Below are 113,483 nucleotides of genomic sequence, written 5' to 3'. Positions count from 1 at the left end.
CACGTTGACCTGGCCCGGCGCGATGCTCAGCACCGGTATGACACCCCATCTCGTCTCGGACGAGGACTTCGCCGCCTCCGTCCGACAGTTCGCCGACGGCTTCCAACGCACCGACCTGGTCTGCGACTTGGCGGAGGACCTGAGCGAGGGCCGGCTGCGGCTGCCCAGGTCCGATCTCGACCGCCACGGCGTCACCCGCGCCGACCTGGAGTCGGGCCGGGACACCCCGGGCGTGCGCGCCCTGCTCGCGGCGACCGTGGCCACCGCCCGCGCCGCGCTCGACGCCGGTATCCGTCTCGTCGACGAAGTGCCGCACGAATACCGTCCGTTGGTGCGCGGTGTCATCGACATCAGCCACTACCGCCTGGACAACGCCTGCGCCCTGGGCCCCGCGATCACCCGGCGCTCGGCCCGCGACAACCCGGCCGTGTGCGTACGCCTGCTCGTCCGGGCCCGCCGCATGGCTCCACCGATCCGGCGGGCGGGCTCCCCGCAGGAACCGACCGGTACGGTCACCGCGCGGCCCTCGACGCCGCGACCCGACACCGACGCGGTCGTGCGAACGGGATCGCACCCGACGGTGATCGCCGCGGCGGCACGCCCGGAGCCGACGCCGCGGTAGACCCGGCGCCGGTGGTCGCGGTGTCGTCACGACGTCCGGCGTGGGACATGTGTTCGGCCCGGAGCCCCGCTCGCGCTCCGGCCGCGCCGCCCGATGCCGCCCGTCCGCCCGATTGCTCGCCCGTCGGCCCGCCCGGTCGTCCCCGGGTCCGACGCGGGACGCCGACCGGAGGTGCGTGCGTCCGGCTGCAATGGGTGCGACACACCCGTGTGGCGCACCGATCGTGTCCGACCGATATCGCACAATGGCTCGATGATTCCGGATGACGAGTATCTGTTGAAACTGGGACGAGTGACGTACAGCCTTGCCCTGCTGGAGAGCGTGGTCCTGGGCGAATTGGCCCAACTGCCCGGTCTGCCTCCGGCTTTGGTGGCCCGCAAGTTGGCGGGCAAGAGCATCGAGGCGATCGCCCGAGCGCTGACCGACTCCGCGAACACCGGCAAGGTCGCGGACGCGTCGACACGGGCCTGGCTCCAGGTCGCGGGCGGCGAACTCGCGGCGGCGGGGCGCATCCACCACGCGCTCAAGCACGCCCGTGCGGCCGAGGAGGGCGAGGTGGCGCAGCTCCATCGGCGAACCGGTGAAGCCGGCGACGCCGTGGACATCACCGCGGCCTGGCTGCAACGGGCCCAGGCCGACCTCGACGACGCGCTGCGCCAGGTCTCCGGAGCCCGGGCGAAGGCCGCCTGACCCTCGATCGAGGTGCGCATCCGGCGTGATCCGCCGCCGGATGCGCCCGGCACGCCCGGGCGAACGGCCGACCCGCCGGCGCGACCCGTCGACGCCCGGCGGACCCACCCCCATCGCCACCCGCCGACGTCCGGCCGGCGCGACGACCGCGCGGGTCGTCGCGGCCGGCGCGTGGTCAGGGGTTCGTCGGGGCGAACGCCTCGATCATCGGGATCAGCAGATCGGCGCGCCTGATCGCGCCCATGTGCGTGGTGCCCGGGAGGACCGCCAGCCGGGCGTTCGGGATGAGTTCGTACATGCGCACGGCGTGCTCCAGCCGGATGAAGTCGGTGTCGCCGAGGACGAGGAGCGTGGGGGCGGTGATCACGCGCAACTCGTCCTCGGTCCATTCGACGAAGCCGTGGGCCAGGGGCTGGAGCCTGGCCAGGGTGGCCTCGAAGCGGGTCGGATCGGGCGCGACCCGGGCGTGGGCCTCGACCATCGCCTTGAAGTCGTCCTCGGTCGGCAGGCGCTCGGAGGTCTGCTCGGGGGCGGTGATCTCGGCGTGGTAGCCGTCGTGGCGGTAGTGCGTCGAGACCAGCACCAGACGGTCGACACGCTCGGGGTGTCGCACGACGGTGCGCAGCGCGACCAGGCCGCCGAGGCTGTAGCCCAGCAGGTCGGCGCGAGCGATGCCCAACCGGTCGAGGAGCGCGACGACGTCGTCGGAGAAGAGTTCCAGGGACATGTCGCGGTCGGTGTCCGCCGTGTGGCCGTGGCCTTGGAACTCGACCGCGATCACCCGCCGACGCGCGGCCAGTGCCGGCAGCAGTGCGGCGAAGCTCAGGTCGATGGTCTGGGCGCCACCGTGCAGGATCACCAGCGGCGGCCCGTCGGTGCCGTGCGACTCGTAGTACATCTCGATGCCGTTCACCGGGGCGTATCCGACGGTGGGGGTTGCGATCGTCATCGTGGTTCCTGCTTTCCGGCCGGGGCCGAGCGGGTGCGAGCGGTGCTCAAGTGATTTGACCGTTCGCCCACCGAAAACTCATCGCGACACACCCGAGGGATCACGCGTCGGCGCCGAGACCGCCCGCCCCGCGTGTCGCGAGATCGCTTCCGAGGGCCGTCGGCGAGGCGGGCGCGGCGATCCACGGCGGGTGGTCGGGCCGTTTCGCGGTGCGGCCGCCGCCGGAGGCGCGGCCGCGCACCCGCCGTACCGGCCACGCCCGAGGAACGCGGCGCCCGGCGCACCTCGATGTGCGACCGGCTCGGTGGCTCGGCTCGGGTCGAGGCGCCGATTCGACGGCCGGCCTACCGTTGAAGATGGTCATTTCCCATCAAAACGGTCAGGGGTCGGTATGCGGGCGTCGTGGAAGGGTGCCATTTCGTTCGGGCTGGTGAGCATCCCGGTCCAGCTGTACTCGGCGGTGTCCGAGCATCGCTCGCCGGGCCACCAGGTGCATCGGGAGGACGGTGGCCGGATCCGGTACAAGCGGGTGTGCGAGCTGGAGGGAGAGGAGGTCGCCTATGCGGACATCGCCAAGGCGTACGAGTCCTCGGACGGTCGTCAGGTCGTCCTCACGGACGAGGACATGGCCGAGCTGCCGCTGCCGAGCAAGAAGGTCGTCGACGTCCTGGCCTTCGTCGACGAGGCCGGGATCGACCCGCTGACACTGTCCAAGCCCTACTACCTGGGACCCGCGACCCCGGCGGCGACCAAACCGTACGTGCTGATCAGACAGGCCCTGGCCGGGCAGTCCAGGGCGGCGGTCACCAAGATCACGCTGTCCACGCGCGAGAGCCTTGCGCTGGTCCGCGCCCAGGGCGACCTCCTCACCCTCCAGACCATGTTGTGGCCGGACGAACTCCGGGCCCCCGAGGGCATCGCCCCCACGGAGAACGTCACCATCCGCCCGCAGGAACTGAAGATGGCGGCCTCGCTGATGGACACCCTCAGTGAGGACTTCGACCTGGGCGACGTGCAGGACGACTATCAGCGTGCCCTGGACGCCCTGGTCGAGGCCAAGGCCACCGGCGCCCACCCGGAAGAGGTCGCCGCACGCTCGACCGGCGAGAGCAACGTGGTCGACCTGATGTCGGTGTTGACCGCGAGCGTCGAAGCCGCCGAGAAGGACCATCCCAAACCGGCGAAGAGCGCCGAGACGAAGGCGCGCGCGACGACGAAGACCCGGACGTCGGCGAAGACCGCGGCCGGCCGCGCCTCGGCGAAGAAGACCACGACGACGCGACCGCGCAGGAAGACGGGCTGACGGAGCCTGCGGCCGTCGGTCGCTCCCGCCACGGCTCTCGCCGCCGTTGTCAGGTGGCCTCCGAGGACTCCCGGGCCAGGGCCGCCAGGGCGGCGAGCTTGAGCAGGTCGCGATCGGGAGCGCCGTCGGCGCCCGCGGCGGCGCGGGCGGTGATCAGGGCTCGCATGGCGTCCAGGCGGGCGGCCCGCCCCCGGTGGAGCGCGTCCTCGTCGCCGAGTTCGGCCGCCCGGAGGCAGGCGAGATGGGCACGCTCGAACCCGAGCTGGACGTCGAGCAGCGGCAGCAGACGGTCGGGCAGTGGTTCGGGTTGTTCGGACATGTGTTCGAGAATAGAGCCTGCGCTCCGACCTGTCCCCGCGCCCGAGGCAGAGGGGTGGATCAGTCGCCGGTTCGCCTGCTCACGCCACCGTCGGGAGTCGCGCGTTCCCGACAATCCCTGCGATTCGGCCGCGAAGAGGGGACATACCTCTACCGACACGCCGCGCCGGGCCACCGCATACTGGCGACGGCCCATCGGCCGACATGCCGAATCGCATCGAGAGGCGCAAGACGGATGAATCACGCGGGGCGCGGCGGCGAGTCTCCGTCGCGGGGGGCGGGCGAGGGCCATCGACTCCGCGCGGGGTTCGTGGCCGTGGGGCGGTCGGTGGCGTTGTGGGGGTTGTCGTTCGTGGCGACGCTCCTGTCGTTGGCGGTCTCGCTGGTCGTGCTGTTGCTCGGCACCGGTCTGGGCCTGGCATTGCTCGCGCCCGTCGTGTGCGCGGTCCGGCGACTGGCGGACCGGCAGCGCGAGTTGGCCCATCGGTGGTCCGGAGTGCGGATCCCGGCCCACTACGCCCCGGCGCCCGCGCCGACTCCCGGCACGCGAGGGTTCCTCGCGCGGATCCGGTGGATCGTCCGGGACCCGCAGACATGGCGTGACTGGTTGTGGGTGGCGATCGACCCGATCGTCGGCGCGCTGATCGCGGTCGGTCCGAGCGCGCTGATCCTCGGTGGCCTGTGGGCGATCGCCCTGGCGTTCCACGGGGTTTCGTGGGCACAGGAGTGGGACGGCCTGTGGTACCTGTTCATTCCGATCAAGGGGCAGGCCACCGCCACCCTGGCGGGTGTAGTCGGGCTGCTCCAGCTGCCGTTGGCCCTGTGGCTGGCACCGCGTTCGGTACGCCTGCACGCCCGATACCTCCGGGCCGTGCTCGCGCCCGGTGAGAAGGCGCTGATGGCGCACCGCATCGAACACCTCACCGCCACGCGGTCCGAGGCGGCAGACACCCGATCGGCCGAGATCCGGCGGATCGAGCGCGACCTGCACGACGGCGCCCAGGCCCGCCTGGTCGCGATGGGCATGACGCTGGGCGCCGCCGAGCACCTGCTCGACAGCGATCCCGCCGCCGTGCGCGAACTGCTGGTCCAGGCACGGGAATCCTCGTCCGCCGCGCTGGCGGAACTGCGCGACCTGGTGCACGGGATCCACCCACCGATCCTGGCCGACCGGGGCCTGGGCGACGCCGTGCGCTCGCTCGCCATGGTCTGCCCGCTCGACGTGCGCGTCATTGTCGATCTGCCCGGGCGGGTGGAGGCGCCGGTGGAGTCGGCCGCGTACTTCGCCGTATCGGAGGTCCTGACCAACGCCGCGAAACATTCGGGCGCCGAGCGGGTCGACCTCGCCATCCACTACGATCGCGGGCTGCTGCGCGTCGAGATCACCGACGACGGCCGAGGCGGCGCGGACATCACCCGGGGCACCGGACTTCGAGGCGTCCGGCGACGGCTCGCCGCCTTCGACGGGATCCTGGCCGTCCACAGCCCGCCGAACGGCCCGACCCTGGTGACCATGGAGATCCCGTGCGCATCGTCCTCGCCGAAGACCACTTCCTCCTCCGGGACGGTGTGATCCGACTGCTCCGGGCGCACGGCCACGACGTCGTCGCCGCCGTGGAGAGCGGGCCGGACCTGCTGACCGCGCTCACCGGACTGCGGCCCGACGTCGCGATCGTGGATGTCCGGCTGCCCCCGACGTTCACCGACGACGGCCTGCGCGCGGCCCTCGAAGCCCGCCGCCGAGTGCCGGGGCTGCCCGTACTGCTGCTGTCCCAATACGTCGAGCCGCTGTACGCCCACGAACTGCTCGCCGACGGCGCGGGCGGGGTCGGCTACATCCTCAAGGACCGCGTCTTCGACGGCGGACAGTTCGTCGACACCATTCGACGGGTGGCCGGCGGCGGTACCGCGATGGACCCGCACGTGGTCTCCCAACTGCTCACCGGCAAGGGCCGCGACAGCCATCTGGGCAGCCTGACCCCGCGTGAACGCGAGGTATTGGAATGGTTGGCCCAGGGCCGCTCCAACGCGGGCATCGCCGAGGGCCTGTTCATCACCGAGAAGGCGGTCGCCAAGCACATCGGGAGCATCTTCACCAAACTCGGTCTCCAACCCTCCGACAGCGACAACCGGCGGGTCCTGGCGGTGTTGGCGTACCTCGACCACTGAGTGCCCGGCCCGGCCCGGTTCGTCCCGCCCGGTCGGTCTCGTCGGGCCGGTCGCTATCGTGCGGCCGTGACCGGCTCCGCGCAGCGTCCGCTGCTCTTTCTCGACGTCGATGGACCGCTGCTTCCCTTCGGGGCGGCCGAGTATCCGACCCACGGGACGGATCCGGAGGGCACGGACGCCGACGCGAACCCCCTTTTGGCCAGGGCCGATCCGGAGCACGGGCCGCGACTGCTGGGGTTGGCGTGCGAGCTGTTCTGGGCCACGGCCTGGATGGAGGAGGCGAACCGGTACATCTCCCCTCGGATCGGTCTGCCGGAACTCGCCGTGGTGATCTGGCCGGAGCAGTCCGCCATCGACGACCAGGACGAGCGCGACGGCCTGCATTGGAAGACCCGCACCCTCGTACTCCGGGCGGCGGGCCGCCCGTTCGTCTGGATCGACGACGAGATCACCGACACCGACCGGGCATGGGTCACCGCCCACCACGAGGCCCCCGCGCTCCTCCACCACGTCGACCACCGCGTGGGCCTCACCGAACGAGACTTCACCACCATCACCGAGTGGCTGAACATCCTGGCGGGTCCACCTCCCCCGCGCGGCGCGGTGTAGCGGCGACCGTGTCGCGGGTTCTTGTCACACGTGGGGGTTGTCGTACGTCTTTATGGGGACGGGGCGGTGGCGGCCATGGCCGGGGGCGGGTCGGTGTCGTTTCGTCTTCGGTCGGTGGACGACGGCAGTAGGGACGACGGCATGGCTCTCACGACCTGGCGCGCACGATGACGGCGCCGTCGATCGCGCGCGTCTGCGCCTACTGGGCGCCCTGGGAGCACGCCCTGCACGCGTTTCTGCTCCGCGTACACGGCGACCGCACCCTGGCGGGACGCTTTCCACCCGGCGCCGACGCGCGCCTGTCGGCGTCGGCCGTGGAGCCGATCACCGCCCACCTGCCGCACACCCTCGAACCACGCCGCGCGACCCGGACCGTCTGCCAAGTGGTCACGCTGTACCTGCTCCACCAGGGAACGGTCGGCACCTCGTCGCACCGCCCGGACGGCACCTCGATCGGCGCCGCCTGTCGGGACCTGTCGCTGCTGATCGCGCCCGAGCGAACCCTCGTGCAACGGCGAGCACACACCCGCTTCGACGCCGCCGTCGAGGCCGGCACGGTCGACGAGTTGGTCGGCCACCTGCGCACGCTCATGCCCCTGCTGCGCCGCAGGGGCATCGTCCTCGACCATGTCCGCCTGGCCAAGGACATGTTGTGGTGGGAGACCCCGGTCGGCCGACGCTACGCCCGGAACCGGTGGGAGGAGGACTTTCACGATCTGCCCGGGACTCCCGCCGGAGGTGGCGACATCCGCCGCCCGTGACCGGCCCGAGGCTTTGCGTATGCGACGAAATCGCATGCTTTGCCCGGGAGTTGGCGCCAGGTGCATCGAGACATCCGTGATCGCCGGTCCAGCCCGTGATGCGCAGAGTCCGTCCTTCGCGGGTAGAGACCGATCGAGGCCGCGACGACGTGTGCACGGGTCACGACGCGGGCGGTCGTTCGGTACCGGGACGCGAGGTGTTCGGAGGAGCGGGATGAAGTGGTCGACCGGAACCGCCGGATGCCTTCTCGCCGTTGTCGTGCTGTCGGCGCTGAGTGGTTGCGGAACGCGGGCGCCCGACTCGGACATGAGCGTCGGCGAGGCGTTCGCGACGGCGAACCCCGACGTCGAGGGCGCCTTCGACGCGGTGGTTCCCCGGTACGAGCGCCTGGGCAAGGTGCGGGAGGAGGCCTGCGGCGACCGGCAGTTGCTGAACAGCCGGAAGGAGAACCTGATCCGCACCAGGCATTCGCTCGACGTGCCGCTGCCGCCGACCGACCGCCGCTCGCCGGCCGAGATCAACGACCTGATGGTCGGTCAGTTGCAGATGCGCGGCTGGATACCGACGGAGCGCACCGCGTCGCGCGACGACTCCGCCTCCGTGTCGGCGTCCCTGACGAAGCAGGGCACTCCGGCCGGCATCCGGATCGGATCGACCCGTGAGCGGTCGAAGTCCGGCCCGGACACGGTGATCCTGCGTGTGACGATCTCCAGCGGCTGCCTGAACAACCCGAAGGCGAAGCTCTAGGAGCCGGGCCGGGCGAAGAGGGGGGCCGGGGCACACCCCGCCCCACTCACGGAGCCCACGAACTCGCGGGTGTCGTCGGCCAATTCGAGGTTGCGGTCGAAGCCGGGGCAGTGCTCGAGGAGGCCGACGTGGTCGAGGTGGGACTCGTGCTCGTGCCGGTCCCCGCCGACATGGTCGCGGTTCCGCTCTTCGAACCGGCCGTCTCGGTCGCCTCCAGACTCGAGGGCGCATCCGACGGCGGCTCCGAGTAGGTCGGCGACGGCGGCGTGCGCGTCGGCCCGGTCGGGCCGGTCGACGGAATCTCACCCACCCGCACGGCGGCCAGGATCGAGGCCGAGCGGTCCTGATCGACAGCCGCGTCGAACTCGACGAATGCCCCGTCCGAGCGGGTGACCTGTTCGAGCTGTTGCCTGTCGACCCCGGGCGGCCGGTCGCCGACGCCCACCTCGAACCAGGGCGGCTCGGTGCCGTCCGCGCCCGGCGGGTCCACGGTGCCGTAGCGCAGCGAATAGCGCGGCGACCCGGTGGTCTTGCCCATCGGAGCCACCACCGCGATCACGTGTTCACCGGCCGCGAGCACGGCCTGATCCAGCGACACCGGAACGCGCGCCGGCTGGCGAACCCCAGGCGCGACGCCTTCGGCCACGTGGTGCACGCGTTCGGCGTCGGCGGCCGGACCGGCGAGCGTGGCGACCGCCCACGCGTTCGGCGCCCACTGCCAGACCAGCTCGACGCGACCCGCCGACGGTTCGGGGCCGGCCGACCACACGGCCGCGTGCCCGTTCACCGGTGGGGCCGGCGTGCCGAGCGGAGGCTCGCCGCCCGGGAGTCGGCCCGGCGCGTACATCGTCACCATCGCCCGCGTCGCGCTCAACTCCGTCGGACCGTTCGGCTTCTCCACCCCCAACACGACCCGCTGGCGGAACTTGCCGGTCTCGTAGGACACGGGCGTGAAGCCGCCCGCCGAGCCGACCCGGAAGGCCCGTTCGCGAACGTCGAACGCGCCGCCGGAAGCCGGCCCGGTCCCGTTGTCGTGCGTCGGTGCGACCACCAGCACGGTCATCAGCACCACCAGCGCGACGGCGATCGCACCGCCCGCCACGGTGAGCGCACGCCGAACCCGGATCGTCCGGCGGCCGTCCCGGATCGCGCGCGCGATGTCGACGCCGGGCTCCTCGGCCCCGGTCCACGGCGTCCCGCGCAGCGCGCCAAGCAGTCGGGCGCCCTCTTGCTCGTCGGTGTCCATGGCCGGTCTACTCCCCTTCCCAGCGGGCCACGACCGGCCCGTCCAACAGTGTGCGCAGCCGCGCCAGTCCCAACGCGGTCTGACTCTTCACCGTGCCCTGCGATCTGCCGAGGATGTCCGCGACCTCGGCGACCGGCAGATCGCACAGGAAACGCAGCACCAGGACGACCCGTTGCCGAGGCGGCACCCGGGACAGCGCGATGCGGACCGCGTCGCGCGTCTCCACGTCCGGCCCCGGGGGCGCGGCCGGCAGCGGTGTGTCCTGGGGAGCGCCGACGAGTCGGACCCGAGCCCAGGCCAGGCGGCGTTCGTTGAGGAACGCGCGGACCAGCATCCGGTGTACGTACCGGTCGAGGTCGTCCGCCGCCGCAGCGCGCCGCCAATGCACGTACAGGCGCGTGATCGTGTTCTGCACGACGTCGTCGGCGCGGTGCGGGTCCCCGCACAGCAGATGCGCGACCCGGCGCAGCGCGGGCAGCCGGGCGGAGACGTACTCGGTGTACGCGTGCTCGTCGGTCGCCCGCACCCGACCGGCCTCCGTTCTCGCGCCGACACCCGTCGGCGATTGTCCCGCCTCCCCACCGACCGCGATCTCGCCCTCCCCGGTTCGGTACGGAGTCACCTGCTCAGCCGGCACCGGCCGCACCTCCCGCCCGAACGTCCCACAGCCACACCCCGCCGATCGGGACGCCCGGACCGAGCAGCCGGTCGAGCGTGGCCCGCAGCGCCTCCTGGCGGTCGTGCGGCCCGAGCACCACCGCGTCCGCGCGCCAGAAGGCGAGGTCAGCGCGGGCCTGGGCGCGGTCCGCGTCGCCCACCTCCGGTACGACCCCGCCGTCGCGCACCTCGCGCAACAACTGCGAGGTGGCCCTGGTGACCGCGCCGTAGCCGCCGAGCCGGTCCGGCCCGAACGGGCCGACGAAGTAGCCCTCGGCGAGCGGGAATCCCAGCCCCGCGTCGACCTGCCAGGTCAACGCGCGCGCGTCGCCGGGGTCGGGCAGCGGTACGGTCACGATGGCCCGGCCGGGACCGGTGAAGCGGCGCCAGGTCCCGTCCGCGAAGAACGCCGGCGTCGGCTCGCGGGGCGCGGTGGCCAGGGGCTGGGGCAGCAGCGGCAACAACGCCTGGACGACCACGACGCACCACAACAACCGGATCCGCCGATCGCCCGCGCGGCCGGCGGCCTGCGCGCCCAAGGCGAGCAGGATGCCCAGCACGGGCACACACACCATGGTGAAACGGCTCTCCAACACCGATTCGTACAGCGGGAGTCGCCCGAGCAGCTTCCACGGGCCAAGGATCCCGGTGGCCTCGCCGTCGAGGATGATCTCCGGGCCGAGGGAGAACAGCGCGGCACCGACCAGGACGACCGCGAGGGCCTTGGTCAGGGCGGTCCGCCACAGGGCGACGGTGATCGCGACGGCCAGCACGAGCAGCGGCCAGCCGAAGAACGCGTTCTCCTCGGTCCGGTTCATCGACAGGCGGGCGGAGACGTCGATGTCGCCGGCGAGCGAGCGGTCGGCGTACGCGGTCAGCGCCGCGAGGTCGTTGCCGGCCGGGCCGTGCAGCAGGTTCGTATAGCTCTGCGGGCCGGTGAACTGCCACCACAGCGGATACGCGACCAAGGCACCGCACAGCGCCGCGCCGACTCCGACGCCGCGGGCCAGGTGTGGCAGGGCGGCGCGCGCGGCGCTCGGCGCGACGCACGCGTAGGCCGCCGCGAACAGCGCGATGCCGGTCGCGGCCAGCAGCAGCGCCTCCTCGCCGAGGAAGATCTGATACGTGGTCAACAGGCCGAGAAGCACGCCGTCGCGGATCGGTCGACGACCGGCGGCGACCCGGATCAGGCGATCGATGATCAACGGGAGGACGAACAGCACGGCCAGGTTGGGGTGCGCGTTGGCGTGCGAGACCATCGGCGGGGCGAACGCGCAGAAGGCCCCGCCGAGGGCGGCGGCCGGGCGTGAGGCGACCAGGTGACGGGAGATCAGGAAGTACCAGGCGGCGGCCGTCGCGGCCAGCCCGAGGGTGAGCACGACGGCCCAGGTCGCGGACGGTCCGAACAGCCAGGTGATCGGGGCCAGCGGGATGGACAGGCCCGGCATCGAGGTGTTCGCCATCAGATTCACCCCGTCGGGGTGGTTCTGCAGCGTCGTGGTCAGCGGGTTCTCGCCGTGCGCGACGGCACGCGCGGTCACCGCGAAGAACCACTCCCACTGGCGCTGGTCCTGGCCGCTGTCCACGAGGTAGCGCCCGGCCGGGCCGCCCGCCCACAGGCCCCGGTACAGCAGCAGCGCGGCCAGCAGGTACGTGCCGCACGCGAGCGCGTCGGCGACTCGCCCGGAACGGGGCAGTCGGGGAGGCCGGGGAAGGGCGGGCGGGCGCGGCGGCGCGACCACGTCGCGTACCGCGGTCACGCCGCCCGCCTCGGGGGCAGCGGAAGCGGGAAAGGGTCGCGGGGCGAGCGGGCACCGGCCGCCGCCCGCATCCGCGCCGACGGGTTCGCGGGGCGCCCGGGCCGGCCGTGCCGCAGGCGCACCCGGGCCAGGTCGGTGAGCACCTCCAGACAGTGGCCCGGCCGCAGCTTCGAGCCGCTCTGGTGGGTCCACGCCACCGGGACTTCGACGAAGCTCCAACCGCAGCCGAGGAAGAGCCGGAGCACCTCGATGTCGAACGCCCATCCGTCCACATCCGCGCACGCGAACGCGGCGCGCGCCTTGGCGCCGTCGAACAGCTTGAACCCGCACTGGGTGTCCACCGTGCCGGGCAGCGCGACCGCCCGGATCAGCCGGCTGCCGACGTCGGACAACACGCGCCGGATCGGCGGCCGGGCCACCGCGAACGCCTCGCCGCGCGAGCCGATCGCGGCGTCGAAGCCGTCGTCCAACGCGGCCCGGAGCCTAGCCAACTCGGCGATGGGGGTCGCCAGATCCGCGTCGCACACCAGGACCCGGTGGCCGCGGGTGACCTCGACGCCCCGGCGTACCGCGTGTCCCTTGCCCCGATTGCTCGGGTGCCGCACCACGCGCACCCTGGGCTCATGCCGGGCCGCCGCCGTGGCGATGGCGTACGTATCGTCGGTGGACCCGTCGTCGGAGACGACCAGTTCCCAGTCGATCCCGCTGTCCCGGAGATGGTCGAGCACGGCGACGAGCGTCGCCGGCAGCCGCCGCGACTCGTTGAACACGGGTATCACGACCGACAGCTCGGTCCCGCAAGGAGTTCGGTTCACACCTGCGTGACACCGCGAGACCTCGGACGCGTTGTGTGACGTGGGCCACATTCACGGGGTCGGCCCGCATCCGCCGTGCCGAGCGGCCCGCGGTCGCCTCGCGTCCGTCGGCCTTCGCGGATCGTCGGGTCTCGGGTCTGGGGTCGCTCAGAAGGAGATCACCGCGGTGAGCACGAAGCCGGCGACGATCACGAAGAGGATGAAGCCCACCGCCACGAGCACCGAGCGCACGCGGCGCGAGGCCTTGGCGCGCACCCGGGCGCCGGTGGTGAGATCGTCGAGCTCCTCGGCGTGCAGGGCGCCGTCCCGCCAGGTGCCGCCGATCCGTATCTCGTCCCCCTCGCTGACCGTGCCCGCGAAGCACAGTCCGCGCATCTCCACGGGCACCGGCACGAGCCGCTCGCCGTCCGCGTCCCGACGCTGGACGTGGAAGCTCCAGACCTCCAGGTCGGCGTCGACGTCGTCGATCCGACGCTCGCGGCGGATCCGGAAATCGCGCACGACACCGGTGAACTCCCTGCCGTGCCCCGGCAGGTCCCCGGCCCGCCGATGCGGCACGTGCTCGGCCGTTCCCAGCGCCGGGGCCGGGCCCACCGGCGTCGAGAGCGGAGCCGGGGTCGCCCCGCACCGCGCACACGCGGCAGTATCGACCGGGTTCTGGTATCCACAGGACTGGCAGCGCATGACATTGCTCCCTCTCCTCCACGCTAGCTCGCGGCCGGGGTGGACGCGACGGAGCACGATCGCGTCGCTGCCGCGCCGCTCGGCCGGGGGATCCGGGCCCGGCAGCGGCGGCGCCCCTCGGCGCGTCCGCCCGTCGCTCGCGTAGAGGCGGCCGCGTCGGGCCCGGCCGCGGTCCTGCCCCGGCCGCTTTCGACCCCGTCTCGGCCACGTCCCGGTCCCTCTCGGCTCGGGGCGTCCGCGCCGAACGGCCGATCCGTCGCGGCGCTCCGGCCCCTCCATGCGGCCGTGTGGGCCCGCCGGTGCCCGGGCGGCCATGTGGGGGAGGGTGGCGCCGGCCGTCGGATTCGACGAATGGGCAGGTCGTGCGGCGGCGTGGGTCGGGCGCGCCGGTCACCAACCGTGGCGCTGAGTTGCGGTGCGTCATCGGCCGCCACAAGGTGAACGTGAAGTACCTCGAAAAGCCCCCACCCCACCTCACCCACCCATCGAAGGGCCATAACGGCATGCGCACCACCAAGTTCACCTCCGTGTTCGTGACCACCGCCGTTTGCGGGGCGCTCGTCGCCGGCACCGTCGGCCCGGCCGTGGCCGCCACATCCACCGAGACCCGGGTCGCCGCCGCTCACCAGCGGTTCGGCACGGTCGATCGCCTCGGCGAGACCCTGTCGGCGTTCACCGAGATCGCCGCCGAGGCCCGCTCCGACCACCCGGACGCGGCCAAGCTGGAAACCCTGCGGCAGCGGCTGCGCGTGTCCGGCGATGGCTTGGTGGCCTCGGCGGCCACGACGCCGGTCTCGCCCGGGGCGGATGCCGCGGTCACCGACGCGGTCGCCGAACTCAAGGCCGCGTTGGACAAGTTGGTCGCCGACGCCGGCAAGCTGCTCGAGCGCGTGTTGGCCAACGACCTGAAGGGGGCCCAGGAGGCTCTCGCCGCCGCCGTCGCGGACGTCAAGGACCTGCTGCTCAAGGTGCCGGCCCTGCTGAAGACGCTGCCCGGCCTGCCGACGCTGCCCACGACCACCGTCCCCGTGCGCGGCGAGACGACCGAGCCCACCGCCGCCCGAGCCGACGGAGCCGGCCCGGTGGCCGCCACCGACGTCGTCGCGGACCTCAAGGCGGCGTTGGACAAGCTGGTCGCGGACATCACCAAGCTTCTCGACGACGTGAAGAAGCTGGACGTGGCGGCTGCCACGGCCGATGCCACCGCGGTGCTCGCCGGACTGAAGGACCTGCCGGGCAAGGCCGTCGCGGTGCTCACCGGCGGTGTGGCGCTGCCGGTCTGACCCGGCACACCCCGGCGCCGCCGAACGGGCCCGGCGACCACGGTCGTTGACTTCGGACCCGAGCCGACCGGCCTCCCGACCTCAGGTCGGTGGGGCCGGTTCGGCATGCCATGGGGGCGTCCGGCTCGCGGCGCCCCCCGACACCGCACCGCCGAACCGCTACGTCGCGTAGTCGGGTCGGTGGTCGCCGGCGAGTATCGCCGCAGCTTGGTGAACCCTGGGGCCATCGCGCGGGAACCATGGGGCAATTCCCGCCGAAGGTTGATCGACGGCCGGATTCGCGGCTCACCCGTCTTGCATACTCACGATCGTCGTCGACGTTCTCCGACCGGAAATCGTCGACTTCGGTTCCTTCGGCTTCCCGTTCCCACGCACGCTCCCGGTGGTTACACCACGGGAAGCCGCCGGCACCGGGACGAGTGACGGGTCTTCACCTCCACATGGGCACAACGCGTAGTCGTCCCTTGCTCAGCGCTCTTCGGTCACGACGGGCCGCGGTCGGTCTGATGGTGCTGGGACTGCTGGTCCTGCTCTTCCCGATGATCTCCTCGGCGGCCGAACCGCCGCCGACCCGCACCGCGCGGGCCGAATACCTGACCGGTGAACAACGCGCCATGACACCGGGACTGGTGACCCGATCCGGGAGCTACAGCGAACTGGCGTCCGGACCGGACGAGAACTTCGGCGACACGCGCTCGCGCGCGGCGGACTGGCTGACCGTGCCCGCCGCCGGACCGGACGGCACCGCCTCGGCCGAGCGATCGGTGCCGGCCGGTACGCCGTTGGGCAAACGTACGCCCGCGATCGCGTCGGCGACGACGAGCGTCTCGCGCACGGGGCAGAGGCTGAACGCCGGGTCGGAGGTGACCGGTTTCGACCACCCGCTGAACCAGTTCCGCGAACTCGACCAGGTGGTCGGCGTGAAGTCCCTCGTGCACATCGACAAGGTGCGCACCGAGGTCGGCGCCCCGGCGGAGGCCGGCACCCCCGGCGCCGACGTCCCGGCACCGCGGGCCGGCACCGAGGTCACCGGCCTGACGTTCTTCCCCGGTACGCCGCGCGAGGAGCACGTGGACCTGCCAGCCGGCCGGATCCCCGGCGGCCTGGTCACCCGTACCCTGCACTTCCGCACCGACGACGACGGCCTCGTCATGAAGAGCCTCTACAAGGGCGATCCGGCGATGTACCGGGCCATGCTCGGCGACGGCACCGGCTTCCTGGACGCGACCTGGACCGTGATGGTCGCCGACCTCGCGTCGACCACCGCCGACTCCGCGCGGGCCGGTCTGGGCGTGACCATCGACATGCGGTGGCGGGTGGGCATCGACGCGGGCGACACGCTGCGGCTGCGCATCGACGGCAACGAGCGGTACCTGGACACCCGGATCGCCGAGGTGACCGCGGGCGACACCGCCGCGGTGTTCCGCCGACCGGCGCTGCCCACGACCACCGTGACCGGGTTCGGGCCGTCCGGGGCGGGGCCGGGCGACACGGTCACCGTGAGTGGGACCGGCCTCGACGCGGGCGGGGTCGGCGTGTACGTCGACGGTTCGCCCGAGCGCGTCGCGGACGGCGCGCTGCACGTGGCCGCCGACGGCACGTCGCTCACCTTCGCGGTGCCCGCGGGGGCGACACCGGTCAAGGGCGTACTCGTGGTCGGCGACCACGGCGAGGGTCGGGCCGGGTCGTTCCCGTCGCCCGGTGCCGGCACCTCGGGGCCCACCGACACCGCGACCGGCGCGCCGCCGAGCCCGACCGACGAGGGCCCGGTCCGGCACGCGTCGTGGCAGGGCCCCGCGGTCAAGGCGGGCGACCTGCCCGAGTCCTGCGTCACGGCCGCGCAATGGCGAGTCCCCGCCGACCGCGCCGTGTTCACCGCCGCACTGGGCGACGGCGGCGTGCGCGCGCCGGCGATCGGCTCGGCGGTGTTCACCTTCGCCGACGAGGCGGGCGCGCGGCACGAGGTGGCCACCGACGGCGGGCCGATCTGGGGGCAGCCGTGGCCCGCCGGGCCCGCCGCGCACGTGGTCGGCACCCGTCCCGCACAGGCCGCGGCGGTCGTGCCGAACGGCTGGACCCTGGTCGCGCTGCGCGCCGACCACCACGGCGACGGCGCGAAGCAGGCGGCGCTGCGGCCCGTCGGCGGCTGCTGGGCCCTGGGCCGGGAGCGGCCGACCACACCGCCGACGAGCCCCGACCCGAGCGGGCCGCCGACGACGTCGCCGCCGACGAGCAAGCCGCCCACCGGCAAGCCGCCGACGCTTCCCCCGACGGGTGAACCCTCGGGCGGGCCGACCCACACCCCGGCGCCGACCGGTCCCACCGCTGTCCCGTCCACCGGGACCTCGACGCCGCCGGGATCCGACTCCGGCGGGTCCGGCGACTCCGGGGGTTCCGGCGGCTCCCGGGGCGCGGGCGGTTCGGGCGACTCGGGTACCGGCGGCTCCCGTTCCGGCACCGTCCCGGAGACCGCGACCGGCGGCGGCTCGTTGTCGCGCACCGGCGCCGACGTCGTCCTGCCCGTTCTCCTCGGCACCGCCGCGCTCGGCGCCGGCCTCGTCCTGTTGTTCGCCGCACGTTCCAGGAGCACCCGATGAGCCCCGCCCCCGACCGGAACCCGCACCTGCCCCGTTCCGGTGTCCCCGACCGCCTCGCCGCGACCATGAGCATCGCCGAACAGCACGAATACCTGCGCAGCCGGCGCCGTACCCTCTCGCGCCGCAGCGTGCTCACCGCGATCGGCCTCGGCGCGGCGGCCGTTCCGCTGTTCGGCACCTCCTCGTCGGCCGGCGTGCGCCGCGCGCCCTCGCTGCTCTCGGGCACGAACTACATCGACGGGAACGCGCTCAAGCCCGCCGGCCGCCACCTCGCCCTGGGTGCGGACCCGCGCAGCCAGGCGGCGATGAGCTGGCAGGTGCCGCGGCCGGTGCGCCGGCCGTACCTGCGCCTGGGCACCTCGCCGGGGCAACTGGACCAGGTGGTGCCGGCCGAGATCCGGCATCTGCACTCGCACCTGATCGAGTACGCCGACAACCCCGCCTCCGCCTATTTCGACTACGACCAGTACCACCTGCACGCCGCCCTGGACGGGCTCGACCCCGGCACGCGCTACTACTACGCGCTGGGCCACGACGGTCTGGACTCGAACTCGGTGGCCGCGACCGTCGGTTCGTTTCGTACCGCACCGGCGGCGGGCGGCGTGCCACAACCGTTCACCTTCACCGCCTTCGGCGACGAGGGCGTGGAGTTCGGCGCCGCCGCCAATCAGACGCTGATGCTCCGGCAGAATCCGGTGTTCCACCTGCTGGCGGGCGACATCTCGTACGCCGCGTCCGGCGCGGGACTGCCGTCCAGCCACCACAGCGCGGAGGGCGCGGACAAGCTCCAGCCGGAAGTGTGGGACGAATACCTGCGGATGATCGATCCCGTCGCCGCGTCGGTGCCGTGGATGGTGGCGATGGGCAACCACGACATGGAGGCGCTGTACTCGCCGGACGGCTACGGCGGTCACCTCGCCCGCTGGCATCTGCCCGGCAACGGACCGCGCAACGCGCACGCCACGTACGGCTTCAGCTACGGCAACGTCGCGGTGGTGAGCCTGGACGCCAACGACATCTCGCACGAGATCCCGCACAATCGCGGCTACACCGCCGGCGCGCAGACGACCTGGCTGGCCGGGGAGTTGGCCCGACTGCGACGTGCTTCCGGGATCGACTTCATCGTCGCCTTCTTCCACCACTGCGCGTACTGCACGGCGACCGACCACGTCTCGGACGGCGCGATCCGGGAGGAGTGGATCCCGTTGTTCGACCGCTATCAGGTCGATCTCGTGATCAACGGGCACAACCACGTCTACGAGCGGGCCGATCCGATGCGCGGCGGTGTGCGCACGCGCCGTGCCGCGATCGGCGACCGGATCCGGCCCGCGACCGACGGCACCACCTACCTGACCGTGGGCAGCGGCGGGAAGAGCGGCTACGAGTTCTCCGCGCCGGAGACCTACGCCGGCGGTCCCGCCGACGTCACCGACGCGGTCAAGGGTGGTTTCCACACCGAGGGCGCCAGGATCGACGAGACCGTCGAGTGGTCGCGCGTGCGTTTTCGCGGCAACGCGTTCATCGCGGTCGACGTGCGGCCGGCCGCCGCCGGGCGGGAGACCACGATGACCATCCGCACGCTCAGCGCCACCGGTGCGCAGATCGACACCGTGACGCTGGTCCGGGACGCGGGTACGGCGATCCCGTCCGCGAACGCCACCGAGCGCGGGACGGGCGCGGGCGGGCGCGGCTGAACCCGGCCGGGGCGCGGAATCGGGCGGGGTGCCGGGTCGGAGCCCGCCCGATGCCGTCCCGGCGCCGCCCGGTTCGCGGGTTCGCGCCGGGTCTCGGCGTCACCACGTCCCGCCTCGCGTTCGCGCGGGCTCGGCGGCCGGGGCGTGACCTCGATCCCCGTCGTGGAAGTCGACGGGCGATCGACGACACGCCCTACGCCGTGCCGGTCAGGCGCAGCCGGGTGCGGGCCGGCGCGGTGGGGGGCAGGTCGGCGACGATGTCGGCGAGGCTGACGCCGGCGAGGCTTTGCTGCCACGCCTGGTAGGCCTCGGCCATCTTCGCGGCGAGGACGCAGTCCCGCCGGCATTCGTCGGCCGGCAGCGCACCGCGCCCCTGTTGGCGGATCTCGCGGCACTCGTACGGCGAGGAGGTGCCGTCCACGGCCTCGACGATGTGCAGGAGGGTGATCTCGGCGGCGGGGCGGGCGAGCCGAAATCCGCCTCTGGGGCCGGTGGTCGCGGACAGCAGGCCGGCCCGGACCAGGGTCTTGAGCTGCTTGGCGAGGTAGGGCGCCGGCAAGTCGTAGTACTGCGCGAGTTGGGTCGTCGACGCGCTGGTCCCGGGATCGAGTTGGGCCAGCGTGGTGGCGCAGTGCAGGACCCATTCGGTACTCCCGGGCAGCTTCATGCGTCGAGTCTATCGCAGACATTGTGGACCTGTTTAGTCCATGATAGCGTCCGTGTCCTTGGCAGCGAGAGAAAGAGAACATCATGCGGATCGCTATCGCCGGCGCGACCGGGAACATCGGGGCGCTCACCGTCGCCGCTCTCGAGCGGGACGGGCACGAGGTGGTGCGGATCAGCCGCTCGCTCGGCGTCGACCTGACCACCGGTGACGGCCTCGACGACGCCCTGGCCGGTGTGGAGGCGGTCGTCGACGCGACCAACGGGCCGGCCGTCGACCCGGCCGAGACGGTGGCCTACTTCGGCACCACGACGCGGAACCTGCTGGCCGCCGGCAAGCGCGCCGGCGTCCGGCACCACGTGCTGCTCTCGATCGTCGGGATCGATCGGGTCGAGGGCAACGCGCACTACGCGGGCAAGCGCGAGCAGGAGCGCTTGGTGGCCGAGGGGACGGTGCCGTGGACGATCGTGCCGGCCACGCAGTTCCACGACTTCGCCGAGATGGTGACGAGCTGGACCGAGCAGGACGGTGTCGCCACGATCGCACCGCTGTTGGTGCAGCCGATCGCGCCCGCGGACGTGGCCGACGTCCTGGCCGAGCTCGCGACCGGTCAGCCGCGCGGGCGCTACGCCGATGTCGCCGGGCCCGACCCGCAGGACCTGGTCGACATGGCCCGGCGTACGCTCGCCGCGCGTGGCCGCTCGGTGCGGCTGGTGCCGACGTGGTCCGGCATGTTCGGCCCGGCGATGGCGGGTGACGCGATGCTGCCCGGTGAGGGCGCCCGGATCGCGCCGACCACGTTCGACCAGTGGCTCGCCGAGCAGAAGTAGCGCGCGGAAGTCGTGACTTGCGCTCGACGGTCGGTGAACCGGGCGCGCCGAGGGGCCGGCGGCGACGGACGGTGTCGCCGCCGGCCCGACCGACTACGGCCGCTGCCGGTTCGGTTCCGGTGCCGTGGCGCGGAAACGGGCCGTCGACGCGTCGCCGCTCCAGCGCCGCAACCCGGCCTTCTCCAACACGCGGATCGAGGCCGGGTTCGACAGTTCGACGTCGGCGTACACCGTGTCGACCCGCGGTGAGGTCAACGCGTACGCCACCAGGGCCCGGGTGGCCTCGGCGGCGTAGCCTCGGCCGCGCCGCGAGGCGACGACGCCGTAACCGATCTCCAGAGCGCCGTCGTTCGGCGGCCAGAGCAGGCTGATGCTGCCGACCACGAGGCCGGTGGTTCGCTCGAGGATCTGACGGTGCCCGTACAGCCGCGGTACATCCGACTGTGCGGCGATGACGCCGGCGATGACCCGATCGCCCTCGGCGGGGAAGTCCTCCGCCCAGTTTGCCGACCGCACGTCACCGAGAACGGCGGCGAGCTCGTCGGCGGGCCACGGCCGCAGGACAAGCCGATCGGTGGTCAGGTCCGTACCTGCGGGAAAAGAAGATGAAGACACGCGACACTCCTGGTCGTTCGGGACGACCGGGTCGCCTACGACTAGCGCGCGACCCGGACGAGGGCATGACGAATAAGCTCCGAGCGGGCCATATTCATCAACCTCCCTTGTCGCGGCGGCGATCACGCGCCTCACGTGTCCCGTCAACGGTACCGCCTCAGGCGGACGGGGTGCCCGCGGGGGCTGCGGCCCGGCCGTTGGTGCTTGGTGCGTGGCGCGTCGCGGGCGGGTGGGGCGGGCGGGTCACGGGGACGCGTGGCCGATGTGGAGTGGCGTCGAGGCCGGTTCCGGGCGGGGACGCGCGCGGAACGTGTCGCCGACGCGGATGGTGGCGAACGGCAGGCACGGGGCGGATGAATATCTCGATTGGGGCCGGCCAGACCATGGACGGCCGGCTGCTTCGTGTTGTGGGATGGTCTTCGCTCTCCGCTCGCCCACCGTTGTCCGGCTCGTCTTTCCGGACGCCGATGGGGAGTTCGAGGGTTCGAGCTCGGAGTTCGGCTGCACACCCCTGTCCCGACGTCCCATCGTGGGAGCGTCGGAAACCTGGAGGTATTCGATGCGTCGGCTGACCACAGTCCTTGCCGCCACCGCGACGGCGGTCGTTGCCGGAGTCGGTGTGACCACACCGGCCCAGGCCGCCCCGGCGGACAAGCCGCAGGTCTTGTCCAGTTGGACCCAGACGAGCGTGAACAGCTACAACGCCTGGAACTCGGCGCGGCAGAACCAGGGATCCTGGTCCGCCTACGGCTTCGACTGGTCCACGGACTACTGTTCCAGCTCGCCGGATAACCCGTTCGGCTTCCCCTTCCAGAACTCCTGCGCCCGGCACGACTTCGGGTACCGCAACTACAAGGCTGCGGGCACGTTCGCGGCGAACAAGGCGCGGGTGGACAGCGCCTTCTACGAGGACCTCAAGCGCGTGTGCGCCCCGTACGGCGCGGTGACCCGGGCCACCTGCAACGGCACGGCGTGGACGTACTACCAGGCGGTCAAGCTTCTGGGTTGACGCGCGTCGACTCCGGCACGCGGCCCCGTCGTCTCGTCGAGGGGCCGCGGTGTCGGGGTGGTCCCGGCGATCCCCTGATCCCGCCCTGATCCCGCCGTGGTCCCGCTGTCGCGCACCACACGTTCAGGGGCGTGGTTGTCACCTGATCGGGTGGCGCGTGCGCCGATGGCCTCGGTGGGTGGCCCTCCCGAACTATCAAGGGGGGCATGGATGACGAGTCGAGGATGACGACGCGCCCGAGTGGGCCGTGCGCGGGATCATATGGATGTGCCCCGGTGTCGGCGCGAGTGTGGTCGATCGGCATGGGCGCGACGCCGGTGTTCGATTCGCTGGTTCGGGAATGGGCTCGTACCACCCGCCAACTGCCGCAAGCGGCACCCAGGTTCACGTGTCAGGCCTGTCGCTTACCGCATCCCCCGGCGCCGTAGGGCGGCAGGCGATGGGCGGGCCGACGCGCGATCGTGCCGCGCGCGCCCGGGACGTGCCGGGCGAGCCGCCCGCGGTGCGGACAACTGCCGCAAGCGGCACCCAGGTTCACGTGTCAGGCCTGTCGCTTACCGCATCCCCCGGCGCCGTAGGGCGGCAGGCGATGGGCGGGCCGACGCGCGATCGTGCCGCGCGCCCGGGACGCGCCGGGCGAGCCGCCCGCGGTGCGGAGCTCGGCCGGTCCCGGGGGAAGGCGAGGCCGGGGGCGACCGGCATGCGCCCGTCCCGGAGCGGGGTGCCGCCGGGGCCGCGTGCTCACGCCGTACGGGCGGGCGTACTCGTGGCCCGCGTGCGACGGTGGATGGGAGTGGGCGGGGGACCGCTCGCCGGATCCAGGTGGGTGCGGACCGTCGAACGCCGGGAGGAACGATGTCTCCGATGTCTCGTGGTCCTCGGTCCCGGTCGCCGGGACCGAAGTGGGGGTCGGTCGGACCGCCGCGGGTCATGCTCGTGCTCGCGGTCGCCTCGGTGGTCCTCGGCGTCGTGGTGCTGGCCTGGCCGACGCAGACGGTGCGTGTGGTGGCGATCCTGTTCGGGTTGTACCTGCTGGTCAGCGGCCTGATTCAGATGGTGTTGGGGGTCGGCGCGCTGTTCTCGGGCGGCATGCGGGTGCTGTTGATCGTCAGCGGTCTGGTGTCGGTGGTGTTCGGTGTCCTGTGTCTGGGCGGCGGCTCGCGCTCGGTCACCGTGCTGGCGATCTGGATCGGCATCGGCTGGCTCGTCCGGGGCCTGGCCGAACTCGCGGGCGGTGTCGTGCACAGGGGCCTGCCGGGCCGTGGCTGGATGATCTTCTTCGGGATCGTGGACATCGCCGCGGGCATCGTCCTGATCGCCGCCCCCGTGTCGAGCACGACGGTCCTGGCGGTGCTCGCCGGAATCACCCTGATCGTCCTGGGCCTGCTCGGCGCGGTGGCGGCGTTCGGCCTCGACCGAGGCCCGGCGCACGGGGGTACCACGTGGCACGCGGGAGCGACCCGGGGATCCTCACGGCGGCTCTGAACGCGGGTGGACGCAGGTCACGCCGACGAGTCGTCGAGGCCGGGGTGGAGGCCGGGGAGGTTGACCACGATGGCCTCCTGGGTACTGCGGGCGATCACGACCACGGCTTCGGTGTCCGGGTCGGGGTTCTCCTCGCGGTGGGGGACGAAGGGCGGGACGAAGATGTAGTCGCCGGGGCCTGTTCGCAGGCGCACTTCACGGGGTTCGCCGGAGGAGTCGTCGGCGAAGACGAAGACCGGGTGGCCGCTGATCACGTGGATCGCGGTCTCGGATTCACCGTGGTGGTGGTTGCCGGAGGCGGTGGCCGGGGCGACGTGGGTCTGGCCCATCCACAACTTCTCGGCGCCGACGGATCGGCCGCTGATGGCGGCGAAGCGGCGCATGCCGTCGGTTTGTGTGGTGTCGGCGTCGAGGGCGTCGGCGCGAACGTGGTGGATGCGCGGTCGCGGTGACCCGGGCTCGACGGCGGGACGGTCGGGCAGGTGCGGATGGAAGCCGGTGCCGGCGACGGTTTGCCCGTCGGCGGGTGGCGAGGACGGCGGCGGGGTGTGCGCTGAGGTCATGGCACGTCCTTGGCGGTGGGTGGTCTCGGGGTGGGTCGGCCCGGAAATCGCGCGGGGCGACGGGCGCGGGGCGCGGCGCGAGGGGGCGGCCGACGGTACGCGCGGATCGGCCTTCGGGAGCTTCGCCCGGCGGGGTCGACGGCCTGCGGTCGACCCCGCCCGGGAGCGGCGGCGACCGGTGCGGGTCGGGTTGTGCGGTACGGGCGTGCGCACGACCGGGCATGCCCCGATGCTAACGCCGCCCCCGCCCGCCGACACGCCTGCGCAATCGACGTGGCTGTACCCGCGAGACGGCTGCGCCCGGACACGGGTGCGCTCGCGACGCCGCCGCGCCGCGTTTCGTCGCCGCGCGCCCGACATGACCGCGCCTGCGACACGTCCGCGCTCCCGACGTCGCTTGCTTGCCCGCCGCCACTGCCGGCTCGCCGCGTTTCGCCGCTGTGCCCGCGACAGGGCCGTGCTCCTGACGCCGCCCCCCGCCGGCCCGCCGCCACCACCGGCTCGCCGCGCCGTGCCCCGCCCCGCGCTTCCCCGCGACGCCCCACCCCGCGCCGCGGCGCCGCGGTTCGCCGTGTCCTGTTGGCGGGTCGATGTCTTGCGGGGGTGGGTTGGTCAGGGGTTTTCGTGCACCACTCGGCCGTTGGCGATGGTGAGGGTGATCGGGATTTCGGGGAGTGCGGTGATCTCGGATTCCAGGGGGTCGTCGGCGAGGACGCACAGGTCGGCCGCCTTGCCCGGCTCCAGGGTGCCCTTCCAGGACTCGGCGCCGTCCTGGCGGGCGGGCGTGGTGGTGTACGCGTGCAACGCCTCGCGTAGGGCCAGGCGTTGCTCGGGGCCGCAGACGGTGCCGTCGACGCCGGTCCGGGTGACCGCCGCGACCACCCCGCGGCGCCAGTCGGGGGTCAGTACCGGGGAGTCCGAGCTGAGGCACACGTCGATGCCCGCGTCGAGCGCGTCGCGGGTGGGGCACATGCGGGCGAGGGCCCGCGGGCTCAGGGTGTCGTGGAGCAGGGCGCGGGTGGCCACCGCGATGCCGGGCTGGGTGTTCAGGCCGATGCCGGCCGCCGCCATCTCGGCCAGCGTCGTGGGACGCAGCAGGTCGCCGTGGATGAGGTAGTGCCGGGCCGGGCGGGCATCGCGGGCGAGCGCCGCCCGCAGCGCGGAGACGACCGCGGCGGAGCTGCGGTCGCCGGTGGAGTGCACGCCGATCTGGTGTCCGGCCGCGTGCGCGATGTCGATCATGTCGGCGAGCCGCTGCCGGCGCCGCTCCGCCGAGTCGCCCTCGATCAGCAGCGAACCGTGTGATCCGTCGGGGTACGGCTCGCACACCCAGGCGCTGCGCATCGGCGGGATGCCGTCCGCGAAGATCTTCACCCCGGCCACCCGGAACCAGCCCGGCACGTCGGCCGGGGCGGTGAACTCGCGCAGTCCGGTGGCGAAGGCGTCCGCCGAACCGGGGCCGTCCAGTTCGCCGAAGAGCAGCAGCGCCGTGACGCGCGCGGTGAGCCGCCCGTGCGCGGCCAGTTCCGCGTAGTCGGTGAGCGCGGCGGAGCCGAAGCACCCGGTCGCGCCGGCGTCCTCGCCCGGACCCAGGCCCGGTTCGGTGTAGCTGGTCACGCCCAGCGTGGCCAGCAGGTCGTGGGTGCGCACGATGGCGTCCCGGCGCTCGGCCGCGGTACGCAGGGCGGGTGCCGGCGCGGGCGGGCCCGCGTGCGGGTCCGGCGTACCCGAGCCCGCGCCGCCGGTGAGTCGCTCCATCAGGAAGTGCGGCCACATCGCGCCGAGCCAGACGCCGTGCAGATGGGAGTCGTTGATCCCGGGCAGGACCGCCTGGCCGCGCAAGGCGATCACCCGGGTGTCGCGGCCGATCAGCGGGGCCACTTCGGCGTCGTCGCCGACCCGGGCGACACGGCCCCCGGTGACCGCGATGGCGGTCGCGATTCGGTCCCGCGCGTCGAACGTGTGGACGCGTCCTCCGGTGAGGACCAGGTCCGCCGGACCGGTGGCGTCCCACGATTCGCGGTTGCGCACTTTATTTCCTCCCGGGATCTGGACAGGTCCTCTGCAAGCCCATACCGTACACGCAATCAGATACGATTTGCGAGTCGATTGGGAGGCAACGGTGCCCCTGCATCCGGAGGCCCAAAAGATCATCGAGCGCACTCGGATCGGCGAATCCGGACCGGCCCCCCTCGCCCCGGACGCCCAGGCCATGCGCGCCGGCTTCGCCCTCGCCTGGTCGATGCCGGAGCGACTGCCGACCGTGGGAGCGGTCCGCGACGCCGCCGTCCCCGGACCCGCCGGTGACATCCCGGTGCGGATCTACACCCCCGAGGGCCCCGGCCCGTTCCCGGTCCTGGTCTGGTTCCACGGCGGCGGCTGGACCATCGGGTCTCTGGACGAGAACGAGTACGCCTGCCGGGCCGTGTGTGCCGGCGCCGAGACCGCGGTGGTCTCGGTCGACTATCGCCTCGCGCCGGAGAACCCCTACCCGGCCGCGGCCGACGACTGCTACGCGGTGGTGGCCTGGCTGCACGGACACGGCGAACGATGGGCGCTGGACGGTACGCGGATCGCGGTCGGCGGGGAGAGCGCGGGCGGCAATCTGGCCGCCGTGGTCGCGCTGAAGAGCCGCGACCTGGCCGGCCCGCCGATCGCACTCCAGGTGCTCGTGTCGCCGGTGCTGGGACATCCCGACGACGGGCGGCCCTCCTACCGGGAATTCGCCGACGGCTACTTCCTGTCCAAGGCGAGCATGGACTGGTTCTTCACCCAGTACCCGCGCGACGCCGCCGACCTTGCCGACCCGTACCTGCTGCCGATCCGTGCCGAGGACCTCTCCGCACTGCCGCCCGCGCTGGTGCTGGGCGCGGAGTACGACGTGCTCCGGGACGAAGGCGAGGACTACGCACGGGCGTTGAACGACGCCGGCACCCCGGCCACCGCGGTGCGCTTCGACGGGCTCATCCACGGCTTCTTCGGACTGCTCGCCACCGACCTCGGCGACGCGGAACGGGCGCACGAACTGGTCGTCGCGGCGCTGCGGGACGCGTTCGCGGGGAAGGCGCGGTGAGCGCCCCGGCCGTCCTGCGGCTGCGCGACGTGGGCATCGACCGGGACGAGATCCCGGTGGTGCGCGACGTCTCGCTGGATGTGGCCCCCGGCGCGGTCACCGTACTCCTGGGCGCCAACGGTGCGGGCAAGACCACCCTGATGGACGGCATCGCCGGCCTGGTGCGCACCACCGCCGGCAGCGTCGAACTCGACGACCGACCCGTGCACAAGCTGCCCGTGCACAAGCGCGCCCGGGCCGGCATCGGCTACGTCGAACAGGCCCGCACCGTCTTCCGCACCCTCACCGTCGAACAGAACCTGCTGGTCGCCCGCGCCGGCGGCGGCGACCCGGACACCGTCTACCGGCTCTTCCCCGAACTGGCCCGACGCCGCACCCTGCAGGCGGGCCATCTCTCCGGCGGCGAACAGCAGATGCTCGTGCTCGGCCGCGCCCTGGTCACCGACCCCAAGGTGGTCCTGGTCGACGAGATGTCGCTCGGACTCGCGCCCATGGTGGTGCGCCGGCTGATGCGCGTGGTCGGCGAACTCGCCGGTGCGGGACTGGCCGTCCTGCTCATCGAACAGTTCGCCAACCTCGCCCTCGACGTCGGCACGCACTCCTACGTCCTGCGCAAGGGGCGCATCGTGCACGACGGACCCTGCGCGGACCTGCGCGGCCGGACCGAACTCCTGCACGAGTACTACTTCGGCTCGACCACGACGGCGACCACCGACCGGGCCGAGCCGGTCCCGGCCGGCCCCCTCGACAGCCGGATCGGCGGTGCCGCCCGATGAAGCCCGACGCCCGCACGAGGGCCGCCGGCCGCAGGCCCGCCGACAGCACGCCCACCGCCCTGGATCTGCTCGACAAGCGCGGCGCGGCCGTCACGATCGTGCTCGCGATCGCGGCCTGCGTGGCGGTCCCCAACATCCTCTCGCCCTACTGGCTCTACCTCGCCATCACCAGCGTGATCAGCGCGGTGATCATGCAGAGCTACGGCGTGATCGTCGGCCGCGCCGGCGTCATGTCGTTGTGTCAACTCTCCTTCGCGGCGATCGGCGCCTGGGTGGTGATGCGGCTCAACGTGGCCGACGCACCGGGCGGCCTGCTCGTGTGGCTGGTCCTCGGCGGCCTGGCCGCCGCACCGGTGGGCATGCTGATCGGCCTGCCCGCCCTGCGCGTTCGCGGCGTCAACCTCGCCGTGATCACCTTCGGCGCGGCGGTGTCCACCGACATCGTGCTGGGGGCCAAGCAGTTCCCCGGCACCGAGGAACTGGAGACGGTCGCCCGCCCGGCCGCCTTCGCCACCAACGCGAACTACTTCGTCCTGGTCGTCATCGTCTTCACCGTGATCGCGCTCGCCCTCGCCGTCCTGGACCGGACCCGACTCGGCCGGTCCTGGCTCGAACTGCGGCACTCCGAACGGCTGGCCGCCTCGCACGGCATCTCGGTGGCCCGCAGTAAACTCGCCGCGTTCGCGATCAGCGCGTTCATCGCCGGGATCGGCGGCGGCCTGATGGCCGGTCAACTCGGCCTGGTGGTCTCCGGCAACTTCGCCATGGGCCAATCCGTCACGCTCTTCGCGATCGCCATCCTGATCGGCCCGCACCACCCCGAAGGCGCGTTGATGAGCGGGGTGTTCGGCGCGACCATGGCCACCCTCCTGGAGAAGGTCAAGCTGCCCCAGGACCTGGGCGGGATCATCTTCGGCATCGTGCCGATCCTCGCGCTGCGCAGCGGGATGAGCCAGACCGACTTCACCCGCAACCGCAAACGCCTGGCGAAGGCGCGCAAGGTCGCGGACGCCGCGACCGCGCACGACCGCGAACGCGCCGACGCGGGTCCACCACCCGAGCGCACCGTCGGCCCGCCCGCCCGCCCCGTGGGCACCGAACCCGCCCTGGACGTCCGGGGTCTGACGGTCCGATACGGCCCGGTCACCGCCCTGGACGCGGTCGACCTCACCGTCCCCGCCGGCGCCGTGGTGGGCCTGATCGGCCCCAATGGCGCGGGCAAGTCCACCTTCATCTCGGCGGTCGGCGGCTTCCTCGGCCGCACGCCCGGCTCGGTCCGCCTGGACGGGACGCCCATCGACCGTCTCGCCCCGCGGGTACGCGCCGCCAAGGGCCTGCGCCGTACCTTCCAAACCACCCAGATCGCCCCGGAGTCGACCCCATACGAGTACCTCGACATCGGCGCCGGGCGGCGGTTGGCCCGGGCCGAGGCCGACGAACTCCTGGAGTTCTTCGGCTGCCCCGTCGGCGACCTGCCCATCTCGATCGTCGACGCGGGCACCCGCCGCCTGCTCGACGTGGCCGCGGCGATCGCCGCGCGGCCGGCGGTGGCCCTGCTGGACGAGCCGGCCGCGGGCCAGTCCGCCGCCGAATCGCGGCGCCTGGGGGCTCGACTCGCCCAGGTGCCGGAGCGCTACGGCGTGGCCGTCCTGCTGGTCGAACACGACATGGAACTGGTGCGCGTGGCCTGCCGCGAGGTCACCGTCCTGGACTTCGGCAAGGTGATCGCGAGCGGCCGCACCGAGGACGTCCTGCGCGACCCGGCGGTGCTCGCCGCCTACCTCGGCGGCGCGGACACCCCCGACGACGCGGTCCCCCCGACCGCGATCGTCACCCCCACCGGCTGACCCGCGGGCCGACCACCGGCCGGTCCACAAGCCGACCCGACCCGCCCCGACCCGCCCGCACAACCCCCGCGTCGCGCGCTCGCCTCCGCGCCGACCCGGGTCCCCCCGGCATGCCTTCGATCGGATCGACTCCGTACCGATCCACCATGACAAGGACGTTCCCCATGAAGCGTTCCCTCGTGAGCCGGCTGGCCGTGACCGCCGCGCTCGCCCTGGCCGCGACCGCGTGTGCCGGCGACGGCAGCGACGGCGGCTCCACCAGCGGCGCCATCAAGGTCGGCTCGATCAACGGGATCACCGGGCTGTTCCAGACCCCGGAGGTGCCGCAGGCGGTCAAGGCCGTCTTCGACGAGGTCAACGCGGCCGGCGGGATCAACGGCCGCAAGCTGGAGCTGATCAGCAAGGACGACGCGATGAACCCGCAACGCTCCACCGAGAACGAGGTGGAACTCGTGCAGTCCAAGGGCGTGGTCGCCCTGGTCGGCTCCTCCAGCGCGGTGGACTGCGGCGTCAACCGCGCCGCGTACAAGAGCGCGAAGATCGTCTCCATCCCGGCCGTCGGCGTCGACCCCGCGTGCTTCAACAGCCCCGACATCGCGCCGGTCAACCCGGGCCCGTTCAAGCTGCTCACCGCGATGCTCTACTACGCCTCCGAGACGCTGCACCACGACAAGGTCTGCCTCTACTACACCACCCTGCCCGGCAGCGGCGGCGGGATCAGCGACGCGATCAAGGAGTGGAGCGACCTCACCGGCAAACAACTGGCCGCCAAGGACACCTCCGTCGGCGAGGGCGACCCCACGCCGCACCTGATCGCCGCCAAGCAGGCCGGCTGCCAGGCCGTGTTGTACAACGCACAGGTAGGCCCGTGGTTCGCCCAGGCGCAGACCCAGGGCATGAACAACGTCGACTTCATCATGGGCGCGAACAGCTACACCGACGCCAACGCCAAACTGGTGCCCTCGGGCATGCGGGCCTACGTCGGCACCGAATGGCAGCCGTACACCGACGTGACCCTGCCCGGGAACGGGCGCTGGGCGCAACTGATGGACAAGCACGGCATCCAGCGCACCGCGTTCAGCCAGGGCGCGGTGATGTCCGCCGACGTGTTCGTCCAGGTGCTCAAGGGCATCAAGGGCGATATCACCCGCAAGTCGGTCACCGAGGCGTTCAAGAAGATGAGCCCGATCGACTACCCGATGGTCGGCTCCCCGTGGGTCTTCGGCCCCGACGACAAGCACAACCCGGTCCAGGGCAGCCGCTTCGTCAAGGCCGTCGACGGCAAGTGGCAGGTACTGCCCGAGGGCTTCGTCGTGCCCACCGGGAAGTAGCGCGTGTGGTGGTCCGATCCCGGTGCGACCGATCGACCTCGCCGTGACCGCCGCCGACCGCGCCCGCGCGGTCGGCGCGGCCGGCGCCTCGGAGCAGGAGGTGCTCGAATGCTGAACTCTGTGATCGCGGGCCTGAGCAGCGGAGGGGGCTACGCGCTGCTGGGACTGTGCGTGGTGCTGACCTACCGCCTGGTCGCCGTGGTGAACTTCGCGATGGCGGCGATCGGCGCGATGGGCGCCTTCACCATGGTCTCGCTGACCGACGACGGTGTGAACGTATGGCTCGCGCTGCCGCTCGGGGTCGCGGTCGGCGCGACCTTGTCCGGCATCCTGGGCGCGGTGCTGATCCGCTGGTTCGGGGAGCACGACGAACGCACCAAGGCCGCCGTGACGGTGGCGATCTACGTCGCGGTGATGGCCGTGGGGCTGCGCCTGTTCGGCGCCACCTCCACCGGCGCGCGCCGCTTCCCGGCGCCCTTCGAAGGGGCGCTGTTCCGGATCGGCGACGTGGTGGTCTCGCAGGCCGTGCCGGTCTCGATCGCGTTCGCGGTGGCGATCACCGTGGGCGTCGAACTGCTGCTGCGCAAGACCCTGGTGGGGCTGCGCCTGCAGGCACTGTCGGAACGGCCGGGCACCGCACAGGTGGTCGGCATCTCCACGCCGCGGCTGGCCACCGCGGTGTGGGTGGCCATCGGCGCGCTCACCGCGCTGGTGATCATCCTGGTCGCGCCGCGCCTGGGCGGCGACTTCTCCACGCTGGGCAAGCTGATCGTCACCGCGCTCGCCGTCGCCATGGTCGGCGGGTTCCGCAACCTGCCGCTGACCCTGGCCGGCGGCCTGCTGCTCGGCTGCCTCGAGGGCATGTCCGCCGCGATGAGTGCGGTGCGCGAGTACCGAGGCGTGATCCCGTTCCTGGTGATCCTGGTGCTGCTGTGGTGGCGCAGCCGACACGAGGTCTGGGACACCGCGCACAGTCGATGACAACGAACCGGAGTTCGCAGATGATCATGGGAACCCGCTCCGCCCCGGACGGCTCCACCCGCGCCGCGGTGCTGCGCGCGCACGACGAACCGCTCACCCTGGAGGACATCGCACTGCCCGAACGCTGCGAGCCGGGCGCGGTGTTGGTCCGGATCGGCTGCGCCACGCTGTGCGCGACCGACGTGCACCTGTGGCGCGGCGCGATGAGCTTCCCCGGCATGTTGCCGATGGTGCTCGGCCACGAGATGACCGGCGTGGTCGAGGAGGCCGGCGTGGGCGCCACCGACGCGCTCGGGCGCACACTGCGGGTCGGCGACCGCATCGGCTGGTCCGAGTCGACGTGCGGCACGTGCCACGCCTGCACGGTGTTGCGCCGACCGGTGGGGTGCGTCGATCGGGGCTACGGCTTCCGGCAACGATCGGACCGATGGCCGTACGCCACGGCCGGGTTGGCCGAGTTCGCCTATGTCGGGCCGCGCGCGGAGAAGGTGCTCGTACCCGACGACGTGCCCGACACCTGGGCCGCGTGCGCGGGGTGCGCGGTCAAGACCGTGCTGCACGCGTTCGACCGGGCGGGTGGGGTACGGCCCGGCGCCGAGGTCGTGGTGCAGGGCGCAGGAGCGCTGGGCATCGTGGCCGGCGCGATGGCCAAGGCGAGCGGCGCGCGTACGGTGATCACGATCGGCGGGCCCGAGACCCGGCTGGAACTGGCCCGGGAGTTCGGCGCGGACGTGACGATCGGCCTGGACGGCGACGCCGAGGGCCGACGCGAGGAGGTGCTGGCCGCCACGCGCGGGCGCGGCGCGGATCTGGTCCTGGACCTGGCCGGTGCGCCCGGTGTGGGTGCGGAGGCGGTCGAACTCGCGGCGTTCGGGGCCACGTTCGTGATCGTCGGCAGTACCGGTCCCACCCCCGAGCGGCTGCCGCTGGGAACCGTGATGGGCAAGGAACTCGATGTGGTCGGCTCGCTCAACGGCGACGTGGGCGACTACCACCGGGCCGTCGAGTTCCTGCGCGACTTCCGTGACCGATTCGACTGGGACCGGCTGTTCGCGGCTCCGGTCGGGCTGTCCGGCGCGAGTGCGGCGCTGGCGGCGATGGGCCGGCAGGAGCAGGTCAAGGCCGTGGTGCATCCGTGGCTGCCGTAAGCGTGTTCGTCGTTCCCCGGGCGCCGGTTCCACCCGCCCGCAGTACTCGTTGCCGAGAGGACCATCGATGGGTGACATCGACAGCATGACCGTTCCGCGACGCCGACTGGGGGTCGAGGGCCCGTACGTGTCCGCGCTGTCCCTGGGGTCGTGGCACACCTACGACCGGATGGACTTCCACGAAGCGGTCGACATGGTCTCGCGCGCCGTCGAGTTGGGGATCAACCTCTTCGACGTCGCGGTGTACGGGATCCCCGGGCAGAAGCCGGTATTCACCGACGTGCTGTTCTCGGCGATCGTGCGGGCGGCGGGACTGGCGCGGGAGGAATACCTGCTGTCCACCAAGGTGTGGCTGGAGGGCTATCCGGCGCGGTCGTTGCGCGAGCAGGTGGAACGGGCGATGTTCCGGGCCGGGACCGAGTACGCCGATCTGGCGATCCTGGGCGACATCCGCGGCGACGCCGTGGACTTGGAACAACTCGCCGGAGATCTGGCCGAGTTGGAGGAGAGCGGGCTGATCGGGCACTGGGGGGTGAACAACTGGTCGGCGCAGGCGATCACCACGATTCGGCGGTACGCGGTGGAGGCGGGCTCGGCCGGTCCGCAGGTCGCGCAACTGAAGTACAGCCCCTGTCGGCGGGCGATCGCGGACGGCGCGCCGTTCGCGGAGTTGTTCTCGGCCGGTCTGTCGATGCAGGCGTCGGATGTGTTGGAGGGCGGCATCCTGGCGGGCAAGGTCGCGCCGACACGGGAGATCGGGCGGGATCCGGGGGGCGTACGGGAGCGGATCATCGCGTCCGCGCCCGGGATCGCGGCGGTGGCGGCGGAACTGGACGCGAGCGCCGCGCAGGTGTGCGTTGCGTTTGCGTTGTCGCATCCGGCCACGGCGAGCGTGTTGTTCGGGGCCACGCGGCGTGCGCAACTGGTGGACAACGTCGAGGGGTTGCGGTTGTTGGATCGGGTCGGGGCCAGTGCGTTGCGGGCTCGGCTGGTGCCGTTTTTTGCGGACGGGGGTGTGGTGGACCCTTCGGGTCCTTGAGGGTTTGGTGGCTTGGGGTGGCCTCAAACGCCGGCCGGGCTGGAAGGTGGCCTCAAACGCCGGCCGGGCTGGAGGGTGGCCTCAAGCGCCGGCCGGGCTGAAAAGTGGCCTCAAACGCCGGCCGGGCTGGTTTGGGTTCGTCCGGCGTTTGGTGTGCCCGTGGCTTGGGGTGGCCCCAAGCGCCGGCCAGGCTGAGGGGTGGGCTCGCGTGCCGGCCGGGACGGTGGGGTTGTCGGCCGGATGGGTTGTCAGCGTTCCGTGCCTGTCGGGTTCATGGTGTCGGCGTCGACCCAGGTGGCGGAGAGGGCGGTGCGGAGGTCTTCGGGGTGGTGGGTGAGGAGGTTCAGGGCTTTGAGGTTGTCCTGCCATTGGGATATTCGGCTGGCGCCGAACAGGACGGTGGCCACCGCGGGGTTGGTGAGGCAGAAGGCGATGGCCAGTTGCGCGGGTGTGGCGTCGAATTCGGCGGCCACGCGGGCGATCAGCGGGTACGTGTCGCGGATGCGACCGCGGATGCCGCCGGGGTCGGCGCCGATCTTGCGTCGCGGTCGGAGGTTGCCCGCCAGGATGCCGCCTTCCAGCACGTCGGACGCCTGCATGGCCAGTCCGTCGGCGAAGAGTTCGGCGAACGGCTCGCCCTCGGGCACCGTGCGACGCGCCAGGCTGTACTTGAGCTGCGCGAACGTCGGTGGCGTCAGCCCCTCCTCGGCGGCGAACCGGCGGGCCCGCCACACGTCCGCGGCGGACCAGTTGTTGACGCCCCACGAGGTGAACCGGCCGGCCGCGATCTGCTCGGCGACGTCGCGGACCACGGCTGGTACGTCCAACTCGCCGAAGAAGTCGCCGACCACGACCAGGTCGGCCCGGTCGGTGCCGATTCGGTCCAGCGAGACCGCCAGTTGCTCGGCGAAGCCCTTCCTCGGGTACTCCCACAACCACAGCTTGCCGCACAGCAGATAGTCCTCCCGGGCCACGCCCGCGTCGCGCATCGCCTGCCCGAAGACCAGGTCGGTGCGCGCGTTCTCCGCGTGCGGGCCCATGTCGTAGTGCGCGACGTCGAAGAGTTCCACGCCGTGCGCCAGCGCGTCGAGGATCAGCGCGACGGCGTCCGAACGGCTCATCCGATCCCAGGTGTTCCACGAGCCCAGACCGAGCACGGGCACCTCCGGGCCGTGCGCGCCGAGTCGACGACGGGGCACCGGGCTCGGGCTGCCGGCGGCGGGGGAGAGCACCACGGATCCTCCAAGGGGCGGCGATCGACACGATCGCCATTGTTGACGGCATCGGTAATCATATAGCATTCCAGATACCAACTCCCTGTCCCGCGAGGAGATCCGATGCCAGTTCCCTCGGACGCCCAGGCCGAGGTCGGCCCCGAACGCATCATCGAAATCGCGATCGCGTACATGGCCGCCAAGCAGCTTTTCGCGGCCAACGAGGCCGGCCTGTTCGCCGCGCTCGCCGACGGGCCCGCGCCACTCGGCGAACTCGCGACCCGGACCGGACTGCCCGAGCGCACCACGCTGATCCTGGCCGACGCGATGGTCGGCCTCGGGCTGCTGGAGCGCGGCGAGGCGGGATACGCCGGATCGCCCGCCGTCCGGCGCCATCTCGGCGGATCGACATCGGACGTGGACCTGCGCCCGTTCCTGACCTTCCTGGACACCGTCAGCTACCCGCACTGGCTCGGCTTCGCCGAGGCCACCCGCACCGCCCGACCCGCCCCGCTGGATCTGGGCGGCGACCGGCTCGGCGTCTTCCTCGGCGGGGTGATGACGTACAACGCGTTGCACGCCCGGATGCTGGTGGGCGCCTACGACTTCGGCGCGCATCGGCGGGTGCTGGACCTGGGCGGGTTGTCCGGGTCTTTCCTCGCCGAGGCGCTGCGTGCGAACCCCGAGCTGAGCGCGACCTTCATGTCCGCCGGCGACCTGGTCGGGCACGCGGAGAACACCCTCGCGGCGGCCGGGGTGGAGGACCGGGTCGAGGTGGTGACCGGCGACCCGCTGACCGACGACATGCCCACCGGCTTCGACCTGGTGCTCCTCGAACACGTCGTGCACCGCTTCGACGCCGAGCAGAACCGGCGGATCGTGGCGGCGGCGCGCAAGGCCGCGGCACCCGGGGCCCGGCTGTTGCTGCTGGACTTCTTCCTGGAGCCGAACGGGACGCCGCGGCTGATCGACACCCTGCACGCGGGAGAGTACCTGGTCATCGACGGCACCACGGTGTACCCGCGCGGCGAGGTCGAGGAATGGCTCACGGACGCCGGCTGGCAGCCGGTGGACGTACTCGAACTCCCGGGCAGCCCGAGGGTGATCGTGGCGGAGGCCCGATGAGCACCGGACGCGTCGTCGTGGTCACCGGCGGAGCGAGCGGCATCGGCGCGGCCGTCGCGCGCGCCTTCGCCGAGGGCGGCGACCATGTCGTGATCGCCGACCTGGACGTCGACGCGGCCGAGAAGGTCGCCCGGGAGATCGGCGGCGTCCCGATCCCGATGGACATCACCGACCCCGCGTCGGTGGCCTCGGCCCTGGACCGGGTCCTCGCCGAGGTCGGCCCGCTCGCGGTCCTGGTCAACAACGCGGGGCTGGTCGCGGGCGGCGGACTGCTCGTCGACCTGCCGATCGAGGTCTTCGACACCGTGGTGGCGGTCAACCTGCGCGGCACCTTCACCGTCACCGCGGCCGCGGCCCGGCTGATGATCGCCGCGGGGGCCGGCGGCGCCATCGTCAACATCAGCTCGATCGGCGCCCGGCAGCCCACCGCGGGCCTGGGCCACTACGAGGCCACCAAGGCCGCGGTGGACGCGATCACCCGTACCGGCGCGCTCGAACTGGCCCCGCACCGCATCCGGGTCAACGGGGTCGCGCCCGGGCCGGTGCACACCCCGATGACCGCCGGGCTGATGTCCGACCCGCAGGCCCGGCAGGCGTGGGAGGCGCGGATCCCGCTGGGCCGCATCGCGGTACCCGAGGACGTCGCGCCGCTCGCGGTGTTCCTGGCCTCGCCCGCGGCCGAGCACATCACCGGCACGGTCGTCGCGGTGGACGGCGGTCAACTCCTGGTCTGAGCACGGTGCCGGACGACCCTGACACCGTGCGACCCGGGCACCGCACGACCCCGGTGCCGCGGGATCGGCAGCACACGACGAAGGGCGGGCTCGCCGGAGCCCGCCCTTCGTCGTGTCGCCGAGCCGCTACGGGGTCCCGGTCTTGGCCTGGTGCAGTGCCGCCGCGGTGGCGATCTTGTGCGCGCACGCGGCCTGTTCGATCACCTGCGGATCGGCGCTCGCGTCGATCAGGTCGAGCAGATGCTCGTGCTCGCGCACCGAGGTACGGGCCCGGCCGGGCACGTACGTGAAGGTCGACCGCCGCATGTGGTCCAACCGCGCCCACTCCGATTCGAGCAGCGCGTTCAGGTGCTTGTCGGGGCAATGCGCGTAGAGCGAGAAATGAAATCTCCGGTTGAGCGCGGTGAACGCGGTGGGATCGAAGTCCGCCAGCGCCTCGACCATGCGGTCGTTGATCGCGCGGGCCTCGGCGATGTCGGCGGCGCTCATCAGCGGCGCCGAGATCGCGGTGGCGTAACCCTCGAGCCGGGCCAGCACGTTCAGCGAGTGCTCGACCTGCGAACGGTCGAAGACCGCCACCCGGGCGCCGACGTTGCGCACGATCTCCACCAGGCCGTCGGACTGGAGTCGGCGTACCGCCTCGCGCAACGGGATGGTGCTGACCCCCGCCTCGCGGGCGAGCTGGTCGAACACCAGCCGATACCCGGGCCCGTAGGTGCCGTCGAGGATGCGGCCGCGCAGCAGTTCGTAACACATCTCCGACTTCGACGCCTTGGCGGCCTTGCTCGCGGCGGTGGTGGCCTTTGCGGGACTCAACTACGGTCTCCTCAGTCTGGACCGGACACGGTGGCGGGCCGGGACGAGGTGTCCCGGCCCGGCGTCTCCGGCGTGGTCCGGTGGGGGCGGTGCGCCGCGGCGGGTCAGCGGTCGAGGACCCGCACGGCCAGCTCGCGAAAGAACGGGTTGACCAGGACGCCGTGATGGTCGCCGGCCATGGCTACCAGTCGGGCCCCCGGAGCCAGCGCGACCAGGTCCTCGGAGCCGTGGGTCATCGTGTCGTCGCTGCCGACCACGAACCACGGCGGTGTACCGCCGGCCCACCGCTCGGGCGTGAACGGAGTACTGCGCAGGCCCTCGACACAGGTCACCAACCCGTCCGCGCCCGCACCCTCGGCGCGGATCAGGCCGGCGATCATCCCGGTGAGCGGATCGGCGGGCCGGGCGGCCTCGTCGTGCACCGCCCGGCGCAGCTCCGCGACGTCCACGTCGGCGAACGGCTCGGTCGGGCTCAATCCGCCGAATACCACCCGACCGATCCGCTCGGGAGTCGACTCGGCCAGTTCCCAGACCAGTCGGGCGCCGAGCGAGTACGCCAGGACGTCGAACCGGTCCGCGCCGTACGCGTCCACCACGGCCAGCAGGTCCCGCGCCGAGGCGACCGCGTCCACTTCCTCGGCGCTCGTCGGCTTCGGGCTGGCGCCGTGGCCGCGCAGGTCCGGCGCGATCAGGGTGCGGCCGGCGTCGAGCAGGGCCTGGACGATGCCCGTCTCCAGCCACGTGCGGCGCGCACTGGAGCAGAACCCGTGTACGAGCAGCACCGGAGGCTGCTCGGTGCGCTCCGTGCTCGGATAGGTCGTGACGGCGAGGGGCTGCCGCAGGCGCATCCTACTTCTCCACTCGACTATTTCGGATACGATTTCAGATCGTACACCAGGGGCGAATACTCAGAGCCGCGACCCGATCCCGGATCCGTCGCCGGTCGTGTCCCGTATGAAGGAGAAGCCGTCGGCGCCGACGGTCACCTCCGCCTCGTGGTCCTCCCGTCGGGCGAGCACCGGTTGCGGACGCCCGGCCAGGTCCAGGACGGGGGATGCCTCCGCGTACCAGGACGGCACCACCGGGTTGCCCCACCAGTCCCGCCGCTGGTTGTCCCGGACGTCCCAGGACAACACCGGGTGGTCCGGGTCCCCCGTGTAGTAGTCGGTCGTGTAGATCTCCACCCGATGCAGATCGGGATCGCGCACGTAGACGTAGAAGGCGTTGGACACCCCGTGCCTCCCGGGACCGCGCTCGATGTGCGTGGACCGGCGACGCGCGCCGAGCAGGTCGCACACGTGCAACACCTGACCGCGCTCGTGCGTGCCGAACGCGATGTGGTGCAGCCGCGGCCCGTCGCCGCCGGTCAGCGCGATGTCGTGCACCGTGTCCTTGCGGTGCAGCCAGGAGGCGTACAACGTCTCGTCCTCGCCCCGGATGTCCTCGGTCACCCGAAAGCCCAGGTCGCGATAGCAGCGCTCGGCCCGGGCCACGTCCGGCACCACGATGTTGAAGTGGTCCAGCCGCGCGATCGCGCCCGCGCCGTGCAGGTCGTAGCGCTGATGCAGGCGCGGCACGTGCTCGGCCTCGTAGAAGAACTCCAGCGGGAACCCCAACGGGTCCAGGACCCGTACGGCGGGCCCGATCCCGCGCGTCGCACCCGGCGCGCGGCGCTCGACCGGCACCCCCAGTGCCCGGTAGTAGCGCTCGGCGACGTCGACCTCCCGCGGCGCGCGCACCCGGTAGGCCAATGCGGCCAGTGCGCCGGCGGCCCCGCGCCGCAGCACCAGCGAATGGTGCAGAAACTCCTCGAACGCGCGCAGGTACACCGCGTCCTCGTCCTCGTGGGTGACCACCAGGCCCAGCAGGTCGACGTAGAACTCGCGGGACGCGGCCAGGTCGGTGACCACCAACTCGGCGTAGGCGGCGCGGACGATGTCCGGACAGCGCGGGGTCGCCGGGTCGGGGGCGGGCACGCCGGGGCCGGTGGCGGGTACGGGCGGAACGGCGGGAGTTGGCATCGGACTCTCCTCCTGTTCGAGGCGCCGGACCCGGCCGGCGCGATCGGCCCGGTCACCCGGGCCCGATCCGGAAGCTAGGGCGTGTCTTCAATCCCCCGTCGGGCTCCACGACGCCCGGTACGCACCTCGCCGCCCCGGAGAACCACCCGAATAGAACCACCATGCGGGCGCTTCTCCGACACGCCGATGCACGGCACCGGACGCCGCGGAGCCCGACGGGGGATTGAAGACACGCCCTGGCGGTCCACCGCAGGCCGGGGCCACGGTCGAGCGCGGACGGGATCCGGCGGGCACCCGGCCCGACACCGGGCCGGCGTCCCGGGTTCACGCGGCGCCGAAGCGGGCGGTGTGCAGCGGCGCCATGGCCACGTGTACGGCCTGCTGTGACGTGTAGAAGTCGATCGAGCGGTAGCCGCCCTCGTGACCGAGCCCCGAGGCCTTGATCCCGCCGAACGGCGTGCGCAGATCGCGGACGTTGTGCGAGTTGATCCACACCATGCCGGACTGGACGCTCTGCGCCACCCGGTGCGCCCGGCGGATGTCGTTGGTCCACACGTAGCCGGCCAGTCCGTAGCGGACCGCGTTGGCCAGCTCGATCGCCTCGGCCTCGTCCGCGAACGGGGTCAGCGCCACCACCGGTCCGAAGATCTCCTCCTGGAAGATCCGCGCGTGTGGCGGCACATCGCAAAAGACGGTCGGGGCCAGGTAGTTCCCGGTCGGCAGATGCGCGGGCCGGGAGCCGCCCGCGACCAGGCGAGCCTCGTGCCGGCCGACCTCCACATACGCCAACACCCGTTCGTAGTGTTCGGGATGCACCAGCGCGCCCACCTCGGTGGCCGGATCCTGCGGCGGGCCGACCACGATCCGCTCGGCGCGCGCGGCGAACCGCTCGACGAACTCGGCGTACACCCCTTGCTCGACCAGGATCCGCGAACCGGCGGTGCAGCGTTCGCCGTTGAGCGAGAACACGCCGAAGAGCGCGGCGTCGATCGCGTCGTCCAGGTCGGCGTCGGCGAACACGATCACCGGTGACTTGCCGCCGAGTTCCATCGACAGGCCCTTCAGGTGCCGGGCGGCCGAGCGGAAGATGCTCTGCCCGGTGGTGGTCTCGCCGGTGAACGAGATCAGCGGCACGTCCGGATGTTCGACCAGGGCCGCGCCCGCCTCTTCGCCGAATCCGCCGACCAGGTTGAACACGCCCCGCGGCAGGCCCGCTTCGGTGAGGATGTCCGCCCACAACGAAGCCGACAGCGGGGTGAACTCGGCCGGCTTGAGCACCACCGTGCAGCCGGCCGCCAGGGCCGGCGCCAGCTTCCACGACTCGAGCATGAACGGCGTGTTCCACGGCGTGATCAGCCCGGCGACCCCGATCGGGCGGCGATTGACGTAGTTGAGCTGGCGACCGGGCACCTGGTACGCCTCGTCGGCCTGACCGACGATCAGGTCCGCGAAGAAGCGGAAGTTCTCCGCGGCGCGCTGCGCCTGGCCCAGCGCCTGGGTGATCGGCAGACCGGTGTCGAAGGTCTCCAACTCGGCCAGCCGGGCGTCCCGACGCTCCACCCCGTCGGCGATGCGACGGAGCACCGCGGCCCGCTCCCCGGCCCGCGTCCCGGGCCACGGACCCGAGGTGAAGGCGCGCCGGGCGGCTTGCACCGCGGCGTCCACGTCAGCCGCCTTGCCCGCCGCCGCGGTGGCGTAGGGCAGGTTGGAGGCGGGGGCGCAGACCTCGAAGGTGGCGCCGTCCAGCGAGTCCACGTGCCGGCCGTCGATGAAATGACGCAACCGCGTGGGCAGCGCGGCGGGTACCCCGGAGTGCTGGACGGGAGTCGTCGTCGTGGGACTCATATCGCTTCTTCTCCAAAGGCCGGGTCGGTCAGCAGATCGGGCCGGCTCCGGGCGAGGGCGGTCACTTCCGCTCGGCCCCGCTCGGACAGCGGCAGCAGCGGTGGACGCACGAAGTCGGAGCCGATCAGGCCGCGTCGGTGCATCAGCCACTTGGCCGGCGCCGGGTTGGTCTCCACGAACAGCAGGTCCACCAGGGGATGGAGGGCGTAGTGCAATGCGCGGGCATGGCCCATGTCGCCCTCCTGGTAGGCCTCGTACATCCGCGCGACCGCGGCCGGTGCGATGTTGGCCAGCGCGGAGACGAAGCCCGCGCCGCCCAGGACGAGTACCGGCAGGCACAACAGTTCGATGCCGGACCAGACCAGCAGTTCGGGACCGGCGGCCTCGATCACCCGGGAGAAGTGCTCGAAGTCCCTGGTGGTCTCCTTGATGCCGACGATGTTCTCGTGCGCCCGGAAGAGCCGGGCCACGGTCTGCGGAGCGATCTCCACGGCGGTGCGAGCGGGCACGTTGTAGATCACCACGGGCAGGTCCGGGTACTCCCGGGCGACCGTGGAGTACCAGGAGAACAGCGCGTCCTGGGTGGGGCGCGCGTAGTACGGGGTGATGATCAGCACCGCGTCGGCGCCCGACTCCCGGGCGATTCCGGTCAGTTCCAGGGTCTCGTCGAGCTTGGCCGATCCGGTGCCCGGCAGGAACGGCACCCGGTCGTCGATCTCGGCGGCGACCGCCCGGATCGCCTCGGCGCGCTCGGCGAGGGTCTGCGCGGACGGCTCGCCGGTGGAGCCGCCGAGCGAGATGCCGTGCGAACCGGCCGCGATCTGCCAGCGGACCAGGCGGCGCAGCGCGGCGGTGTCGACCGCGCCCTCCGGGGTGAAGGGGGTGACCAGCGGGGCGATCGAGCCGCGGATCAGGGAAGGATCGGCGCGGTACTTCATCGGTGCTCCTCGCGAGTGGTGGTCGGGGCGGTGCCCTCACGGGCGGCGTCGGCGGGGGCTGTGATGCCGGCCGAGGCGTCGGGAGGGCGGGCGGCGGGGATGTCGGCAGGGGCGTCGGCGGCCCACGCGTGGTAGGCGGGCTCCCAGTCCGGCCCGAGCGGGTACAGACCGGCCAACTCCGCACCGGCGGCGACCTGTTCGGCGATGAAGCGCTCGCGGGACTCCTGCTGCTCGGCGGCCGGGAGGACTTCGGCGAGCAGGGCGGGCGGGATAACCACGGCACCGTCGTCGTCGGCCACCACGATGTCGCCGACCTGTACGGTGGCGCCGCCGCACGCGATGGTGACGTCGGTGTCCCAGGGCACGTGCAGGCGGCCGAGCACGGCGGGATGCGCGGCGGCGGCCAGTACGGGCAGGCCCAGCGCGGCCACGGCGGCGCTGTCCCGAACGGCGCCGTCGGTGACGATGCCCGCCGCACCGAGGGTGTGGGCGCGCAGCGCGAGGATGTCGCCCAGGGTGCCGGCGCCGGCCACGCCGCGCGCCTCCATCACCAGGACCTGGCCCGGCTCCAGCGAGTCGACGGCGCGTTTTTGCGCGTTGAAGCCGCCGCCGTGCTCGGCGAACAGGTCCTTGCGGAACGGGACATAGCGCAGTGTGCGGGCCGTGCCCACCAGGCGGGTCCCCGGGGTGAGGGCGCGGACGCCGTCGATCGAGACGGTGTCGAAGCCGCGGGCGCGCAGTTGCACGCTCAGCGTGGCCACGGCCACTCGGGTGAGCCGGGCGCGCAGCTCCTCGGTGAGGGTGGGTGGAGTGTCGGCGCCCGCGGGTTCCGCGGGCGGGGTGGGTCGCGGCGGCCCGGTGCGCTTCGTGGGGCGGGGCGGCCCGGTGCACGCGGGCCGGGTGCCGGTGGCGTCGGCCCGGGTGGCCGGGTCGACCCGGGGCGGCGCGCCCCACGCCCCGAGTTCCGGGCCGGCGACCACGTCGGTACGCAGCCTGCCGGTGCTGCGGTCGGGGGCGGCGAGGCTGTCCACCTCGACCTCGATGCGTTGGCCGAGTCCGGCCACCGACGCGCCGGCCGGGGTGCCGGTCAGGATCACGTCGCCGACCTCCAGGGTGAGCAGTCGGGACAGGTCCGCGACCAGCTCGGCGAAGCCGAACAGCAGCGTCGCGCTGTCGTCCTCCTGGACCAACTCCCCGTCCAGCCACGTGCGTACGCGCAGCGCGTCGGGTCGCAGGTCGGCCGCGGGCAGCAGAGTCGGTCCCAGCGGGGTGAAGCCGTCGCCGCCCTTGGCCCGCACGTTGGAACCGCGGTCCGCGTAGCGCAGGTCGTACAGACCCAGGTCGTTCGCCGCGGTCACCCAGCCGATGTGCGCCCATCCGTCGGTGGGTGACACGCGGTGCGCGGTGCGTCCGACGACCAGCGCGATCTCGCCCTCGAAGCCCAGCAGTTCGACGCCGGCCGGCCGCTCGACCGGGCCGGATCCGGTGAGCGAGCTGTTCGGTTTGAGGAAATACGAGGCATGGTCGGGGACACGGCCACGCTGGTGGGCGCGGGAGCGATAGTTGAGGTGTACGGCCAGCACCTTGCCGGGCCGCCGCCCGGTCGATGCGGTCACCGCGTCGTACGTCACTCGCCACCCCTTCGCGCCTGGATCGGCGATGCCATCTCGAAACATATATGATTCCGGATAGAATAATAGAGGTGATCTCGGTTGCGCTGTCAACCACCGCGACGGGAACGCTTGTTCGCCCGACGGGCGCGGGAGGAACCGGCGCGACGGTCGGGGGAGCGCGGAGGGCGTGCGTTGCGGCGCGGGCGAAGCGGCGGTGTGCCGACGGAAGCGGCGGGCCGGACCGGGCGAAGCGGCGTGAGGGGCCGACGGAGGCGGCGGGGCGTCGCCGACCACCCGTGCGGGCGGCGAGGGTGCGCACGTCGCAGCACGCGAAGGGCGACGCGGGGGACCGGGCGGGCGGGGCGAACTCGACTCGCGCGGACCCGGTGCGCCTGCGACGGGCGCTCTCCGGCGGCGGGTTGCCGCACCCGGACCACGGGGTGAAACGCGCGGGGTCGTATTCCGAGCCATGGCCGGTGTTGCCGCACCCGGACCACGGGGTGAAACGCGCGGGGTCGTATTCCGAGCCATGGCCGGTGTTGCCGCACCTGGACCACGGGGTGAAACGCGCGGTGTCGTATTCCGAGCCATGGCCGGTACGGAGGATGGTGGATCGGCGCGAGACGCGCGGAGCCGTACCTCTCGCAGGCGGCGCGACGACTACGGCCTCGGTCCCGCGCGGTCGACTACGGACTCGGGCTCGGGGTCGGAGCCGGACTCGGGGTCGATCCCGTCCGGTCGCCAAGCGCTTCGGGACGGCGATCGGGGCTCCGCGGACGCACTCGCGGAGCCCCGAGACACCCGGTCGCGGAGGAGGTGCCGAGACCGGGGGATGGTGGGTCAGCCGTGGTGGCCGCCGCCGACCAGGCTTCCGGTGTGGTTGCCGGCCTTGAAGTCGTCGTGCTCGTCCTCGCCGTCGAGGTTGAGGCAGACGTTTCCGAACGTCGGGTTGAGGACGCCGCCGCCGTTGATCGTGTTCCCGCACAGGTTGATCGGGATGTTGATCGGGACCTGCAGGTTGTTGCCGGACAGCACGCCCGGGGAGTCCACGGCCGCGCCGTCGGCCTCGGCGGCGGCGCTCGCGCCACCCGCGCCCGCCATGACCAGAGCGGCGGTGCCGGCGGCCAGTACGGTGGCCTTCTTGAACGAGTTCACTGGTGTCTCTCCGTATCGACGTTCGCGCCGCTCGGATGCGGCGCTCGTGCAATGCAACGAGGCCAAGTGCTCCAGGCAACCGGTCGGTGTCGACATTCACCCGAACGCCGGTCGGTGACCGGCGTGGGGGAGGCGATGGCCACGCGCGGCGGGCGTGGTCGAGGCGCACGAACCGGAGGCCGACGGTGCCCCGGTGGCCGCCGCGCCATTCCGTGTGCCCACGAGGACTACCGGGCGGAAGGCACCCGCGGTCCGCTCGGCCGGTGTCGTTCGGCCGGGCGGACCGCGGGTGTGGCGACCACCTCGTCAGGAGGTCGCCGCGGCGCCCGAAGGCGGGCCGGGCGCGGCGCTCTGGTGCGCCGCGAAATAGCGGACCAGGTCCGGGTCGAGCGGCGCCACCTCGGTACGCACGCCGCCCGCCCGCAACGAGGCGGTGGCGGCGACCCCCGCGGCCACCGCCTGTCGGGCGGCGATCGGCGAGGTGCGAGTGGGTCCGCCGTGGACCGCGAAGCGCAGGAACTCGGTGACCAGGGCCGGGTCCGCGCCGCCGTGCAGGCCGCCGCCGGGCACGTCCTCGCTGCGGTCGGCGTCGGCCCGGTAGCCGGAGCGGCGCAGGTTCCACAGCTTGATCGAGGGGTGGTCGTCCTCCAGGCCGTCGCCGAAGTTCTCCATCCGGCCCTCGTCGCCGATCACCGTGTAGTTGCGCCAGTAGTCCGGCGTGAAGTGGCACTGCTGGTAGCTGGCCAGGACACCGTTGTCGAGTCGGGTGAGCATCAGGCTGATGTCCTCCACGTCGACGATCGGATTGAGCCCGGTCATCGCCGTCGGCGGCCACACCTCGGGCGCGAACCCGTCCCGCGCCCGGGCCTCCTCCTCGACCCGGGTCGCCGGATCCCGGCCGGCGGCGGCGAGCACGGGCTCGCGCCGGGGGTTGCCGCCGTACACCGCCAGGTCGCCCATCGCGACCACGTCGTGCGAGTAGCCGCCGGCCAACCAGTGGATCACGTCCAGGTCGTGCGCACCCTTCTGGAGCAACAGGCCGGTGGTGCGCGCGCGTTCGGCGTGCCAGTCCTTGAAGTAGAAGTCGCCGCCGTGCCCGACGAAGTGTCGGCACCACACCGAGCGGACCCGGCCGATCGCGCCCTCGTCGATCAACTCGCGCATCCGCCGCAACATCGGCAGGTGACGCAGGTTGTGCCCGACGTACAACCTGGTCCCGCTCTCGTGCGCGGCGTACAGCAGGCGGTCGCAGTCGGGCACCGTGATGGCCAGCGGCTTCTCCACGAACACCGGCACCCCGGCGGTCAGGAAGAACAGTGCGGGCTCGACGTGTCGATCGTCCGGGGTCAGCACGAAGACGGCGTCGAGGCGGTCGTCGAGCATGCGTCGATGGTCGGTGTGCACGGCGACGTCCGGGCCGAACAGGGCGACGGCGTCGGCCCGGCCGCGCGCGGCGGGGTCGGCGCAGGAGACCACCCGGGCCCGGCCCGGCCGATTCGCCTCGACGGCCAGACCGGCGCGCTGTCCCACCCCGACCACGCCCACGCGTAGCTCGCTCATCGCGTCAGTGCCCCAGCGTGGCGCGCAGCGCGGGCTGGAGCAGGTCCCCGTGCGCGCGGGCCATGTCGTCGCACAGGTCCCAGATGCGTTCGACGGGCAACGCGGCGGCGGTGGCCGGGTCGGCCATCACCGCGTGTCGGATGTGCCGCGGGTCGTCCTCCAACGCGGCGCGCACGACCAGGTCGTTCACGCTCAGGTAGGCGCGGTTGAGCGCGGCGCACTGCGGCGGCAGCGCTCCCACGCGGGTGGGCTGCACACCCAACGCGTCCACCAGGCACGGTACTTCGACGATGCCGTCGGCGGGCAGGTTGTCGATCAGCCCATGGTTGGGCACGTTGCCGTAGACCGTGCGCGGGGTTCCGGTGACGATGCTGTGGATGATCTGCGGCGCGTACTCCATCGTGGACTCCACCGGGACCGGGTCCCCGGCGGCCAGCGCGCGGCGGGTCTCCTCGTAGGCGGCCATGTTCTCGTCGACGATGCCGAGATAGGCGCCGACCGGCAGCCGGAGCCGGGTGATCTCGCTGTCGTGGCCCAGGTACCAGGGCACGTACTCGCTGGAGTGCTCGCTGGTCTCGGTCGGGTAGTAGCCCAGCCGGCGGTACATGTCCACCCGTACCCGGCGCCGCAGTTCGGCGTCCTCGGCGATGAGCGCGTCCAACTTCGGGTACAGGTCGGTGCCGTTGTGCTCGAAACGCAGCACCCAGGCCTGGTGGTTGACGCCGGCGGCGCGGTAGTCGACCTCCTCATAGGGGATCCCGACCAGTTCCGCCAGGCCCTGCATGGTCCAGTAGACCGAGTGGCACAGGCCCACCACGCGGGTCAGGCCGGTGGCCCGGGTGAGGTAACCCACGTTCATCGCCATCGGGTTGGTGTAGTTCAGCAACCACGCGTCCGGGCAGATCTCGGCGATGTCCTCGCCCAGGGCCCGCAACACCGGGAAGGTGCGCAGCGCGCGGAAGATGCCGCCGACGCCGAGCGTGTCGCCGATGGTCTGGCGCAGACCGTAGCCGGCGGGCACCTCGAAGTCCGTCCGGGTGGCCTCGCGCATGCCGACCTGGACGATGTTGATCACGAAGTGGGCGCCGGCGAGCGCCTCGCGGCGATCGATGTGCGTGCTGATCACCGGATCCGCGTCGCGCTCCTTCGCGATCAGGCGGGCCGCGCCCCGCGCGGTGGCCAGCCGCTCCGGGTCGATGTCGTGCAGCGCGATGTGCGCCTGCCGCAACTCCGGGAAGGCGAAGAGGTCGGCCAGCAGCCCCTGGGTGAACACGACGCTGCCGGCGCCGACGAAGACGATCTTGGTGCGGGTCATCACTGGTTCTTTCCGTTGCGGGCGACGGCTGCGACAGCCTCGTCCCAGGTGGGTTGGGCCGGCGTGCCGCCGTGCGCCCGGGTGGACAGGGCACCGCACGCGGCGGCGAGTTCGAGTGCTCGGCCGGGCGACTCGCCGGCGAGCAGGGCGGCGAGGTACCCGGCGTCGAAGCTGTCGCCGGCGCCGACCGTGTCCAGCGGTCGGGCCGGGATGCCCCGGGTGCGCAGTACGCTGCGGCCGTCGTGCGCGAAGGCGCCCTCACCGCCGTTCTTGACCACCACCAACGGGCCCTGGGCGGCCAGCCGTTCGGCCGCCTGCTCCGGGGTTCCGGCGGGCATCCGGGCCAGCGCCAGAGCCTCCCGCGCGTTGGGCAACAGGACGTCGACGGTGGGCAGTACGGCGGCCAGGCCGGTGGGATCCCAGCGCCCGGAGGGGTCGTCGTTGGTGTCCAGGGAGGTGCCGGCGCCGTGCGCGCGGGCGGTGCGCAGCAGGTCGGGCAGGGCCATCGCGAGTTTGGGCATCAGGAAATAGGACGCCGCGTGCACGTGCCTGCTGCGGGTGAGCAACTCCGCGGGGACGTCCTCGGGTCCGGTGTCGTCCAGGGTGCCGGCCGCGGTGAGGATCGCGCGGTCGCCGTCGGCCCGGGTCAGCACCGTGGTCAGCGGCGTGGACAGGGTCGGATCCACGCGCAGCGCCGCGGTGTCCACGCCCCGATCGGTCAGTGCGGCGCGGACGAAGCGCCCGGCGTCGTCGTCGCCGACACGGCCGGCGATCGCGACGCGCAGCCCGAGCCGGGCCGCTCCGCACGCGGTGATCGCGGCGGAGCCGCCGAGGGTGAGCAGGCCGGTGGAAACGAGTTGTTCGCGTTGGCCGAAGGCCAACGGCTCGTCGAGGGGACCGAGCACGACATCGGGATTGGCGTCACCGATGACGAGCAGATCGAAGGTGTGCGGCATCGAACTTCCCGGGTGCGAATGGAGCGGACGGCACGGACGGTGCCGGGGGCGGGGCGGGGCGGGGCAGGGCGGGGGCAGGGGCGGAGCGAGGCCGGGGGTTGTGTCCCCGGGAGGGTCGAACTCCCGGGACACCGCTAACCCTTGAGCCCGCTCGAGGTGATGGACTGGATGAACGCCTTCTGTGCGCCGAGGAAGGCCAGCAGCACCGGAAGCACGGTGATCACGTTGCCCGCCATGACGGCGGCCCACTGGGTGTGGTGCTGCCCCTGGAAGGTGGTCAGGCCCAGTTGCAGGGTGTACTGGGTGTCGTGGTTGATCGCGATCAGCGGCCAGGTCAGGTCGTTCCAGGTGGTCAGGAAGGTGAGCACGGCGACGGTGCTCAGCGCGGGTCGGGACAGCGGCAGCACGATCAGGATCAGCACCCGCAGCCTGGAACAGCCGTCGATCCAGGCGGCCTCCTCCAACTCCCGGGGCAGGGACAGGAAGAACTGACGCAGCAGGAACACCGCGAAGGGCGTCACCAACGAGGGAATGATCAGCGCGCCCAGCGTGTCGATCAGGCCCAACCGCTTCATGATCAGGAACGTCGGGATCATGGTGAGCTGGAACGGGATCGCCATGGTGGCCAGCATCGCCACCATCAGCACCCGCGAACCGGCGAACCGCATCCGGGCGAACGCGTAGCCGCCCAACGCCCCGAACAGCAGGTTGGAGGCGACCGCGACCGCCGAGACGATCAGCGAATTCATGAACCAGCGCGGGAACATCGCGTTGCCCAGGACGTAGCGGTATCCACCGAGATGGATCCCCGAGGGCCACAACGCGGGTGGGAACCGGTTGATCTCCGCGTTGGTCATCACCGAACTGAGCACCAGCCACACCAACGGCAGCGCGAACAGCAGGGACAACGGTGCGAGCAGCAGATGCCAGGGACTGAACGGCAACCACCGGCGCCGGCGCGGCTCGGGACGCGACCGGTCCTGCGGGCGGGCCGCCTCGATCGGTACGGCGGTGGTCACGGTCACTTGGCGGCCCCCTCGACGACGACGGCACCGGGCTTGCGAGCGCGCACGAACCGCGTGCCCAGCCCGATGACCAGCAGGGCCGCGGCGAGCACGTAGGCCGCCGCCGCGCCGTACCCGGCGGTGAAGTTCTTGAACGCCTGCTCCCAGATGAAGTAGACGATGACGGTGGTGGACCCCAACGGCCCGCCCTTGGTGGTGACATAGACCAGGTCGAAGACCTGGAGCGCGTTGATCGTCTGCCACAACAACAGGAAGACGGTGACCGGCGTGAGTGTCGGGAGCACCACGTGCCGCAGCAGTTGCCATCGCCCGGCGCCGTCGAGGCGGGCCGCCTCCAGCAACGACGGTGGCACGTCCTGGAGCGCCGCGAGATAGATCACCACGCAAAACCCGGTGCCGCTCCACACCGAGATCGCCACCAGGACGAGCAACGCCTGGCCGGGGTCGGTGAGGAAGCCCTGCCGGCCGATGCCCAGCGCGTGCAGGACCGAGTTGGCCGCGCCGAACTCCGGATCCAGGATGAAGGAGAACAACACCCCCTGGGCCGTGGCCGAGATGACGAACGGCACGAAGATGAGCGTGCGGTACAGCCCGACCAGGCGGATCCTGCGGTTCAGCACCAGGGCCAGGAACAGCCCGAAGGCCATGCTCAGCGGCACGTACAACGCGGTGTACAGCAGCGTGTTGCGTACGGCCTGGCTGAAGTGCGGGTCCTGGGTCAGCGCGTCATAGTTGTCCAGGCCCACCCATCGACTGGGCGTCACCAGGTCGTCGGCCCGGAAGGACAGCAGCAGCGACCACACGAAGGGCACCACGCTCAGGCCCAGGATGACCACGACGGCCGGAAGGATGTACGCCCAGGCGGTCGCCGATTCGCGCCGGCGTCCGCGGCGCGGGGTGCGGCGTTGTCGATCGTGGTCCGACAGCGTGAGTGGAGCGGGCAGTGATGACATGGGGAGCTCCTCAACGCGGTATGACGAGGGCGGCCTTGGCCGCGGCGGCGCAGCGGTTCAACGCCCGGGTCGGACTGCTCTTGCCGAGCAGCACGGAGACGATGGCCTCGCCGAGCGCCATCGAGATCTGCGGATAGGCCGGATGCACCGGGCGCACGCGCGCGGTCTCCAGGGCGTGGGTGAACACCTCCAGGCCGTTGGTCTCGGCGGCGTGCGCGCGCCACTCGGGCCTGGCCTCGCAGGCCCGGCTCAGCGGCAGGCTGCCGACCGTCAGGGCCCATTCGATGTCCTGGTCGGGCTGCGCCAGCCAGGACACGAACGTGCGGGCGGCGCGCACCCGGGCGCTGCCGTTGTCGAAGACCGTCCAGGTGTCCGGACCGCAGATGGTCATCGGCCGGCCGCTGTAGGTCGGCAGCGGCACCACGTGGTAGTCGATCTCCGCCTGGGTGATGTCCGGGATCTGCCACGGGCCGGTCAGCACCATGCCCATCCGCCCGGACGCGAAGACCTGGTACATCTGCTCGCTGCCGGGCTTGGGGTCGATGTAGACGCTCTTGGCCCGCGCGAGCGCCTCGACGGTCTCCAGCGCGCGCACCCCGACGTCCTTGAAGCCGATGTTGCGGCCGTCCTCGGCGACCACGTCGCCGCCCAGGTCCCACACCATCGGCCACAACCGCCACACGGTGTCCTCGTCGCCCACCCCCGGCCAGCCGGTGCCGAAGACGCCGCGCTGCGCGTCCGTCAGCCGTTGTGCCGTGGCCAGGAAGTCCGTCCAGGTCCAGCCCGCCCGCGGCAGCGGGATCCCGGCCTCCTCGAAGAGCCGCTTGTTGCAGATCACGGCCAACGCGTCGAGCACGGCCGGCGATGCCCGTACCTTGCCGTTGATGGTGACGGCCTGCCGGGACGGGTCCCAGTAGTCCTGCCACGGCGTGGCGGCCGAGTGCACCGTCTCGCTCAGGTCGACCACCTTCGGGCTGCGGGCGACGCCGGCCAGGTCGGAACCGAAGATGTAGGCGATGTCCGGGTAGGAGCCGGACGCGAGCGCGGCGGTGATCTTCTGGAGCATCGCGTCGGACAGGACGCCGCCGCCGAGGTCGACCCGGATCGCCGACTGCACCCGGTGGAACTTCTCCACCAGGGCCTCGATGCCCTCGCGGCCGGTGTCGGTCTGCCCATGCCACATCTCGATCGTGACGCGCCCGTCGGCGCCCACGCCGTCGTCGGTGCCGCCGCACGCGGACAGCGTCGCGGCGACCGCGACACCGGCGCCGGCGCGCAGCACGTCGCGACGGGAGAGACCGGCGGGATGCTGTCGGCCGAAAACCACTGGACCTCCAGGGAGACTTCGAAACGCGCGGGCGGGGCCGGGCACGCGAGGACGCACCGAGCCGGGGATCCGCCACACACGCCGGGACGGGTACGGGCGGAGGAAGGGCCACCGGGAGGCGATCACCGGGCGGGAGCGGGCGGGCCCGGGGACGACGAGCGGGGGGCGAACGCGTCCCCGGGCCCGTCGCGAGGGCACGGGTCGACGGGCGAAGTGGCGGGGAGGGACGCACCGGGTGCGAAGCGGGCCGCGCACGCGGCCCGGTGCCGGACGCCGACGGACCGGATCCCGACGGACCCGGGCACCGGGCCGCGCGAAGGGGCGATCAGCAGGTCTTGCGCACGTACTCGCTGTCGCCGATCGGGCTGACACCGACGTCGCGGCGGACCACGCTGAGCTTGTCGCCCCACTTCGAGCAGGCGTTGGACAAGCCCTTGGCGGTGTACTCGATCACGATCACGTTGTTGCCGAAGTACTTGGTGTAGTCATTGCATTCGTTCCACTCGCCGCACTCTTCGGCGACGGCGAAGTCGAGCCCGAGGGCGCTGCGATCCTCGGCCAGCTCGGCGGTGTTCTTCTGCGCGATCGCCAGGCCGCGCCGGTGCGCGTGGGCGGAGAGCAGGGCGATGTAGTCCTTGGCGTTCCGGTCGGTGAGCAGGTTCTCGGAGCGGGTGTAGCTGTCGTAGTTGTCGGGCTCGACGGCCTGGAAGCCCTTGTTCGCGCACTCGTCGATCTGCGCGTCGATCTTCGCGGCGATGTCGGCGCGCTTGGCGGCGGTGCGCAGGTCGAGCAGGGCTTCCTTCCACACGCCGTCGTAGACGATCGAGCCGTCGGCGCGCCGCAACAGCAGGTCGGCGCGCCATTCGCGCTCGGCGTTCGGCTGAGCCTGGAAGGCGTTGACGTAACAGATGTTGTAGAGCCCGGGCGCGGGAGCGGCGCTGTGATCGCGGGTGACCACCTTGACCCCGGCAGGAGGGGTGTAGGCGCCGCCGATCTGGTAGTCGAAGTTCGCGTGCGTCGGCGGCACCGTGACGGCGCCGGCCTTCGCGTTCGTGCTGCCGGCGGTGTCCGTGCCCGCGTCGGTCTTCGCGTTGGCGGACGTCGAGAGGAACAGGGTGCCCGCGATCGCCGCGGTGGTCGCCGTGATCGCGGCGACGCGTCGGGCCGATCTGCGCGGGAGGAAGGTGTTCATCATCGAACTCCAGATGCGGAGGATACGTCCCCGCCTCGGATGTCCACGAACATCCTGGCGACTTTGTCCGGGCTTGCGGCTTAGCGCCGCCTACCGGCTGGGCGTACCTTTGACGCCGATTGCGCTGCTCTCGGCGTCGCAGCAGTAAATCGAGCAACATTCGTCATGTCAAGGGATCGTCTTTGCGCGGGGCGCGCACGGGAGTTGCCGCACGGACGGTAGAATTCCGCCGGTCGGCAATCGATCGGGAAACCGTGACTGCGCGAATGCGCACGGATATGCTGCGCATATGCTGAGAACCGAGCGCCACGCGCGCATCCTCGAACACGTCAGTGCGAAGGGAAGCGTGAGCGTCGAGGAACTGTCCGGGATATTGGCGGTTTCGGGAGCCACGGTGCGGCGCGACCTCCAGCACCTGGACGCGATGAACCTGCTGCGCCGCACCCACGGCGGGGCGTCCGTGGGCAACATCGGCCTCGAGACACCCATGCAGTACCGCAGCGAGCGCCGCCGGCCGGAGAAGGTGGCGATCGCCCGGGCCGCCGCCGCGCTGGTGCCGCCGAAGGCGGTGGTCGGCCTGACCGGGGGTTCCACCGCCACCGAGATCGCCCGGATCCTGGCCGAGCGCGGGCCCGTCACCATCGTCACCAACGCGGTGAACATCGCCGCGGAGATGGTCCTGCACAAGGACGTCACGCTTGTCGTGATCGGTGGCACCGCGCGCAACGAGAGCTACGAACTGGTCGGTCCGATCGCCGAGAAGACGCTCGCCGACTACTTCACCGACGTGACCTTCCTGGGCGTGGACGGCATCAGCGCCGCGCACGGCTGCACCACCCACGACCAGTTGGAGGCGGCCACCGACCGGGCCTTCACCGAGCGCAGCCAACACACCATCGTGGTGGCGGACAACTCGAAGATCGGGAAGGTGACGCTGGCCAGGATCTGCCCGCTCGCCCGGATCGGCCACCTGGTCACCGACAGCGACGCCCCGGAGGAGGAACTGGCGCGGATCGCCGAGGCGGGGGTCGCGGTCACGGCGGTGTGACCCGGGCCCCGGGCCCGCACGACGGCACCGGCCGCGGTCGCCCCGCGCGCCTTGACCACCCCACTCGCCCCGCGCGCCTTGGCCCCACTCGCCTTCGCCCGGCTCACTTTCGTTTGGCACCACTCGTGTTCGCTCCGCGCGCGGCGGCGCCGCTCGTCCTCGCCCCGCTCACGGTCGCGCCGGCGAAGGCCCGGCGCCGGTCCGGGAGCGCGGCATGGCGGCGATCAGCCGGCCTAGGGCCGATACGTCGCCGGTCACGGTGAGGCCGCCGGACTCGATCGCGGACGCGAGCGGGCGCTCGTGCGACAGCACCGCCCGCAGGGTGCGGAATTCGCCGGTGACGTCCACGTCGGCGGCGGCCGACGAGCCCCGGCCGACCCCGGTCAGCACGCCTGCCTCGACCTCCACGCGATAGACGTCGCGCTCCAGGCGGATCCGGTAGGTCGCCGTCCACGGGTCCTCCGGGCTCGGTACGAAGAACGCCCGCAGTCCCAGGAACACGGTGTCGGCGCTGACCTCGCCCGCCAGTGGCACCACGGGCGAGCGCATGCCCCAATCCCGCAGGGCGGCGAAGACCGGCTCCAACTCGGATCCCCACGCGGTCAGTTCGTACAGCTTGCTCGACGCGGGCGGTGGTTCCTCGCGGCGGCGCAGCACGCCGACCGCCTCCAGATCGCGCAGCCGCTGGGCGAGCACGCTGGGACCCAGGCCGGGCAGGGCGGCCTGGATGTCGGCGAAGCGGCGCGGGCCCAGGCGCAGTTCGCGCACGACCAGGAGCGCCCAGCGCTCGCCGATCAAGTCGAGGGCGTGGGCGATGGGGCAGCCCTGGCCATACGTGCGCCTGCCGGACCTCTCGGGCGCGGAACTCTCGGATCCCATGACCACCTCACTGCTCGACGTGGCGACCTAACTTCGAAAATAGTAGCGCACACTTCGAATTTCGAAGTATGGTGTTCGTGTTCGGTCCCGCATCCCAGCGTCAGGAGAGACCCGTGAGCCAGCCGCAGCCGCTGTCGACCCGCAACCAGGCCGCCCCGGAGAGGACGATTCGGGCGAACGGCGTCGAACTCGCCACCCAGGCCTTCGGCGACCCGGCCGCGCCGCCGGTGCTGCTCGTCTCCGGCGCCGAGGCCACGATGGACTGGTGGGACGACGAGTTCGCCGCCCGGTTGGCCGCGCTCGGGCGATACGTCATCCGCTACGACACGCGCGACACCGGGCGCTCCACCACGTTCCCGCTCGGCGCGCCCACCTACACGCAGGACGACCTGGTGGAGGACGCCCTCGCGGTGCTCGACGGCCACGACCTCGCCGCGGCGCACGTCGTCGGCGTCTCGATGGGCGGCGGGCTCGTCCAGCGGCTCGGTGTACGACACCCGGAGCGGGTGCTGACCCTGACGCTGCTGTCCACCAGCCCGGGCGGTCCCGGCGGACCGGAGAACCCCGACCTGCCGCCGATGAGCGAGCACCTGGCGAAGCTGTTCGCCGACCCGGCGCCGGGTCCCGACTGGTCCGACCGGGAGGCCGTGATCGCCTACTTCCTGGCCGCCGAACGAGCCTTCGCGGGCAGCATCCCCGTCGACGCGGAGCGGTTGCGGGAGACCGCCGGGCGCGCCTACGACCGCAGCACGGACCCGGCCGCCGCGGCCAACCACTGGATGGTCGAGGGCGGCGAGTCGATCCGGCCCCGGCTGGGCGAGATCACCGCCCCGACCCTGGTGCTGCACGGCACCGCCGACCCGCTGTTCCCGTACGGGCACGCCGAGGCGCTGGCCCGGGAGATCCCGGACACCACGCTGATCCCGCTGCCCGGGATGGGACACCAGATGCCGCCCCGCGAGGTGTGGGACACCGTCGTCACCGCGATCGGCGAGCACACGTCGCGGGGTCCGGCACGGTGACGGGATCCCGATCCGGACGCGGATCCGGCCCCCGATCCGGCCCCGATCCGGACGCGGATCCGGACGCGGATTCGGATGCGGATTCGGATGCGGATTCGCCCCCCGATCCGGCCCGGATTCGTACCCGGATTCCGGCACAGGCGCTCCGCGACGAAAGGCGCGTCGCGGAGCGCCGGTCCGCGGCCGGCGCCGGTCAGCGCCCGCCGGTCCGGGCGTGCTCGGCGTCCTTCACCAGTCGGTGCAGGTAGTCCCGGGCGGAGCCGCCCGGCGCCAGGGCGGCGGACTGACCGGCCCACAGGTTGACGTAGTCCGCCCGACCCTGCCGCGCGGCCTGCCGTCGGATCGGCTGCATCAGGACGTTCTGCACGGGATACGGCGGCACCTCGTCCTCGTGGCCGGCCAGTTCCCGGACGAACCGGTTCGGGATGCCCCGCGCGGTGCGGCCGGAGAACAGTCGGGTCAGCACCGTGGTCCGCGCGTCGGGCCCCGCCAGCGCGCGGCGATGCACGTCGCTCGCCCCGGATTCGCGCGTCGCCAGGAACCCGGTGCCGATCTGTACGGCCTCCGCCCCCAACAACAACGCGGCCGCCACGCCCCGCCCGTCGGCGATGCCGCCGGCCGCGACGACCGGGATCGACACGGCGTCGACCACCTGGGGCACCAGGGAGAACGTGCCCACGAGCGACTCGCGCACCGGCCGCAGGAACGCGCCGCGATGCCCGCCCGCGTCGCTGCCCGACGCCACCACCGCGTCGACGCCGGCCTCCTCCAGGGCGACCGCTTCCGCCACCGTGGTCGCGGTGCCGATCAGCACGATCCCGCGTTGCCGGGCCCGGTCGACGATCCGGCGGGACGGGAGCCCCATCACGAGGCTGATCACCGGCGGTTCGGCGGCCAGGAGTGCATCGATCTGGTCCTCGAAGTCCGGTACGTCGCGCAACGCGGCCTCGAGCCGGTCCGGGAACTCCGCCTCGGGCAGACCCAGTTCCCGGTAGTACGGCAGCAGGCGCGGCACGTGCAGGGCGAGTTCGTCGTCGAACGCCGCCGTGCGCCGCGCTGCCTCGTCCTCGTGCGGGACCCACAGGTTGACGGCGAACGCCCGTCCGGTCGCGGTGGAGAGCTGCCCGACCAGGGACGTGATCGCGTCGGGGTGCAGGTGGTGCGCCCCGTACGAGCCCAGCCCGCCCGCCTCGGCCACGGCCGCGGCCAGCGGGACCGAGGACAGGCCGCCGCCGAACGGCCCCTGGACGATGGGATGGTCGAGGCCGAGGCGATCGGTGAACCGGGTGCTCATGCCGCCACCCGCGCGGCGCCGTCGCGACCGTAGGCGAACCGCAGCGCGGTCTCGGCCACGCGGGCGCCCAGGTGCGCCGCCGTGCGCAGATCCGCGTCCGCGGGCGCCGCGTCGGCGCCCAGGTCGGACGGGGACTGGGCCATCGCGCCGACGAATGCGCCGAGTCGGTTGAGGTCGCGGGCGTCGCCGGTGGAGCTGTACAACCAGCCGGGCGGCAGGCCCAGCGGCACCCAGGTCATGCCGTGCTGGGCGGCGAGCACGATCAGCGACAGCAGCGTGTTGTCCTTGTTGCCGTTCAGCCCCGCCGAGTTGGTGAACCCGGCGGCGAGCTTGCCGGACCAGCCCTGTTCGGCCCACACCGGCGCGGTCGCCTCCGCGAACGCCTGGAACACGGAGGACGTGTTGCCGAAGTAGGTGGGGGAGCCGAAGACGATCGCCTCGGCGGCGGCCAGGGCGCGCCACAGGTCCTCGTCCAGGATCGCCACGTCGCGCAGATCGGCCCGGACGCCGGGAACCGAGTCGACGCCCGCGGCGACGGCCGCGGCCTGCCGGGCGGTGTGGCCGAACCCGCTGTGGTGGACCACGACCACGGACAGCGGATCGCGGGCGGGATCGTCGCCGACCGCGGTGGTCGAGGTCGGGGGCAGGGGTGTGGACATGGGTCCTCCACGGTTCGGCGAGGGCCCGGTGCCCGTCGCTGCCATGGATGCTAGACGACCGGTCAACTATTTCGCCATCCATGGTCCCGCCTTCGTCCCGTCATTTAGTTGACCGTCCGTATACTCGGCTGTCATGGGACGCACCAGCACCGCGCGCACGCGACTTCTCGAGGCCGGCTGCGCCCTCATGCACGCCCGTGGATACAGCGCGATCGGCGTCGCGGAGATCTGCGCCCGCGCGGACGTGCGCAAGGGCAGCTTCTACCACTTCTTCGACTCCAAGCAGGCCCTGACCCTGGAAGTGATCGACGCCCACTGGCACGAGCAGCGTGCCGACTGGACCGCACTCCTGGGGGCGGACGCCCCGCCGCTGGAGCGCCTGCGGAGCCTGTTCGACGCGATGCAGGAACTGCAACGTCGGACCCGGGACGAATCCGGCTCGGTCAACGGATGCCTGCTCGGCAACCTCGCGCTCGAACTGGGCAATCAGGAGCCGGCGGTGCGGGCCCGTCTGGAGGAGGTCTTCGCCGAGCAGATCGCGCTGATCCACGCCGTGTTGGTCGAGGCCGTCGCCATCGGGGCCGTGCCGGCCGCCGCGGGCGACGGGCGTACGGCCCGGGCGGTGGTGGCCCAGGTCGAGGGCATGGTGCTGTTCGCGAAACTGGCCAACGACCCGGCGGTCCTGGACGACCTGTGGCCGCACACCCTCCTGCTGCTGGGGTGCGCCCACGACGTCGCGGCCACCGAGCCCGCCGCCTCCTGACCCCGGGCCCGCGCGGCGCGCGTCACAGACAGGTCCGGGGCGGGCGTCACGGACGAGTCCGCGCGGCGAGCGTCACGGGCAGGTGCACGCGGCGAGCGTCACAGGTAGTCGTCCAGCCGGGCCAGGGCGAAGCCTTCTCGGGTGACCATGTCGATCACCCGGCGCAACATCTCGGTCATGTCGCCCTTCCACTGCCCGGGGCCGCGGAAGTGGGTCAGGATGATGTCGCCCGGCTTGAACGCGTGGTCGTAGCGATACTCCATCCGGTCCGGGAACGCCTCCTGGTTCCACAGCGGGAAGGCGACGATCCCGCACGATTGCGCGGCGTGCAGGGTGTCCTCGTCGAACTCGCCGTACGGCGGCCGGAACAGCCGGGGGGTGCTGCCGATCTCCCGGGTCAACTCGTCCTGTTGGCGGCAGATCTCGTTGCGCTGAGCCTGGTAGCCCAGCTTGCGCAGGTCCGGGTGGTTCACGGTGTGGTTGTTCACCGCCACGCCCTGCTCGTGCAGCCGGCGGAAGTAGCCGTAGTCCGAGCGCGCCAGGTAGCCGCTGACGAACGCGCTGAAGGGTACCCGCAGTTCGCGGGTCATCCGGACGAAGTCCGGATCCTTCTCCGCGCCGTCGTCGATGGTGAGGAAGACGACCCGGTCCTGGGTGGGTACCCGGTGCACCACCGCCGGCAGGTCGCCGTGCAGCGCGACGCCGGGCCCGGACCGCAGCACGGGCCGGGTGGCCGGCGGCGCGGGTGCGGCGATCGGGACGGAGGCCAGGCCCCACTTCTTCGCGGCGGCGGCCACGGCGGCGCGCTCCCGGCGGGTGGTCGCCTCGTCCGGCAGTGCGGCCCGCGCGGCCTGCTCCGGGGCGTCGGCGGGCGCCGCCTTGTCCGGCGCCGCGTTGTCCGGCAGCGCCCGCTCCGGGGCGACCCGGTCGAGCGCCACCGGTCGCGGCGCATCCGGACCCGCCTTGTCCACCCGCGCGGAGTCGGTGTCCGCGCACGCCGAAGCGAGGAGGCAGGCACACAGGCCCAGCGCGAGGGTCCAGCGCGGGAGAACTCGACGAACACGGGACGTCACCGCATCAACACAGCTCATGGCGGCGTTCGGTGCCCGATTTTATTCTGATTTTAACCAGAACGTATTTTCGATTCGGGCGCCTGGGCCGTCCCGGGGCACGCAGGTCACCCGAACGCAGGAGGCCCCAGCCGCCGGGGAGGCGCCCGAGCGGGTTGCGCGCCATTCCGGCAGCCGCCCGCGTCGACGCGCCGGGACGCCGTGCCCGCGCTCGAACACCGGTCGGGAAGAATGGGCGCGTACACGCGGCGTACACATGATCGAAACGCAACCGAGAGTCGAGCCGAGGAGGCAGGCGTGGATGCCGAGAACGGGCAGTCCGCAGAGCAGGCGCAGCCGATCAAGCAGCGCAAGAACGGCCTGTACCGGGGCGTCTCGGAGGAACTGGCCGCGAACATGCGCGCCGGTTGGGCGGACACCGGGCGCGAGGATCTCGCGCCGATCGAACAGGCTCCCGACACCGCCCGGCGGCGGGCCGCGCTGTCGGCCCGGTTCCCGGGCGAACGCCTGGTGATTCCCGCGGGCAACCTCAAGACCCGCTCCAACGACACCGAGTACCCCTTCCGGGCGTCGAGCGAGTACGCCTACCTGACCGGCGACCTGACCCAGGACGGTGTGCTGGTTCTGGAACCGGTCGCCGACGGCCACGACGCGGTGCTGTACCTGCTGCCCCGGTCCGACCGCGAGAACGGCGAGTTCTGGCTGGACGGCCAGGGCGAGCTGTGGGTCGGCAGGCGGCCCGGTCTGAGCGAGGGCGAGGCGCTGTACGGCCTGCCCTGCCGGGACGTGCGCGCGGCCGCGACCGAGGTGGCGGGGGCCGGCGCCGACGTGCGGATCGTGCGCGGGCACGACGCGGGGCTGGAGAGTGCCCTGGGCGAGCGGCTCGACGCCGAGCGGGACGAGGAACTGCGCGTCTTCCTGGCCGAGCTGCGGCTGGTCAAGGACGAGTTCGAGATCCGCCAGCTCCAGGCCGCGGTGGACTCGACCGTACGCGGCTTCGAGGACGTGGTGCGGGTGCTGGATCGGGCCGAGGCGACCTCCGAGCGCTACCTCGAGGGCACGTTCTTCCTGCGGGCCCGGGTCGAGGGCAACGACGTCGGCTACGGCTCGATCTGCGCGGCCGGACCGCACGCGACCACGCTGCACTGGGTGCGCAACGACGGGGCCGTGCGCTCGGGCGACCTGCTGCTCCTGGACGCGGGCGTCGAGACGCACACGCTGTACACCGCGGACGTGACCCGCACGCTGCCGATCGCGGGTCGCTTCACCGCGTTGCAGCGGCGGATCTACGACGCGGTGCTCGCCGCGCAGGAGGCGGGCATCGCCGCGGTGCGTCCCGGCGCCAAGTACCGCGAGTTCCACGACGAGGCGCAGCGCGTGCTCGCCGAGCACCTGGTCGCCTGGGGCATCGTCGAGGGGCCGGTGGAGCGTGTGCTCGAACTCGGCCTGCAACGCCGGTGGACCCTGCACGGCACGGGCCACATGCTCGGCCTGGACGTGCACGACTGCGCGGTGGCGCGGACCGAGTCGTACGTGGACGGCGCGCTGGAGCCGGGGATGTGCCTGACGGTGGAGCCAGGGTTGTACTTCCAGGCCGACGACCTGACGGTGCCCGAGGAGTATCGCGGCATCGGGGTGCGGATCGAGGACGACATCCTCGTCACCGAGGACGGCAACCGGAACCTGTCGGCCGCGCTGCCGCGCGACGCGGACGAGATCGAGGCGTGGATGGCGCGACTGCGCGCCTGACGCACCCGCCGGCAGCCGCCGTGCCCGTCCGGGCACGGCGGCGCCGGCCGGCAGCCGGCCCGTCCTCACCGACCGGTGGGGTTCTCGTTCCGGACGGCCGCGTGCGCTGCCGCGATCAGGGCCGGGCGATCGATCTCCAGATTGCGCAACACGCGGGCGGCCGTGCCGTGTTCGAGCTCGGCGACGGCGATCAGGACGTGCGCCGTGCGCAGATTCCTGGGCCGCTCGGACTTGGCGATGGCGACGGCCCGCTGGAACACCTCGTTCGCGCTGCCGGAGGCGCGGTACGGTCCGCGCGGGGCGGGCGCGGGGGAGACGGCGGGGATCGAGTCGGTGTCGATGCCGACCGAACGCAGCGCCGCGGCATGCGATTCGGCCAGCACGCGGCGGACGTCCTCGACCGTGACGCCGGACGCCGCCAGTGCGGTGCGGGCGGACTCGTCGGGGAGTGCGAGGGCGGCCAGGAGCAGGTGTTCGGGGCCGGGGGTGTCCTCGCCGAGCGCGCGGGCCTGCTCCTCGGCGCCGGTGAGCAGGCGCTTCATCGCGCCCATGTCGTGTATCGCGGCTCGAATGCCCATGGTGGATCTCCTTGCCGGTCCGGTGGATCACCGGTCCTGTGGTGGCGTTCGTCGGGAGGGGGACAGACGTTTGTGGGCGGCCTGGGCGCTCATGCCCAGGGCCTGACCGATGTGGTTCCAGGTCCAGCCCTGGGCGAGTGCGTGGTCCACCGCGGCTCGCTCCAGCGACGCGGCGAGGCCGCGCAGTGCGACCACGGCCGCGAACGCGTCCTCGGGCTGCTCGGGCGAGGGGACGTCTTTGGCGTCGATCACGTATCAACTTTAGTTGATGGCGGATCGGCTCGTCAACAAAAGTTGATGACGGCGGCTCCCGTGCGCCGCGCCCCCGGAACGGTCAGGCGGTCACGGCCGCCGCGGTGGCGAGCAGTTCCTCCAGCGTGCCGGTGAAGTCGCGGAGCAGGCTCGTCGCCACGACCCAGGCGTCGACGTCGTCGCGCAACCGCCGGCGCACCGTGTCGCGGGCGAAGTCGCGGCACACGATCAGCGCGTGTGCGGCCGGCCGGGCCCCGGCCAGGATCTCCGCCCGGGTGAGCATCCGGTCGCGCAGGAGGTCGCCCAGTTCCCGGATCGGGAACTCGCGCACGGGAGGGTCGGCGAGCAGCGCCCGGGCGACGGCGGGGGACTGCACCCATCCGTAGGAGAAGAACTGCGGATGGCGCCGGACGAGCGTGTGGAGCAGGGCCTCGGGGCAGTCCGGGTGGTACGCCGCGACGGCGGCCGCCGGATCGGGGATTCGGGCGACACCGGGATCCTCGGCCAGGCGGTGCCACAGCGCGGCGGGCACTCGGCCGGGCAGCGCGCGCAGCGGTTCCGGCGAGGGCCAGGTCTCCAGGTCCGCCGCCGACGCGCGGCCCTCGACGCGGTAGCGGGTACGGCCCCGCCGAGGATCGACGGACCAGATGCCCTCGTCGGTCCGGGCGAGTGCCTTGACCACCTCGGCGGAAAGCTCGTCCTCCACCTCCGCGAGCGCCTGGATCGCGTCCCGGCGGGCGGTGATCCGGCGGGCGATCCCGAGCGGGAGGTCGCCGGGCCAACGGCGGGCGAGCGCGACCGCCACCTCCGGGGCGAGAGCGTGTCGGCCGGCGCCGAACGCGTGCAGGTCGTCCGGATCCAGCGCGGACACGACCTCGGCCGCCGGGCCCGGCTCGGCGCGGGTCAGCAGCAGCGACAACGGGCTCGTCGCGTACCGGAGCGGGCCGGGCGGAGTGGTGGGCGGTCCGGCGGCCCGGTCCGGATCCGCGGCCGGCGCGGAAGTGCCGGCCGAGTGCTCGACGTGCCGCAGCAGTTCGTGCACCGTCCCGGGAAATCCCGGTCCCGCGCGGGCCAACCGCAGCCAGCCCGGCACATCGCTCGGCAGCAGCGGGTGGAGCGCCGTCACGAGCGGGTCGAACGCGACGGCCCCGGCGGATCGCACGTCGAACGTGTCGATGGCGCGCAGGACGTCCCAGGCGGGCCGGCCCGCGCGCAGGAACTCCTCGGGCGTCGTCACACCCGCCAGCAGGGCCTGTTCGAGCGGGCGATGGTTGTGGTTGGCGGCGGCGTCCAGGACGGCCACCACCGACGGTGGGCAGCCCTGGGTGCCGGCCAGGGCCGCGGCCACCTCGGGCGTGAACGGCTGCCGCCGATGCGCCCGCGCGAGCGCGTTCCAGTCCGGCGGCGCGTCCGAGGTCGCGAGCACGTGCCGGGCCTCGCCGCGTCGCAAGCCGCCGGCCCGCAGCAGCGCGACGAGTTCGCGGTCGTCCGGTCCGGCGCACGCACCGACCTCCAGCAACATCAACCCCTCGGGCGCGTCGAGTGCCGCGCGCACGATCGGTGCCACCACCTTGGTGCGGTACCGGCCGACGGACAGCGCGGCGTGGACGGCCTCCGGTCCCTCGGCCCGCCACAGTCCGGCGAACGCCCGCAGTCGGGCCCGTTCGACATGGGGTCGGTTGGCCAGTCGGCCCAGCACGGTCAGCGCGTGCCGCAGCAGTCGGCCGTCGCGCGCGTACACGAGGGCCAGCGCGTGGGTGCGGGTCCGGGTGGTGCGCAACGTCTCGCGCAGTTCGGGGTCCAGGGCACGGCCGAGGATCCGGCGGCGGACGCGCGTGTCGGCGCGGGGATTGAGGAAGACGTGCCGATCGACCTCGGGGTCGTCGAGCGTGACCAGCCGATCCAGGACCGAGCGCGGCAGCCGATCGTAACGGGCGAGCGCGATGTGCACGGACCGATCAGCGTCGGTCAGCGCGTAGTCGACCACCTCCGGCACGTCGGACAACAAGGCCGCCAACCGGCCGCGCCCGCTCGGATCGCAGCGCGCCACGAGGTGCACGACCAGGCTCGGATCGGCGTGCCTCCACAACATCGAGATCGCCCTGCTCACCACTGCCCCGTTCCGTTCAGTTCTGTCGTCCCGTGCCGCCCAGTGCCGCCCCGTCGCGTGCGCGTGCCGCCGTCCGCCCGGACCGGCGCCCGGCGCCCGGCGGCGCGCGGGGTCGTCGTCCGGCGGGCCAGTCTGGCATCGGCGCCGGGCGCGCGAGCGGCCGGCCGGGGGCCGCCGAGCCGGCCCGGGCGCGGTGGCGGGCGCCTCGCGCCGGGTGGCACGAGCCGGCCCGGTATCGTCGTGGCACGGTGTCGGGGGTGACGGACGGGGTCCGAGGTGTCGATCCGGGTGTTGATCGCCGACGATCAGGCCTTGCTGCGAGGCAGCTTCGCGATGCTCGTGGACACCGCGCCGGGACTGGCGAGCGTCGGCGAGGCCGCCACCGGCGTCGAGGCGGTCGAACTGGCCCGGCGCGAACGCCCGGACGTGGTCCTGATGGACGTCCGGATGCCGGAGATGGACGGCGTCGAGGCGACCCGGCACATCTGCGGACCCGACGGCGTACCGGGCACCCGGGTGCTCATCCTGACCATGTTCGACCTGGACGCCTACGTGTATCCGGCACTGCGCGCGGGTGCGAGCGGGTTCCTGCTCAAGGACACCCGGCCGGCCGAACTGCTCACCGCGATCGGCGTGATCGCGTCCGGCGAGGCGCTGCTGGCGCCGACCGTGACACGGCGGCTGATCGCCGGCTACGGGCCGACCGCCCCGAGCGGGGAACCGGCGCCGCCGTCCGGCGAGTTGGTCGGGCTCACCGATCGCGAACGCGAGGTCCTGGTCCTGGTCGGCCGAGGGTTGTCCAACGCCGAGATCGGCGCGCGCCTGCGGGTCGGCCTGCCGACGGTCAAGTCGCACGTGAGCCGCCTCCTGGACAAGCTCGGCGCCCGCGACCGCGTGCAGTTGGTGATCGCCTGCTACGACACCGGCCTGGCCGCCCCCGCCCGCCCGGGCGCCGGATCCCGGCCGTAGGGCAACACGGCGACCACGCGGAAGCCGCCCTCGGCGAGCGGGCCGGCGGTGAGCGTGCCGCCGTGCAGCGCCACCCGTTCGCGCATCCCGACGAGCCCGTAGCCGTGCGGTCCGGCCGAGGCGCCGGGACCGTCGTCGCCCACCTCGATCCGCACCCGCCGGCCGTCCGCCTCGACCGAGACCTCGCAGCGGGCGGCCGGGGCGTGTCGGGTCACGTTCGTCAGCGCCTCCTGGACAATGCGAAACGCGGACAGGCCGACGCCCTCGGGGAGTTCGCGAACGCCGGAGACCCGCAGGGTGACCCGGACACCCATCCGCCTCGCCTGTTCGACCAGTGCCCCCAACTCGGCGACGCCGGGAGTCGGCCGCGACCCGGCCTCCTCCTCGGCGCGCAGCACGCCGAGCATCCGACGCAGATCGGTCAACGCCTCGCGGCTGGTGGCCTCGATCACCCGCAACGCCTCGACGGCCTCCCCGGGGCGACTGTGCGCCACGTGGCCCGAGATCGACGCCCTGACCGCGATGACCCCCATCGTGTGCCCGACCACGTCGTGCAACTCGCGTGCGATGCGCAGCCGTTCGTCGGCCGCCGCGCGCTCGGCCGACTCCCGGGCGGTGCGCGCCGCGAACTCGCGGCGTGCGCGCACCGTCCGACCGATCGTCCACGCGCCGCCCAGCGCGCCGACCGCGGCCATGGCCGGCGCCGGATCGACCCGCCACGCGTACGCGGGCCCGAACGCGGCCAGCGCGAACAGCGAGCCCGCGCCGAGCGCCGCGATGGTCGGCGTGGGCAGGCGGCGGCGGTGCCCGGCGAGGGCGACCGGGTACAGCGCGAAGGCCGCGGCGGCGAACAACGTGCGTGCGGCGCCCACGACTTCCGCCGCGACACACGCGGCGAGCACCACGGCGAACACCGGCACCGGCCACCGGCGCCGGAGCGCGACCGGAGCCCCGATCCCCAGGGCGAACAATCCGCGTACCCACCACGGCAGATGGCGTTCGGGCCCGACCGACCACGCGGCGAGCGTGAACCCCACGGCGGCCGCGCCGTCCAGCGCGAACAACCACCGTCGGGTCAGCCGCCGGGTCACCGCCGAGCGCAAGCCGGACTCGTTCACGCCCCGACCCTATGGAGCGCGACCGCGCTCCACCTCATCCCCCGGGATGTCAGTCGGCCGCCCGATGCGCCGCGACCCCCGGGCGCCCGAGGGTGATCCGCATGATCGAAGTGGAAGACCTGACCAAGCGATACGGGCGGGTCGCCGCCGTCGACGCGCTGTCCTTCGTGGTGCGTCCCGGTGTGGTGACCGGATTCCTCGGCCCCAACGGCGCCGGCAAGTCCACCACCCTGCGGCTGATCCTCGGCCTGGCCGCGCCCACGCGCGGCACCGCCCGGGTCAACGGCCGCGCCTACGCCGAACTGCCGCGCCCGATGCGCGAGGTGGGCGTGCTGCTCGACGCGGACACCGCGCACGCCGGACGGACCGCGGTCGACCACCTGCGCTGGCTGGCCCGCAGCAACGCCATCGGGCGCCGCGGCGTCGACGCGGTGTTGGAACAGGTCGGCCTGGCCGCGGTCGGCCGCACCCGGGTCGGCGGATTCTCGCTGGGCATGCGCCGGCGACTGGGACTGGCCGCGGCGCTGCTCGGCGATCCCGGCGTACTGATCCTGGACGAGCCGACCAACGGCCTGGATCCGGACGGCATCCGCCGACTCCGGGACCGGATCCGCGCCCTGGCCGGCGAGGGCCGCACGGTCTTCGTCTCCAGCCACCTGATGAGCGAGATGGAGTTGACCGCCGATCGCCTGATCGTGATCGCCGCGGGGCGCCTGATCGCCGACACCTCCGTGCGCGAGCTCACCGATCGTTTCGCCCGGGGAGTGCTGGTGCGTTCGCCGCGCGCGGGCGAACTGGCCGCAGCCGCGGTGTCCGCGGGCGCGACGGTGGCGACGGAGCCGGACGGCCGACTCGTGGTGCGCGGGCTCGAACCGCACTCCATCGGCGATCTCGCCGCGACCCGCGGCATCCCGGTGTGGGAAATCCGCGCGCGGACCGCGTCGCTGGAGGAGGCGTACGTCGAACTGACCGCCGGCCGCCTCGAATTCGTACCGACGGAGGCGGCGCGATGACCGACGTGCTCGCCGCGGAATGGCTCAAGCTGCGCACCGTGCGCTCCACGTACATCGTCCTGGCCGCGCTGGCCGTCGCCATGGCCGGCACCTGCGCACTGGCCGCGTACGGCGCGCACACCTGGGACGGGCTCTCGGAGACGGACCGCGCGCACTTTTCCATGTCGCCCCTGGAACCGCTGTTCCTGACCGTCGCCGAGATGAGCATGGCCGTGCTCGGCGCGCTGACGATCACCTCCGAGTACGCCGGCGGCATGATCCGGGACACCCTGGTCGCGGTGCCCAGGCGCGGACGCGTGGTGTGCGCCAAGGCGGCGGTCGTCGGCGCGTTCGCCCTGGCGCTCGGATCGGCCTGTGTGTTCGCCACGTCGTACCTGACCCGGGCCCTCGTCGGTGACCGGCCGATCCCCGCCTACGCCGACGCGGGCGGTCCCACGACCGGCCTGCTGGTCGCGCAGAGCCTGGCGATCACGGTGGCCGCGCTGGTGGGATGCGGGCTGGGCGGGGTGCTGCGGTCCACGGCGGGCACGATCAGCGCCGTGGCCGGTCTCCTGTACGTCGTTCCGATGGTCGTGCGCAGCCTGCCCGCGCCCTGGGACACACGGGCCGACTCGTTCGCTCTCGACAGTCTTCCGGGCCAATTGGCGGGCACCGGCAACCCCTACTCGATCTACGGCACGACCCTGCCGCCGATCGCCGCGGCCGCGGTGATGGGCGCCTACGCGGTGGTGCCGCCGACCGTGGCCGCGATCCGGATCCGCCGCCGGGATCTGTGATCGGGGCGCCGGCCGGGTGCGCGGAGCGAGTGCCCCGAGCCCGTCCGCGGGCCCGCGGACGCCCGTGTCATTCGCGGCGCACCAGGGCCTTGGCGCGGGTGTAGCCGCGGGCCGCGAGGAGCGCGCCCGCGGCGGTGAGCACGGAGTACGCGAGCAGCGCCGGCGCGAAGCCACCCGGCAGCCACGGGATCGGCCCGCGCTCGTCCTCGCCGAAGAGAAGTCGGACCAACCCCTGTCCGAAGGCCACCATCACGACCATGCCCAGGATCTGTCGAACGTCATGTCTCGTGGACTCCTTCCTTCAACTTTCTGCGTTACGAACGTATCAGCGAGGGAGTCGAAACCCACCTTTGCAGGCAGCAATAGTTGCGTTTCGTCACACAAGCTCCAGCGCTAGAATGAGTGCCATGCGTGACGAAAACAGGCCGGGGTGTCGGATCTGCGGCGCGGACGTCGCGATGTCGCAGCGTGGCCGTCCCGCCGTCTACTGCTCCCGGAGCTGCCAGGCCCGGGCCTATCGCCGACGCAAGCAGCCACCCGTTCCGGCCACGCCGGCGGCGGCCCGACCGAGGGACGTCCGGGCCCGGCAACGGCGCCGGATCGCCGAGGCGGTGTGGCGGATCGCCGCCGAACAGGGCCTGGACGCGGCGAGCATGCGCCGGATCGCGACGGAGGCCGGAGTATCCCTGCGGCTGGTCCAGTACCACTTCGACAGCAAGCACACCCTCCTGGTCGACGCGCTGCGCCTGCTGCACGAGGAGAACGGTCGGCTCGCCAGGACCCGGATTCCGACCGACGCGGGTGACATCCCCGGGCTGTTGCGGTCGATCCTGGGCGAGTTCCTGCCGATGGACGAGCAACGCGGCTTCGCGCTGCGGGTGTTCGCGGCCTACTACGCCCGCAGTCTGACCGATCCGGAGCTCGCGGCGGTCTTTCTGGCCGCCGAACAACCGCTGGAGCACCTGGTCGCGGACATCATCGAGAAGGGTCGCACGGCCGGACTCGTGGCGCCGGGCCTGGACCCCGGGCACGAGGCGGACCTGCTGGTGTCGGGGGTCACCGGGCTGGGCCTGGACGTCGTGCACGACCGCCGCTCGCTCGCGGAGGTGCGGGTGGTCATCGACTACCACCTGGGCCGGATCTTCCCGACGGCGGTCGTCTCGGGCTGATCCGCGTGCCGATTCGGACCCGGCGTCTCGTGGGCGGCGGAGGGCGAAAAAAGAGTTCCCGCGGATTCGGAGAGAAATCCGGGCGTGGACGCACATCCCCACCGAACGGGTCGTCACGCGCGGCCCCCAGGCGAAGGGACGCCTCCATGTACCGGCTCTCGCACCCGCGTTCGGTCACCGGCCGAACCGCACACACCCCGCTCCACCTCCCGCGTCGAACGGGTACGGCGGTGGCCTGCGTGATCGCGGCGACGACGCTCGGATCCGCCGTCGGCGGCTGCGCGCTGCTCGCCCGCACCGCCGTACAGGTGACCGCCGAAGCGGCCGTCACGGCCACCGCGTCGGCCTTCTTCGAGCGCCTGGGCCGGGACCGGGCCGACGTCCACCCGGCACGGGACGGCGGCCGTCGTCGCGGCGACACCCCCGGGCTGTACGGTGTCGCGCGCGACGTGCCCGGTTGCGACCGGCCCAGGCTCGTCGCGCTGCTCGCGGCGGACCCGGCCAAGGCCGCCGCGTGGACGGCCGCCCTGGGCATCACGATCGCGCAGATCGACGAGTTCGTGGCCCGCACCACGCCCGTTCTGCTGCGCCAGGACGCGCTGGTGCGCAACCACCGGTTCCGCGGCGGCACGGCCGAGGGCTACCCCGCGCTGCTCCAGGCGGGTACGGCGGTGCTGGTCGATCCGTGGGGTCGGCCGGTGGTCAAGTGCGGCTGCGGCAACCCGCTCACCGCCCTGGCCCAGGTGCCGGACCGGATCAAGGCGAACGGTCTGACCCCGGCCTGGAAGCGGGTGTACGACAAGCGCGCGGTCGTCGCCATCACCGGTGGCGACCCGATGTCCCGCATCGTGCTGACCGATCTCGACCGTCCCGATGTCACGATCACGCGGCCGACCGGGACCGCCGGCGAGGCCGACACCACCTCCGAGCGCCGACCGGAGTCTTCCGCGGACAAGCCGTCCACGTTGCCCGGACCGGGCCGATCGGCGCCCGCCACCTCGACGTTGCCCGGGCCCGGCCGCTCCGTGCCGCCCACCTCGACCACCCGCCCCGGCGGTCGAAGCGCCGTACCGACGAGTCCCTCGCGCACGGTCGCACCGCCGGTGACGTTGACGTTGTCGACGAACACGGTCGCCGTCGGCGCCTCGTACACCGCGCGCGCGGCCGGCTTCGAACCCGGCGAGCGGATCACCTTCCATTGGACCGGGGTCAGTGTCGGAACCATCGACACCGTCACCGCGGACCGCGAGGGGACGGCGGTGATCTCGGTGCGCGAGGGCGCGGCTCCGGGCGACTACCGCATCCTGGCCCGGGGGGCCACATTCGGCCGGCTCGCCGCCGCGCCGCTGCGCGTGGTGGCCGCCACGTCGCCGGCGGCGCCCGCGCCGACCCTGACGCTCTCCACGAGCACCGTCGCGGTCGGCGCCTCCTACACGGCGCGCGCGGCCGGATTCCGCCCCGGCGAACGCATCACCTTCCGGTGGACCGGGGCCGGTTCCGGGACCATCACCACGGTCACGGCGGACACCGCCGGATCCGCCTCGATCTCGGTCCGGGAAGGGGCCGCCCCCGGCGATTACCGCATCCACGCCGACGGCCTCGGCTCGGGCCGCACCGCGGGCGCCCCGCTGCGCGTGGTCTGAGCACCGGGAAAGCGCGTCGGCCGGGCCGGGCGGATCGCCGGCCCGGCCGAACTCCCGTGCGGGAGGCCGCTGTCGGGTGGGGAGGAAGAGGGGGAAGCGGACGGTCAGCGGGACCCCGTCAGGTGGGCGAACAGCACGGTGTTGTCCTGGTAGCCCCCGTTGTCGGGGTCGTAGTCGCCGCCGCAGGTGATCAGGCGCAACTCGGCCCGGTTCAGGTCTCCGTACACCCGCTGCGTGGGGAACTCGGCCTTGGCGAAGCGCTCCACGGAGTCGACGGTGAACACCGCGGTGCTCTGGTCCGCGCGGCGGATCTCGACGATGGACCCCGGGTGCAGGGTGCCGACGTCGTAGAACACGGCCGGGCCGGAGGCCGAGTCGAGGTGGCCGACCACCACGGCGGGGCCGAGTTCGCCCGGGGTGGGTCCCTCGTTGTACCAGCCGGCGTGACGCTCCGGATCGGGGGGCGGCACCTCGACGGTGCCGTCCGCGCCGAGCCCGACCGAGGTCACGGGGGCGTGCAGGCCGATCTCGGGGATGTCGACCGAGGCGGGCTCGGCGCGGGCGAGGATCGGGCCCTCGACCGCCGACGTGGCGGGAGGGGCGGGGTCGGCCGGGCCGTCGGAGGGCGTGGTGGCGGGCGCGTGCGTGGACACCACCTTGGGGGCGGCCGTGGCCGCGGCGGGTGGACGTCGTTCCTGATAACCGATCACGGCGAGCACGACGCCGCAGACCAGCACCGCGACGGCCGCCACCAGCAGGAGGCGACGGCCGGCGCGATGGACGAAAGGTGTGTCAGCCACGCAGGTTGCCCCGGCGCAGCGCGAACGCACCGGCCCCGGCACCCGCGACGGCGAGTGCGGCGCCCAGACCCAGGAGGCTGTTGTCGGACTCGGTGGTGCCACCCGCGCCGCCGGCTACCGCGCCGACCGGCAGCAGCTTGGTCTGGCCGGCCGGCTTGGCTTCGGGCTTGTGTACGGGCGCCGCGGGCTTGTGCACAGGCTTGTGCGGGGCCGGCTTCACCGCTTCGGGGTGCTTGACCGGGTGCTTGACCGGGTGCTTGACGGGGTGCTTGACAGGCTTGTGGTGGTCGACCACGACGGTCTTGTGGTTGTTCACCACGTAGCTGTTGGTCGTGTGGCTGATGTGGTTGTTCGTGACCACGGTGTTCGTCACGTGGCCGATGATGATCGGCGGCTTCCCACCCGGCTTGTGGTCGGCCTTGTGGTCGGGCTTGTCCGCCGGCTTGTGGTCGGCCTTGTGGTCCGGCTTGTCCGCCGGCTTGCCGCTCGGCTTGTGGTCGGGCTTCTCAGCCGGCTTGCCACTCGGCTTGTGGTCGGGCTTGTCGGCCGGCTTGTGGGCCGGCTTGCTCGAGCAGTCGTGCGCCGGACGGGGGCAAGTCGGGGCACCGCCCCCCATCTTGCCGTGCTCCGCGCCGGATCCGCTGTCGGCGCCTGACGCCTCGGCCTTGATGTCCTTGGTCTGCGGGCCGGGACCCTCGGCGGCCGTGGCGGTGCCTCCGATGGCTACGGCCAACAGGCCGGCGGCTACGGTGCTGCAAAAGACACGAGTGGTACGCATCAGAGACGATCTCTCCTTCGCAGCCGGCGCGTGATCGGCGATCCGATGGGGAACGCGACGGCAATGCGGAAAGTTGCCTCATATATTGCGAAAATCACCCTTGCCAGCGCTAAGTAACACTTATGGGTGATCGGTGCTCTTGGGGTCAGGAACCGATGTCGCCGGTCGAAAGCGGCGAACTCCGTTAGTCAAAACGGGAGTTGCGGGTCATCGGCGGTTTTCTCGGCCGGGGGCGAGATGAGGCGCCCGTAGGCGGTGCAAACGGGGTCGACGGGGTCGACGGAAGAACACACTCGCGCGAAAAGCGGAGCGGATGAACCTTGGGGCGGGGTGGCCGAGGGGCCGGCCGGAAGCCCCCATTCGACGGCCGGTCCGCGCTACCATCCACCGGCCGCACAACCCGTCCGGTCGTACAACCGAATGGGGGACCGTGATGCGTGGCGCCGGTGCGCGAACAGCGGGATCACGGAAGGTGTTTCGGGCCGTGGGGGTGGCGGCGGCCCTGGCGGCCGTGTCGTGCGCCACGGCTCCGGCCGCGTTCGACGGGCCGGAGCACGACGCCACGCGGGACTATCTGCGGACGATCGCCGACGGCGGTTCACCCGCGGCGCTCTACGGCGTCTGCGCCGGTGCGAACGGCGCGGACGCGCATCGGGTCCTGGCCGGCGAGGGGACCGGATTCAGCTTCTCGCTCGTCGCTTCCACCACGAGCAAAGACACGGCCGCGGTCAACGTGAAGGTCACCGGACAGGACCATTCGGCCTCTCCCTACAACGTCGACCTGCGCCGGGAGAACGGGAAGTGGCGGGTCTGCGCCATGGGCCCGGGCCATGTCTCGATCGACGTCGACGCGTTCTAGCGCGGCCCGGGCTGCGGGCGGCTGATCCCGCGTGTTCCGGCGACGAGGCGCGGGTCGGTCTGCGATATTTCGGCACGAGCCCGACCGCCCACGTCCGGAACGGAATCGGTGACCATGACACCCGAGCGCCACGCCTTACCATCCGCGTACGACCCCACCCGCGCCTTTGCGCGTCGGGACCGTCCGGCCGGCCCGACCCGGCGGCGCGCGCTGCGTACGCGGGTCGCCGCGATCGTGGTCGCGGGCCTGTCGGTGATCGGGGCCGGCGCGGTGGACGCCGCCGCGACCACCGAGAGCGCGCCGCCCACACCCACCCTGTCCTGGGCACCCTGTGCCCAGGACGCGACCTTCGAGTGCGCGAACGCCACGGTGCCGCTGGACTATCGCGACCCGCGCGGCCGTACCCTCACCCTCGCGGTGATCCGGCACCGGGCCGCGGATCCGAGCAGGCGGCTGGGCACCCTGGTGATGCAGCCGGGCGGACCCGGCAACTCCGGGGTCGACTTCGTACGCGGCAACCACGCCGCGCTGCCCGCCGAACTGCGGGACCGGTTCGACGTTTTCGGCTTCGACGCGCGCGGGATCGGGCGCAGCGCGCCGTACGAGTGCTGGGACGACGCCCGCTACGCCCAGGAGATCGGGTCCTCGCCGGGACACCCGGGCCCCGACGCGTACCGGCGCGCGGTGAGCACCGCACGGGACTTCGACGCCGCGTGCGCCGCCAAGGCCGGCGACGTGCTGCCGTTCGTGGGCACCGACTACGTCGCCCGCGATCTGGACCTGCTGCGACAGGCCCTGGGCGAGCGCCGGCTCTCCTTCTACGGACGCTCGTTCGGCAGCTTCGTCGGCACGGTGTACGCGGACCGGTACCCGGGACGCGTCCGCGCGATGGTGCTGGACGGCGGGTACGACCCGGTGCGCTACGCGAACCGCCCCTACGAGTACGACCGGCCGCAATATCTGGCCCTCGACGGCGCGATGGCCCGCTTCCTGGACTGGTGCTCGGCCGACCCGACCGGCTGCGGGTTCGGCGGCGGCGACGCGCGCGGCGCCTTCGACCGGCTGGTGTCCGAGTTGGACGCGCACCCGGTGCCCACCCCCTCCGGAGCGCTCGCCAACGGCTACACCCTGGTGTATCGACTGATGTTCAACATCAACGAGGGCAAGGCGATCTGGCCCGCGTTCGGCGCGGCGCTGCGGCAGGCGGAGCTGCGCGACGGTACGGCCTTCCTGCTTCGACCGCCGTCACCGGCGAGCTTCGACTTCCTCACCGCGAACATCGCCGTCGAGTGTGTCGACCGCGTCTACCCGAAGGACATGGGCCGCCTGGAGCGCAACGTACGGGCCAACGTCCGCGACGCGCCGCTGCTCGGCCCGGCCATCGGCTTCGGCCCGCCCACCTACGACCACAACCACGCCCCGGCCTGTGTGCAGTGGACCGGTGAGCGGGTCAGCCGACACCAGGGCTCGTACCGGGCGCGGGGTTCCGCGCCGATCCTGGTCCTGGGCACCACCGGCGACCCCGACACCCCTTATCGGGACGCGGTCGCGCTGGCGGATCGGCTGGACAACGGCCGGCTGCTCACCTTCCGCGCCGAGGGGCACACCGCGTTCGGCCGCAGCGCGTGTGCCAAGGCGGCGGCCACGGCCTACCTGACCGAGCTGGACCTCCCGCCGCGCGGCACGGTCTGTGCCGACGAGGTGGACCCGACCGCCGCGGCGGCGCCGCGCTCGGAGAGGGCGGTCGGGCCGGGCCGCGACGAAGGGTTCGACCGGATCGGCTGACCCCGGATCGCCGACCGGATCGGCCGACCGGATTGCCGACCGGACCGTCGATCCGGATGGACGCCACCGGGGCCGGGGCCGGGATCGATACGATGAAGGTATCCATCCCCGGCCCCGGCGACCGGCGGGAACACCCGCCTCGCGTCGCTTGTTCTCTTCCCGGGTGAGTAGTCGAGGCAGTCAGGAGTTGCGACATGAGTGCTCAGGTGGAGAAGGCGGTTCTGGCCGGCGGATGCTTCTGGGGGATGCAGGACCTGATCCGCAAGCAGCCGGGGGTCACCGCCACCAGGGTCGGCTACTCGGGCGGCGACGTCCCGAACGCGACCTACCGCAACCACGGCGACCATGCCGAGGCGATCGAGATCCTCTTCGACCCCTCGGTGACGACGTACCGCGACATCCTGGAGTTCTTCTTCCAGATCCACGACCCGACCACCCGGGACCGGCAGGGCAACGACATCGGCCGAAGCTACCGCTCGGCGATATATTTCGCCGACGAGCAGCAGCGTGCGACGGCGATCGAGACCATCGCGGACGTGCAGGCCAGCGGCCTGTGGCCGGGTGACGTGGTCACCGAGGTGGAGCCGCTGGGCGACTTCTGGCAGGCCGAGCCCGAGCACCAGGACTACCTGGAGCGCTACCCGCACGGCTACACCTGCCACTTCCCCCGACCGGGCTGGAAGTTGCCGCGCCGTACACACGCCTGACCCACAACCCTCGCGCCCCGCACCGCACCCGGTGCGGGGCGCGAGGTCGCTCGGCCGGGCCCGCTCCCGGCGCGGCGGGTGGAACTGTCGGCCGACCGGTCGCGTCCCCCACCGCGGATCCACGTGCGGATCAACGTAGAGTCTCCCCACCTCCGGGAGGCCGGCGAACGCGGGACGGCACACGATGACCACGACTCCAGGTATCGACGACGAGCACCGGCCCCGGGATCCGGGCGACCCGCCGCGCGTCCTGGTCGTCGACGACGACCCCGCGATCCGCCGCGCACTCGAACGCGGCCTGCGCTTGGCCGGCTACCACGTACTGCTCGCGTCGGACGGAGCCGCCGCGCTCGACCTCACGGGCAGCGCCGAGCGCCCCGTGCCGCGGGCACCGCACGCGATCGTGCTGGACGTGGCCATGCCCGGCCGCTCCGGCATCGAGGTCTGCGCCACGCTGCGGGCCCGAGGCATCGAGACCCCGGTCCTGATGTTGTCCGCCCGAGACGAGACGGCCGACCGGATCACCGGCCTGGAATCGGGCGCGGACGACTACCTGGTCAAACCCTTCGACCTGCGCGAACTCGACCTGCGGCTGCGGGCGCTGCTGCGCCGCCGACCACCGGACGCCGCGACCGACTCGGTGCTGCGCGCGGGCCCGCTCGTGCTGGACCGCGCCGCGCACCTGGCCACCCACGACGGCGATCCGGTGAACCTGACCGGCCGCGAGTTCGCCCTGCTCGACGTGTTCGTGCGCAACGCCGGCCAGGTACTGACCCGTGATCAACTGCTGGCCCGCGTCTGGGGATATGACTTCGAGGTACGCACCGACGTGGTCGACACCTTCGTCAGCTATCTGCGCCGCAAGCTGGAGGCCGGCGACCGACCGCGTCTGCTGCACACCGTGCGCGGCGTCGGCTTCGTCCTGCGGGTGCCGGACGGCCGGCGGTGACCGCGGCCCCGGACCGGGCCCGCGAAACGCGCCGCAGACCGGCCATGCGGCTGTCCACCCGGATCGCGCTGGCCGTGGGCGTGCTCGTCCCGCTCCTGGTGATCGCCGCCGGAACCCTGGTCGTCCGGTGGGTCACCGCCGATGTGACCCACCGTCAGGACGTGGCCCTGCGGCAGCGCGCCGACCACCTCGCACCCGACGCGCGCGCCCTGGTGCGTGCCGTGGAGAACGAGCGGGAGAACGCGGTACGAACCCGGGAGAACCGGCTGCTGGACGGTGCGCTCGACCTCGGCGTACGGGTCGAACTGCCCGGCGGCCCGGTGTCGGCCGGGCCCCAGCCGCCCGCGGGCGTGCCGCTGCCGGACGCCAGGCGCCGGGGCCCGGTCACCGTGCGTGCCGGCGGCAAGGCGTGGCGCATGGTCAGCCGCCCGCTCGGCGCGACCGGCACGCTGCGGGTGTTCCAGCCCACGTCGGAGACCGACGCGCGCACCGCGCTGCTGCGCCGACGCGTATTCGTGGTCGCCGCGTTCGCGGTACCCCTCTCCGCGCTCGCCGGCCTCGCCGTCGGCAGCACCGCCACCCGGTCGTTGCGGGCGCTGCGTCGGCGGGCGGCCGCGATCGAACCGGACGACGGGGCGCGCCCGGACGTGCACATCGCGTCGGGGGTCGCCGAGGTGGACGACCTCGGCCGCACGCTCGCGGCGGTCCTGGGTCGCTACGACACGCAGACCGCCCGGACCCGGGAGGCGCTGGAGACGGCCCGGGCGTTCGCCGCGACGGTGGACCACGAACTGCGCGGACCGCTCACCGGCATGCGTACCGACCTGGACGTGCTCGCGACCTACCCCGAACTGGCGCCGGCCGAGCGTACCGAGATCGTCGCCGACCTCGCGGCCGGGCAGGAGCGGATCCTGTCGCTGCTCGCCTCCCTGCGCGCGCTCGCGCAGGGCGATCTGGCCGACGGGCAGGCCTTCGAGCGGGTCGATCTCGGTGAACTGGCACACGCGGCGGCCCGCGACGCGCGCACCCACCGACCCGACGCGGACCTGGTCGTGTCCGCCCCGAAGGACGAGGTCCGGATCGACGGCCTGGGTCCGGGGCTGCGGCTGCTCCTGGACAACCTGATCGGCAACGCGCTGGTGCACGGGCGCGGACCGAACGGCGCGGTCTCGATCCGGATCGGGGTCGAGGCCGGGGCGGACGGGGCCCGGATCCGGGTGGACGACGACGGCCCCGGCATACCGGTCGAGCGGCGCGAGGCGGTGTTCGAGCGGTTCCGGCGGGGCCCGGACAGTCCCGGGGCCGGCCTGGGCCTGACCCTGGTCGCCCAACAGGTGGCCCTGCACCTGGGACGCGTCACGGTGGGGACCCCGCCGACCGGGCGCGGCACCCGCGTCGAGGTCGTCCTGCCGCTTCGGCGCCCGGACGTGGAGCCGGCCCGGACCCGGGGGATCCGGCACGACTGGCTGACCCGGGAACCGGCGGAACGGGAGGCCGGCGGGTGAACCGCCGGCGGGAGCGGCACCGCTCCCGGACACCGAGCCGAAGGTGGGGCGGGCCTGCGTACCGGGCCTCACATGAAGCCCACAGACGGCCCACAAGAACCCCACAGAACAGGTTCATACCGTCGCGGCACGCCACCTCGCACCGGGGTGGCGAACCGTGAACTCGGGAGAAGCACCATGTCTCGCCGTACCACCACCGCGCGCACCCGCGCACCCCACCGTCTCGCGACGCTCGGCGCCCTCGCGGCGCTGACCACGATCGCCGGCCTGGCCGCCGCCCCCGCCGCGCAGGCCGGCCCCATGCCCGGTGCCGACAAGCACAAGCCGGCCATCTGCAAGCGGCTCCCGGCCATCGACACCCGCCTGGACAAGGCGATCGAGCGGCTGAGCGGCGCCGCCGCGGTCAAGGGGTCCATCGCCCACCTGCAAGAGCGGATCGCCACCGCGGACCGGCTCGACCGGCCGGCGGTGAAGACCTACCTCAACGACAGGTTGACCACCCGTCAGCGCCTGCTGCCCGAACTGCGGCAGCGCAAGACCGATCTGGCGAACGTGAAGACCTGGTGCGACGCGCGGCAGCCCGCCGCCGGGAAGTGACCGGCGCACGTCGTCGCCGGGCCGGCGCCGCCCTGATCGCGGTCCTCGCGCTGGGCACCGCGCTGAACGCGTGCGGTGGATCGGACGACAGCGGCGACGGACCGGTCCCCGCCGGCACCCGCGTCGCTCCCACCGGCGCGCCGACGGACCCGGCGGCCATCCTCGCCGAGGCGGAACAGGCGGCCGACCGGGCCGACCGGGACGCCGACGCCCCGGAGACCCCGCCGGGCTGACCGGGCGGGCCCGGGCGCGCACCGGGCCTCGCGCACCGGGCTTCGTGTACACCCGGCCTCGTGTACACCCCGCGTCGCGCACATCGGCGGTACGCACACCGGCGGGCCGCAGCCGATCGCGGGCGGCCCGCCGGTCCGCCACGCCCGGGTACGGCCCGAGCACCTCGGCCGCTAACCGACGGCCACGCCTTGGGCCGGCTCGTCGGCCGGGACGCGCACGGCGACGAAGGTCGGGGAGCGGCGCAGTCGGAAGCCGAGGGACTCGTACAGGCGGATGGCGTTCACGTTCTCGGCCGCGGCGTGCAGGAACGGTGTGTCGCCACGTGCGGTGATGTCCGCGACCAGCGCGAGCACCAGCCGGGTGGCCAGGCCCCGTCCGCGCCGAGCCGGATCGGTGCACACCGCGCTGATCTCGGTCCAGCCGGGCGGGCGCAGCCGTTCCCCGGCCATCGCGACCAGCGCGCCCTCGTGTCGGACGCCCAGATACGTGCCCAGTTCGATGGTGCGCGGCAGGAACGGGCCCGGCCGGGTGCGGGCGACCAGATCGAGCATCTCGGGCACGTCGGCGTCGGTGAGCCGGACCAGCGAGTCGTCGGGTATGCCGAAGACCGCGTCACCCATCAACTGGACGCCGCGCATCCGCATCACCACCTCCCACGGCGCGGGTGGCTGCAATTCCTCGCCGTCGGCCAGCGGTACGACCGCCCCCGGGCCGGCGAGCGCGGCGAGATCGGCCCAGTCCGCCGGACCGGGATCGTCGGGCAGGGCCATGAACGGCGCCACGTCGGCGCGATAGCGCACGACCCGGCCCTCGCGTTCGGCCAGCCCGGCGTGCGGGCCGGTCAGGGACGAATAGGCCACGTTGTCCAGCACGCGCACATCGTTCATGGCGTGCCGACCGTCGACCGGGCTCGGGACATCGTCGATCCACTCCGCTCTCGCGTCACCAGGGGAGGAAGGGCCGGACCGGTCGGTGCCCACGCCCGCCCGATCGGGCGACGCCGCACCGAACACCCTTGGCCCTGCCGGGAAAGGGCCGCCGCGGACCCGACGAGGACCGGCATACCGATCCCCTGGGACCGCCCTCGACGGCACCGGTCGCAACGGCTCAGGAGGAGCCGGGCAGGCCGAAGCGACACGCGGCACTGCTCACCCGCAGCAGGTCGATGTGCCTGCGGGTCGCCAACCGGATCCTGGCCTGCATGATCGGCAGGCTACGAGCTCGACCGCGCCCCGTCAAAGGGCTTCCACGGTGTGACACCGCGACCCGCGTCGCCCGCGACCGCAGGGGATCCGCCCCTTCGGGGCGCCGATCCCGGGAGCGGCAAGAGGCATGCCCGGCCGGGTCGTTGCCGCCCTTAGGGTCGATGGACAAGACCCGGCGGGCTGCGTTAGCGTCGCGATGTCGGCCGATACCGGTCGTCGCCGCAGTACGTGTCACGAGTGCCGACATCGAGCCCCGGCTGGTCGGCCGGCAACCCTCCTTCGCGACGGGGTGCCCCGGGTGAGGACACGGCCGCGCGTCACTCGCGTGGCAATCGCGGGGCCCGCCTCGACGGGCCCGAGGGCAAGGGGACGATGTCATGAGCAGGTGCGTGATCGCGGTGGAGCACCGCGCCGCCGCCGTGCCCGCCGTCCCGACCCCGGCCGGCCGCCGGGAGGGCGTGATCGGCGCTCGCGGGCGGCGCGCGACGTCGCCCCGGAACCGGTTGACCCGGCGCCTGTTCATCGATCTGCGCCGCTCCGCCGGCTCCCTGTGTCACTGATCCACTAGCACTCGCCACCTCGGGCCGTACGCGCCGCGAAGCCGCGGCAACGCCCGCCCGAGGTCGCGTCGCCGTTCCCGTCCGCAGTCCAGCCGGCTCCGCCACGGGCGCCTATTCCCGCACGAACCAGCCCTGAGATCCCGCGCGTTCGGCACCCGCCGAACGCGCGGGAGCGGGCGCCCATCCGCCTTCGGGCAGCCACGAGACCCCCGTCCCGGCCGAACACCGCACACGGATCCGGCCGTCGGGCGATCGGCCGCGCCGTGTCGTGCCGCCCGCCCGCGACGCACCGTCGTCACCGGCGGTCGTCCCCACCGTCGCCACTGACTGCTGCCACCCACCGCGTCACCCACCGTCGTCACCCACCCGAAAGCGAGACCCACCCATGACCACCCCGAACACCCCCGCCCCCACCCCCCTGCATCTGGCCCTCGCGCTGGACGGAGCCGGTTGGCATCCCGCCGCCTGGCGCGAACCCGAGGCCCGCCCGGGGGAGTTGTTCACCGCCCGCTACTGGACCGACCTGGTCGCCGAGGCCGAAGCGGGCCTGCTCGACTTCGTCACCATCGAGGACGCGCTGTCACCCCAGTCCACCCGCTTCGACGGCTTCGACACCCGCACCGACCAGGTCCGCGGCCGGCTGGACGCGGTACTGATCGCCTCGCGCGTCGCGCCGGTGACCGAGCACATCGGACTGATCCCGACGGCGACCGTGACGCACACCGAGCCGTTCCACGTCTCCAAGGCGATCGCCACGCTCGACTACGTCGGCCTCGGCCGCGCCGGGTGGCGCGCCCAGGTGTCCCGCCCGGCCGAGAACACGCACTTCGGCCGACGCGAGCACGCGCCGTTCTCCGTCGAGGACTACCACCGACCCGAGGTGCAGGCGGCCGTCGCGGAGAGCTTCGCCGAGGCCGAGGACTTCGTCGAGGTGGTACGCCGACTGTGGGACAGCTGGGAGGACGACGCGGAGATCCGTGACGCGGCGACCGATCGGTTCATCGACCGCGACCGGGTGCACTACATCGACTTCGTCGGTTCCAGGTTCCGGGTCCGCGGGCCCTCGACCGTGCCGCGCCCGCCCCAGGGCCAGCCCCCGGTCACCGTGCTCGCCCACTCCACCGTGCCCTACCGGCTCGGCGCCCGCGCGGCCGACGTCGTGTACGTGACGCCGCGCGACCACGACGACGCGCTCGCCATCGTCACCGAGATCCGCACCGAACAACGCGCCGCCGCACGCGAGTCGGAGACCGTGCACGTCTTCGGCGACCTGGTCGTCTTCCTCGACGACAGCACGGCCGCGGCCCGCGAGCGCAAGGCCCGGCTGGACGACCTGGACGGTGCCGAGTACACCAGTGACGCCCACGTGTTCACCGGCACAGCGGCCGAACTCGCCGACCTCCTCCAGGACTGGCAGCGCGCCGGCCTGACCGGATACCGCCTGCGACCGGCCGCGCTGCCGCACGATCTGCACGCGATCACCCGCGAGCTGGTGCCCGAGCTGCAACGCCGCGGCGTCTTCCGCACCGAGTACACGGCCGGCTCGCTGCGCGCCCGGCTCGGCCTGCCGCGCCCGGCGAGCCGCTACGCGACGCCCACGGCCGCGGCGTGACCCGCGCCGAGTCCACCAGCCCCACCGCCGTCCCGGCAATCGTCCGAAGGGACCCATCCCGATGAGCACGTCGCGCAAGCAGATCATCCTCGGCGCCTACGTGGGAGGCGTGAACCACCACACGGTGTGGTCCGACCCCGAGGCCGGCAGCCAGATCGACTTCTCCTCCTTCAAACACGTCGCGCAGACCGCCGAACGCGGCCGATTCGACTTCTTCTTCCTCGCCGAGGGCCTGGCCCTGCGCGAACGCCTGGGTCTGATCTTCGACCAGGACATCGTCGGACGTCCCGACACCCTGCCCGTGCTCGGCGCACTCGCCGCCGTCACCGAACACCTGGGCCTGATCGGCACGGTCAACGCCACCTTCAACGAACCCTACGAACTGGCACGCCAGTTGAGCACACTCGACCACCTCTCCGGGGGCCGGGCCGGCTGGAACGTGGTCACCTCCTTCGACGCCTTCACCGGCGCGAACTTCCGCCGCGGCGGCTTCCTGAACCGCGAGGACCGCTACACCCGCGCCGCCGAGTTCCTGGCCGCCGCCCGCGAACTGTGGGACTCCTGGGCGGCGGACGCGGTGGCCGCCGACCAGGCGGCGGGCGTCTTCCTGCGCGACCCCAAGGCCGGCGAATTCTCGTTCACCGGCGAGCAGTTCGACATCTCCGGCCGGTTCGGCACGCCACGCAGCCCGCAGGGCCGGCCGGTGATCCTGCAGGCCGGCGTCTCACCGCAGGGCCGCGACTTCGCCGCCGGCGGAGCGGACGCGATCTTCTCCCCGTACCACCGCCTGGAGGAGGCTCAGGAGTTCTACCGCGACATACAGGCGCGGGCCACCCGCCTGGGCCGGCCCGCCGGTTCGGTCAAGCTGCTGCCGTCCGCGTCCTTCGTGCTCGGCGAGAGCGAGGCCGACGCCGTCGAGCGGCACCGCGACATCACCCGGCGCCAGATCGGCGGACGCACCGCGCAGATCCTGCTGGAGACGGTCTGGAACCGCGACCTGTCCGGCTACGACCCGGACGGACCCCTGCCCGACGTGGCACCCGACCCCGACGGACCGCCGGTGATCCGCGGCCGCGCCCGGATCGCCGAGGACGCGCACCGCAAGGTGGCCGAGTGGCGCGCGCTGGCCGAGGCCAACTCGTACTCGCTGCGCGACCTGGCCATCCACGTGTTCGGCCGCACCGAGTTCGTCGGCACCCCGGAACAGGTGGCCGAGCGGATCGACACGTTCGTACAGCAGGACGGCTCGGACGGATTCATCCTGGGCTCGCACCTGACCCCCACCGGCCTCGACGAGTTCGTCGACAAGGTGGTGCCGCTGCTCCAGGAACGCGGCTCGCTGCGCGCCGAGTACACCGGCGGCACGCTGCGCGAGAACCTGGGCATCGGGCCGGTCCGGGAGGAGGGGGCCGCGGCCCGCGTGGCGTGAGACCCGGCCGGGTGGATCCCGGAGCCGCCCGCCCGGGCGCCCCCGCGATCCACCCGACGGCCGCCCGACGTCACCCCTTCGGCACCCAGTCCAGGGTGCGCTGCACCGCCCGCTTCCAGTCCGCGTAACCGCTCTCCCGGCGCTCGCGGTCCCACTCCGGTTCCCAACGGGCGTCCTGATTCCAGTTGGCCCGCAACTCGTCGGTGTCGCGCCAGAAACCGACCGAGAGACCGGCGGCGTACGCCGCGCCCAGCGCGGTGGTCTCCGGGACGGTCGGCCGGATCACCGGCACCCCCAGCACGTCGGCCTGGATCTGCATGCACAGACTGTTCTCGGTGACCCCGCCGTCCACCTTCAGCACGCTCAGCGCCACACCCGAGTCCTTGGCCATCGCGTCGACCACGTCGCGACTCTGATAGCAGATCGCCTCCAGCGTGGCCCGGGCGATGTGGCCCACGTCGTGATAGCGGGCCAGGCCGACGATCGCGCCGCGCGCGTCGCTGCGCCAGTACGGCGCGAACAGACCGGAGAAGGCCGGCACGAAGTACACCCCGGCCGTGTCCTGCACCTGGCCGGCCAGCGTCTCGCTGTCCGCGGCCTTCTTGATGATGTGCAACTGGTCGCGCAACCACTGCACCGCCGACCCGGTCACCGCGATCGAGCCCTCCAGCGCGTACACCGGATCCTGCCCCGCGAAGTGGTAGGCGACCGTGGTCAGCAGGCCGTGCTCGGAGCGCACGATGCGGTTGCCGGTGTTGAGGAGCATGAAGTTGCCGGTGCCGTAGGTGTTCTTCGCCTCGCCCTCGGCGAAGCACACCTGACCCACCGTGGCCGCGTGCTGATCGCCCAGCGTGCCGGTCAGCGGGATGCCCACGAGCGGGCTGGTGTCGGGCGACTCGCCGTAGCCGTCCGGGTAGCCCGACGGGCGAATGCTCGGCAACATGCCGCGCGGGATGTCGAAGAAGGACAACAACTCCTCGTCCCAGTCCAGCGTGCGCAGGTCCATCAGCATCGTGCGCGAGGCGTTGGTGACATCGGTGACGTGCACCCCGCCGCGCACCCCGCCGGTCAGGTTCCACAACAACCAGGTGTCGATGGTGCCGAAGATCGCGTCGCCGCGCTCGGCGTCCCGGCGTACCTCGTCGACGTTCTCCAGGATCCACTGCACCTTGCCCGCCGCGAAGTAGGTCGACGGCGGCAGGCCCGCCTTCGCCCGGATCACCTCGCCCCGACCGTCCTGCTCCAACGCGTGGGCGATCCGGTCGGTCCGGGTGTCCTGCCACACGATCGCGTTGTGGTACGGCCGGCCGGTGCGCCGATTCCACACCACCGTGGTCTCGCGCTGATTGGTGATGCCCAGCGCGGCGAAGTCGGTGGGCGTGAGGTTGTACTGGTTCAGCCCACTGGAGATCACCGAACGGGTGCGCTCCCAGATCTCCACGGGGCTGTGCTCCACCCACCCCGCGCGCGGCATGATCTGCCGATGCTCCAACTGCTGGCGCCCGACCACGTTGCCGGCATGGTCGAAGACCATGAAACGGGTGCTGCTGGTGCCCTGATCGATTGCCGCGACGAAATCCGCCATCTCCAACCCTCCACTGTGGCGACGCCCGGCCCCGGTGCCGTGGCCGTGCGACGTCGGATCTGCCCGTTCCGTACGCCGGTCAGTCGGCTTCGACCACTCTGCCCGGCAGTTCCTCCGCCGTGGGCAGGAACGGCGCGATCAGCCGTTGATACAGGGCCGCCCCGATCAGGCCACCGATGAACGGTCCCACGATCGGTACCCAGAAGTAGAGATTGCCGTACTGATCGCGCCAGGCCCCGCCGTACCCGGTCAGGAAGCTGGCCAGCCGAGGACCGAAGTCGCGGGCCGGATTGATCGCGTAGCCGGCGTCGGTACCGAACGCCATCCCGATCGCGACCACCAGCAGGCCCGTCAACAACGCGCCCATGTTGGCCTTGGGCGCGGTGTTCAGCACGTCCGTGAGCGCCATGATCACCAGCAGCAGGATCGCGGTACCGATGATCTGGTCGCGCAACGCGCCCCACTCGCTGACCGGGAGCGTGCCGTTGCCCGGCAACGTCGAGAAGACGGTCTGCGTCTTGATCGTGTGCCCGGGGTCGGCCTGGGCCAGCACCTCGGTGTAGTTCCAGCGCACCAGCAGCGCCGCGACGAACGCCCCGGCGGTCTGGGCGAGCGCGTACGGCGCCACCTTGTGCCACGGGAAGCCGCGGAAGGCGGCCAGCGCCAGCGTCACCGCCGGGTTCAGATGCGCGCCCGAGGCGCGGGCGGCGATGTACACCCCGAAGGTCACCCCCAGCCCCCAGGCCCAGGCGATGCTGTCGTGATCGCCCAGGTCCGCGGCCACGACCTGGGCCACCACGCCCGTGCCGAACAGGATCAGCACCATCGTGCCGACGAACTCGGCGACCAACTCGCCCCGGATCGCCCATCGCCCACTCGGCGGCCCGACCGGATCCGCCCGCCGGGCCCCGGTCTCCCGCGCCTCGCCCGCGCTCACGGCGCCGGGACGATGTCGGGGGCACCGAGCCGGGCCGCGTCGGCGGTCAGGTCGTCCGGTTGCCGCTGTGCGTCGCGTTCGGCCTCGACCCGTTTGCCGTAGTGCGCGATCTCGTCGAGGATCTGCTGCTCGTCCCACCCCAGCGGCCCGGCCATCAGGCGCGCGGCGATCTCCGCCGCCTCCACGCCGCGATCCCAGGACTCGATCGAGGCGCGGGTGCGCCGGGTGAGCACGTCGTCCAGATGGCGCGCGCCCTCGTGGGTGACCGCGTACACCACCTCGGCCCGCAGATAGTCGTCCGCCCCGGGCAGCGGTTTGGCCAACTCACGGTCCTGCTCGATGAGTTCGAGCACCTCGCCGATCATCGAGCCGTACCGGGTCAGCAGGTGCGCGATGCGCGCCACGTGCAATCCGGACGCCTGGGCCAGGCTGTGTCGGCGATTGCGCAACGCCTGGTAGCCGTCCGCGCCCAACAGCGGCACGTCGTGGGTGACCGACGGACCCGGATACGCGCCGTCCAGCGTGCGAACCGCCTCGTCCACGGCGTCCTTGGCCATCACCCGATAGGTCGTGTACTTCCCGCCCGCGATCACCACCAGGCCCGGCACGGGATGGGCGACCAGGTGCTCCCGGGACAACTTGCTGGTCTCGGCCGCGTCGCCGGCCAGCAGCGGACGCAGCCCCGCGTACACGCCCTCCACGTCGTCCCGGGACAGCGGCGTGGCCAGCACCCGGTTGACGTGCTCCAACAGGTAGTCGATGTCGCGCGAACTCGCGGCGGGGTGCTGCTTGTCCAGGTCCCACGGCGTGTCGGTGGTCCCGATCAGCCAGTGTCGACCCCACGGGATCACGAACAACACGCTGGCCTCGGTGCGCAGGATCAACCCGGACCGCGAGTTCACCCGATCCCGCGGCACCAGCACGTGCACGCCCTTGGACGCGCGTACGTGGAACTGGCCCCGGGTGTCGGCCATGGCCTGCGTGTCGTCGGTCCACACACCCGTCGCGTTGATCACCTGCTTGGCGTGCACCTCCAACTCGCGGCCGGACTCGACGTCGACCAGCGACGCGCCGGTGACCCGTTCGCCCTGCCGGAGGAAGCCGGTGACCCTGGTCCGGTTGGCCACGTGCGCGCCGTAGGCGGCGGCCGTACGGGTGATCGTCATGGTGTGCCGAGCGTCGTCGACCTGCGCGTCCCAGTACTGCACCGCGCCGATCAGCGCGTCCGCCTTGAGGGCCGGGACCTCGCGCAGCGCGCTGTGTCTGGTGAGATGGCGATGATGCGGCAGCCCCCGGGAGCTGCCCGAGGTCAGGCCCATCGTGTCGTACAGGAGCACGCCGGCGCCGACGTACAGGCGTTCCCATCCGCGATGGGTCAGCGGATACAGGAACTTCACCGGTCGCACCAGGTGCGGGGCCAGCCGTTGCACCAGCAGACCACGCTCGCGCAGCGCCTCCTGGACGAGCCGGAAGTCCAGCATCTCCAGATACCGCAGGCCCCCGTGGATGAGTTTGCTGGAGCGGCTGGAGGTGCCGCTGGCCCAGTCGCGGCCCTCGACCAGGCCGACGCTCAGTCCTCGGGTGACGGCGTCCAGCGCGCATCCGGCGCCGACGACACCTCCGCCGACGACCAGGATGTCCAGTTCGCGGCCGGATCCCAACGCGGTCAGGGCATCTTCGCGGGCCTTCGGCGACAGGGCGACGGGCTTCACGTCGGACTCCTCGGCAGGGAAAGGCTGGTCCCTACATTCGATGGCCTACGTCCGCGCCCCGCACGTCGAGCGATGCCCGGTTGTGGGCCGGGCGGAGTAACGGCCGACCGATCCGGGGCGCGGGCCGGGCCGGGTGAGGCGGTCGCCGTCCACGATCGCCGGTACCGCAAACGTGGGATCGCCCCGGTGCCGCGGTCAGGCCGCCGCGGCCAGGGACGTCAGGGTGTCGTACGCGCGGGTCAGCGACTGTTCGGCCAGGGGCTTGAGGGCGGACATCGCGGGGACGGTCGTGGCCAGGGTCAGTTCGGCGTGCACGAACTCCAGGTCCCGGGCGAGACCGATCGAGCGCAGGACGGCCCGCAGGTACGGCTCCTGGTGGTCCCAGCCCTCGCGCGGCGTGCCGGGCGCGTACGACCCGCCCCGGGTGGTGACGACGACCACGGTCTTGCCCGCCAGTGGGCCCGGGCCGCCGTCGGGCGCGACCATGTTGGCCGGTGTGACGACGCGGTCCAACCAGGCCTTGACCGTGGACGGGATCGAGTAGTTGTACATCGGCACGCCCATCACGACGGTGTCCGCGTCCCGCAGTTCGGTGTTCAGCAGCTCGGTGAGGGCCCGCTCGTGCGGCGGTTCGCCGTGGTCGCGGCTCGGATCGAGGAGGGCTTCGCGGACGGCGTGGGTGATGTGCGGGACGGGGTGGGCCGCGAGGTCGCGGTGGACGTAGCCGCCGTGCGGATGCCGACCGCGCCACCGGGCGGCGAAGTGGGCGGACAGGTCGCGGGATACCGAGCCGGTTCGGCGGATGCTCGCGTCCAGGTGCAGGAGGGAAGGCATGTACGACCTCGAATCGGGTGCGGGAGGGGGTGGATCGGCGGCGCGCCGTGGCTGCCGGGTGGTGGTGCGCGATGACGACCGTAGACATTGACGCCGGTGGCAGGGCAAGCCCGCTCGGCGGCGGGGCGGTGTCGTACCGCCGCCGGCGGAGATCGCTCGCCGGCTACGGCGCAGGTTTACCCGCGATGTCCACCGAGGACGGGACGACAGCCGGCAGCCGGTCGGCCAGGGTTGCGCCTGGCCGCGCCCGCGTGCGGCGGGCATCGCGAATCACCGGAGTACCAGGGGCTTTCATGGACGGAACCGACACGACAGTGGCACCGACTCGACCGCGACGGCGCGTGCGTCGAGTGCGCCGCCTGTGGGCCGCGATCGCCGTCGCGGCGTCGACGCTGACCATGGTGGGCCTGCCGGCGCAGGCGCAGGCGTTCCCGCCGCCACCGGCGCCCGCGTTGCCGGCGGCGAACTCGCACGGCATCACGGTCACCCAGTGGACGAACTCGAACCTGCTCAGCGACCGCAGGATGTTCGACGCCACGATGACCACCTCGGCGATCATGACACCGCGCGGCGGCACGCCCACGATCGATCCCGTCAAGGTGCCGGTCAAGGTGCGGATCTGGTTGCCCGACGACTATGTGAGCGATCCGGCCAAGGCGTACCCGGTCCTGTATCTGCTGCACGGCGGAGCCGGGGACTTCGAGCAGTGGTCCAAGTCGGACGCGGGCGACGTTCTCGACACCGTCGACCGCCGGACGTTCAAGGGCATCGTGGTGATGCCCGAGGGCGGCAAGTCCGGTTGGTACACCGACTGGGCGGGCCACACCCGGGGGAACTTCGCCCCGATGTGGGAGACCTTCCACATGCGGCAGTTGGTGCCCTGGATCGACGCGAACTTCAATACGGTCGACGACCGTTCGGGGCGTGCCGTCGCCGGCTTGTCGATGGGCGGGCTCGGCGCGCTCAGGTACGCGGCCGATTTCCGGGAGCAGTTCTCCGCGGTGGGCGCCTTTTCCGGTGGTACCACCCTGGGTGACGACGGCGCGATGAACCGGGTGGCCGACTCGATGCTCGGCTACGGCGCGGCGACCTCCTGGAACGGCCTCCTCGACCCGAACTACCGGGTGTACGGCAGCGCGTCGGAGCGCGCGTAGGCGGTCTACGGTCCGCGAGCGAAGTGGGCCGACGTCACCCCGGTCGGCATGGCCCGGGCCGGGAAGTACTCGGGCTACGCGGGCAAGTTCGCGATGTACGCGGGCGGCGCGGACGGGCAGGGCCATCCCAGTGGGCGGGGCGAGTCCGACATCAAGGCGTGGAACGACCAGTTGCGCGCGGCCATCGGCACATCGTTCACGCCCCGGTACTGCACGGGCCCCGGCGAGCACAACTTCGACTACTGGCGCAACGACCTGCGCGACTTCGTGCAGTACGTGTACGGCGGCACGCCGCCCGCGCATTGCACGGAGAACGGGCGTTCCGGCAACACGGGCAACGTTCCGTGGGTTGCCGCCTAGCCACCGGCACTCGGCCCGGCCCGCGCCCGTCGGCTTCTCGACGGTGCGGGGTCGGGCCGGCCTGCTCTCGGCGGTGCGGGGCCGGGCCCGCGTGCTTTCGGCGGTGGCGCAAGTCGGCTTTCCCGAAAGGTAGTTCGTCCGGAGTCGAGCGCGGTCCGGACGAGTGCGGGCGGCAGGATCGAGTGCGGGAACGCGGGGTAGACGGGCGGACACAGTGCCCGCGACCGGCGGGTGCGAGCCGAAGAGGGGTCGCGTGTGATGCCCGAGCTGAAGGACGTGAGGGACACGGTGACGGGTTCGCGGGATGTCACCGTCGGGGCGCCACTCGTGCCGGCTGCCCCGGGGCGATCCGCGGAGCCGGTGCCGACGGCCGACGCCGCGCGCGGGCGTACCGCGATCGCCGACGCCGTGGTCGCGAAGATCACCGGGGTGGCCGCGCGGGAGATCCAGGGTGTGTACGCGCTGGGCGGGTCGGTGGCGCGAGCGTTGGACGCGGTGCGACAACGCGTTCCGGGCGGCCGACCGAACGTGGCGCACGGGGTGAGCGTCGAGGTCGGGGAGCGACAGTGCGCGCTGGACCTGAACCTGGTCGTGGAGTACGGCGTGCCCATCGCCGAACTGGGCCGGGCGGTACGTGCGCACATCATCGAGACGGTCGAGCGGCTGACCGGCCTCGAAGTGGTGGAGGTGAACATCGCCGTGGACGACATCCACCTGCACGACGGCGACCGGCACGCGTCGGCTCGGGTCGAGTAGGCACGGGTTTCGTCGTGGACGCCGGTCCGCGCGTGCGTACCCGCGCTCGGCACGAGCGGGCGGGCCGGGGCCGCTCTGCGCGGGAGCCCGGCGGTTTCGCTCAGCCGTCGCGGCGCCCTCGGCCGCGGGCGCGGCGAAGGGCGTCGCGGTAGGCGGTGCGGACGGCGGCGGTCACGGCGTCTGCGTTCGCGAGCCTGGTCAGGCGGTCGCGGCCGGCCCGGCCCAGGCGCCGGCGTTCGTGCGGGTGGGTCAGGAGGGCGTCGAGGGCGTGGGCCAGGGCGGCCACGTCGGTGGGTGCGACCAGGACACCCGCGTGGCCGTGGTCGAGTTGGTGGGGGATGGCGCCGACCGTCGTGGCCACCACCGGTACGCCCGCGGCCATCGCCTCCAGGACGACCAAGGGGGCGCCCTCGGTCAACGAGGGCACGCACAGGACGTCCAGGGCGGCCACCGCCGCCGGGCCGTCCGTGCGCATTCCCCGGAAACGCACCCGGTCGCCCAACCGCAGACTCCCGGCCAACGCGTGGAGTTCGCCGCGCAGGGTGCCGTCGCCCACGACGGTGAAGGCCACCTCGGGATGCCGATCCGCGATCCGGGCGGCGGCACGCACGAAGAACTCCACGCCCTTCTCGCGCTCCAACCGGCCCACCACGCCCACCGTCACCGGCGCACCGCGCCCGGACGGATCGGCCGTCGTCGCGGGTCCGAACACCGCCGTGCCCACGACCCGGACCCTCGACGCGGGCACCCGGTCGACCGTGCGCAGCCGTTCGGCGATCTGTTCGGAGACGGCCAGCACCAGCGCGCAGCGGCGGTACAGGGGCCGGCTGTAGGCGCGGGCGAGAGGGCCGCGCCAGGACGCCATGCTGTGTTCGGTCACCACGACCGGGACGCGGGCGATTCGGCCGGCGAGGGCCGCGGCCATCGTGGCGGCGTGTACGTGCGCGTGTACCAGGTCGAACCCGCCCGCCCGGACCAGCCGCGCGATCCGCACTGCCAGCAGCGGGCTGACCAGGCGGGCCACGCGGCGCCGGCCCAGCACCACGACGCGTACGCCCGCCGCGGCGAGTTCGGCGCCGGCCGGCCCGTCCTCGGTACAGGCCAGCACCACCGCGTGCCCGTGTGCGGCCAACGCGACGGCCAGGCCCGCGACTTGTCGCTGCGCGCCGCCGATGCGCAGGTCGTCCACCACGAGCAGTACTCGTAGCGGTCCCCGCCCGCCCGCGCGGCATTGCCCGCGCGGCGCCCCCCTGGCCCCGATCGTCGCCCCCCTGGTGCACGGCCGCCGCGGTGTCGCGCCCCCGTCATACGAGGATGTCCCTTCTCGGGCGCCGGGGCAGGCGAGAGCCGAATCCGGACCGATCTCGACGAGGATCGGCCGTATTGTCCGCGGGGGCCGGAATCTATTGTCGGCGTGCACGGAAAACAAGACCCGTGCGCGCCGGCCACGGGTGGTCGCCCCGTTATGCGCGCAGGACCCGGCTCGGGCGGGCCCGGGCCGTACTCGCTACTCGGCTTTGGCGCCGGCCGGTCCGGGGGACGCGGAGTCGACTTCGGGGGATCTCACCACGGCGTAGCCCTGGCCGGGGGCCGGGCGCAGTTCGGTGGACGAGCCGGAGATGAAGGGGGACAGCAGGTCCATCTCGCGGTGGTAGACGAACAGGGAGGACGTGGTGCCGAATATGTTCGGCCCGTCCAGGACCAGGGGCAGCTCGGCTATCGCGTAGCCGACGGCTTGGTCGATCTGCTCCTCGGTCGGCTCGCGGCCCGCGAGGTGGCGGACCGCGGCGCGGGCGGTGCGGCGACAGGCGCCGCGGATGGCTTCGTCCGTGTGATACGCGTCGCGTACGCGCTTGAGGCAGCGCTGGTAGGCGGGCCGCTCGGACAACTGTGTCCAACTGTGCAGGTGCAGTTCCGGCTCGGGCACCCCGGCCCGTTTGAGGCCGCGCCGGGCCGGCGCGCGTAGTCGGCCGATGGCGTACCGCGCACGGCGAACGGCCTCCGCCGGTTGCGCGCCGGCGGCGGCCAGGGTGTGTGCGGCCTCGTCACCGGGGACGAACACGTCCACCCGGGCGAAGTTCGCGCAGGCCCATCCGACCAGGGCCTCGACCACGCGGGGCTTGTAGTAGCTGTTCCAGGGGCTGAGTCCGATCAGTACGTGCTCGGCACGTTCGAGGACACTCCGGCTTCCGTGGGTACACGGCCACGCCACGAATCCCATATCGATCGACTCCTTCTTCCCGTTGCCTCAAGGATTCCACCGATCACGCCCACGGCCGTCCGGCCCGACCGCGCGACGTCGACGATCGGCGCGCGCGGGAGCCATTGATGTTGTTGACCGGGGGGCGTGTGTCGAACCGCTCACCGTCGGTGGCGGACGCCGGTGTGTGGCCGAGAGGACGCGGAAACGCCGCCGGGCCCGGGCGTGCCTGTGGGCCCGGGTCCGGGCGCGGCCCTGCTGGGACGCTCGGCGCGAGGAGCTTCGCGGGCTCGATGAGCCTCGCGGACTCCATGGGGTCGGTCGCAGCGCGGCGGGGTGATCCGGGCCGGGTGCGGGCCGAGGGTACGCGCCGGTTCGGCGGCCGTGCCTCGCCGGGGCGTGGCCTGCCCGGGAGTCTCGGCGTGGTTCAGCGCACGCGGCCCATGGCCGCGAACATGTTCGTCTCCTCGACGCCCACCGGCGTTTCGCCTTCCGCGGGGCGCCAGTGCTGCATGGGCACCACACCCGGCTCGATCAGGTCGCAGCGGTCCGCGAACAGGGCGGCCAACTCGTCGCGGGAGCGCAGGTACATCGGCACGCCCCGGCGCGTGTACACCTCCGCCAGCGCGGTGGACCCGACCGCGAGGTCGGCGGTCGCCGCGGTGATGGCGAGGTAGCTGCCCGGCGCCAGCGGTGCCGTCAACTTCTCGATCAGGCCGGCGGCGTCCTCGACGAACTGGAGCATCGCGATCACCGTCACCCCCACCGGTCGGCTCAGGTCCAGCGTTTCGCACAGTTCCGGCGTCGAGAACAGGAGGTCGGGCTCGCGCATGTCCGCCTCGACATAGGCGGTGCGGCCTTGCGGGGAGCTGGAGAGCAGGGCCCGGGCGTGCACCAGCACGATGGGATCGTTGTCCACGTAGACCACGCGCGACTCGGGTGCGGTCTCCTGCACGACCTCGTGCAGATTCGGCGACGTGGGGATGCCGGTACCGATGTCGAGGAACTGGCGTATGCCGCCCTCGGTGGCCAGCCAGTGCGCCATCCGCCGCATCACCGCCCGGTTGACCCGCATGCTCGTCCACAACTCGGGCCATACCTTCAGCGCTTCCTCGGCCGCCTCCCGGTCGGCGAGGTAGTTGTCCTTGCCGCCCAGGACGTAGTCGTACATCCGAGCCGAATGCGGAATCGTCGTGTCCACCTGAACCATGTCGGCCACTCCTGCCTTCACACCGGTCACGCGCCGACATCGGTTCGCGTCCGGGCGCGCATCCAAGGAACGTATAAGCGCGTCCCGGATCGGACAACCGGCGTGGCGCATTCGTCCGCTTTGGGCTCGGCATTCGTTCGCCGGGCCGTTCCCGGTCTCATCCGCTGCCACCCGCGCCGGGCGAGGAGGCGAGCGCGTGGACCGCGGCGGCGACCGCCTCGGGAGCGGAAATCATGGGCAGGTGGCGGGACTTGGGGATGATCGTCGGTGCCGGCGCGCCGATGCGCGCGGCGGTCTCGGCGGGGGTGCCCGCGTCGAAGACGTCGTCGTCGGCGCCGAAGACCACCGACTTGGGCACGTGCACCTCGTGCAGTAGGGCCAGCCGTCGGGCGGGGATGCCCAGGACCCCTTCGCCCAGCATGCTCCACAACGCCCCCTCGGCACCCGCCACTTGGAAGGGGCGCCGCCATTCGTCGACACCCGCGCCGTCGAGCCGGGGACACTCGGGCCCGCACTGCGCGTCGTACATCCTGCGGATCAGCCCATCGACGCCGAGTCCGATGCGCAACAGGCTGGTGCGGAACGGATCGATCAGGACGTACTCGAGCGCGGCGGGCGGTCCGGCGCCGGTGTCGAGCGCGTCGCCGTCCAGGAGCATCACGCCACCGATCCGCTCGGGTGCGCGCAGCGTGGCCTCGGCGACTATCGCCGCGCCGCTGGAATGGCCCACCAGTATCGGTCGGTCGTCGGGGCCGCCCAGGCGCATGGCGTCGAGGAGGCCCAGGAGTTGGCGAGTCAGGTGGTCGACCGTGTACGGGCCGCGCCGTTGGCTGTATCCGTAGCCGGTGAGGTCGAGCGCGTAGACGCGATGGTCGCGGGCGAGGATCGGCGCCGCCCGCGACCACGTGTCGACCGATTCGAAGGCACCGTGCACCAGCACGACGGGTGGCCCCGATGTGCCCCAGGTCTGGTAGCGCGTGCGTACGTCGGCGGCCTGAACGTAGGTCAGTCCCGGGGGCGGCGTGGCGCGGTCGTCGGTGATCGCGTTGTACGTGAACGACGCGATCGTCACGCCGGCCAGCAGCACGGCGCAGGTCAGCGCGATGCGACGGGTCCACCGCCCAAGCCGGGAACGCGGCGGTTCGTCGGCGACCGGTGCTTCGAGCGGTTCCGGCGCGTCGGGCCCGTCGGGCCCGTTGGGTGTTTCGGGTTCGTCGGACTCGGTGGATTCGTCGGGTGTTGTGGGCGCTGCGGGTGCTTCGCGCGCTCCGTCTCTGGTCTTCTCGGGTGTTTCGCCGCTTCGGGGGACCGAACCGGCGGTCGTGGTCGCCGTGCCTTCCTCGGTGTCGGCGGTCCTGTCGCCGGTTGATGCCTGGTCCAAAGCGTGCGCCCCGTCGGTGGATGAAAGCGCCGGAACCGAGCGGCCCGGTAGCGCGGGCGAACCGGCGGGGCCGACGGTGCCGGCCGACGATCCGGTTCTCCTTCTCGCGGGACAACTCTCGCGTCCGGCCTCGCCTCGGCGCGTCCGACGCGAGGATGCTTTCCGGCACCTTCGTGTGGGGCAGGCCACGTGCACACGCGTGCTCCCCGGGAGGTAGGCGCGGGCCGCGGGTCACGGAGGCGGGCGTCCGGCCGGTCGCCGCCACCCGCCGGAATCACCCGGCGTCGGTCGTCTGCGGGACGATCACCAGCGGACCCGGGGCATGGTGGATGAGGCCGTGGGTGACCGATCCGAGGAGCATGCCGCGGAATCCGCCCACCCCTCGGGTGCCCACCACCAGGCACAACGCGTCCTCGGCGGCGTCCGCGAGGGAACGGATGCGATGGCCGAGGACGGTGATGCGCTCCACGGGCACGTCCGGATACTTCTCGCTCCAACCGGCGAGGGTCTCGCTCAGCCGGATCAGCGCCTCCTCGACCTCGGACTCGCTGCCGAACGCGGCGACCATGTTCGCCGTCGGCGGGCGTACCTGGACCGCGCGCAGCGACGCGCCGCGCAGCGAGGCGGTCTCGAAGGCGTAGCCGACGGCGCGTTCGCAGCCGGGCGAGCCGTCGATCCCGACCACCACCTTCGGCGGCACGCCGGCGGCGGCTTCGGGGCCGCGGACCACGGCCACCGGACACGGCGCGTGCGCGCTGACCGGGACGGCGATGCTGCCGGTCGTGAAGAGCTCCGTGAGGGCGGACAACCGGCGCGATCCCAGGACGAGCATGGACGCGGCGGGCGCCTCGGCCCGCAGTACCTCCACCGGCCGGCCCTCGACCGTCTCGGTACCCACTTCCAGTCCGGGGCGCCCCGTGACGGCCACCGCCCGCGCCTTGTCCAACAGCGCGTCGTCGGCCGCGTGTCGGCGCTCGGTCCAACTCAGGCGGGGTACGGAGACCCCGGCCTCGGGATAGGCCTCGACCGACCAGTCCAACGCGTGGGCCGTACGCAATCGGCCGTCGTGGCGGCTCGACCGCGCCGCGGCCTCCGCCTCCGCCGGGTCGACCGGCCATTCCGACGCGTGCACGAGCCGCAACGGCAACCCGTGTCGTACGGCCTCGTCCGCGGCCCAGCCGACGGCGAGCATGCCCGCCGCCGAATTCTCCACTCCGGCCACCACGGGCCGACGTCCGGTGGTTGTCATGACAGCTCCCGATCACCCTGGGGAATCCGCCTCGATCGCGGTGCTGTCTACCACTGTCTCTCGGCGAGTGCCCCGACGGCGCGGCCACCGCTCTCGGGGCACCGGTGGGTCGCCGGGGCGTCGCGGTGGGTAGCCGGACGGGGGGGCCGTGACGCGAGTGAGGCCGCATGTCGACGCTCTGTCACTGACCGAACCCGTACGGTGAGAACCGTCGAGCCGAGTCGCCTCCGCGCTCGGGCGCCTCCGGGATTCGGTCGCTGACGTCGATATGGGCCACCACCTCCCCCGTGAACTGTGGCCCCGGTTCGCCGCGTTGATCGCGCACCTGGTGCAACGCGTCGAGCGGCCCCGTCCTGACGCACGGCCGGCGCCGCGCTCAGGGTCGGTCGCGGGGCCACGCGGCGGCGACAGGCGACCGGACCCCGTCTCAGCCGCCTGTCCTCGCCCCGTGGACGGCCGTGACGGCGGTCGCGATCAGGCCGGTGACCGCGGCCGCGTCCCGGGTGGGTTCGCCGCGGACCAGGCCGTCGTAGGTCTCGAAGCCGGTGAGCTGCCAGATGATGTCGATCGTGTCGGCGGGGGTCTTCGGCGCTTGGCGTCGGAGCAGCTCGGTCAGCGCGGATCGGCGCATGTCGTCACGTTCGCGCAGCAGTCGGTCGAGGTCCGCGTCCAGTGCGGCCATGCCGCGCAGTCGGCGAATCGCCGCCGGGTCGTTTGCCCAGAAGCGAGCGAAGCTCTCGGTGAACCGCCGCAGTGCCGTGTCGGCGTCGCCGGCGGCGAACGCGTGGGACAGGTCGAGGCCCGCCTGGCCCGCGAGCGCGTCGAAGAGGGCCTCCAGCAGGCCGGACTTGGACCCGAAGGCGTTGTAGATCGTCTGCCTCGAGACGTCCGCGGCCTTGGCGATCGCGTCCACCGAGAGCTGGGTCGGCTTGGCCGCGGCCAGCAGCGAGCGGGCCGCGGCCAGGATCCGCAGTCGGGTGTCCTCGGCGGCGGCCTGGCGTTTGTCGGACTTGTAGACGCGCGGACTCACGCGGCTTGCCTCCTTCATGATTTTGGATTTACTGTCTGTCCATCGAATCCTACGCGACCTCCGGTTCGCGCACACCCCGGCCTGCCCGGGATGCGACCTGGATTCGGCGGCGGCGCGGCGACTTCGACCGGTCGCGACGGTGGTTCGACCGATCGTGACCCGTTCGCCCGACCTCCGATCCGACCGACCTTGCCGCGGCCGACCTTCCGGCGGCCGACCTCGACACAGGAGCCCATCATGTCCATCGAACAACCCCTCGACGGTCGTGTCGCGATCGTCACCGGCGCGAGCCGAGGCATCGGCGCGGCCAGCGCCCGCGCACTGCACCGCGCCGGGGCGACGGTCGTCCTGGCCGCCCGCGACACCGACGCCCTGAACACGCTGGCCGCCGAGATCGACGTGGACGGCGGACGCGCGCTCGCCGTACCCACCGACGTCACCGACCCCGCCGCCGTCGAACGCCTGGTGGCCACCACCGTCGACCGCTTCGGCCGACTGGACGCGGCCGTCAACAACGCCGCGGGCGGCGGCCACCCGCCCACGCCGCTCGCCGAGGTGGACGTCGCCGCCTTCGACAGCGCCCTCACCGTCAGCCTGCGCGGCGTCTTCCTCGCCATGAAGTACGAGATCCCCGCCATGCTCGGCTCGGGCGCGGGCGCCATCGTCAACATGGCCTCCACCGCCGGACTCCAGGCGGTCGGCGGGCTGGCCGGCTATGTCTCGGCCAAGTTCGGGCTGATCGGCCTCACCCGGACCGCCGCGCTCGACTACGCCGACGCCGGCATCCGGGTCAACGCGCTCGCGCCCGGGCCGATCCACACCGAGCACCTGGAGGCGGCGGGCGAACACGCGCGGCGGGCCGCCGCCCAGGCGATGCCGATGAAACGCATCGGCGTGCCCGACGAGGTCGCGGCGGCGGTGGTGTGGTTGTGCTCGGACGCGTCGTCCTTCGTCACCGGCGCCACGCTCCCCGTCGACGGCGGCAAACTCGCCGGCGCGCCGCCCTTCCGCAGGCCCGCCGCCACCCCGCCACGCCCGGACGCGTCGTCGTGAACCCGCCGGCGATCGACGACACCGGTAGTACGCAAGGCCGTTGGGGAGTGTCGAACGTGCCGGCCCGGGCGTCGATCGGAGTGCGGTACCGACGGCGCCGTGCCTCGACGGATCGCGGTGGGAACCGATCCGGGTCGGTGGGCATCGAAGCGGGGTGACGACGACGCAAGACGGGGGCGCCCCCGACACGGGACCTGGGATCGAGACGCAATCGCCGAGGCGGCGTCGGCGGTGGACGCGGGCCCGAGTGGTGCTCGCGTGCGGCGCGCTGTGCGCGGTCGCGGGTGTGACGGCGGTCGTGTGGGAGCCGTGGGCCGGCGGTGATCCGGGGCGGGGGGACGCGGGCCCGGTGTTGGTTCCGGCGAGCCGGACCTATCCGGTCCTTCCCGATCCCTACGGCGACCGGTACGACGCGAAGTTGTCCCCGAAGTCGATCCGGGAACGGCAGGCCTTTCGGCAGCGGGTGGCCGATGTCGTGCAGCGGCACCTGCCGCCTGGGGCGGCGATGGCGATCAGCGAGCTCTCGTTCGGCGACTACCGGGTGACGATCGACGGGAACGAGTACCCGATCACGTTGTACATCGACCCCATTCGGCCGGCCGGGAAGCCACCGAAGGGCGTGGTCATGACGATGCGCTCCGATTCGGCTCCCGATCTTCGGCCGCAGATCAGCATCGACACGTACCACCCGAGATGCCAACCCTCGCCACCTCGCCTGCCGGGCCTGGGCTGCGTCGACGGAACCCTGCCCAACGGCGAGTTCGCCGCCGTGTACTTCCCCGAGAAGACGGACGTCCCGGACCCCCGGCCCGGGGCCACCGGTCCCTCGGCATCCTTCCGGTACCGCGACGCCACGGTGCAACTGACCATCCGCACCCGGGAGAAGTCCCACGTCTTCCCGCCGATCAGTGGCGAACGGTGGCTCGGCGTGGTCACCGACCGGGACTTCATCGAACTCGTCGACTACTGGCGCGCGCATCCGAAACTGAAAGGCAACGGCTGGTGAGGGACGGCGCGGGAGAAGCCGAGCCGGGGCCGCGCGCCGGCGTGTCCCGGGACGAGAACGCGGACCGGTGGGGTCCGGCGGGCCGCCGACGGACGCGGGGGATCGGAGCCGGTGCCGGGAGCGGTGTCGACACGGTGGGGGAAGCCGGTGCCCGGCGACCCCGTGCCGGTAGGGCAGGATGGGGCACATGAGCAACGTCTACTTCGACATCACCATCGACGATGTGCCCCAGGGCCGCATCGTCTTCTCCCTCTTCGACAAGGTCGTCCCCGAGACCGCTCGGAACTTCCGCGAACTCGCCACCGGCCAGCACGGCTTCGGCTACGCGGGTTCGTCCTTCCACCGGGTCATCCCGGAGTTCATGCTCCAGGGCGGCGACTTCACCCGCGGTGACGGCACGGGTGGGAAGAGCATCTACGGCGCGAAGTTCGCCGACGAGAACTTCACCCTCAAGCACGACCGTCCCTTCCTGCTGTCGATGGCGAACGCCGGCGCCAACACCAACGGCTCGCAGTTCTTCATCACCACCGTGGTCACCTCGTGGCTCGACGGCAAGCACGTCGTCTTCGGCGAGGTCGTCGAGGGCACGGACCTGGTCAAGAAGATCGAGGCGCTGGGCTCGCGCTCCGGCAGCACCAAGAGCAAGATCACGATCGCCGCGTCGGGCGTCGTCGAGGGCTGATCCCGCACGCCACACCAACGGCGGCCCCGCACTCGTGCAGGGGTTCGCCGGTGCCCCCGGGCGCCGCGTTCCGGGCCGAGTGCCCCGTGGCCCCGGGGGCTTCGCGCGCCGTGCCGCGCCATGCGGCCGCCGCCGTGGACCGCCGTCTCCTCAGGCCTGCTCCGCTCCCGCGTCACGCCCCTCGTCGGTCGCCTCGCCGGCAGTCTCCTCGGCCGTGCCCGCGGCCGACAGCAGGGGGCGTTCGAAGAGCGTGCGAAGCACGATCGTGCTGCCCGTGGAGCGGATCGCCGGGACCGATCGGATCCGGTCGAGCGTGTCGGCGAGATCGGTCGTCGACGCCACCCTGACCTTGAGCCACATGCAGTCCTCGCCCGCGACGTCGTGCGCCTCCAGCACGGCCGGATCGCGCCGGATCGCCGCCTCCACCTGATCGCGCGCCGCCTTCCCGGCGTCGAAGCGCAACGCGACGAACGCCGCCGTGCCGGCATCGACCGTCTCGGGTGCGACGGCCGCGTGATATCCGGTGATCACACCGTCGCGCTCCAGTCGCTGAAGACGATCACGGACCGCCGGCTCGGACAGGTCCACCGACTTCGCGAGCGCGCGCACGGTCCGTCGCCCGTCGTTGCTCAGCGCTCGAAGCAGCGCGCGGTCGATCTCGTCGAGCTGCCGTGCCATCGAATCCCCCTTGTTTCCGCGAATGAGATGGACCTACTCTAAAAAAGGCTAGCAGTCGATCCGGGTTAACTTATCGAGGCATGGGGGCCGTCTTGACTCCTCTAATGAGGGATCGACTGATGCCGTGGGCGGCTCTCGTCACCGTTTGGATCCTGTGGGGCTCCACGTATCTGGGCATTCGGTATGCGATCGAGACGATTCCCCCACTGCTCTCGGCAGGCGCGCGCTTCCTGACCGCCGGCCTGTTGATGTTCGCGGTCGTCGGACCCAGGCACGCGCGCGGCGCGCGGCGACCGACCTGGCCGCACCTGCGGTCGACCGCGATCATCGGCGGCCTGCTCCTGGTGGGCGGCAACGGACTGGTCACCCTGGGCGAACAACACCTCGACTCGGGACTGGCCGCGTTGATCGTGGCGACGGTGCCGGTGTGGATGGTGCTGATCAACGCGGGGGTCACCAAGACGCGCGTGTCCGGCCCGGTCGTGCTCGCGCTGCTCCTGGGCACCGTCGGCATCGGCGTACTGGTGGGCGGCCCGGGCGGCGACGTGCACGCGGGCGGCACGGTCATGGTCCTGATCGCGTGCGTGTTGTGGGCGGCCGGCTCGGTGTACGCACGGAGCGCGCCGCTGCCGAAGCACCCGCTGGTGGTGGCCTCGTTGGAGATGATCACGGCCGGTGTGATCCTGCTCGTGCTGGCCGCGCTGCGCGGCGAGTTCGGCCGGCTGGTGGTCGCCGACATCTCGACCGCCTCATGGCTGGGCCTGGCCTGGCTCGTCTTCGCGGGCTCGATCGTCGCGTTCAGCGCGTACATGTACGTCAACGGCGTGCTGCCCAACGACACGGTGGCGACGTACGCGTACGTCAATCCGGTGATCGCGGTCCTGCTGGGCGCCGTGATCGCCCGCGAGTCGGTGGGCCCGAACGTGTACCTGGGCGGCGCGATCATCGTCGCCTCGGTGGTCCTGATCGTGGCCACCCGCTCACGCCGGCCCCAACCGCCCCGCCCCGGCCCCACCCGAGCCGCCGACGAGACGGCGGAGGCCGAACCGGCGAGATAGCCCGGCGTAGCGGCCACACGGAATCCACTGGGCGGTCAGGGCGGCGCGGACGGCGTCGACGCCCCGGGTGCGCCGGAACGGCCGCGAGGACATCGCTCGGGTCGCGCGCGCCGCCGGGGCACCGACCGAGTGCCGGACGCGGCGACGGGTACAGGCGTCCGGATCGACGCCTGTACCCGTGTCGTGCGGGGTGTGACCCTCCCGGGTTGCCCACCTCGCGGTCGGCTCACCTCGGGGTCTGCTCACCTCGGGGCTTGTTCACCTCAGGGCTTGCTCACCCCCAGCGTGTAGCCGCCCGAGCCGCTGTAGGCGTGCACGACGTAGCGGTAGCGACCGGCGGTTCCGTTGTAGCTGATCGTCTCGTTCGCCTGTGGTGTCGTGCCGGCGGCGACCTGGTTCCAGGTGGAGCCGTTCCACTTCTGCAGGGCCAGGTCGAAGTCGGTGCCGACGGGCCCGGTCAGGCAACCGGTGTGCGTGCCGGACGCCGTGGTCTCGTAGTACGAGTTGTTCGGCTGGACGGCCTGCGCGCCGGACGCGAGGGTGCCGGAGTAGGTGTTCTGCGCCCCGGCGCAACCGGTCGGCGGGGTGTTGCCGGTGACCAGGGTCAGCCCGTACGTCTGCAGGATCTCGTTGACCGGCTGGTGGTACGTCTCGCCGCCGGAGGAGCAGTTGCCGGATCCACCGGAGGTGACGCCCTGGGCCTGGCTGCCCGAGATGAACGACCCGCCGGAGTCGCCGGGTTCGGCGCACACGGTGGTGCGGGTGACGCCGGTGACGGTCCCCTGGGGGTAGTTCACGGACGTGTTGTGCTGCTGGATCGTGCCGCAGTGCCAACCGGTCGTGGAGCCGGAGCGGCAGATGGACGAGCCGGCCGGGGCCTGGGTGGAACCGGCGACGGGCACGGTGCCGGGATAGCGGTTGACGAGCGGCCGCGGGGTCCAGTTGGCGTTCGTGGCCACCCACGCGTAGTCGTTGCCGGGGAAGGACGACGCCTGGAAGGTGCCCTGCGCCGCGCCGCCGCCGGTGGTGGTGGCACCGGCCCTGCCGCAGTGGCCGGCGGTGACGAAGCCGTTCTGGGTCCCTCGGGTGATCGGGAACCCGATCGAGCAGCGGGAGGAGTTGTTGATGTTGTACGCGTCGCCGCCGCGCAGGTCGGCCAGCGCGCGGGGTACCACGGTGGAGGGCACGATCTCGACGGCGGCGGCGTCGACGCCGCTGTCCGTGACGAAGGCGCGGGTACGGGCGCTGTCGTGGGACTGGACCACGACCTTGTTGGTCGCGACGTCGACGTACCACAGCGGGGTGTCGACCGGTGTCCGGCGCAGCGCCGAGCGGTCGAGCGCCTCGCGGACACGATCGAGGTCGGCGAGCGAGTGCGCGACCACGCGGGCGGTCGCTCCGTTCGCCTCGATGGCGCGCACGTCGCGCCGGTCGGTGGTGGCGACCACGAACTCCGCGGAATCGCCGCTCAACCAGGCACCGGCCCAGTCGGCACCCAGGTGCCGGCGCAGGGCGGGCTCCTGGATCGCCGCGCGGTATTCGTTGGCCAGGCGGGCCTTCGCCGCGGTTTCGGTCAGGCCCAGATCGCGTTGGAGTGCCTCGACGACACCTTCGGGGGCGGTGGGAGCCGGCTCGACGGGAACGACGAGGGCGTCGTCCGTGGTGGGGGATAGGGGACTCGCTCCGGCCGTGGAGGCGGTGCCGCCGAGGGACAGGGCGGCGAGCAGAACGGCACAGGACGTGGCCGCGACACGCTTGAGGCGCATGGGGACTCCTGTCGGTGGGGACGACAGAAACGTATCTGCGAGCGCTTGGTCGAGGTACCTGTCAACAACCCCCTGTCGCGGTGTTATGGGCGGGTCCGCGGCGCTGTGCCGCGGGCCGGTCGCGGCTTCCCGTCTGGACGCCAAGTGCCGTGTCGCCGACGGAGATTGACGTGGCGTCAGACGAGGTGGGGAGAGCTGACACGCAATCAGTTCGCCGTTCCGTATCCGTATCCGTCGTGACGGGCGAGCCAGTCGACGTAGCGCGGTGCCTCCCGTACCGCCGCGGCGTGCGCGGCGCGCGCCTGGGCGGTCACCAGGGCGGCGGTCCGCGCGGCGGGAGCGTGCGGATGCCAGCCGATCAGATGCCGCCACGACAGCGGTACGCCCGCCAACGGCACCCGGGCGATGCCGGGCGTCGCCGGCATCGTGGCTCGGCACAACCCGACGGCGCGGCCGACCTGGGCCAGGTGCACGCACGACGCCACGTCCGTCTCGTAGATCGCCTTCGGGGCGAAGCCCGCCCGGGCGCACGCGGTGGAGAAGCAGTCGCCGAAACACCCTTCGCCCGGAACCACCACCCAGGTCTCGCCGGCCAGCGCGGCAAGGTCGGCCTCCCGCTCGCCGGCGAGCGGATGGTCGAGCGCGAGCATCAGGAAGACCGGATCGTTGCCGACCTCGCGCCAGGCGAGACCGTCGTGGTGGGCGGGGCGGCTCTCACCGCAGGCGCCGAGCAGCAGGAAATCCAGCCGCCCGGTGGCGACCATGCCGGTCAACTCCCGGTTGGACCACGACATGTACGTGGTGACCGCGTCGGCCCGATGGCCCTCCGCGAGGCGGTCCACCAGGCCGCCGAGTAACGGCCCGTGCGTTCCGCCGAGGCGGAACTTGGGGGTCACCTCGTCCCGGTTGGCGAACCGGACGGCCTCCTCCTGGAGTTCGCGGGCGGCGGGCAACAACACCCGGGCCCGGTCCAGGACCAGTTCGCCCAACGGGGTCAGCGTCACGCCCTCCCGGCCGCGCTCGAACAGGGCGCCGCCCAGGGCCTTTTCGATCCGCTTGAGTTGGGTGCTGAGGGCCGGCTGGGCCAGGCCCAACACGGCGGAGGCGCGGGTCAGACTGCCCGCATCCGCGATCGCCCGAATGGTGCGCAGATGGCGCAATTCCATGTCCATGCCCGGCAAGGTACGGCCGACAGGTGGCTGCTACAAGGGACTGACACCACGTCACGCGGCATCCACCGCAGACCTGAAACGACCAACGGGACACCGCACCCGGAATCGCACCGCCGGCCGCGCCGAGCGGCCCCCGCCCGCGCGGGCACCTACGCGCGGAGCTCTTCGCCGGAAGCGACAACCGCCGCGATCGTCGCGCGCCCGGCGCGGCTCGGCTCGCCCCGATCGGGCCGTGCCGAGCCGCGCCGGGCGCAGTGCCGCGGATCGGCGGGGCTTCAGGCGCTTTCGGCGGCGACGCGGCCGGTTTCGACGGCCTTCAGCAGGGACGCGTGGTCACGCTCGTTCTGGTCGGCGTACGCCTCGGCGAACGTCGTCAGCGCCCGGTCGAAGCTGTCGCCGCCGCCCAGATAGGCGGCGATGGCGATGCGGTCGCCGGATCGGGCGTGGGCGCGGGCCAGGGTGGCGCCGCACAGTTCGCCGAACGCGCGCATGCCTCGCGGGACCATGAGCGAGGGTTCCACGATGCCCTTCCAGTCGCGCAACTGCCGTACGTAGAAGTCCCGTTTGTGGCCGTCGATCCCGTCGGCGCGTTCCCAGCCCAGGAGCATGTCGCCGGCGGACTGCATCAGGCGCTGGCCCGCGACCACCCGCTCTCCCTGGGTGGCGGTTTTTGCGGCGCCGACGTGGGGGGCCAGTACCGACTCGTCGGCCTCCTTGGCCTGGAGGATCAACGGGTCGTCTTCGTCCCGGCCGAGCAGGAGCAGGATCCAGCATCGGGTGCCGACGCTGCCGACGCCGACGACCTTGCGGGCCATGTCCACCACGGTGTATTGGCCGAGCAGGTGTCGGAGGTCGGATCGCAGGGTGCGGCGGTAGCGATCGACCAGGTCACCGAGTCGGGCTTCGACCGCGTCGGGATCGCCGGCCGGCACGAACTCCGCGAGTGGGGTGATCAACGGCGGCGAGGAGATGAACCGGGGCTTGCCGTCCACCATGCGGGTGAGTTTGCCGAACGCCTGGATGCTGTCCCGGGTACGTGCCTTGGCCAGGGCCTTGGAGAGCCGCTTGCGGCCGCGCTTGTGCAGCCGACCCGCCGCCAGGTCGCGCAGGAGGTCGGCGTCGGCCTTGGCGTACCACACGTCCAGGTCGCGCATGCCGGCGAAGCGGCGCATCTGCTCGCGGTAGGAGCGCACGGTGGCGCGGACGATATCGGCGCGCTCGCGGTCGGTGTACTCGTTCTCCCGTCCCGCGATGACGAGACTGGTGGCCAGCCTCTTCACGTCCCATTCCCACGGGCCGGGCAGCGTCTCGTCGAAGTCGTTGATGTCGAAGAGCAGGAGCCTCTCGGGCGAGGCCAGCAGTCGGAAGTTCAGCATGTGCGCGTCGCCGCACACCTGGGCCCGAAGGCCCGATGTCGGCGTACCGGAGAGGTCGCCGGCCATGATCGCGGCGGCCCCCCGATAGAACCGGAACGGCGACTCGGACATGCGGCCGTAGCGGATCGGCACCAACTCCGGTACGCGCGAGGCAGATTGTTTCTCGATGACGTCCACCGGATCGGGCCGCTGCCGGGTCGGCGCGAATTCGGCGTGACTGGACCGGGACGCGTGCGCCCGCGCCGCCCGGCCCTTCTCGGCCCGCTCCCGGGGTGTGGGGCCCGGGGCCTCGCGGGTGGCGACCTTCGGGTTCGCCCGGCGTGTCGCGGTTCCCGCCTTCGACGTCATCGCAGGGCCCCCGGGCTCGCGTCGGGATCCGCGGTGCCGGCTCGATCGGCAGGCGGGCGGGCGGTGCCGCGGCCTGGTGTGTTGACGGACATGGCGCTCCCGGTCCGGATCGACGATCTGGGCGAGGGCGGCATGCCGCCCTGTCCTCAGGAGACGTGCGACCGGCGTTTCGTGCGAGCCGGGTGCCTCGAACGTGTGACGGCCGTACGGCCGGGTGCCGCGAACGCGCGACGGTCGTGCCCGTGGCGGCGCGCGACGCGATCACCCGAACGACGCGGCGCGGACGCCCCGCGATTGCGCCTTTCGTGCTCGCGACCACGGTTCGGCGGGCGCCGGTGTCAGCCGTACGGCGGCGCGAGGGGCGTGGCGGACAGGTGGGCGCAGTGTCGGCAGGCACGTGCCGAGTTCGCCATCACCGCGTGCGAGGCGGCGGCGAGCGTGCCGGCGCACGCGAGCAGGGGCCAATTCGTGGCCAGGATCGAGGCGGTGGCGAGGGCCAGGGTGGTGACGGCCATGGCCACGCCGGCGACGCCGGCGGCCCAGGCGACCGCGAGCGGCAGCCGGTCGGGTGTCGGCAGCCGGCGGGCGAGCGCGCCGGTGGCGGCCAGAGCGGTGCCGGCGAGCAGCGCGGCGACGGTCGCGACGGCGGCCAGATGTACGGCCAACAGTTGTGCCACGTGCGGAAGTTGCCAGGAGCGATCGTGGCCGGCGGTACGGGTCAGGTACCAACAGGCGATCAGGAGGGGGGCAGTGAGGGCCACCGTCCGGGCGGTGTGCCGGGCCTGGGCGATGGTCAGTTCGCGCTGGCAGCTCGGCGCGATCTCCTCGACGCTGCCGAACTCGCGCACCGCCCGGTGGGCGGCGCGTGCGTGGGGCATTCCGTCGTCGGCGTGGGCGGCGGCCGTGTCGGTGAGACCGTGGCGAATCTCCTCGATCATCCGGGCCTTGGCGCGAGTCGGCCCGCGCAGGACGGCGGTCAGGGCCGCCACATGGTCGCCGATGGGGTCGACGTGGCCGGCGCCGGCGCTCATGTCGCCGCCGGCCCGGGCGACGGCGCGGGGTTCAGGACCGAGCCGATCGCCTGAGTGAACTCGCGCCACGCCGTGCGCTCGCCGGCCAGGGTGTGCCGCCCCGCGTCGGTGAGTTCGTAGCAGCGCCGCCGCCGCTCGCCCTCGGAATGCCAACTGCTGCTCAGCAGTCCGAGCCGCTCCAGCCGCTGGAGCGCCGGGTAGATCGTGCCGGTGCGCAGTTCGAGTGCGCCATCGCTGCGGTGCTGTACCGCGGCGATGATCGCGTAGCCGTGCAGGGGCCCCGATTCGAGCACGGCCAGCAACAGTCCGTCCAGGTGCCCGCGCACCGCGTCGGTCTTCATGAGTAGGCAGCCTACCCAAAAAAGCCGTAGGCGGTGTATGTATTGGCAGGCAATATATCTACGCCGGTGCCGGGCGCGCTCCGCTCCGCTTCGCGCTGCCCTACCCCGCCCTGCCCCGTGTTCCGAACAGGAGATTTCGCGGTGACCAAGCTGTTGTTGTCCTTGCACGTACTCGTGGCGATCCTTGCGGTCGGATCGATCACCGTGGCCGCCTCGATATTCCCCCGATACGCGCTCCAGGCGTGCGGCGACGACCCGGACGGGCGGGCCGCCGCGATCGCCGCGATGTTGCACCGCGTCTGCCGCGGCTACGCCGTGCTCGGGCTCGCCGTACCGGGCTTCGGGCTCGCCACCGGTGCCGCTCTCGGCGTCCTCACCGACGCCTGGCTGATCGTCTCCCTCGTGCTGACCGTGATCGCCGCGGCCGTCCTCGCCCTGGCCGTGCTCCCCGACCAGCAGCGGCTGCTCGGGGCCGCCGACGGTCCCTCCGCCCGGGAGGAGGCACGCCCGATGGCGACCCGCCTGAGCATGGTCACCGGCATCTTCAACGTCCTGTGGGCGATCGTCGTCGTCCTGATGATCGTGCGACCCGGCTCGACGACGAGCGCCTGACCCCGGGATCGATGCCGAACAGGCCCGGCGCGGACGGGACTTGAGCGCTGCCCGGGCCATCGGCACCTGACGGATCGGGTCGGGGGCGATAGTCTCCCCCGCGATGACCACTCACGCTGTGAACCGATTGGGGGCCCCGTCCGCGCGAAGTGAGTGCTGATGCTCACTCGAACCGCGAACCGGGATTCCCGCCTTTCCTTGTGGCTGCGCGTGCGCGAGTTCGCCGTGCCGCCCTCCATGATCGACACCGCCCCCGCCCGCCGGCACACCGGGGACTGGGCGGGGGCGTGCGCCGCCGCACGCGTCGATGTCGATCTCGATCTCCGCTCCGTGACACGCGACCATGGCCGCGAACTCGCGGCCCGGGTCCGGGACGATCTCCGCCATCCGGCTCCCGATCCGTTGCGCTGGCACATGCCGAGGATTGCCCCCGAGGGGCTGCTGCGCCCGGGGCTGACCATGGCGTTGGCCCGGTACGACGACCCGGGGCGTGCCGGCGAGGGCCCGGTGTACCTGGTGGCTCGGACTCCGCCCGCCTGGGCGGACGCCGGTCAGCGGATCAGCCTGACCGTGTGGGACGGAACGCGTCGCGCGGCCGACGCCGAGCGACGCCCGCATCCCCACCCGCATCCCGACCGACGCTTTCGTCTCGACCTGCACCGTCACCTGTGGGACGCGCGCAGGAGCGGCGAACTGCGCATCCGGTCGGGGGCGGACCGGTTGCCCGCCGCCGACCCCGCCGAGTCGCTTCCCGGCCCCTTGCCCGTCCTGCCGGCGGGACGGAGCTGGATTCGGACAAGCTCTACGCCGCCCGGCTGTATGCCGCCCGGGTCCGGCCGTACCTGGCCACGGCGCTGTTCGCCCTGCACGTCGTGGAGTCGCGGTCGGTGCCGACGATGGCCGTCGACCGGCACTGGCGGTGCTATGTCTCGGCGAGGTTCGTGGACCGCGCGCCGTTGGAGGAACTCGCCGGGGTGTGGGTGCACGAGGTGTCGCACCTGCTGCGCGACCATCACGGACGGGGCGACCGGGTCGCCCGCGAGCGCGAACTGCACGGCCCGGGGGAGCGGCTGCGGATCAACATCGCCGCGGACTGCGAGATCAACGACGACGTGTTCGGCGACGGCCTGATCCGGCCCGAAGGCGCGGTCGTGCCCGAGGCGTTGCACCTGCCCGGCGGCGAACTCATGGAGGACTACCTGCGCCTGTTCCGGCTCGGGCGGCTCACGCAGAGCATGGTCTGGCTGGACTGCGGCAGCGGTGCCGACGGGCTGGAACGGGGGTGGGACCTGGGACCGGACGGCGCGCACGGGCTCAGCGAACAGGAACGGGACGCGGTTCGGTTCCGGGTCGCACAAGGCATCACGGCCCGTCCGGGGGACGCGCCGAAGGGGTGGCGGCGCTGGGCGGAGGAGGCGTTCCATCCGCCGCAGCCGTGGCGGGAGTTGCTGGGCGCGGCCGTGCGCTCGGCGAGCTCCGGTTCCGGCGCTGGGCAGGACTACTCGTACGGCCGGCCGGCGCGGCGCTCGGTCGCCCTGCCCGGCGTCGTGCTGCCGAGCCTGCGGCGCAGGCCGCCTCGGGTGGCCGTGGTCATCGACACGTCCGGGTCGGTCAGCGACGCCGAACTGGGCAGCGCCCTCCTGGAGGTGGCCGCGATCTCCCGTGCCGTGGGCGGCCGTCGGGACATGGTCACGGTCGTGCCGTGCGACGCGGCGGCCGATTTCGCACGCTCGTTGTGCCACGAGGAGGGCATCGCGCTGATCGGCGGCGGGGGTACGGACCTGCGCACCGGCTTCACGAAGGCGCTGCACTCCCGGCCCCGACCGGACGTCGTGGTCGTGCCGACCGACGGGCAGACACCGTGGCCGGCCACGCAACCGCCGTGCCGGACGGTGGTGGGGCTGTTCCCCCGACAGCGCAGGTCGTCCCGGTACGAGAACGATCCCGACTACGTGCCGGACACGCCGCCCGAGTGGGCGCGCGTGGTGGTCATCGATGCGGGATCCGGCGCTCGATGAGCGGACGCGGGACGGTGTACCGATCCCGTCGGGGCCGGCGCCGACGCGTCATCGGCGACGGGTGCGGGCGAGGCCGCCGCCGGATGGGCAACGGCCTCGCCCGCGAGGATGGTGATCGCCTCGGATCGGTGCCGTCGAGCGGCGCCGATCCGACGGTCAGCGTGCGATGCCCTCCTCGATGGCCTCGATGATCCGCGGGCGCAGTTCGGCGGCGCTGATGATCGCGTCCACCGAACCGACCTCGACCGCACGCCGGATGCTGTGCACCCGGTCGAACTCGGCGGCGACCTCGCCGAGTTTCTCCGCGCGGACGGCGGACTGGGTCTCGGCCAGCAGCGCGTTGAGCGCGGCGCGCTCGGCGCCGCCGGCCGCCGAGACCCGGGCCTGCAGCCCGGTCACCCGCGGGTCGGTCGCGGTGCGGTTGTTGACCTCCCCGGAGAAGACCACGGCCGCGGCCGGCGCGCCGCCGAGGACCGAGGCGAAGGACCCTTCCAGGGCCAGGACGGTCATGTTCGGGTTGAGTGCCTTGGAGAAGACCACGAACGCGCCGCCGTGGTAGCGCGAGATCACGCAGAACACGATCGGACCGTCGAAGTTGACGATGGCGCGGCCGATTTCGGCGCCGTACTCGAGTTGGACCTTGCGCATGGATTCGGGTGAGCCGTCGAAGCCGGAGAGGTTGGCCAGCACCACGAGGGGCCGGTTGCCGGAGGCGGCGTTGATCGCCCGGGCGGTCTTCTTCGAGGA

The 113,483-nt window shown here is 72.5% G+C and carries 107 protein-coding genes, 1 pseudogene and 1 riboswitch (1 of these 109 running past the window's edge); of the genes and pseudogenes, 52 read left to right on the top strand and 56 right to left on the bottom strand.

What is annotated here, in order from left to right; genetic code table 11:
• Both ACWCPW_RS37150 and ACWCPW_RS37145 read left to right on the top strand, forming a co-directional pair.
• Window positions 1–622 carry the 3' portion of a phytoene/squalene synthase family protein gene (locus ACWCPW_RS37150; RefSeq protein WP_449765983.1) on the top strand. It extends 392 nt beyond the left edge of the window, so the window shows 622 of its 1,014 coding nt (coding positions 393–1,014); its start codon lies beyond the left edge, outside the window; it ends in the stop codon at window positions 620–622.
• A 252-nt stretch (window positions 623–874) separates the two neighbouring features.
• Window positions 875–1,312, top strand: coding sequence for a hypothetical protein (locus ACWCPW_RS37145; RefSeq protein ID WP_449765982.1), 438 nt, complete (start codon window positions 875–877; stop codon window positions 1,310–1,312).
• Window positions 1,313–1,487: 175 nt separating this feature from the next.
• Here ACWCPW_RS37145 and ACWCPW_RS37140 read toward each other — a convergent pair whose 3' ends face one another.
• Entirely contained in the window at window positions 1,488–2,261 is a 774-nt protein-coding gene (locus ACWCPW_RS37140) for an alpha/beta fold hydrolase (protein WP_449765981.1), read from the bottom strand.
• 391 nt (window positions 2,262–2,652) lie between these two features.
• On the opposite strand from ACWCPW_RS37140, the gene ku reads away from it, so the two are divergent.
• Window positions 2,653–3,564 carry a non-homologous end joining protein Ku gene (gene ku, locus ACWCPW_RS37135; RefSeq protein ID WP_449765980.1) on the top strand — a complete coding sequence of 304 codons (912 nt, stop codon included), beginning with the start codon at window positions 2,653–2,655 and terminating at the stop codon, window positions 3,562–3,564.
• A 49-nt stretch (window positions 3,565–3,613) separates the two neighbouring features.
• Here ku and ACWCPW_RS37130 read toward each other — a convergent pair whose 3' ends face one another.
• Window positions 3,614–3,883, bottom strand: a complete 270-nt coding sequence (locus tag ACWCPW_RS37130; RefSeq protein WP_449765979.1) for a hypothetical protein — start codon at window positions 3,881–3,883, stop codon at window positions 3,614–3,616.
• A 351-nt stretch (window positions 3,884–4,234) separates the two neighbouring features.
• On the opposite strand from ACWCPW_RS37130, the gene ACWCPW_RS37125 reads away from it, so the two are divergent.
• From ACWCPW_RS37125 to ACWCPW_RS37105, 5 genes are all read left to right on the top strand, one after another.
• A complete protein-coding gene (locus ACWCPW_RS37125; RefSeq protein WP_449765978.1) occupies window positions 4,235–5,455 on the top strand; it encodes a sensor domain-containing protein in 1,221 nt (406 codons plus the stop codon).
• A complete protein-coding gene (locus ACWCPW_RS37120; protein WP_449765977.1) occupies window positions 5,407–6,051 on the top strand; it encodes a response regulator transcription factor in 645 nt (214 codons plus the stop codon). The genes ACWCPW_RS37125 and ACWCPW_RS37120 overlap by 49 nt, the downstream gene beginning before the upstream one ends.
• Window positions 6,052–6,117: 66 nt before the next feature.
• Window positions 6,118–6,660, top strand: coding sequence for a hypothetical protein (locus ACWCPW_RS37115; protein WP_449765976.1), 543 nt, complete (start codon window positions 6,118–6,120; stop codon window positions 6,658–6,660).
• A gap of 167 nt (window positions 6,661–6,827) precedes the next feature.
• A complete protein-coding gene (gene casB, locus ACWCPW_RS37110) occupies window positions 6,828–7,421 on the top strand; it encodes a type I-E CRISPR-associated protein Cse2/CasB (protein WP_449765975.1) in 594 nt (197 codons plus the stop codon).
• 214 nt (window positions 7,422–7,635) lie between these two features.
• Complete coding sequence (locus ACWCPW_RS37105) at window positions 7,636–8,169, top strand: hypothetical protein (protein ID WP_449765974.1); 534 nt, start codon at window positions 7,636–7,638, stop codon at window positions 8,167–8,169.
• A gap of 46 nt (window positions 8,170–8,215) precedes the next feature.
• On the opposite strand, the gene ACWCPW_RS37100 is transcribed toward ACWCPW_RS37105, so the two are convergent.
• From ACWCPW_RS37100 to ACWCPW_RS37080, 5 genes are all read right to left on the bottom strand, one after another.
• Window positions 8,216–9,415: a hypothetical protein gene (locus ACWCPW_RS37100; protein ID WP_449765973.1), complete on the bottom strand. Its 1,200-nt coding sequence runs from the start codon at window positions 9,413–9,415 to the stop codon at window positions 8,216–8,218.
• Window positions 9,416–9,422: 7 nt separating this feature from the next.
• Entirely contained in the window at window positions 9,423–9,941 is a 519-nt protein-coding gene (locus ACWCPW_RS37095) for a SigE family RNA polymerase sigma factor (protein ID WP_449765972.1), read from the bottom strand.
• A 100-nt stretch (window positions 9,942–10,041) separates the two neighbouring features.
• Window positions 10,042–11,832, bottom strand: a complete 1,791-nt coding sequence (locus tag ACWCPW_RS37090; RefSeq protein WP_449765971.1) for a glycosyl transferase — start codon at window positions 11,830–11,832, stop codon at window positions 10,042–10,044.
• Entirely contained in the window at window positions 11,829–12,602 is a 774-nt protein-coding gene (locus tag ACWCPW_RS37085; protein ID WP_449765970.1) for a glycosyltransferase, read from the bottom strand. The genes ACWCPW_RS37090 and ACWCPW_RS37085 overlap by 4 nt, the downstream gene beginning before the upstream one ends.
• A 192-nt stretch (window positions 12,603–12,794) precedes the next feature.
• Window positions 12,795–13,331, bottom strand: a complete 537-nt coding sequence (locus ACWCPW_RS37080) for a hypothetical protein (protein WP_449765969.1) — start codon at window positions 13,329–13,331, stop codon at window positions 12,795–12,797.
• A gap of 503 nt (window positions 13,332–13,834) precedes the next feature.
• Here ACWCPW_RS37080 and ACWCPW_RS37075 point away from each other — a divergent pair.
• From ACWCPW_RS37075 to ACWCPW_RS37065, 3 genes are all read left to right on the top strand, one after another.
• Entirely contained in the window at window positions 13,835–14,614 is a 780-nt protein-coding gene (locus tag ACWCPW_RS37075) for a hypothetical protein (RefSeq protein WP_449765968.1), read from the top strand.
• Between the two features lie 506 nt (window positions 14,615–15,120).
• Window positions 15,121–17,211, top strand: a complete 2,091-nt coding sequence (locus ACWCPW_RS37070) for a hypothetical protein (RefSeq protein WP_449765967.1) — start codon at window positions 15,121–15,123, stop codon at window positions 17,209–17,211.
• Window positions 17,208–18,905: a purple acid phosphatase family protein gene (locus ACWCPW_RS37065; protein WP_449765966.1), complete on the top strand. Its 1,698-nt coding sequence runs from the start codon at window positions 17,208–17,210 to the stop codon at window positions 18,903–18,905. Before ACWCPW_RS37070 ends, ACWCPW_RS37065 begins: the two co-directional genes overlap by 4 nt.
• Before the next feature lie 193 nt (window positions 18,906–19,098).
• Here ACWCPW_RS37065 and ACWCPW_RS37060 read toward each other — a convergent pair whose 3' ends face one another.
• The gene (locus ACWCPW_RS37060) at window positions 19,099–19,572 is read right to left on the bottom strand and encodes an RrF2 family transcriptional regulator (RefSeq protein WP_449765965.1); all 474 of its coding nucleotides are present in this window, start codon (window positions 19,570–19,572) and stop codon (window positions 19,099–19,101) included.
• 83 nt (window positions 19,573–19,655) lie between these two features.
• On the opposite strand from ACWCPW_RS37060, the gene ACWCPW_RS37055 reads away from it, so the two are divergent.
• Window positions 19,656–20,399: an SDR family oxidoreductase gene (locus ACWCPW_RS37055; RefSeq protein WP_449765964.1), complete on the top strand. Its 744-nt coding sequence runs from the start codon at window positions 19,656–19,658 to the stop codon at window positions 20,397–20,399.
• Between the two features lie 93 nt (window positions 20,400–20,492).
• Here the strand turns inward: ACWCPW_RS37055 and ACWCPW_RS37050 are convergent, their stop codons facing one another.
• The gene (locus ACWCPW_RS37050) at window positions 20,493–21,014 is read right to left on the bottom strand and encodes a GNAT family N-acetyltransferase (RefSeq protein ID WP_449765963.1); all 522 of its coding nucleotides are present in this window, start codon (window positions 21,012–21,014) and stop codon (window positions 20,493–20,495) included.
• 559 nt (window positions 21,015–21,573) lie between these two features.
• On the opposite strand from ACWCPW_RS37050, the gene ACWCPW_RS37045 reads away from it, so the two are divergent.
• Window positions 21,574–22,023, top strand: coding sequence for a phospholipase (locus ACWCPW_RS37045; RefSeq protein WP_395860851.1), 450 nt, complete (start codon window positions 21,574–21,576; stop codon window positions 22,021–22,023).
• Between the two features lie 930 nt (window positions 22,024–22,953).
• Window positions 22,954–23,508: an HdeD family acid-resistance protein gene (locus ACWCPW_RS37040; protein WP_449765962.1), complete on the top strand. Its 555-nt coding sequence runs from the start codon at window positions 22,954–22,956 to the stop codon at window positions 23,506–23,508.
• 17 nt (window positions 23,509–23,525) lie between these two features.
• Here the strand turns inward: ACWCPW_RS37040 and ACWCPW_RS37035 are convergent, their stop codons facing one another.
• The gene (locus tag ACWCPW_RS37035; RefSeq protein ID WP_449765961.1) at window positions 23,526–24,071 is read right to left on the bottom strand and encodes a cupin domain-containing protein; all 546 of its coding nucleotides are present in this window, start codon (window positions 24,069–24,071) and stop codon (window positions 23,526–23,528) included.
• Window positions 24,072–24,683: 612 nt separating this feature from the next.
• Window positions 24,684–26,102: an amidohydrolase gene (locus ACWCPW_RS37030; protein ID WP_449765960.1), complete on the bottom strand. Its 1,419-nt coding sequence runs from the start codon at window positions 26,100–26,102 to the stop codon at window positions 24,684–24,686.
• A 91-nt stretch (window positions 26,103–26,193) separates the two neighbouring features.
• Between ACWCPW_RS37030 and ACWCPW_RS37025 the strand changes: the two genes are divergently transcribed.
• From ACWCPW_RS37025 to ACWCPW_RS36995, 7 genes are all read left to right on the top strand, one after another.
• Window positions 26,194–27,144 (top strand): alpha/beta hydrolase, encoded by a 951-nt coding sequence (locus tag ACWCPW_RS37025; protein ID WP_449765959.1) that lies wholly within the window; start codon window positions 26,194–26,196, stop codon window positions 27,142–27,144.
• Window positions 27,141–27,920, top strand: coding sequence for an ABC transporter ATP-binding protein (locus ACWCPW_RS37020; RefSeq protein ID WP_449765958.1), 780 nt, complete (start codon window positions 27,141–27,143; stop codon window positions 27,918–27,920). The genes ACWCPW_RS37025 and ACWCPW_RS37020 overlap by 4 nt, the downstream gene beginning before the upstream one ends.
• Window positions 27,917–29,767 carry a branched-chain amino acid ABC transporter ATP-binding protein/permease gene (locus tag ACWCPW_RS37015; RefSeq protein WP_449765957.1) on the top strand — a complete coding sequence of 617 codons (1,851 nt, stop codon included), beginning with the start codon at window positions 27,917–27,919 and terminating at the stop codon, window positions 29,765–29,767. Before ACWCPW_RS37020 ends, ACWCPW_RS37015 begins: the two co-directional genes overlap by 4 nt.
• Before the next feature lie 164 nt (window positions 29,768–29,931).
• Window positions 29,932–31,098 carry an ABC transporter substrate-binding protein gene (locus ACWCPW_RS37010; protein ID WP_449765956.1) on the top strand — a complete coding sequence of 389 codons (1,167 nt, stop codon included), beginning with the start codon at window positions 29,932–29,934 and terminating at the stop codon, window positions 31,096–31,098.
• A 108-nt stretch (window positions 31,099–31,206) separates the two neighbouring features.
• Complete coding sequence (locus ACWCPW_RS37005; protein WP_449765955.1) at window positions 31,207–32,079, top strand: branched-chain amino acid ABC transporter permease; 873 nt, start codon at window positions 31,207–31,209, stop codon at window positions 32,077–32,079.
• A gap of 20 nt (window positions 32,080–32,099) precedes the next feature.
• Complete coding sequence (locus ACWCPW_RS37000; RefSeq protein ID WP_449765954.1) at window positions 32,100–33,227, top strand: zinc-binding dehydrogenase; 1,128 nt, start codon at window positions 32,100–32,102, stop codon at window positions 33,225–33,227.
• Between the two features lie 67 nt (window positions 33,228–33,294).
• Entirely contained in the window at window positions 33,295–34,266 is a 972-nt protein-coding gene (locus ACWCPW_RS36995; protein WP_449765953.1) for an aldo/keto reductase, read from the top strand.
• Between the two features lie 248 nt (window positions 34,267–34,514).
• Here ACWCPW_RS36995 and ACWCPW_RS36990 read toward each other — a convergent pair whose 3' ends face one another.
• A complete protein-coding gene (locus ACWCPW_RS36990; protein WP_449765952.1) occupies window positions 34,515–35,501 on the bottom strand; it encodes an aldo/keto reductase in 987 nt (328 codons plus the stop codon).
• A 102-nt stretch (window positions 35,502–35,603) separates the two neighbouring features.
• Between ACWCPW_RS36990 and ACWCPW_RS36985 the strand changes: the two genes are divergently transcribed.
• Both ACWCPW_RS36985 and ACWCPW_RS36980 read left to right on the top strand, forming a co-directional pair.
• Window positions 35,604–36,605, top strand: a complete 1,002-nt coding sequence (locus ACWCPW_RS36985; RefSeq protein ID WP_449765951.1) for a methyltransferase — start codon at window positions 35,604–35,606, stop codon at window positions 36,603–36,605.
• Entirely contained in the window at window positions 36,602–37,339 is a 738-nt protein-coding gene (locus ACWCPW_RS36980) for an SDR family NAD(P)-dependent oxidoreductase (RefSeq protein ID WP_449765950.1), read from the top strand. The genes ACWCPW_RS36985 and ACWCPW_RS36980 overlap by 4 nt, the downstream gene beginning before the upstream one ends.
• Before the next feature lie 126 nt (window positions 37,340–37,465).
• Here the strand turns inward: ACWCPW_RS36980 and ACWCPW_RS36975 are convergent, their stop codons facing one another.
• From ACWCPW_RS36975 to ACWCPW_RS36910, 14 genes are all read right to left on the bottom strand, one after another.
• On the bottom strand, window positions 37,466–38,155 hold the full coding sequence (locus ACWCPW_RS36975; RefSeq protein ID WP_449765949.1) for a GntR family transcriptional regulator: 690 nt from the start codon (window positions 38,153–38,155) through the stop codon (window positions 37,466–37,468).
• Between the two features lie 104 nt (window positions 38,156–38,259).
• Entirely contained in the window at window positions 38,260–39,003 is a 744-nt protein-coding gene (locus tag ACWCPW_RS36970) for an alpha/beta fold hydrolase (RefSeq protein WP_449765948.1), read from the bottom strand.
• Between the two features lie 60 nt (window positions 39,004–39,063).
• Window positions 39,064–40,176, bottom strand: a complete 1,113-nt coding sequence (gene hpaD, locus ACWCPW_RS36965) for a 3,4-dihydroxyphenylacetate 2,3-dioxygenase (RefSeq protein ID WP_449765947.1) — start codon at window positions 40,174–40,176, stop codon at window positions 39,064–39,066.
• A gap of 324 nt (window positions 40,177–40,500) precedes the next feature.
• The gene (gene hpaE, locus ACWCPW_RS36960; protein ID WP_449765946.1) at window positions 40,501–42,021 is read right to left on the bottom strand and encodes a 5-carboxymethyl-2-hydroxymuconate semialdehyde dehydrogenase; all 1,521 of its coding nucleotides are present in this window, start codon (window positions 42,019–42,021) and stop codon (window positions 40,501–40,503) included.
• Window positions 42,018–42,959 (bottom strand): 4-hydroxy-tetrahydrodipicolinate synthase, encoded by a 942-nt coding sequence (dapA, locus tag ACWCPW_RS36955; protein ID WP_449765945.1) that lies wholly within the window; start codon window positions 42,957–42,959, stop codon window positions 42,018–42,020. Before dapA ends, hpaE begins: the two co-directional genes overlap by 4 nt.
• Window positions 42,956–44,590: a fumarylacetoacetate hydrolase family protein gene (locus tag ACWCPW_RS36950; protein WP_449765944.1), complete on the bottom strand. Its 1,635-nt coding sequence runs from the start codon at window positions 44,588–44,590 to the stop codon at window positions 42,956–42,958. The genes dapA and ACWCPW_RS36950 overlap by 4 nt, the downstream gene beginning before the upstream one ends.
• Before the next feature lie 822 nt (window positions 44,591–45,412).
• On the bottom strand, window positions 45,413–45,727 hold the full coding sequence (locus ACWCPW_RS36945; RefSeq protein ID WP_449765943.1) for a chaplin: 315 nt from the start codon (window positions 45,725–45,727) through the stop codon (window positions 45,413–45,415).
• A 306-nt stretch (window positions 45,728–46,033) separates the two neighbouring features.
• Window positions 46,034–47,287 (bottom strand): Gfo/Idh/MocA family protein, encoded by a 1,254-nt coding sequence (locus ACWCPW_RS36940; RefSeq protein WP_449765942.1) that lies wholly within the window; start codon window positions 47,285–47,287, stop codon window positions 46,034–46,036.
• A 4-nt stretch (window positions 47,288–47,291) separates the two neighbouring features.
• A complete protein-coding gene (melA, locus tag ACWCPW_RS36935) occupies window positions 47,292–48,602 on the bottom strand; it encodes an alpha-galactosidase (RefSeq protein WP_449765941.1) in 1,311 nt (436 codons plus the stop codon).
• Complete coding sequence (locus ACWCPW_RS36930) at window positions 48,602–49,558, bottom strand: carbohydrate kinase family protein (RefSeq protein ID WP_449765940.1); 957 nt, start codon at window positions 49,556–49,558, stop codon at window positions 48,602–48,604. Before ACWCPW_RS36930 ends, melA begins: the two co-directional genes overlap by 1 nt.
• Window positions 49,559–49,692: 134 nt before the next feature.
• A complete protein-coding gene (locus tag ACWCPW_RS36925) occupies window positions 49,693–50,583 on the bottom strand; it encodes a carbohydrate ABC transporter permease (protein WP_449765939.1) in 891 nt (296 codons plus the stop codon).
• Window positions 50,580–51,536: a carbohydrate ABC transporter permease gene (locus ACWCPW_RS36920; protein WP_449765938.1), complete on the bottom strand. Its 957-nt coding sequence runs from the start codon at window positions 51,534–51,536 to the stop codon at window positions 50,580–50,582. Before ACWCPW_RS36920 ends, ACWCPW_RS36925 begins: the two co-directional genes overlap by 4 nt.
• Window positions 51,537–51,546: 10 nt before the next feature.
• Window positions 51,547–52,863: an extracellular solute-binding protein gene (locus tag ACWCPW_RS36915; RefSeq protein ID WP_449765937.1), complete on the bottom strand. Its 1,317-nt coding sequence runs from the start codon at window positions 52,861–52,863 to the stop codon at window positions 51,547–51,549.
• A 325-nt stretch (window positions 52,864–53,188) separates the two neighbouring features.
• Entirely contained in the window at window positions 53,189–54,055 is an 867-nt protein-coding gene (locus tag ACWCPW_RS36910; protein WP_449765936.1) for an endo alpha-1,4 polygalactosaminidase, read from the bottom strand.
• 289 nt (window positions 54,056–54,344) lie between these two features.
• Here ACWCPW_RS36910 and ACWCPW_RS36905 point away from each other — a divergent pair, with 289 nt between their 5' ends.
• Complete coding sequence (locus tag ACWCPW_RS36905; RefSeq protein ID WP_449765935.1) at window positions 54,345–55,103, top strand: DeoR/GlpR family DNA-binding transcription regulator; 759 nt, start codon at window positions 54,345–54,347, stop codon at window positions 55,101–55,103.
• A gap of 168 nt (window positions 55,104–55,271) precedes the next feature.
• Here the strand turns inward: ACWCPW_RS36905 and ACWCPW_RS36900 are convergent, their stop codons facing one another.
• Window positions 55,272–55,982: a winged helix-turn-helix transcriptional regulator gene (locus ACWCPW_RS36900; RefSeq protein WP_449765934.1), complete on the bottom strand. Its 711-nt coding sequence runs from the start codon at window positions 55,980–55,982 to the stop codon at window positions 55,272–55,274.
• Between the two features lie 113 nt (window positions 55,983–56,095).
• Between ACWCPW_RS36900 and ACWCPW_RS36895 the strand changes: the two genes are divergently transcribed.
• Entirely contained in the window at window positions 56,096–57,004 is a 909-nt protein-coding gene (locus ACWCPW_RS36895) for an alpha/beta fold hydrolase (RefSeq protein WP_449765933.1), read from the top strand.
• Window positions 57,005–57,197: 193 nt separating this feature from the next.
• Here ACWCPW_RS36895 and ACWCPW_RS36890 read toward each other — a convergent pair whose 3' ends face one another.
• On the bottom strand, window positions 57,198–58,298 hold the full coding sequence (locus ACWCPW_RS36890; protein ID WP_449765932.1) for an NAD(P)H-dependent flavin oxidoreductase: 1,101 nt from the start codon (window positions 58,296–58,298) through the stop codon (window positions 57,198–57,200).
• Complete coding sequence (locus ACWCPW_RS36885; RefSeq protein ID WP_449765931.1) at window positions 58,295–58,957, bottom strand: flavodoxin family protein; 663 nt, start codon at window positions 58,955–58,957, stop codon at window positions 58,295–58,297. The genes ACWCPW_RS36890 and ACWCPW_RS36885 overlap by 4 nt, the downstream gene beginning before the upstream one ends.
• A gap of 133 nt (window positions 58,958–59,090) precedes the next feature.
• On the opposite strand from ACWCPW_RS36885, the gene ACWCPW_RS36880 reads away from it, so the two are divergent.
• Entirely contained in the window at window positions 59,091–59,720 is a 630-nt protein-coding gene (locus ACWCPW_RS36880) for a TetR/AcrR family transcriptional regulator (protein WP_449765930.1), read from the top strand.
• 98 nt (window positions 59,721–59,818) lie between these two features.
• Here the strand turns inward: ACWCPW_RS36880 and ACWCPW_RS36875 are convergent, their stop codons facing one another.
• The gene (locus ACWCPW_RS36875; RefSeq protein ID WP_449765929.1) at window positions 59,819–60,793 is read right to left on the bottom strand and encodes a polysaccharide deacetylase family protein; all 975 of its coding nucleotides are present in this window, start codon (window positions 60,791–60,793) and stop codon (window positions 59,819–59,821) included.
• 294 nt (window positions 60,794–61,087) lie between these two features.
• On the opposite strand from ACWCPW_RS36875, the gene ACWCPW_RS36870 reads away from it, so the two are divergent.
• Window positions 61,088–62,539 (top strand): aminopeptidase P family protein, encoded by a 1,452-nt coding sequence (locus ACWCPW_RS36870; protein WP_449765928.1) that lies wholly within the window; start codon window positions 61,088–61,090, stop codon window positions 62,537–62,539.
• 65 nt (window positions 62,540–62,604) lie between these two features.
• Here the strand turns inward: ACWCPW_RS36870 and ACWCPW_RS36865 are convergent, their stop codons facing one another.
• The 3 genes from ACWCPW_RS36865 to ACWCPW_RS36855 form a co-directional block, all read right to left on the bottom strand.
• Window positions 62,605–63,117, bottom strand: coding sequence for a Clp protease N-terminal domain-containing protein (locus ACWCPW_RS36865; RefSeq protein ID WP_449765927.1), 513 nt, complete (start codon window positions 63,115–63,117; stop codon window positions 62,605–62,607).
• 27 nt (window positions 63,118–63,144) lie between these two features.
• The gene (locus tag ACWCPW_RS36860) at window positions 63,145–63,369 is read right to left on the bottom strand and encodes a helix-turn-helix domain-containing protein (RefSeq protein WP_449765926.1); all 225 of its coding nucleotides are present in this window, start codon (window positions 63,367–63,369) and stop codon (window positions 63,145–63,147) included.
• 82 nt (window positions 63,370–63,451) lie between these two features.
• Window positions 63,452–65,479, bottom strand: coding sequence for a hypothetical protein (locus ACWCPW_RS36855; protein WP_449765925.1), 2,028 nt, complete (start codon window positions 65,477–65,479; stop codon window positions 63,452–63,454).
• A 276-nt stretch (window positions 65,480–65,755) separates the two neighbouring features.
• Between ACWCPW_RS36855 and ACWCPW_RS36850 the strand changes: the two genes are divergently transcribed.
• A complete protein-coding gene (locus ACWCPW_RS36850) occupies window positions 65,756–66,448 on the top strand; it encodes a response regulator (RefSeq protein ID WP_449765924.1) in 693 nt (230 codons plus the stop codon).
• Here the strand turns inward: ACWCPW_RS36850 and ACWCPW_RS36845 are convergent.
• On the bottom strand, window positions 66,394–67,566 hold the full coding sequence (locus ACWCPW_RS36845) for a sensor histidine kinase (protein WP_449765923.1): 1,173 nt from the start codon (window positions 67,564–67,566) through the stop codon (window positions 66,394–66,396). The two genes, ACWCPW_RS36850 and ACWCPW_RS36845, sit on opposite strands and share 55 nt — an antisense overlap.
• Window positions 67,567–67,667: 101 nt before the next feature.
• Here ACWCPW_RS36845 and ACWCPW_RS36840 point away from each other — a divergent pair, with 101 nt between their 5' ends.
• Both ACWCPW_RS36840 and ACWCPW_RS36835 read left to right on the top strand, forming a co-directional pair.
• Window positions 67,668–68,579 (top strand): ABC transporter ATP-binding protein, encoded by a 912-nt coding sequence (locus ACWCPW_RS36840; RefSeq protein WP_449765922.1) that lies wholly within the window; start codon window positions 67,668–67,670, stop codon window positions 68,577–68,579.
• Window positions 68,576–69,355, top strand: coding sequence for an ABC transporter permease (locus ACWCPW_RS36835; RefSeq protein ID WP_449765921.1), 780 nt, complete (start codon window positions 68,576–68,578; stop codon window positions 69,353–69,355). The genes ACWCPW_RS36840 and ACWCPW_RS36835 overlap by 4 nt, the downstream gene beginning before the upstream one ends.
• 67 nt (window positions 69,356–69,422) lie before the next feature.
• Here the strand turns inward: ACWCPW_RS36835 and ACWCPW_RS36830 are convergent, their stop codons facing one another.
• On the bottom strand, window positions 69,423–69,614 hold the full coding sequence (locus ACWCPW_RS36830; protein ID WP_449765920.1) for a hypothetical protein: 192 nt from the start codon (window positions 69,612–69,614) through the stop codon (window positions 69,423–69,425).
• 148 nt (window positions 69,615–69,762) lie between these two features.
• Here ACWCPW_RS36830 and ACWCPW_RS36825 point away from each other — a divergent pair, with 148 nt between their 5' ends.
• The gene (locus tag ACWCPW_RS36825; RefSeq protein WP_449765919.1) at window positions 69,763–70,524 is read left to right on the top strand and encodes a TetR/AcrR family transcriptional regulator; all 762 of its coding nucleotides are present in this window, start codon (window positions 69,763–69,765) and stop codon (window positions 70,522–70,524) included.
• Between the two features lie 146 nt (window positions 70,525–70,670).
• Complete coding sequence (locus ACWCPW_RS36820) at window positions 70,671–72,167, top strand: DUF6777 domain-containing protein (RefSeq protein ID WP_449765918.1); 1,497 nt, start codon at window positions 70,671–70,673, stop codon at window positions 72,165–72,167.
• Between the two features lie 104 nt (window positions 72,168–72,271).
• On the opposite strand, the gene ACWCPW_RS36815 is transcribed toward ACWCPW_RS36820, so the two are convergent.
• Window positions 72,272–72,967: a class F sortase gene (locus ACWCPW_RS36815; protein WP_449765917.1), complete on the bottom strand. Its 696-nt coding sequence runs from the start codon at window positions 72,965–72,967 to the stop codon at window positions 72,272–72,274.
• Window positions 72,960–73,745, bottom strand: coding sequence for a hypothetical protein (locus tag ACWCPW_RS36810; RefSeq protein ID WP_449765916.1), 786 nt, complete (start codon window positions 73,743–73,745; stop codon window positions 72,960–72,962). Before ACWCPW_RS36810 ends, ACWCPW_RS36815 begins: the two co-directional genes overlap by 8 nt.
• 484 nt (window positions 73,746–74,229) lie before the next feature.
• Between ACWCPW_RS36810 and ACWCPW_RS36805 the strand changes: the two genes are divergently transcribed.
• The 7 genes from ACWCPW_RS36805 (at window position 74,230) to ACWCPW_RS36775 (ending at window position 80,380) form a co-directional block, all read left to right on the top strand.
• Window positions 74,230–74,604 (top strand): hypothetical protein, encoded by a 375-nt coding sequence (locus ACWCPW_RS36805; protein ID WP_449765915.1) that lies wholly within the window; start codon window positions 74,230–74,232, stop codon window positions 74,602–74,604.
• 114 nt (window positions 74,605–74,718) lie between these two features.
• Window positions 74,719–76,389 carry an alpha/beta fold hydrolase gene (locus ACWCPW_RS36800; RefSeq protein ID WP_449765914.1) on the top strand — a complete coding sequence of 557 codons (1,671 nt, stop codon included), beginning with the start codon at window positions 74,719–74,721 and terminating at the stop codon, window positions 76,387–76,389.
• A gap of 194 nt (window positions 76,390–76,583) precedes the next feature.
• Window positions 76,584–77,096 carry a peptide-methionine (S)-S-oxide reductase MsrA gene (gene msrA, locus ACWCPW_RS36795; protein ID WP_331770366.1) on the top strand — a complete coding sequence of 171 codons (513 nt, stop codon included), beginning with the start codon at window positions 76,584–76,586 and terminating at the stop codon, window positions 77,094–77,096.
• Window positions 77,097–77,280: 184 nt separating this feature from the next.
• Window positions 77,281–78,045: a response regulator transcription factor gene (locus ACWCPW_RS36790; protein WP_449765913.1), complete on the top strand. Its 765-nt coding sequence runs from the start codon at window positions 77,281–77,283 to the stop codon at window positions 78,043–78,045.
• Between the two features lie 44 nt (window positions 78,046–78,089).
• Entirely contained in the window at window positions 78,090–79,550 is a 1,461-nt protein-coding gene (locus ACWCPW_RS36785; protein ID WP_449765912.1) for a sensor histidine kinase, read from the top strand.
• A 177-nt stretch (window positions 79,551–79,727) separates the two neighbouring features.
• On the top strand, window positions 79,728–80,147 hold the full coding sequence (locus ACWCPW_RS36780; protein ID WP_449765911.1) for a hypothetical protein: 420 nt from the start codon (window positions 79,728–79,730) through the stop codon (window positions 80,145–80,147).
• Window positions 80,144–80,380: a hypothetical protein gene (locus ACWCPW_RS36775; protein ID WP_449765910.1), complete on the top strand. Its 237-nt coding sequence runs from the start codon at window positions 80,144–80,146 to the stop codon at window positions 80,378–80,380. Before ACWCPW_RS36780 ends, ACWCPW_RS36775 begins: the two co-directional genes overlap by 4 nt.
• A gap of 171 nt (window positions 80,381–80,551) precedes the next feature.
• Here ACWCPW_RS36775 and ACWCPW_RS36770 read toward each other — a convergent pair whose 3' ends face one another.
• Window positions 80,552–81,268: a GNAT family N-acetyltransferase gene (locus tag ACWCPW_RS36770; RefSeq protein WP_449765909.1), complete on the bottom strand. Its 717-nt coding sequence runs from the start codon at window positions 81,266–81,268 to the stop codon at window positions 80,552–80,554.
• A 220-nt stretch (window positions 81,269–81,488) separates the two neighbouring features.
• Complete coding sequence (locus ACWCPW_RS36765; protein WP_331770360.1) at window positions 81,489–81,584, bottom strand: putative leader peptide; 96 nt, start codon at window positions 81,582–81,584, stop codon at window positions 81,489–81,491.
• A gap of 231 nt (window positions 81,585–81,815) precedes the next feature.
• Window positions 81,816–81,927, top strand: a riboswitch (SAM riboswitch).
• A 36-nt stretch (window positions 81,928–81,963) separates the two neighbouring features.
• On the opposite strand from ACWCPW_RS36765, the gene ACWCPW_RS36760 reads away from it, so the two are divergent.
• The 3 genes from ACWCPW_RS36760 (at window position 81,964) to ACWCPW_RS36750 (ending at window position 85,187) form a co-directional block, all read left to right on the top strand.
• On the top strand, window positions 81,964–82,146 hold the full coding sequence (locus ACWCPW_RS36760; protein ID WP_449765908.1) for a hypothetical protein: 183 nt from the start codon (window positions 81,964–81,966) through the stop codon (window positions 82,144–82,146).
• Between the two features lie 385 nt (window positions 82,147–82,531).
• Window positions 82,532–83,758 (top strand): LLM class flavin-dependent oxidoreductase, encoded by a 1,227-nt coding sequence (locus ACWCPW_RS36755; protein WP_449765907.1) that lies wholly within the window; start codon window positions 82,532–82,534, stop codon window positions 83,756–83,758.
• A gap of 61 nt (window positions 83,759–83,819) precedes the next feature.
• Window positions 83,820–85,187, top strand: coding sequence for an NtaA/DmoA family FMN-dependent monooxygenase (locus ACWCPW_RS36750; RefSeq protein WP_449765906.1), 1,368 nt, complete (start codon window positions 83,820–83,822; stop codon window positions 85,185–85,187).
• 70 nt (window positions 85,188–85,257) lie between these two features.
• Here ACWCPW_RS36750 and glpK read toward each other — a convergent pair whose 3' ends face one another.
• From glpK to ACWCPW_RS36730, 4 genes are all read right to left on the bottom strand, one after another.
• Window positions 85,258–86,772 (bottom strand): glycerol kinase GlpK, encoded by a 1,515-nt coding sequence (glpK, locus tag ACWCPW_RS36745; RefSeq protein ID WP_449765905.1) that lies wholly within the window; start codon window positions 86,770–86,772, stop codon window positions 85,258–85,260.
• 79 nt (window positions 86,773–86,851) lie between these two features.
• On the bottom strand, window positions 86,852–87,634 hold the full coding sequence (locus tag ACWCPW_RS36740) for an MIP/aquaporin family protein (protein ID WP_449765986.1): 783 nt from the start codon (window positions 87,632–87,634) through the stop codon (window positions 86,852–86,854).
• Between the two features lie 71 nt (window positions 87,635–87,705).
• The gene (locus ACWCPW_RS36735) at window positions 87,706–89,406 is read right to left on the bottom strand and encodes a glycerol-3-phosphate dehydrogenase/oxidase (RefSeq protein WP_449765985.1); all 1,701 of its coding nucleotides are present in this window, start codon (window positions 89,404–89,406) and stop codon (window positions 87,706–87,708) included.
• Between the two features lie 210 nt (window positions 89,407–89,616).
• Window positions 89,617–90,255 (bottom strand): FMN-dependent NADH-azoreductase, encoded by a 639-nt coding sequence (locus ACWCPW_RS36730; RefSeq protein WP_449765904.1) that lies wholly within the window; start codon window positions 90,253–90,255, stop codon window positions 89,617–89,619.
• A gap of 341 nt (window positions 90,256–90,596) precedes the next feature.
• Between ACWCPW_RS36730 and ACWCPW_RS36725 the strand changes: the two genes are divergently transcribed.
• From ACWCPW_RS36725 to ACWCPW_RS36715, 3 genes are all read left to right on the top strand, one after another.
• Window positions 90,597–91,409: an alpha/beta hydrolase gene (locus ACWCPW_RS36725; protein WP_449765903.1), complete on the top strand. Its 813-nt coding sequence runs from the start codon at window positions 90,597–90,599 to the stop codon at window positions 91,407–91,409.
• A gap of 48 nt (window positions 91,410–91,457) precedes the next feature.
• A complete protein-coding gene (locus ACWCPW_RS36720) occupies window positions 91,458–91,769 on the top strand; it encodes a hypothetical protein (protein ID WP_449765902.1) in 312 nt (103 codons plus the stop codon).
• A gap of 258 nt (window positions 91,770–92,027) precedes the next feature.
• A complete protein-coding gene (locus tag ACWCPW_RS36715; RefSeq protein ID WP_449765901.1) occupies window positions 92,028–92,525 on the top strand; it encodes an Asp23/Gls24 family envelope stress response protein in 498 nt (165 codons plus the stop codon).
• 100 nt (window positions 92,526–92,625) lie between these two features.
• Here ACWCPW_RS36715 and ACWCPW_RS36710 read toward each other — a convergent pair whose 3' ends face one another.
• The 6 genes from ACWCPW_RS36710 to ACWCPW_RS36685 form a co-directional block, all read right to left on the bottom strand.
• Window positions 92,626–93,714: a glycosyltransferase family 4 protein gene (locus ACWCPW_RS36710; RefSeq protein WP_449765900.1), complete on the bottom strand. Its 1,089-nt coding sequence runs from the start codon at window positions 93,712–93,714 to the stop codon at window positions 92,626–92,628.
• Between the two features lie 318 nt (window positions 93,715–94,032).
• Window positions 94,033–94,746, bottom strand: coding sequence for a tRNA-dependent cyclodipeptide synthase (locus ACWCPW_RS36705; protein ID WP_449765899.1), 714 nt, complete (start codon window positions 94,744–94,746; stop codon window positions 94,033–94,035).
• Window positions 94,747–95,152: 406 nt separating this feature from the next.
• Window positions 95,153–95,935, bottom strand: coding sequence for an SAM-dependent methyltransferase (locus ACWCPW_RS36700; RefSeq protein WP_449765898.1), 783 nt, complete (start codon window positions 95,933–95,935; stop codon window positions 95,153–95,155).
• 157 nt (window positions 95,936–96,092) lie between these two features.
• Window positions 96,093–97,007, bottom strand: a complete 915-nt coding sequence (locus ACWCPW_RS36695; RefSeq protein ID WP_449765897.1) for an alpha/beta fold hydrolase — start codon at window positions 97,005–97,007, stop codon at window positions 96,093–96,095.
• 583 nt (window positions 97,008–97,590) lie between these two features.
• Window positions 97,591–98,565: a universal stress protein gene (locus tag ACWCPW_RS36690; RefSeq protein ID WP_449765896.1), complete on the bottom strand. Its 975-nt coding sequence runs from the start codon at window positions 98,563–98,565 to the stop codon at window positions 97,591–97,593.
• Between the two features lie 427 nt (window positions 98,566–98,992).
• Window positions 98,993–99,595 carry a TetR/AcrR family transcriptional regulator gene (locus ACWCPW_RS36685; RefSeq protein WP_449765895.1) on the bottom strand — a complete coding sequence of 201 codons (603 nt, stop codon included), beginning with the start codon at window positions 99,593–99,595 and terminating at the stop codon, window positions 98,993–98,995.
• A gap of 237 nt (window positions 99,596–99,832) precedes the next feature.
• On the opposite strand from ACWCPW_RS36685, the gene ACWCPW_RS36680 reads away from it, so the two are divergent.
• The 3 genes from ACWCPW_RS36680 to ACWCPW_RS36670 all read left to right on the top strand — a co-directional run bounded on the left by ACWCPW_RS36680 (window position 99,833) and on the right by ACWCPW_RS36670 (window position 102,336).
• Window positions 99,833–100,648, top strand: a complete 816-nt coding sequence (locus tag ACWCPW_RS36680) for an SDR family NAD(P)-dependent oxidoreductase (protein WP_449765894.1) — start codon at window positions 99,833–99,835, stop codon at window positions 100,646–100,648.
• A gap of 247 nt (window positions 100,649–100,895) precedes the next feature.
• Window positions 100,896–101,654 carry a hypothetical protein gene (locus ACWCPW_RS36675; protein WP_449765893.1) on the top strand — a complete coding sequence of 253 codons (759 nt, stop codon included), beginning with the start codon at window positions 100,896–100,898 and terminating at the stop codon, window positions 101,652–101,654.
• Between the two features lie 187 nt (window positions 101,655–101,841).
• A complete protein-coding gene (locus ACWCPW_RS36670; RefSeq protein WP_449765892.1) occupies window positions 101,842–102,336 on the top strand; it encodes a peptidylprolyl isomerase in 495 nt (164 codons plus the stop codon).
• Window positions 102,337–102,486: 150 nt separating this feature from the next.
• Here ACWCPW_RS36670 and ACWCPW_RS36665 read toward each other — a convergent pair whose 3' ends face one another.
• The gene (locus tag ACWCPW_RS36665) at window positions 102,487–103,014 is read right to left on the bottom strand and encodes an Lrp/AsnC family transcriptional regulator (protein ID WP_449765891.1); all 528 of its coding nucleotides are present in this window, start codon (window positions 103,012–103,014) and stop codon (window positions 102,487–102,489) included.
• A 104-nt stretch (window positions 103,015–103,118) separates the two neighbouring features.
• Between ACWCPW_RS36665 and ACWCPW_RS36660 the strand changes: the two genes are divergently transcribed.
• Window positions 103,119–104,072, top strand: coding sequence for an EamA family transporter (locus ACWCPW_RS36660; protein ID WP_449765890.1), 954 nt, complete (start codon window positions 103,119–103,121; stop codon window positions 104,070–104,072).
• 263 nt (window positions 104,073–104,335) lie between these two features.
• Here ACWCPW_RS36660 and ACWCPW_RS36655 read toward each other — a convergent pair whose 3' ends face one another.
• From ACWCPW_RS36655 to ACWCPW_RS36635, 5 genes are all read right to left on the bottom strand, one after another.
• A complete protein-coding gene (locus ACWCPW_RS36655) occupies window positions 104,336–105,838 on the bottom strand; it encodes a S1 family peptidase (protein ID WP_449765889.1) in 1,503 nt (500 codons plus the stop codon).
• A 206-nt stretch (window positions 105,839–106,044) separates the two neighbouring features.
• The gene (locus ACWCPW_RS36650) at window positions 106,045–107,010 is read right to left on the bottom strand and encodes a LysR substrate-binding domain-containing protein (RefSeq protein WP_449765888.1); all 966 of its coding nucleotides are present in this window, start codon (window positions 107,008–107,010) and stop codon (window positions 106,045–106,047) included.
• A 275-nt stretch (window positions 107,011–107,285) separates the two neighbouring features.
• Window positions 107,286–108,734, bottom strand: coding sequence for a DUF2252 domain-containing protein (locus ACWCPW_RS36645; RefSeq protein WP_449765887.1), 1,449 nt, complete (start codon window positions 108,732–108,734; stop codon window positions 107,286–107,288).
• A 338-nt stretch (window positions 108,735–109,072) separates the two neighbouring features.
• Complete coding sequence (locus tag ACWCPW_RS36640; protein WP_449765886.1) at window positions 109,073–109,765, bottom strand: permease prefix domain 1-containing protein; 693 nt, start codon at window positions 109,763–109,765, stop codon at window positions 109,073–109,075.
• Complete coding sequence (locus ACWCPW_RS36635) at window positions 109,762–110,106, bottom strand: PadR family transcriptional regulator (RefSeq protein WP_449765885.1); 345 nt, start codon at window positions 110,104–110,106, stop codon at window positions 109,762–109,764. Before ACWCPW_RS36635 ends, ACWCPW_RS36640 begins: the two co-directional genes overlap by 4 nt.
• 141 nt (window positions 110,107–110,247) lie before the next feature.
• Between ACWCPW_RS36635 and ACWCPW_RS36630 the strand changes: the two genes are divergently transcribed.
• The 3 genes and pseudogenes from ACWCPW_RS36630 to ACWCPW_RS36620 all read left to right on the top strand — a co-directional run bounded on the left by ACWCPW_RS36630 (window position 110,248) and on the right by ACWCPW_RS36620 (window position 112,736).
• On the top strand, window positions 110,248–110,718 hold the full coding sequence (locus ACWCPW_RS36630) for a hypothetical protein (protein WP_449765884.1): 471 nt from the start codon (window positions 110,248–110,250) through the stop codon (window positions 110,716–110,718).
• 159 nt (window positions 110,719–110,877) lie between these two features.
• Window positions 110,878–111,483, top strand: a pseudogene (locus ACWCPW_RS36625) (hypothetical protein); the annotation flags it as partial.
• 20 nt (window positions 111,484–111,503) lie between these two features.
• On the top strand, window positions 111,504–112,736 hold the full coding sequence (locus ACWCPW_RS36620; protein ID WP_449765984.1) for a vWA domain-containing protein: 1,233 nt from the start codon (window positions 111,504–111,506) through the stop codon (window positions 112,734–112,736).
• A gap of 156 nt (window positions 112,737–112,892) precedes the next feature.
• Here the strand turns inward: ACWCPW_RS36620 and ACWCPW_RS36615 are convergent.
• A partial coding sequence (locus ACWCPW_RS36615) for a carboxyl transferase domain-containing protein (RefSeq protein ID WP_449765883.1) occupies window positions 112,893–113,483 on the bottom strand: 591 nt, incomplete at its 5' end.

Source organism: Embleya sp. NPDC001921 (assembly GCF_053594475.1).
Note: the sequence above shows the minus strand (reverse complement) of the source record. Positions and strands in the feature narration are given on the sequence as shown.

Coding starts and splice junctions, on each gene's coding strand:
- ACWCPW_RS37145 (WP_449765982.1), top strand. CDS start 875: ATGATTCCGGATGACGAGTATCTGTTGAAACTGGGACGAGTGACGTAC.
- ACWCPW_RS37140 (WP_449765981.1), bottom strand. CDS start 2,261: ATGACGATCGCAACCCCCACCGTCGGATACGCCCCGGTGAACGGCATC.
- ku (WP_449765980.1), top strand. CDS start 2,653: ATGCGGGCGTCGTGGAAGGGTGCCATTTCGTTCGGGCTGGTGAGCATC.
- ACWCPW_RS37130 (WP_449765979.1), bottom strand. CDS start 3,883: ATGTCCGAACAACCCGAACCACTGCCCGACCGTCTGCTGCCGCTGCTC.
- casB (WP_449765975.1), top strand. CDS start 6,828: ATGACGGCGCCGTCGATCGCGCGCGTCTGCGCCTACTGGGCGCCCTGG.
- ACWCPW_RS37105 (WP_449765974.1), top strand. CDS start 7,636: ATGAAGTGGTCGACCGGAACCGCCGGATGCCTTCTCGCCGTTGTCGTG.
- ACWCPW_RS37100 (WP_449765973.1), bottom strand. CDS start 9,415: ATGGACACCGACGAGCAAGAGGGCGCCCGACTGCTTGGCGCGCTGCGC.
- ACWCPW_RS37080 (WP_449765969.1), bottom strand. CDS start 13,331: ATGCGCTGCCAGTCCTGTGGATACCAGAACCCGGTCGATACTGCCGCG.
- ACWCPW_RS37075 (WP_449765968.1), top strand. CDS start 13,835: ATGCGCACCACCAAGTTCACCTCCGTGTTCGTGACCACCGCCGTTTGC.
- ACWCPW_RS37070 (WP_449765967.1), top strand. CDS start 15,121: ATGGTGCTGGGACTGCTGGTCCTGCTCTTCCCGATGATCTCCTCGGCG.
- ACWCPW_RS37065 (WP_449765966.1), top strand. CDS start 17,208: ATGAGCCCCGCCCCCGACCGGAACCCGCACCTGCCCCGTTCCGGTGTC.
- ACWCPW_RS37060 (WP_449765965.1), bottom strand. CDS start 19,572: ATGAAGCTGCCCGGGAGTACCGAATGGGTCCTGCACTGCGCCACCACG.
- ACWCPW_RS37055 (WP_449765964.1), top strand. CDS start 19,656: ATGCGGATCGCTATCGCCGGCGCGACCGGGAACATCGGGGCGCTCACC.
- ACWCPW_RS37045 (WP_395860851.1), top strand. CDS start 21,574: ATGCGTCGGCTGACCACAGTCCTTGCCGCCACCGCGACGGCGGTCGTT.
- ACWCPW_RS37040 (WP_449765962.1), top strand. CDS start 22,954: ATGCTCGTGCTCGCGGTCGCCTCGGTGGTCCTCGGCGTCGTGGTGCTG.
- ACWCPW_RS37035 (WP_449765961.1), bottom strand. CDS start 24,071: ATGACCTCAGCGCACACCCCGCCGCCGTCCTCGCCACCCGCCGACGGG.
- ACWCPW_RS37015 (WP_449765957.1), top strand. CDS start 27,917: ATGAAGCCCGACGCCCGCACGAGGGCCGCCGGCCGCAGGCCCGCCGAC.
- ACWCPW_RS37010 (WP_449765956.1), top strand. CDS start 29,932: ATGAAGCGTTCCCTCGTGAGCCGGCTGGCCGTGACCGCCGCGCTCGCC.
- ACWCPW_RS37005 (WP_449765955.1), top strand. CDS start 31,207: ATGCTGAACTCTGTGATCGCGGGCCTGAGCAGCGGAGGGGGCTACGCG.
- ACWCPW_RS37000 (WP_449765954.1), top strand. CDS start 32,100: ATGATCATGGGAACCCGCTCCGCCCCGGACGGCTCCACCCGCGCCGCG.
- ACWCPW_RS36995 (WP_449765953.1), top strand. CDS start 33,295: ATGGGTGACATCGACAGCATGACCGTTCCGCGACGCCGACTGGGGGTC.
- ACWCPW_RS36985 (WP_449765951.1), top strand. CDS start 35,604: ATGCCAGTTCCCTCGGACGCCCAGGCCGAGGTCGGCCCCGAACGCATC.
- ACWCPW_RS36980 (WP_449765950.1), top strand. CDS start 36,602: ATGAGCACCGGACGCGTCGTCGTGGTCACCGGCGGAGCGAGCGGCATC.
- ACWCPW_RS36970 (WP_449765948.1), bottom strand. CDS start 39,003: ATGCGCCTGCGGCAGCCCCTCGCCGTCACGACCTATCCGAGCACGGAG.
- hpaD (WP_449765947.1), bottom strand. CDS start 40,176: ATGCCAACTCCCGCCGTTCCGCCCGTACCCGCCACCGGCCCCGGCGTG.
- hpaE (WP_449765946.1), bottom strand. CDS start 42,021: ATGAGTCCCACGACGACGACTCCCGTCCAGCACTCCGGGGTACCCGCC.
- dapA (WP_449765945.1), bottom strand. CDS start 42,959: ATGAAGTACCGCGCCGATCCTTCCCTGATCCGCGGCTCGATCGCCCCG.
- ACWCPW_RS36940 (WP_449765942.1), bottom strand. CDS start 47,287: ATGAGCGAGCTACGCGTGGGCGTGGTCGGGGTGGGACAGCGCGCCGGT.
- melA (WP_449765941.1), bottom strand. CDS start 48,602: ATGACCCGCACCAAGATCGTCTTCGTCGGCGCCGGCAGCGTCGTGTTC.
- ACWCPW_RS36930 (WP_449765940.1), bottom strand. CDS start 49,558: ATGCCGCACACCTTCGATCTGCTCGTCATCGGTGACGCCAATCCCGAT.
- ACWCPW_RS36920 (WP_449765938.1), bottom strand. CDS start 51,536: ATGTCATCACTGCCCGCTCCACTCACGCTGTCGGACCACGATCGACAA.
- ACWCPW_RS36910 (WP_449765936.1), bottom strand. CDS start 54,055: ATGAACACCTTCCTCCCGCGCAGATCGGCCCGACGCGTCGCCGCGATC.
- ACWCPW_RS36905 (WP_449765935.1), top strand. CDS start 54,345: ATGCTGAGAACCGAGCGCCACGCGCGCATCCTCGAACACGTCAGTGCG.
- ACWCPW_RS36900 (WP_449765934.1), bottom strand. CDS start 55,982: ATGGGATCCGAGAGTTCCGCGCCCGAGAGGTCCGGCAGGCGCACGTAT.
- ACWCPW_RS36890 (WP_449765932.1), bottom strand. CDS start 58,298: ATGAGCACCCGGTTCACCGATCGCCTCGGCCTCGACCATCCCATCGTC.
- ACWCPW_RS36885 (WP_449765931.1), bottom strand. CDS start 58,957: ATGTCCACACCCCTGCCCCCGACCTCGACCACCGCGGTCGGCGACGAT.
- ACWCPW_RS36880 (WP_449765930.1), top strand. CDS start 59,091: ATGGGACGCACCAGCACCGCGCGCACGCGACTTCTCGAGGCCGGCTGC.
- ACWCPW_RS36865 (WP_449765927.1), bottom strand. CDS start 63,117: ATGGGCATTCGAGCCGCGATACACGACATGGGCGCGATGAAGCGCCTG.
- ACWCPW_RS36840 (WP_449765922.1), top strand. CDS start 67,668: ATGATCGAAGTGGAAGACCTGACCAAGCGATACGGGCGGGTCGCCGCC.
- ACWCPW_RS36835 (WP_449765921.1), top strand. CDS start 68,576: ATGACCGACGTGCTCGCCGCGGAATGGCTCAAGCTGCGCACCGTGCGC.
- ACWCPW_RS36830 (WP_449765920.1), bottom strand. CDS start 69,614: ATGGTCGTGATGGTGGCCTTCGGACAGGGGTTGGTCCGACTTCTCTTC.
- ACWCPW_RS36825 (WP_449765919.1), top strand. CDS start 69,763: ATGCGTGACGAAAACAGGCCGGGGTGTCGGATCTGCGGCGCGGACGTC.
- ACWCPW_RS36820 (WP_449765918.1), top strand. CDS start 70,671: ATGTACCGGCTCTCGCACCCGCGTTCGGTCACCGGCCGAACCGCACAC.
- ACWCPW_RS36810 (WP_449765916.1), bottom strand. CDS start 73,745: ATGCGTACCACTCGTGTCTTTTGCAGCACCGTAGCCGCCGGCCTGTTG.
- ACWCPW_RS36800 (WP_449765914.1), top strand. CDS start 74,719: ATGACACCCGAGCGCCACGCCTTACCATCCGCGTACGACCCCACCCGC.
- msrA (WP_331770366.1), top strand. CDS start 76,584: ATGAGTGCTCAGGTGGAGAAGGCGGTTCTGGCCGGCGGATGCTTCTGG.
- ACWCPW_RS36790 (WP_449765913.1), top strand. CDS start 77,281: ATGACCACGACTCCAGGTATCGACGACGAGCACCGGCCCCGGGATCCG.
- ACWCPW_RS36785 (WP_449765912.1), top strand. CDS start 78,090: ATGCGGCTGTCCACCCGGATCGCGCTGGCCGTGGGCGTGCTCGTCCCG.
- ACWCPW_RS36780 (WP_449765911.1), top strand. CDS start 79,728: ATGTCTCGCCGTACCACCACCGCGCGCACCCGCGCACCCCACCGTCTC.
- ACWCPW_RS36770 (WP_449765909.1), bottom strand. CDS start 81,268: ATGAACGATGTGCGCGTGCTGGACAACGTGGCCTATTCGTCCCTGACC.
- ACWCPW_RS36765 (WP_331770360.1), bottom strand. CDS start 81,584: ATGCAGGCCAGGATCCGGTTGGCGACCCGCAGGCACATCGACCTGCTG.
- ACWCPW_RS36760 (WP_449765908.1), top strand. CDS start 81,964: ATGAGCAGGTGCGTGATCGCGGTGGAGCACCGCGCCGCCGCCGTGCCC.
- ACWCPW_RS36755 (WP_449765907.1), top strand. CDS start 82,532: ATGACCACCCCGAACACCCCCGCCCCCACCCCCCTGCATCTGGCCCTC.
- ACWCPW_RS36750 (WP_449765906.1), top strand. CDS start 83,820: ATGAGCACGTCGCGCAAGCAGATCATCCTCGGCGCCTACGTGGGAGGC.
- glpK (WP_449765905.1), bottom strand. CDS start 86,772: ATGGCGGATTTCGTCGCGGCAATCGATCAGGGCACCAGCAGCACCCGT.
- ACWCPW_RS36730 (WP_449765904.1), bottom strand. CDS start 90,255: ATGCCTTCCCTCCTGCACCTGGACGCGAGCATCCGCCGAACCGGCTCG.
- ACWCPW_RS36720 (WP_449765902.1), top strand. CDS start 91,458: ATGGCCCGGGCCGGGAAGTACTCGGGCTACGCGGGCAAGTTCGCGATG.
- ACWCPW_RS36715 (WP_449765901.1), top strand. CDS start 92,028: ATGCCCGAGCTGAAGGACGTGAGGGACACGGTGACGGGTTCGCGGGAT.
- ACWCPW_RS36705 (WP_449765899.1), bottom strand. CDS start 94,746: ATGGGATTCGTGGCGTGGCCGTGTACCCACGGAAGCCGGAGTGTCCTC.
- ACWCPW_RS36700 (WP_449765898.1), bottom strand. CDS start 95,935: ATGGTTCAGGTGGACACGACGATTCCGCATTCGGCTCGGATGTACGAC.
- ACWCPW_RS36690 (WP_449765896.1), bottom strand. CDS start 98,565: ATGACAACCACCGGACGTCGGCCCGTGGTGGCCGGAGTGGAGAATTCG.
- ACWCPW_RS36680 (WP_449765894.1), top strand. CDS start 99,833: ATGTCCATCGAACAACCCCTCGACGGTCGTGTCGCGATCGTCACCGGC.
- ACWCPW_RS36670 (WP_449765892.1), top strand. CDS start 101,842: ATGAGCAACGTCTACTTCGACATCACCATCGACGATGTGCCCCAGGGC.
- ACWCPW_RS36665 (WP_449765891.1), bottom strand. CDS start 103,014: ATGGCACGGCAGCTCGACGAGATCGACCGCGCGCTGCTTCGAGCGCTG.
- ACWCPW_RS36660 (WP_449765890.1), top strand. CDS start 103,119: ATGAGGGATCGACTGATGCCGTGGGCGGCTCTCGTCACCGTTTGGATC.
- ACWCPW_RS36655 (WP_449765889.1), bottom strand. CDS start 105,838: ATGCGCCTCAAGCGTGTCGCGGCCACGTCCTGTGCCGTTCTGCTCGCC.
- ACWCPW_RS36650 (WP_449765888.1), bottom strand. CDS start 107,010: ATGGACATGGAATTGCGCCATCTGCGCACCATTCGGGCGATCGCGGAT.
- ACWCPW_RS36645 (WP_449765887.1), bottom strand. CDS start 108,734: ATGACGTCGAAGGCGGGAACCGCGACACGCCGGGCGAACCCGAAGGTC.
- ACWCPW_RS36640 (WP_449765886.1), bottom strand. CDS start 109,765: ATGAGCGCCGGCGCCGGCCACGTCGACCCCATCGGCGACCATGTGGCG.
- ACWCPW_RS36635 (WP_449765885.1), bottom strand. CDS start 110,106: ATGAAGACCGACGCGGTGCGCGGGCACCTGGACGGACTGTTGCTGGCC.